Source organism: Pelagibacterium xiamenense (assembly GCF_021166475.1).
GTDB lineage: Bacteria > Pseudomonadota > Alphaproteobacteria > Rhizobiales > Devosiaceae > Pelagibacterium > Pelagibacterium xiamenense.
In genome coordinates, this window is sequence record NZ_JAJOYS010000004.1 from 56,189 (window position 1) to 166,686 (window position 110,498).

Here is a 110,498-nt window from a genome sequence, read left to right on the forward strand (position 1 = left end):
GCCCAGGTCGCGAGCTTCGATTGCACCAAAGCCCGGACCGATACCGAGTGGGCGATCTGCAACACCCCGCAATTGGGCGCGCTCGATATCCGCATGGCGGCTTACTATACACTGCTCGAAACGATCGCCCCGGCGGGCTCATCGTTCGCCGAGAACCTCACGGCCGGCCAGGGCAATTGGATCGACAGCACCCGCAACCCCTGTGGCGGAGCCGTCGCCTGCCTTACCAACGCCTATCAGAACCGCATCGAGGCCCTCACGGATCTCGCCAAATCGTCCCTGACCGTCAAATGAGCGAGAAGAGCGCACTTCGCCACCTTTTGGGGCCGGCCGCCCTGGTTTTCGTCAGCCTCACCGGCCTCCCGGCCCTTTCACAGGATACGACACCGCTCGTGCCCGATTGCAGCTCGACCAACTCTAACGCGACGGATCATCCTTCCTACGCGCAATTGATTTGCGCAAATCCCGACTGGATCGAAACAGTTAGGGAGATCCACTCAAAAGGCGACGCGCTCACCGTCGAGCTTCCCGATGCCTGGCAGTCGGCCTTTACCGCTCACCAGCAGGCCTTTCCCCAATTCGTTAGCACCTGCCCCACGGAGAGCGAAGCGCGCACGCGCTGCATCGAAACGACGCTTGCCCAACGGCTGACCGACATCGCGGACCTCGCGGCGCACTATGACGCTGACACGCCCGCCTGTACGAGCGCCGAGCTGACCGTCGCCGACAGCGGTCTTGGCGATGCCGGAATGTCCAAATCGACGCAGGCCTATCTCTTCACCTATACCGGCGCGTCATCCTGCCGCCTCTTGGGCTATCCGGCGATAACCGTTACCGATTCAAACGGCGCGCTCCAATGGACCGTACCGGTCTATTCCGGCACCGGGAACTATTTCGAGTTTTCCGGCCCGCCTCTGCCGGTGACGCTCTCTGCGGCCAACCCCCAGGCCTGGTTCGCCATCTCGGCCTCCTCTGGCTGCGATCCGGCCTCGGGCGCCCCGGGCTTCACCGTCGCGGTTGCTCCGCCGCTATCGTCCGACGCCATGACCTCGCTGGATCTGCCCGCCGCCACCTGCGATGCCGTTACCGTCTCGCCCATCGGCATGCGCTCGATGCTCGAAGCGTCGATCTACTAGATGCGAATGACGAAGTGATGGTGATCCCGACTGGATTCGAACCAGTGACCCTCAGATTAGGAATCTGATGCTCTATCCTGCTGAGCTACGGGACCACGAGGGAAACCATTGCCTCAAGCGGCCTCAGACGACAACCCCTGGCCGCTTCGCCCGCCGACAAAAAAGTCGTCCGGCTTTACGTGGACACCGTCGCCGCGCTAAGGAAACCTCGCCCTCCCTACGTCCGCGTTGGCCTTGAAAGCCGGAGACCGCTCATGTCCGCACCTGCTCTCGCCCGGCTTCAAAAGGCCATTACCGAACTTGAAGCCAGTCCATTGGCGCACAACCCAGCGGCCCATCCCACCGACATCATCCGGCTTAAGTCCGAAATCGAAGCCTGCATCCAGCGGCTGGATGAACTGCGCCAGAAGCTCTAGGAAAGAACTAGAACTGATCCTTGGCCTTTCTTAGGGCGCCAAAAACCTCCGCCGGGTCGGCCCCATCGAGGCCCATCCGCCCCGCGAGAGCGACCGTATCGGCCCTTAGAAACGGATTGGCGGCGATCTCGTCGCCGAGCCGCGAGGGAACGGTCGGCAGACCACTTTCGATCTGGCTTTTCGCCTCCTCAGCCCGCGCGATCAGCGACTCGTTGGACGGATCGACGCTCAAGGCAAACTTGGCGTTGGCGAGGGTATATTCGTGCCCGCAATAGACGGCGGTTTGCGGATCGAGCGCTCTGAGCCGTTTGAGGCCGTCCCACATCGGTCCCGGCGTGCCCTCGAACATCCGCCCCACCCCAAGCGAAAATAGCGCATCGCCAGAAAAAAGCGCTCTCTCAGCCGGAGCATGATAGGCGACGTGTCCCAGCGTATGGCCCGGCACGTCGATCACGTCGAACGCGACCGATCCCACACTCACCCGATCCCCGCCCGAGACCAGTTCATCAAGCCCCTCTATCCGGTCCGCTTCCCCCCTCGGCCCGACGACCCGCGCGCCGAATCGCGCCTTGAGCGGGCCGAGTGCCTCCGTATGGTCGCCGTGGTGATGGGTGATGAGGATGTCGCTCAACGTCCAGCCGTGCGCCGTCAGGGCATCGAGAACCGCCCGTTCCTCGGGTGCATCGATCGCCGCCGTCCGTCCGGTTTCACGGTCGTGCACGAGATACCCGAAATTGTCCGAGCGCGCTTTGAAGATGGCGATTTGCGCAGGCATTCTGTCCTCCCTCAACGGTTACCTCAGGCTAGGCAGCCCGCCGGACCGTGACAAGCCGGAACGAGGAAATTTGACCTCGCCACCCGATACGCCCAAATAGACAAAGCAACACACAAAAAGGCGGCGCGATGACCCCCGATGTCGACGGCTTGATCCGCTTTTATAAGTCTCCGCTTGGCCGGCTCTCGCGGCACCTGATCCGCGAGCAGGTCAGCGCGCTGGCAGGTGACGTCACCGGCAAACGCATCTTGGGCCTGGGGTTCGCCACCCCCTATCTGCGCGGCGCGCTTTCGGGCGCCGAGCGGGTCCTCGCGTTCATGCCCGCACGACAGGGCGCCTCGGCATGGCCGCGCGAAGGTCCCTCCCACACGGTTCTGTGCGACCCCATGGAATTGCCCCTGACCGATTCTGCAGTCGATCTCGTCATCGCCGTTCACGCAGTCGAGCACGTTGTCGACGCAGAAGAACTGATGCGGGAACTCTGGCGCATCTGCGCCTCCGGCGCGGAAATCGTCATCGCCGTGCCCCGCCGTCGCGGCCCCTGGGCGCAATGGGACAATAACCCCTTCGGCTTCGGGCGCCCATACTCTCGCGGCCAGCTCGACGCGCTCCTGCGCGAGCATTCCTTCACCCCGCTCGAATGGCGCGACTGTCTCTACCTTCCCCCCATAAATCGCGCGCCGGTGATCAAGTCGGCCCGGCTTTTCGAGCGCACGGGGCGGCTTTTTGGCTCGACCTTCGCTGGCATCCTGTGCGTGAGGGCCCGCAAGGAGCAGTTCCCCGCCATCGCCCGCCGCAAGCGCATCGAACGGCGCGCCGGAGAACGCGCCTTTTCCCCGCAAACCGCGCGGATTTATTGAACTTGCGCCAATTGCCTTGCGCCCTGTGCTCCAATATGGTCCGCCCGGCATTGCGCCGACCCTACCATTTGAGCACCGTCCATGTCCGAAAGACCCACGCCCCAGCCGGGCATTCTCAAGATCGCGCCGTATGTGCCGGGCCGTGCAGCCGCATCGGGCGCCAGGCCGGGTATCAAGCTCTCCGCAAATGAATCTCCGCTGGGCGCGAGCCCCAAGGCCATCGAGGCCTACCGGACCTTTGCCGACAAGCTTGAGATCTATCCCGAGGGTTCATCGCGGGAGCTCCGCTCGGCGCTCGGCGAAGTGCACGGGCTCGACCCGGACCGGATCGTGGCCGGCGCGGGATCGGACGAATTGCTGCATCTTCTGGCCCAGACCTATATCGGTGACGGCGATGAAGCGGTGATGAGCCAGTACGGCTTCATGGTCTATCCCATCGTCACACAGGCCGCCGGCGGTACACCGGTCATGGCGCCCGAGACCGATTATTGCGCCGATGTCGACGCACTCATCGGGGCCGTGACGGACAAAACGAAGATCGTCTTCCTCGCCAACCCCAACAACCCCACCGGCAGCTATCTCAACGCCGACGCTCTCGCGCGCCTGCATGCGGGCATCCCTGCCAACGTCCTGATGGTTGTCGACAGCGCCTACGCCGAATATGTCACCGCCCGAGACTATACAGTGGGTATCGATCTGGTTGATCGTACGGAAAACGTCGTCATGGTGCGCACCTTCTCCAAGATGGGATTGGCGGGTCTTCGTATCGGCTGGCTCTATGGTCCCGAACACGTGGTCGACGCACTCAACCGCATCCGCGGCCCGTTCAATCTTTCGACGCCCGCGCAAGCCGCCGGCGCGGCTGCGGCGCGCGATGTCGCATTCACCAAAGCGCTCAACGCCCACAACGCGCTCTGGCGCGATTGGCTCACGCAAAAGCTCAATTCGAACCGCGTGCGGGCCCTGCCCAGCCAGGGCAATTTCGTCCTTGCGCTCTTTCAGGACGCCGAAACTGCCGCCAGCGCCAACGCCGCACTTCTCGAAGAGGGTCTTGTGGTCCGTGAGATGGGCGGCTACGGCATCGGGAACGGCCTGCGCATCTCGATCGGAAGTGCCAATGCCATGGAAGCCGTCGCCGACTGCCTCGCAAGATTTATGGAAAACAAATGATTAACAAGCTCGCCCTCATCGGCATCGGCCTTATCGGCTCTTCCATCGCGCGTGGCGCCCGTGAGAAGGGTCTTGTCCAAACCATCGCCATCGCAACACGCCGTGCCGAAACACTGGATACGGCGCGTACGCTGAATCTTGGCGATATCTACACCATGGACGCCGCCGAAGCCGTCGAAGACGCCGATCTCGTTATCTTGTGCTCGCCGGTGGGCACGTATGAAGCACTGATCAAGCAGATCGGCCCGCATCTAAAGCCTGGCGCCATCCTGTCCGACGTCGGCTCGGTCAAGGGCCACGTCACGAACGTCATCCGGCCGCATCTCCCGCACGGGGTGCATTTCGTACCGGGCCACCCGCTCGCAGGGACCGAGCATTCCGGCCCTGCCGCCGGCTTTGCCGATCTTTTCGAAGGCCGCTGGTGCGTCCTCACGCCCGAGGAGGGCACGGACGAAACGGCAATTGCGACGCTTGCGAAGTTCTGGGAAGGGCTCGGTTCGAGCGTCGAGACCATGAGCGCTGAACACCACGATCTGGTGCTCGCCATAACGAGCCACGTCCCGCACCTTGTCGCCTACAACATCGTGGGCACGGTGGACGATCTCGAACAGCACACAAAGTCCGAGGTCATCAAATTCTCGGCTTCGGGCTTCCGCGACTTCACGCGTATCGCCGCCTCCGACCCCATAATGTGGCGGGACGTGTTTCTGACCAACCGCGACGCGGTACTCGAAATGCTCGGCCGCTTCCTGGAGGACCTGAGCGTCCTCCAGCGGGCCGTGCGCGTGGGCGACGGCGAAGCGCTCGAATCGCTCTTCACCCGTACCCGCGCCATCCGCCGCTCGATCATCGAAGCCGGTCAGGAAACCGAGGCGCCCGACTTCGGGCGCGCGCATGGAACAGGAAAGCCGGGGGAGTAGCGGCTCAAAAGATGGGCGCCAGGCCCATCACAGGGATAAGCCCGACAAAGACCGTCCCGCCGCGCACCGATATGTTCTGCCGGTAGATACCCTCGTCATCCGGCGCGCCGGTCAGAAGCGGCGCGCGCGGATCGGCCTGAAGCGCGTCGATGCGTTCGATCACGCCCTCAGAAGCGAGCTCGAGACTCGCCTCGATCAGACCGGTTTCACTGACCCGTGCCTCGCCCGTCGCGTTGACCATGACGGTATCGGCATCAAGCGAAAGGTCTCGCAGCATCGCGACGCCGCCATTTCCGGCCCAGATTCGCAGAAAATCGGGATGTCCCCAAAGTGCCATGGGCGGCATGCCGGTGAGCCGCGCGTCGATATCGCCGGTGCCGTCTGCAATCCCGAGCGGGACGGAATTGACGCCTTCCAGCATAAGGTAGAGATCGACCACATTGCCCGGCATGCTGGCCTCGTCGTCGACGACGGCGTCCAGTACGTGGAATTCGGCATGCGTGGCTTCGGCATACGTCGCATCGCCAAAAAGCGCGTCGGCGTAAACGATGTCGTCCGCTACAACCGAAAGCCGTTCGAGTTCCCCGCCCTCCAGCCTCAGGCTGGCGCGCAAGCTCGACCAGCTCACCTGCTGCTCGGAACCTGTGAACGCATCGACGATCTGCGCCGGCCCGTTAGCGAATATCTGCAGATGGTTGGGCCGGTAAAACAGGGCCGTACCGGCAAGATCGGCGAGCCGGATCGTATAGTCGCCCGAAACGATTTCCGGCTCAGCGCAATGGGGGCTGAACTTGAACGGGAACCCGCCCACATCGAGCATCGCACAGGTGATGCGTGGCGTCGCGACCCCGTCGGCTTCGGCATAGGCCGCTATATTGGCGCGAACCTGGCCGGCGACATAGAACCAGCCTCCGGTCCAGAGACCAACGACGGCAAGGATGGCAACAAGCAGAATGACAAAGCGCTTCATGGGCCTCTCTTATCGCGCCCGATTGAGGCCGTCATCCGGCAATTTGCCGCCGGTCGCAAGGAGATGCTTTGACGGCCAGGGGGTTTGTCGCCATAAAAGATCGAATGAGCACCGATAGCGCCATTCCCTGGGTCTTCGGCTACGGATCGCTGATCTGGCGGCCTGGCTTTCCATTCGAAGCGTCGGACAAGGCGCTGCTGCGCGGCGCGCATCGCCGGCTCTGCGTCATTTCGCACCACCATCGCGGCACGCCGGACAATCCCGGACTCGTTTTCGGCCTCGAGCGCGGCGGATCCTGCGTAGGCATGGCTTACAGGGTTTCGCCTGAGAACTGGTCCCAAGTGCACGCCTATCTGCGCGAGCGCGAGCAGGTCACCGGGGTCTACAAGGAAACCCTGCGCCGCATCCGCCTGGCAAGCGGAGAAGCCGTGACCGCCCTGGTCTATCTCGTCGACCCTTCCCACGAACAGTACGCAGGACGACTGAGCCTTGCCGAGCAACTCGCGCTGGTACGCGACGCACACGGCACGTCCGGTGCCAACCGCGACTACGTGGTCAACACCGCAGAACATTTGCTGCATATGGGTATTCTCGACCGCCCCGTGCTCGAATTGAGCGCCATGCTCCAGGCGGAACGGAAGGCGGGCTAGGCCGCGTTGCGCCCCGGATAGTGCGGCATGCCGTCGAGGTCCCAGACAAGGGTCATCCGCGCGAGCTCGTCCTCCGGCGCGGGCATGGACAGCATCTGTGCGCCACGCGCTGAGGCTTGACGGAACCGCGCACGGCTTGCGTGATCGTCGATGAGATCTCCCGCTGTGCCGGCCCACCGGATGACATCGCCGACCGAGAGCAGGTATATCTTGGCTGGCGCCATCGCCACCGCGTCGCCGCGTTCGCGCATCATCGTATAGCGGCGCCCGGACCGGCCGGTCCAAAGCACCACCTGCGACTCCGCGCCGGTCATATCTGCGATCTCGTTCTGCCTATCGATCATGGCCACCCTCACACGGCCTTGCCCGAAAAACACCGGCCAGCGTATTTGCGTCCACTGGCCGGGCCATCGTCAACACACCAACAGCCAACAGGGCTGAATGGAACAAAATTAGAACAAATGCGTCTAAAAGTCAACGCATCCATCTGGGTAGGAAACCGGACACGCCTTCATTTGTCAATATATTGTGGTTTTGTTTGGGCAGACTACCAGAGATAGCTTCAATCCCGCCCCGCGCCGATTGTCTCCTCGAGCTCGGCAATGCGGTGGCGCAGGCGCGGCGAAATCGGCCGCGCGATCCCCTTGTGCACGTCCTCGAGCACCATCCGCTCGGTCTCGCGCTCGATCGTTTCGATCAGCAGCTTCTGGAACTCAGCGGGCGGAAGGCCAGGCATAATTGCCGGAAGAATATGCGCCCGCGCAGTACCGGGCCACAGCACAAGACTGTTGCGCCCCCAATAAAGCCCCGAAGTGAGCGCCACCGGCACCACCGGAACGTCGAGAGCGGCATACATCTTGGTGACACCCGACCGGTAGGCCGGTTCGGCCAGTGCCGGCCGCCGGGTACCTTCGGGGAAGATGATCACCTGACACCCGCGCTCAAGGCTGTCGGCGGCCGTCGCCATCATATCGGGCAGCGCATCCTTGCCCTTCTTGCGGTCGACGGGGATCGTGTTGATCCACCGCGCGGCCCAGCCAAACAGCGGAATATCGAGGAGTTCCTTCTTGGCAATGAAGGCCGGTTGCGACGTCTGCGGCACGAGCGCATAGATGTCCCAGTCCGACTGATGCTTGGCCGCGATGATGCACCCGCCTTCGGGAATGTTCTCTCCCCCTGTCACCTCTGTGCGGATGCCGACGATCCAGCGCAGGAAAAACAGATTGGCGTGAACCCAATATTGCCCGATGGCCCAGCCCTGCGCCTTGAGACCTGGCGTAAGCTTGGCCATCAGCCCCACGATGATCGCGAGGGGAATCGTGTGCACGAAAAAGACGATATAGAACAGCGTCGAGCGAATGGCCTGTACGATCATGTCACGGCCTCTCCGCCGAATTCCCGAAACCACGTAACAGGCGCGCCCGGGTCAGGGCCGGCGCCTCACGCGATTTGCGACAGATAGCGGCGCACCGTCAAGCGCGAGGTGATCGCGGTGAGCCCGGCAATGACCAGGACAACACCGATAATGCCCAGCAGGCCGCTCAAGCCCAGCGCGAACTGCCCGAAGAAAACGCCGAGCTGTTGCGACGACGTCTCCGGCATCACGGTACTCATTGCGGTGCCCGCGACGATGAAAAAGACAATCGCCGCCAGCCCGCCGGCCACGCCGCCCTTTAGCCCGATCAACAGGAAACGCCCCTGAAATTCCCCCGCGATGAAACGGTTCGAGGCGCCGATGAAATGCAGAACGTCGACAATATCGCGATTGGTCGCCATGGTTCCACGCGTTGCAAAGACAATTGCAAGCGCAGTCGCAAGCAGGATAAGCACCAGACTCAACACCCCCGAAATCACGATCGTCCCGGCCATTGTATTGAGTTGAAGGCGCCAGGCGGCATGCGTTTCGACGCTTGCCCCCGAAATCCCGGCGATCTCGCTTTCAAGCCGCCCGATATCGACGCCCGCCGGATCGGAAAGACGCACGACGACGAGCCGCGGGATCGCAAGATCCGAGAGGTCTACACCTTCGCCGAGCCACGGCTCGAGCAGCGCCTCGCTTTCCTCAAGCGACAAAGCCCGTGCGCTTTCGACCCCGGGCACGGCCTCGGCCAGCGAGATGGCCAGCCGTACGTTGGATTCGAGCACCTCCCCATCGAGCGGCCTGATCTGAATCGTCAGCTCCCGCCCCACATCGGCCGACCACCCCAGCGCGGATTTCTGCACGAGCAGAACCCCGCCGAAGGTGACGCAGGACAAGAACGTCATGATGCCGATCAGGAGCATCAGCGTGCGCCCGGCCACCGAACCGGCCGGAACGATGGGATTCTGGCGCTGCCAATTGAGCCTCAGCCCACCCTCAGTCATGGATCGTCAACTCCCCGTCATTGAGGAGCATGCGCGGATGATCGAATTTTTCAAGAAGGTTCACTTCATGGGTAGCCAGGATCACCGTCGTCCCCATCCGGTTGAGCTCGGCGAAAAGATGCAGCAGCCTTTCGGACAGCTCCGGGTCCACATTCCCGGTAGGCTCGTCCGCTAGAAGAATATCCGGCTTGCCGATCACCGCCCGTGCAATCGCTGCGCGCTGTTTTTCCCCGCCCGAAAGCACCTCCGGGTGCGCGTCCATGCGGTCTCCGAGCCCGACCCAGTCGAGCAGTTCCTCGACGTTGGCGCGGTAACTCGCCTCGTTCTGCCCGCGCACGCGCAGGGGCAGTGCCACGTTTTCGAACGTCGTCATATGCTCGAGAAGGCGGAACTCCTGAAATACGATCCCGATGTGCCGGCGCATCTGCAAGAGCCGGTCGCGATCGAGTTGCGTGACGTCCTCGCCGAACATCGAAACCGTCCCGCGCGAAGGCTTGAGCGACAAAAGCAACAGCCGCAAAAGCGACGTCTTGCCCGAGCCCGACGGTCCGGTGAGGAAGTGGAACGACCCCGGCGAAATCTTGAAGGTCAAATCCTTCAGGATTTCCGGCCCGTGCCCATAACGCAGCCCGACATTTTCGAACGCGATCAAACCGCCACTCCGCGAATCACTTGTGATTTTGCATACTAGCAACCATCGTGTCCCCATGGCGGGATTGGGGCGGTGTTTCAAGAGTTTTAACCCTATCCCCGATAGTGTCGCCGCATTGTCCTGAAACCAGTGGCCGGCGCAAGACGCGTGATCATCACATGCCCAAATTGCCATACGCGCTATCGCCTTGCGCCAGACGCGCTGGGTGCCCTGGGCCGTGAAGTCAAATGCGCCAATTGCGAAAGCACCTGGGCTGCGACACCGAGCTTTCCCGCCCCTACTAAGCCCGCCGCCGACCCCGAGCCCGATGACGACGAACTGATCTTCCGCGCCGACCGCGACAACCGGTTCACCCCCGACGACGAGGCACTCGCCGACAAGGCATTCGAAATCCACGGCAACGCCGCAGACGGCCCCGTCGAAGGCAAGAGCTTCATTCCGGGCGAGGAACCATCTGCGCCATCGCCCGCTCCTGCTCACACCGCCGACCAGGCCCTTAAGCGCAAACTCGCACTCGCCAAACGCAAGCACGACATGACCCGTGCCCTGCCCATTGCCCGCATCCGGCGCGCCGCGCGCATAACCCTCGCCGCCATGATAATTCTTCTGGGGGCTCTCGTTGTTACCCAGCGCACCGAAATCGTGCGTGCCTTCCCCGACCTGAACAGCCTCTACAGTGCCGTCGGCCTTGGAACCAACGTGATCGGGCTCGAGTTTGGTGACATTAACACTTTGCGAACCACCCGCGATGGAAACAGCGTGTTAATCGTATCCGCTAAGATTACGAACACCACGAATCGCGTAACCTTCGTTCCGCCGGTACTCGTGAGTCTTGTCGGCGAGGACGGGGAGGTGATCTACGAATGGGGCGTTACCCCGCAGATGCGCAATATCCTGCCCGGTGACGTTTTGCCGATCGACACACAACTGACCGCACCCCCCGAAGGCATCAGAACCGTCCGTCTTTCCTTCGTTGAAGGCCAGGGCAGGACCCAAGCGGAAGCGGCGGCACGATAACGACAGAAAGATGCGCAATACTGAGCGCGCAGAATCAGGAAGCAAAGGCGTTAGGGACGATGGCCCGGATATTGGTTGCCGAAGATGACGACAATGTGCGCGCTTTCGTCGTACGCGCGCTCGAAATGCACGGCCATATGGTGCTCGAGGCCGCAGACGGCGGCCTGGCGGCCGAGATCGCAGACGAACATGACGGCGCTTTCGACCTGCTGCTCTCGGACATTAAGATGCCGGTGATGGACGGCATCGCGCTCGCGCTCTCGGTCGGGGCGCGATACCCCGACCTGACCATCCTTCTGATGACCGGTTTCGCCGACCAGCGCGAACGCGCCCACGGCCTCGATGCCTTGATCTATGACGTCGTCAACAAGCCTTTCTCGCTCGCCCAGCTTATCGAGAAAGTCGATGATGCACTGGCCGGCCGGCCCGCCGAAGTCATTCCGCTGGCGAAGTCGGCGCTCTAATCCAGCCACTCCGGCACGCTGTCCGCCCCGATCAGCTCTTCGAGCGTTTGGCGCGAGCGGATGACGTGGTAGCGGTCGCCCTCCACGAGCACTTCGGCGATCAGCGGCCGCGTGTTGTACGTCCCACTCATCACCGCGCCATAGGCGCCCGCCGTCATCACGGCCAACAGATCACCTTCGGCCAACGGCGGCACGACCCGATCGAGCGCGAGATAGTCTCCCGTTTCGCAGACCGGCCCGACGATATCGGCGCGCATCGCCTTGTCCTCGTTCTCCGGCGCGGTGACCGGCAGGACGTCGTGATGCGCTTCGTAGAGCGTTGGGCGGATGAGGTCGTTCATGCCAGCATCGACGATGACGAAATTCTTCTCCGGCCCGTATTTGACGTATTCCACCCGCGTCACGAGAATGCCCGCATTCCCCGCGATCAGCCGCCCCGGCTCGATGATGAGCCGGCAGCCCAGTTCGGCAACCCGCCGCTTGACGATCTCCGCGTAGGCAAGCGGGTCGGGGGGCGCCGGAGCGTTCTTGCGGTAGGGAATGCCCAAGCCTCCGCCGACATCGACATGTTCGATCGCATGGCCGGCGCCGCGCAGGGTTTCGACAAGCTCGGCCAGGACCGCGAAAGCATTGTCGAAAGGCTCGAGGTCGGTGATCTGGCTGCCGATATGCATGTCGACACCCACCGCCTTCAAATTCGCGGATTCGGCGATCCGGGCATAGACGGCTTCCGCCCGCGCATAGGGAATGCCGAACTTGTTCTCCGATTTTCCGGTAGAGATCTTCGCGTGTGTCTTCGCATCGACGTCGGGATTGATTCGCACCGAGACCGGTGCGACCCGGCCGAGCGCTCCAGCGATCTGATCGAGCCGTTCGAGTTCAGGCTCGGATTCGACGTTAAAGCACAAGATACCAACGTCGAGCGCCCGCGTCATCTCCGCCCACGACTTCGCAACACCCGAAAAGATGATCTGCTCGGGCGCAATGCCCGCCGCCAGCGCGCGCTCGAGCTCGCCCAGCGACACCACGTCCGCACCCGCACCCTCCTGCTGCGCAATCCGCAGCATGGCCTGGTTGGAATTGGCCTTCATGGCATACGCAAGTAGCGTGTCGAGCCCGTTGAACGCCTCACGCATCACCCTGATATGCCGCCGGAACGTTGCCGCCGAATAGCAGTAAAAGGGCGTACCGACCGCTTCGGCCAGCGCGGTCAGGTCGACATCCTCGGCCTTCATTGCGCCGCCGCGATATTCGAAATAGTGAACCACGGTATTCCTTGACCCTAACCCTGCGGCGCCAGCCGTACGCGCCATGCGGCGACCTGCGCCTTGACGTTCTCGGGTGCCGTGCCCCCGAAGCTTGTGCGCGATTTGACCGAATTTTCGACCGAAAGCACCTTGAAGACCTGCGAGGTGATCCGCTCGTCGATCTCCTTGAAGTCCTCGATGGTCAGCGCGTCGAGCCCGCACCCCTTGGCCTCCGCCGCCGCCACCGCGCGACCGGTGATGTGGTGCGCCTCACGGAAGGGTACGTTGGCGACCCGCACGAGCCAGTCCGCAAGATCGGTCGCCGTCGAAAATCCTGCGCCTGCGGCAGCGGCCATCTTGTCGGTGTTGACCGACAGGTCCCCCGCCATGCCCGTCATCGCGGCCAGGCAGAGCGAAAAATTGTCGAGCGCGTCGAATGCAACTTCCTTGTCTTCCTGCATGTCTTTCGAATAGGCGAGCGGCAAGCCTTTCATCACGACAAGCAGCGACGTGAACGCCCCGAAGATCCGGCCGATCTTGGCGCGGATCAGTTCGGCGGCATCCGGATTGCGCTTTTGCGGCATGATCGAAGAGCCGGTCGAGAACTTGTCCGAAAGCGTAACGAACCCGAACTGCGCCGAGGACCAGATCACGAGCTCCTCGGCAAAGCGCGACAGGTGCATGGCGCAGATCGATGCCGCCGAGAGCGTTTCGAGCACGAAATCCCGGTCCGACACGGCATCGAGCGAATTGGCCGTCGGCCTGTCGAAGCCGAGCGCTCGCGCGGTCATATCCCGGTCGATCGGAAAAGATGTCCCCGCCAGCGCCGCCGAACCCAGAGGGCTTTCGTTGAGGCGCGCCCGCGCGTCGTGCAAACGCCCGGCATCGCGCGCGAGCATTTCGACATAGGCAAGCATGTGGTGCCCGAAGGTCACCGGCTGTGCACTTTGGAGATGCGTGAAGCCCGGCATCACGCTTTCGGCATGCGCTTCCGCCTTTTCGAGCAGCACCCGCTGCAGCGTCTCGATCTGTGCGATGAGCGTATCGATCGCGTCCCGCACATAGAGCTTGAAATCGGTCGCCACCTGATCGTTGCGCGAGCGCGCGGTATGGAGCCGCCCGGCAGCGTCGCCGATCAGGTCCCTGAGCCGGCTTTCGACATTCATGTGAATGTCTTCGAGCGCTCGCGAAAAGGTGAACTTGCCCTGCGCGATCTCGTCGCGGACGGTCTCTAGACCGGAGATGATCGCGTCTTTATCTTCCGCACTCAGAATGTCGACGGCACCGAGCATTTCGGCATGGGCGATCGACCCTGCGATGTCCTGGCTGTAAAGGCGCTTGTCGAAGCCGATCGATGCGTTGATCTCTTCCATGATGGCGTCGGGACCGGACGCGAACCGTCCTCCCCACATGCGATTGCTCATCGGCGCCTCGAGTTTCGTGTTTTAAAAACGGATAACCATGAACGACACACCCAAAAACAAGCGCCGCTCCATACTCGCGGGCACGGGGCTTTTCGGTGCGGCGGTAGCTATAGCGACCGCAGTCTGGGTTAGCAATGGCGGCACCGGGGTCGCAGCGGCATGCCCCGCACGCGCCGACGCCGCACAGGCGATCGATGACGCAGCGACCGGCGAACTTGCCGCCCTCCTGCCGTCTACCGAGTGGCGCAACTTCGCCGATCTTGCGTTTATCGACGCCGGGGGCAACGCCATGACCCTCGCCGATCTTTCAGGCAAAAAGCTCCTGGTCAACTTCTGGGCCACCTGGTGCGCACCCTGCCGCGAGGAAATGCCCGATCTGGACACCATCCAGGCCGAGTATGGCGGGGAGAGTTTCGAAGTCGTCGCCATCAGTCTCGATCTCGGGTCCGACGGCCCGACCGCCGCCCAAAGCTTCCTCGACGAAATCGGCGCAGACAATCTCGCGCTTTACGCAGACCCTTCGTACAAGGTCTTCGAGCGGCTCCGGAACGAAGCGGTGACCCTGGGTCTCCCCGCGACGGTTCTGGTCGATGAGGGGGGCTGCGAAATAGCGGTGCTGCAAGGGCCGGCACACTGGGACAGCGACGATGGCAGGCGCGTGGTCGAAACGCTGCTGGAGATTTAGGCCGTCTTATCCAACCGCGCAGATATTCCGACCTGCGGCTTATCGAGCGCGTTCAACCGTTCGATCGTTGCCTTGTTGATCGCATCGCCGCGAAACTTTGCGATAAGCGCACCGGTCGCGGAATGCTCCCTGGCTTCCATGATGGCCATGCGGTGAAGAATGACCGGGGCCGCGTGCGGAATGATCATCGTGCGCCACTCACGCCGATTTATCGACGACCGTGCCCTGCCCCGAAGGCGCGGGCGGCTTGGCCGCCTCAACCGACTGCGCGAGCATGTCGATCATCGACTGCTGCATTTCATGCTGCTTCTTGAGCATCAGAATCTGCGCTGTGTGCTGGGTTTGCGCCTGGGTCAACGCCACCGCCGTCGCGGCTACATCGCTCATTCTGGCGGGTCCTTCTCGCATTCTGCGTCGGCAACACCCTAAGGCGCCGGTCTAAACAAGACCTTTACGAAAAGATTAACCGCCGCCGAAAAGCGGCGTCTCCCTGCGCTTGAACACGACGACAAGCACTGCTCCTGCCGCTACACCCCCTATATGAGCCCACCACGCGACACCATCGTCGCTCCCCACCATCACGTAGAAAAGCTGGCTCGCGATCCAGAGCCCGAGCACCGCCCAGGCCGGCAACGCCAGCGGCAGCGTGATAACGATGCGCGAAAGCACGAACACCCGAACATGAGGATAGAGCAGGATGTAGGCGCCAATCACCCCCGCGACCGCACCCGAGGCGCCGACAAGCGGCCCGTTGTCGCTGGCGAAGATCAGAAGGTGCAACAGCGCGGCGAGCACCCCGCAGGCCAGATAAAAGAGCAGATAGCGGACATGCCCGAGCGCGTCTTCGACATTGTCCCCCAAAACCCACAGGAACAGCATGTTCGAAAGCAGATGCAGCCAGTCCGCGTGCAGGAACATGTAGGTCAAAAGCGTCGCATGGTCCGGCAGCCAGGGCAGCGGCGCCGGCACGAGGTCGCGCACGACGATCGGGATCATCCCGAACGAGATATGGGAATAATAGAGCCCGTCCGGCCCGCTGACATACTGGAATAGGAAGACGAGGGTAGTGACGCCCAATATCCCGTAATTGACATACGGAAATTCAATATGGGCGATCTTGTTGCTGTCATAGAGCGGTAGGAACATCGCCGGCAAATCCTCCTATGCCGGCTTCACCCTTCTTTCGAAGTGCCCGTATTGCGTCCCGGCTCCCACAGAACATCCTTTGTTCCGTTTGCGTTGGCAAGCCGCCCGAGGACGAAAAGCAGATCGGAAAGCCGGTTGAGATAGCGCTGGATCTCGGGATTGATCGCCTCCTCGGAACCAAGCGCCACGACAACCCGCTCCGCCCGCCGGGCGATCGTGCGCGCCAGATGGCAGTTGGCCGCCAATGGCGAACCGCCGGGCAGCACGAACGATGTCAGCGGCTCGAGCGCTTCGTTGTGCCGATCGATCTGACCCTCGAGCCAGGTCACCTGCTTTTCGGTGATCCGCAGTGCGGCGTATTTGCGCCCATCGTCAGGCCCGGGCGTCGCAAGATCCGAGCCCAGATCGAAGAGGTCGTTCTGGATCCGGCCCAGTGCCGAATCCACCCGCGCCATATCCTTGGTGTGCAGCCGGCACATGCCGATCGCCGCGTTGACCTCGTCGACCGTCCCGAATGCCTCCACCCGCAGATCGTCCTTGCGCCGGCGCGGGCCGTCCACCAGCCCCGTCGTGCCGTCATCACCTGTGCGGGTATAGATCTTGTTGAGCTTGACCATTTACGACCCGGGTCCCGATCCGCCGAAGAAGTAAAGCGCCGCCATCAGCAAGAGCACCGCGATCGCCTGCATGATCACCCGCGCCCGCATCAATTGCTGGCTGCGATTGCCCGACCCGCCCTTGAACATGTTGTAAAGCCCCATGAACAGGATCACCGCCACCGCGATGACGGCCGCAACGAGGGCAATATTGACGAACATTTCCATATGCGTTTCCCCGCTCAGCGCATCGGCAATGCGCGCGCCTTTTTTCTAGGTCATGCCTGAATTTGCAGCCACGCGCAAATGGTCACGCCCGAAGCCAGACGGAAAGCATTTCGGCCAGCCTGTCATAGACAACCCGAATGCGCCGAGCGCCGTAGAGTTCCCGGTGGCTCGTAAGCCACACCTCGAGCGGCGGAATGGCTAGCGGCAGATCGAGCGCGACCATCCCCGGCGTCCGATTGATGATGGTTTTTTGCGCGAACCCGATCCCCAGCCCCGCCTTCGCCATCTCCCAGAGCGCGCTCTGACTGTCGCAACGGATGGCGAAATCGCTCCGCTTAAGCGAGAACCCCAGCGCCCGTGCGGCCGAAATCAGGACCTCCGACCGGTCGAAGCCCAAAAGCTCGTGCGCTCTGAGTTCGTCCAGCGTCGCCGGCACGCCATGCGTGGCGACGTAGCTCTCATGCGCACAAGCGACGATCGGGCTCTCTCCCACCTTGCGCGTCACCAGATCGAGCTGCGTCGGCCGGAACATGCGCACCGCGATATCCGCCTCCCGCATCAAAAGATTCTCCGGTGAATCCGTCGGCACGACCTCAAGCGCGATATCGGGAAATTCATCCCGCAGCCGCCGCAGCATTGGCGGCAGCGTGTAGTGCGACATCACGACCGATGCGGTGATCCGTACGGCGCCCTCGAGCACGGCGCTCGACCCCGCCGCATAGAGCTCGGCCTCCGCCAGGGCCTGCGCGGCTTGCCGCACCGGCTCGTATGCCCGCAGTCCCAGTTCCGTTGGCGCAAACCCCGCCAGTGACCGCTCGAACAGCTTCGCCCCCAGCCCGACCTCGAGGGCCTCGATATGCCGCCCGATCGTCGGCTGTGAAACGCCAAGGGCCCGGGCCGCACCCGAGAGCGACCCGTGCTCGGCCACAGCCGCAAAACTTCGCCACAAGGTCCAGTCCGACACACTATTCATCAATGAATAGTCACTCTGCAATTATCGCCAATTCTCATTCTTATATGAATAGACCAATATCGCATTGTCAACCGTACGAACGGAGCAGGACAATGCCTCAGAGCAAAGACAAGACGATCACCATCCTCGGAATCAATGGCCATATCGGCCAGGCCGTCGCCAAAGCCTTCGCTACCCGCCATTGGCGCGTCATCGGCTTCGGCCGGTCGAACAAGAACCCCATCGCAGGCGTCGAATTCATCAAAGGCGACGCAGATTCGGTACGCGACATGAAAGCCGCCGCCGCCCAATCCGGCGTCGTCTTCAACGGGCTCAACCTCCCCTACGACAAGTGGTTTGACGGCGCCGCCGAAACCCTCAACGCCCGCGTCATCGAGGCCGTCTCGGGGGATGACAAAACGCTGCTCTTCCCGGGCAATATCTACAGCTACAAGGCAACCGACAAAGTCGTCACACCCGACCTGCGCCAGGACCCGCAGACCCCGCGCGGCGCCATTCGCGTGCGCATGGAAGAGCAGATCCGGAAGGCTAGCGCCGCCGGGGCGTTTCAGGCGATCATCCTCCGTGCCGGAGATTTCTACGGCCCGAACACCGACGGCACCATCCTCGACGCTCTGGTGCTGCGCGAGGCTGCAAAGGGCAAAGTGGCGCTGAGTTCGAAGCGCACAACGCGCCACGCCTGGGCCTACCTCCCCGACCTCGCCGAGGCCTTCGCGATCCTCGCCGAAAAACGCGAAACCTTCGGCACCTTTGAGAACTTCCACTTCGGCGGCCACTTCGTCGCCCCCAACGAGACCTTCGCCGCCATCGAGCGCGCCGCCAAGCGCAAGCTGAATCTCGTCTCGACACCCTGGACGACGCTGAAACTCGCTGGTTTCGTCATGCCCGTCCTGCGCGAGGTCGTCAAAATGCGCTACTTATGGGACTACGAAATGCGCTTGAGGGACGACCGCCTCGACGCGATCCTCGGCCCGGAGTTCGGCACGCCCTATGACGAGGCCATTGCCAAAGCGGTCGCACCGTTCTTCGCCAGGGGGCAGAAGGCGGCGTGAGCCTAGAACCCCAGCCGCTCACGCATATCCTCCGGCTGCCATCCGAGCGCCCGCAAGTCGCGCAGGCTCTGTGAGCCGCGCGATTTCGCCAGCTTTTCGTCGTGTGGATCGCGAACGAGCGTATGGTGGCAATAGACCGGCGACGTCAGCCCCAAAAGCGCCTGCAGGAGGACGTGAATATCGGTCGACCAGTAAAGATCCATCCCGCGTGTCACATGCGTCACGCCCTGTACCGCATCGTCGACAGTTACCGCGAGATGGTAGCTCGTCGGCGTGTCCTTCCTCACCACGACCACGTCCCCCCACCGCCCGGGATCGGCCTCCCGCATCCGCACAGGATCGGCCGGCGAAGGCTCCGCGTGCGCGATCCCGAGACCTCCGGCAGCTTCGATCGCCGCCGCCATATCCAGCCGCCACTGCGCCGGCGCCCTCGCCGCCAGCCGCGCCGACCGCTCCGCGCCGGTCAACCCCTTGCATGTCCCCGGATAGATCGGCGCGCCATCGGGATCGGTGCGCCCGTCGCTCGCCGTCCGGATGTCGCTGCGCGAGCAGAAGCACGGGTAGAGCAGCCCCTTGGTCCGTAAAATGTCCGCTGCCGCTGCATAATCGGCAAAGTGCCGCGACTGGCGCCGCACCGGTTGCGGGTAGCTCAGCCCGAGCCACGCCAGGTCCTCGATTGCCGCTGTGACAAATTCGGGTCGACACCGCACCGTATCGATGTCTTCGATCCGCAATAGCGCCACCCCGCCCATCGCGCGTGCCCAATGATCGGTGAAAAGCGCCGAATAGGCGTGCCCGAGATGCAGGTACCCGTTCGGGCTTGGCGCGAAACGAAAAATCGGTTGAGATACCGTCACTTGCTGTCCGCCGGACGAAAACGAGGAAAGCCTGTCCCTTACCATGCCCGCTCCCGACACACCAATGCGCCTCCATACCGAAGAGGCGCTGTCCTTTCACCTCGAGGGCCTTGCGAAAAAGGACGAACGCCTCGCCCGGGCCATCGCTCGCGCCGGTGCCGTGTCGCTGCGCACCGCCCCACGCGGCTTCGAGGGCATGGCGCGTATCATATGCGGCCAGCAGCTTTCGGTCGCCAGCGCCCGCGCGATCTGGGGGCGCGTCGAGGCGCTCGGCGCGATCGAGGCAAACGCCTATCTCTCCTTCGATGAACCCACCCTGCGCGCCACTGGCCTTTCGCGCAGCAAATACCAAACGATTCGCGGCGTTGCCGAAGCCGTCGCCGCCAACGAACTCGACTTCGCCCGGATCGAGGACCTTCCCGCCGAGGACGCCATCACCACCCTCACAAAGCTCAAGGGAATCGGTCCCTGGACCGCAGAAATCTACCTGCTCTTTTGCGCTGGCCACCCCGATGTCTTTCCCGCCGGCGACCTCGCTTTACAAAAGGCCGTCGCCCACGCGTTTGAACTGCCCGACCTCCCGCCCGCAAAGGCGCTCATCGGCATCGCCGAGCCCTGGTCGCCGCACAGGGGCGCGGCAGCTCTGATGTTCTGGCGTTATTTCTCGGCAATGAAAAATTCCGACGCCTGGGATGCGCTCTAGACCTTAAGGAACACCATGACCCCCAAACTCTCCGGCCCGATGCTCCAGCCCGTCTCGGGCACTGCCAAACAACTCGTCGTTCTCCTCCACGGCTATGGCTCGGACGGCCGCGACCTGATCGCGCTCGGCCAGTTCTGGCGCGATACGTTCCCCGATGCTCTTTTCATCGCTCCGAACGCGCATGAGGTCTGCCCGGTCAATCCCATGGGCTACCAATGGTTCGCGCTCGATCTCGACCGCGACATCTCCCGCCTCGTCGGGTCGGAAACCGCTCGCCCCGTCGTCCGTCAGTTTCTCGAAGACCTGTGGGAGCAGTCGGGCCTCGGCCCGGCAGAGACGGTCCTCGTCGGCTTTTCGCAAGGCGCCATGATGGCGCTCGATACGGGCCTGCGGCTCAGGACGCCGCTCAAAGGCATCGTTGCCTTTTCCGGCATGATCATAGCGCCCGACAATCTGGCGAGCGAAATCGGCTCCAACCCGCCGGTGCAACTCATCCACGGCGATATGGACGAGGTCGTGCCCGTTGCCGGCAGTCAGGCTGCCCATCCGCTCCTCACCGGGCTGGGCATTGATTCGCGCCTCTATATCGAGCGCGGCGCTGGCCACACCATTGCCCAGGATGGTCTGGAAACGGCGACCGATTTTCTCAGGGAAGTGATGGGATAGGCGCGCCTCCCGGGCCTCGGCGCGCAACCGAACTGATTTATAATCTTCACAGCGCTGTCATATCGGGCATAGAATATGTGTATGGAATCGTTTGAGTCCATTGCCCGGAGGGGTCAGTGACAGTTCATGTGTCGCCACAAGCCTGTCCCGCTCTTGTCCTGAACGCCGACTTTAGGCCGCTCAGCTACTATCCTTTGTCCTTGTGGAGCTGGCAGGACGCGATCAAGGCGGTCTGCCTCGAGCGCGTGCACATTGTCTCTCACTACGACAAAGTGGTGCGAAGTCCGAGCTTCGAGATGCGCCTGCCCAGCGTCGTCTCATTGAAGGACTATATTCAGCCCGCGAAGTACCCCGCCTTTACCCGCTTTAACGTCTTCCTCCGCGACAAATTCCAGTGCCAGTATTGCGGGTCCAAGCATGACTTGACCTTCGATCACGTCATTCCGCGCTCGCGCGGCGGCCGCACCACCTGGGACAACGTCGTCGCCGCCTGCTCGCCGTGCAATCTCCGGAAGGCGAATCGCATGCCCAAGGATATCGGCATGATCCCCATGCAGGCGCCGTTCCAGCCGACTGTGCACGATTTGCACAACAACGGCCGCGCCTTCCCGCCCAACTACCTGCACGATAGCTGGCTAGACTTCCTTTATTGGGATATCGAGCTCGAACCCTGATCCATGTTCGGGCCGTTACGCCACGCGCCGGCGTGCCACCTGCCCCCAAATGCTCATCGCCAAAAGGATAACGATTGCTGCCGAGATGACGGCATTGAACCCCGCGAGCGAAATCCCGAGCACTTCGAACTGCACGGCGTCGCACGGGACAATCTGCGCGCCGCTGAGATCTCCCAGACTGTCTAGGCTTACCGCTGTGTCCCCGGTTCCGGTGCAGCTCTGCGGGCCCTCGAAAATGCCGTACTCGACCCCGGCGTGATAGACCGCAACGTAGGTGCCCCAGACGAAAAGCCCGCCAACAACCGCCGTAAGCGCAATGCGTAACGGTTCAGGCACCTTTTCCCATGCAAAGACGACGACCGCGAGCAGGGGCAGGCCGATATAGTATGGCCAGCGCTGGGTGAGGCACAATTCGCAGGGATAAAGCCCACCGATATACTGAAAAGCGAGCGCGCCCAGGATGGTGAACAGCCCGATGGTGAAGGCAGCGTTGGCGCGGTTCCGGTTGGGCCCTACGGTTTGCGGAGCGTGGTGCGTCATATCTTGGTCTCTGATTTCCTACGGCAGTAGCCTGATGGCGACGAACCCGCCCACCAGAAGAACGCCGAAGACCGCCGTAACCAGCCCCAGGCGCTTTTCGATGAAGTCGCGGATCGGCGCTCCAAAGAAGTAAAGCAGCCCCGCCACCAGAAAGAAACGGGCGCCGCGCGAAAGAATCGACCCGAGGATGAAGACCGGCAGAAAAAGACCGGCAAACCCCGAAGCGATGGTGAATACCTTGTAGGGAATAGGCGTAAACCCGGCCACGAAGACAATCAAAAGTCCGTAATCGGCGAACCATGCCTGAAGCTCGGCGAACGCATCCTGATAGTGGTAGAATGCGATGACCGGCTGCGCCAATGGCTCGAACAGATACGCACCGATCACATAGCCGAAAATGCCTCCGACCACAGAGGCGACCGTGCAGATCGTCGCGTTTCGCCACGCGGACTCGCGCTTGGCGACAACCATCGGGATGAGCATCACGTCAGGCGGGATAGGAAAGAATGAGCTTTCGGCAAAACTCACCCCGGCAAGGGCGGTGGGGGCATGGCGCCCGGCGGCAAGCCCCATCACCCAGTCGTAAAGGCGGCGCAGCATCGGCTGATTGAACTCCGGCTTGGCGCACCAGCCCAGGCCGGTGCCTCTATTATCGCGATCGTCACGGCGAAACGGACACCAATAAGGCGCCGCCATCGTGTTTATCGATACGCCAGCGCGCAAATCCCCGCAATGGGACACAAACACCGATTGACGCAGGCCCGCGAATACCTATAGTCCGGCGCGTCGCTGCGGGCGTGGCGGAACTGGTAGACGCGCCAGACTCAAAATCTGGTTCTGGAAACAGAGTGTCGGTTCGATTCCGACCGCCCGCACCACCCTGCTTCACCAAATCTTCGGCTATTGCGCAGCGTCGAACCGGCTCCGGGCCCGCTCGATGTCCTGGCCATGCGCCTCGGCCCACGCCCAGAGCGCATTGATTGGCCCGATTAGCGTCTCGCCGAGTTCGGTCAGCGCGTACTCCACTCGCGGCGGAATTTCAGGGTAAACCGTTCGTGTCACCAGCCCGTCCCGCTCGAGATTGCGCAACGTAAGGGTCAGCATGCGCTGGGAGATCCCTTCGATCGAGCGCCGCAGCTCGGAAAACCGTTGCGTTCCCCCGCCGAGCCTCGCCACCACCATCACGCTCCACTTGTCGCCAATCCGGTTGAGGATGTCGCTCATCGCCATGCAGGTGGTCAGGTCTCCCGATCCGGAGTCCGCCTTGACGGGAAACTTCTGGCGCTGCGCGGGCTGGGTCTGGGACACTTTTGTACTCTCGGCTTTGCTCTGGACTACCTAATCTAGCCCAAGTTACCGATAGTGACCAGCCCCGACGTCACATGCGGCCTGATGCTCCGCTGCCAGCATGCCGCTATAGGCATCGAGTTCGTCCCCTCCGTAGCCAAGCTCGTTGAAGACCTCGACCATGAACGTGACCGGGGCGAGCCCCGAAGCCGTCACCAGCCCTTCAGCCCGCACCGCCCGCGAACGATCCACATATTCCGCCGCACCCTTGTAGCCCGGAGCGGCCTTGAGCTGCTCGACGTCATTGCCCGTATGCGGAGTTTCATCGAGCGCCCCGGTCCTGGCCAGCGCCAGAACGCCGTCGCAGATCCCCGCCACCAGCTTGCCAGCCTTCCTAAAGCGGTCCACCAGGCCCGAAATTTCGGGCGCCGCATCGCTTTGCCAGATCGTCCCACCGCAGATCACGATGCCATCGCACCCCTCCGGACCGACCGCATCGGCATCCGCATCCGGCGTCACCCGTAGCCCGCCCGAGGACACAACCGGAGCGCCGCCCGGCGTCGCCACGACGATCTCGATCCCGAAATATGTCCGTCCGGACGCCATCAAATGTGCGCATTCCCAATCCGCAAACCCTTCGGTCAGCAAAATTGCCAACCTCGTCATTTTTCGTCTCCTTGATGGCTCTTTCGATACCGCTATGGTTGCGCGAGAATGTGCCGGATTTTGTCAGCAGGATCATGATCATCCATGCCCGCCCGCTCCGAGAGACTGCTTGAACTGATGCAGGCCCTGCGCCGCCGCAAGCGGCCGGTCAGCGCCCAGACCCTTGCTGAGGAAATGGGCGTCTCCAAGCGCTCGATCTACCGCGACATCAACGCGCTCAAATCCATGGGCGCCGCCATCGATGGCGAAGCCGGCATCGGCTACATCGTCCGCGCCGAGTACTGGCTTCCGCCGCTGACCTTCTCCACCCCCGAACTCGAAGCCCTCGTCCTCGGCCTGCGCGGCATGATCCACGGCCCCGACCTGGACCTGGCGGCATCCGCCCGCGATGCCGAAGCCAAGCTGATCGCCGCGCTACCACCAGAAAAGCGCCACGAAATGGATGCCGTTGCGCTCTTTGCCTTCCCCAGCCGCAACGCCGAGATCGCCGGCCGCCTTGCCGACATGCGCCGCGCGCTGCGCGAGGAACGTGTCATCCACCTGGGCTACAAGGACCGCAACGACGCCGTGACCACCCGCGACGTCTGGCCCGTCGCGCTCGGCTATCGCGACGACGGCCAGATGCTCCTCGCCCACTGCACGCTGCGCAACGACTTTCGCAGTTTCGCGATTTCCCGCATCCTCGAGGCGAGGGTAACGGACGAAAGGATGCCTAAACGCCGCCAGACGCTCTTGAGCGCGTGGATTGCCCGCAACAACCTGCCCGATTTGCGCTAGGGCGTTGGCGTGAAAGGGTGGAAACGCCTCACCCGGCATTGTTCTGCCACAATCGCCTTGCTATCAACGCCGTCAAGGCGCGCACATCATCATCAACGGAGACGGTCACCGGTGAAACTCGTCCGGCGCACCATGGTATCGCTGAGCCTCGCGCTCACGCTTGCCCTGTCCAGCCTCGCCCCCGCATTCGCGATTCCGCAACTGCTCGTCGACATGCAGTCGGGCGAAGTGCTCTACGAGAACGAGGCCGGCACGCCCTGGCATCCCGCCTCGCTCACCAAGCTTATGACCGCGCTTCTGGCGTTCGATGCGATCCAGTCCGGCCAGGTGAGCCTTTCAAGCCCGGTCATTACCTCGGCCAACGCCCTTTCGGTCCCGCCCTCCAAACTCGGCCTGCCTGAAGGCACTGCGATCACGATGCAGGATGCGCTTTACGCCCTCATCGTCAAATCCGCCAACGACATCGCCGTCGCTATCGCCGAGACTGTCGGCGGCACCGAGGAGCGCTTCGTTCAAATGATGAACGCGCGCGCCGCCGAGATGGGCATGACCGCGACCCACTATGTCAACCCGCACGGCCTGCACGACCCCGCCCAGGTCACATCGGCGCGCGACCTCGCGATTCTCGCGCTGACCATCCGCGCCCGTTACCCGCAATACGATGCGATCTTCGCCACCGAAGCGGTAACCCATGGCGGCAATACCATGGAATCCAACAACGTCCTCCTGAGCAAATTCCTCGGCACCGACGGCATGAAGACGGGTTATGTATGTTCGTCGGGCCTCAATATCGTCGCCACCGCCGCGCGTAACGGCCGTCATTTGATGGCGATCACGCTGGGGGCCTCCTCGGCCCGCGAGCGCGGCGAAATGACCGCCCAGATGCTCTTTTCCGGCTTTGCCGGCGGCTATCGCGGTACCGGCAATACCATCGTCACCCTCGCCAACGCGCCGGGCATTGCCCCGGTCGACATGCGCCCCAGAATTTGCGGCGCCAATGCCTCCGACTATAACGAGGCGCGCATGGAGGAATTCCCGCTCGGGCTCGAGGGCGAGTTAAGCTATCTCACCGACGACGTCACCACGCGCTCCTATAGCCTCGCCGTTCTCGGCCGCCTGCGCAATGTTCCACTGCCTCGCCCACGTCCCGCCGGTTTTCCCGCAACCCCGACTTATGCTCTCGGCGGCTTCGACGAGGCACTGCCCGCTGGAGACGGCAGCTTCGTGAGCCTCGACGGCGGCAGCTCCGGCCAAACGCAACTGCCGCCTCCACGTCCGCAATTCTAGCGTCGGATCAGGCGCGTTTTTTCGCCCGCCATGTCACACTGCATGGGGCTGTCTCGTCCTGACATTCGGGAGCCAACCCGAAACCAAAGGAACGATCCATGGCCAACTGCCCCAACCCTTACCACGTCCATCCCGAGCTCTTCGCCCCGCTGATCGATTTCGGCAAGCAAGCCCAGAGCTGGCTCGAGCCGAGCCTCGTGGAACTGGTCAAACTCCGCGCATCCCAGATCAACGGCTGCGCGCCCTGCATCACGCTGCACTCGCGCGAAGCCCGCGCCAAAGGCGAATCCGAGGATCGCATCTACTTGCTCAACGCCTGGCGTGAATCCGAGCTCTATACGCCGCGCGAGCGTGCCGCCCTGGCCTGGACGGAGGCGCTCACCCGCATCGCCCAGGGTCACCCGAACGAAACGGTCGACGAGATGGTCGACGAGCAGTTCACCTACGAAGAGCGGATCAAGCTCGCCATGATGATCGTCGCGATCAACTCTTTCAACCGGCTCAATATAGGGTTCAGGCTCCCCGATACCGTGGTCCGCAACGTCAAGGCTGCTTGAGATCATGGGCCAGCCGGATGCCGCAACGCACTTCGATCCCCTGCGCCCGCGCCTGATCCGCATCGCCTACCGCATGCTCGGCTCGGTCGCGGACGCCGAGGACGTGGTTCAGGACGCCTTCATCCGGTGGCTCGCCACTGATCGCGAGGCGGTGCGGGAACCCGAGGGGTTCCTGCGCCGCGTCGTCACCCGCTTGTGCCTCGATCAGCTCAAATCCGCCCGGCACCGGCGCGAGACCTATATCGGCCCGTGGCTTCCTGAGCCCGTTGTCGAAGCCGAGGAGGAGATCGAGGACGTCACCTTGCCTCTGATGATGGCGCTGCAGCGGCTCTCCCCACTCGAACGCGCCGCCTTTCTCCTCCACGACGTTTTCGGTGTCGGCTTCGAGGAGGTCGCCGAAACGCTCGGGCGCACCCCCACAGCCTGCCGCCAGCTCGCCAGCCGCGCCCGCACGCGCGTCCGCGCCGACCGCCCGCGCTTCGACGTACCAAGGCAGCAGGGCCTCGATATTGCAGCGGCCTTTTTCAAGGCGTCGCGAAACGGTGATACGACCCAGCTGCGCGCTCTGCTCTCGGCTGACGTTATCGCGCACTCCGACGGCGGCGGTGTAAAGCCCGCCGCGCTCAAGCCGATCGTCGGCATCGAGCCCGTGGTGCGGGCGCACGAAAAAGTGGCTGTCGAGATCTTCGCCAGATCGATGTCGCAACTCGTCCGTTACTGCTACATCAACGGCCTGCCCGGTTTCATCACCATCGAGATCGACAACACCCTGCAAACCACAGCGCTCGATATCGCGGACGGCAAGATCACCGCGATCTATATTGTCCGTAACCCGGACAAGCTGCGCCACCTCGATGGTTAGAGCGTGATATTCCGCAAGGGCCTGAGCGCCACCGCCTGCGGGTGCCGCCCATCGAACGCTGCGATCTTACCCTTCGCCCCGCCGCGGCCGTGGCCAAGCCCCACCAACCCCGAGCAATCGGTCCCTCACATCGCGGACCGCCTCCGAAACGAAATCGGCGAAGGCCCGGATGCGGGCGACGCGCCTGAGATCGGGATGAATGAGCAGCCAGAGATCGATCGCCAGTTCAGGTATAGGCTCCCCCCGGCGCATCAGCCCTGTATCGCCGTCGGCGAGATAGCAGGGCAACACGGTCTCGCCCAATCCGCTGCGCACGGCTTCGCACAATCCCATGACGCTGTTGACCCGATACCCGCTGCGCGTATCGTGCCCTCGTGCCTTGAGCCAGCGCGCGAACTGGGAGTGCAGCATCGATTCGTCCCAGCCGACCCAATCCGCTGCCGCCCCGCCATGCGTGCTGGTGTAGACGCATTGCGCTAGCGTCCCCAGCTTACGCCCGACCAGCGTTTCGGGCGGCGACATCGATGAACGGATCGCGACGTCGGTCTCGCGCCGGGTCAGATCGAACGGATGGTTCGATATCGCGACATCAAGCGCAATTTCGGGATGGATCGCGCGGAAAGCCGCAAAAATCGGCGTCAAAAGCCCCGCGAGCAGAGAATCCGTCGTCGTCACGCGCACCGTGCCCGACGGTCTGAGGTCCCTCCCTGCCACCCGGCGCTCGGCGCCGAGCACCTCTGCTTCGATCCGCTCGGCGGTCGCGGCGATGTCCTCACCGGCGGGCGTCGGTACATAGCCATCGCGCGAACGCTCGAAAAGTGAAACGCCCAGCCGGGCCTCGATTGCCCCCAGTCGACGGAAGATCGTGGCATGGCTCACGCCGAGCGCGCGACCGGCCCCTGAAAGCGATCCCGCCCTGGCGATCGCCATGACTGTTCTGAGGTCGTCCCATGGGAGCCCCTGTTCATCCATGCAAGCTCGCCTTTCACAATTTGGGAATTTCCGTTCGCATACGCACACACTAGATCTCTTGGCAATCGATCCAAAGACTAAAAAGGAGCAGCCATTGCACGCCCTCATCGTCCTGGCCCATCCAGAGGAAAAATCGTTCAACGCACAGCTTGCTGCTGACGCGCGCGAAGCCTTGACTGCAATGGGCTACACCGTGGAAACGGCCGATCTTTACCGCGATGGCTTCGATCCGCTCGAAGACGCGCGCCATTTCTCCAGCCGCGCGGACAACGCCTTCTTCAGCGCCATGATCGAACAGCGCCACGCCTCGGACACAGGTACGCTGCCCACCGATGTGGAAAGCGCGATCGTGAAGCTTGAGCGCGCCGACCTCGTCGTTTTCCAGTTCCCGCTCTGGTGGTGGTCAGTCCCGGCCATCCTCAAGGGCTGGTTCGACAGGGTCTTCGCCTGGGGCCGCGTTTATTCGAGCGGGAAGCGCTATCCCGACCGAGGCCATTTCAAAGGCAAGCGGGCGCTCGTCTCCGTCACCACCGGTGCCCCCGGGCTCGCTTTTGGGCCAAACGGACGCGCGGGCGATCTCGATCTTATCCTCTGGCCGATCCATTTCGGCCTCGCCTATGTCGGTTTCTCGGTCCTCCCTCACTTTGCAAGCTTCGAAGTGGTCAAGGGACCGAACACAGACCCAGACACGCTCCGCACGCGGCTTGATGGCTACAAAGCGGGCCTGCGCGCTCACCTCGGCGCAATCGAGACCCTCGAGCCCCTCAAGTTCAACACGACCGCCGACTGGGACGAAACCGGCCGTCTGCGTCCAACCGCCCCCAGCTATAGCCCGTTCATCCGACACGTGGCGTAGAGGACTGTCAGGTAGGGCAGCGTCCGCAGCCCTCCCCTAAAATAAAAACGCCCGGGACAAGCCCGGGCGCTCCGAAATCCAAAAGCGGTTTGCCGTTTATTCGATAATGCCGACTTCGGTGAACGTACCGCCCTCGACCGTGAGCTCAACGATGACGCCATCGACGTCGCCGGCCTCGTCGAAGTCGAGATTGCCGCCCGCACCGACATAGTCGATGTCAGTGCCTTCGGCGATAAGCGCCTTCGCCTTTTCCCACTCGCCCGGCAGGATCGGCTCGCCCGGAGCCGACGCCACTGCGCGCAGGGCTTCGGAAAGCCCTTCGCGATCCGCCGAACCATTCTGCTCGATCGCAAGCGACAGGAGGAAGGCAGCGTCATAGGCCTGCGGAGCGTAGACGGCATTCGGGTCGAGCCCGGCCTCGGCCGCCAGATCCGAGAAGATGGTCGCCGATTCACCCTCGAAGGCACCAGCGCGCGTGGCGATCATGCCCTCGACCGCCGAGGCATCGACGCCGGTGAAGAGGTCGTCGCCCACCATGCCGTCGCCACCCACGAAGGTGAGGAAGTTGCCCGATTCAAGGGCCTGCCGCAGGATCGTCTGGCCCGACGAGTTCGCATAAGCGAGAATAACGAGCGTTTCGGCGCCCGAGGAGGCAAGATTGCCCAGTTCGGCGCGGTAGTCTGCCTTGCCATCTTCGTGCGCAAGGTTCGCAAGAAGCGTCCCGCCGCCCCCTTCGTAAGCGCTCGTGAACGCATCGGCAAAGCCCGAGCCATAGTCGTTGTTGACGTAGGTCACGGCCACTTCGCCGATGTCTTTCGAGAGCAGCAGCTGGGCCAGCTTCTGACCCTGGAAGGCATCCGAAGGCGTGGTGCGGAAAACGAGGTCGTTGTCCTCGATCGTCGTCACAGCCGGCGCCGTCGAGGCGGGCGAGATCATGACAACACCGCCCGGAATGCCAGCAGAATTCGCCCCGCCGATGGTTTCGCCCGTGCACAGCCCGCCGACGATCGCCGTCACCTGGTCGGTGTTGACGAGACGGTCGGTCGCGTTGGCTGCAGCGGTGGCATCGCACGCGCCGTCGGCCGAAAGGATCGACAGCGTGCCGCCGTCAAGAATGCCCCCCTGCGCGTTCACGTGCTCGACCGCGAGCTCGGCGCCCGCAAAAATCGGCGGCGTGAGGCTTTCAATGGGCCCGGTAAAACCGCCGACGAAGCCCAAGTTGACGTCCTGCGCGATCGCCGGGGCTGCTGCCGAAACAACACCCGCCGCGACGGCCAGGGTCAAAGCTTTTTTGATGTGACGCATGATTTCCCTCAATGTTCGTCTGTACTTTGCCCACCCGCTTGCCGGATCTTTAACACGTTCCGCGTCGCGTTCCAGTCTCTCGTGCAGTGGGCCCCAACAGGATCGGAACCCAAGCCCAGGGCCCCGTCGCGCGTCAGCATTGCACATTTGGACGGGCCAAGTCACCCGTTTTCGCCATCGGCAAATGATCCATCTTGTCAGTTGCTTAAGCACCGCGCATTTGCCAGTTTGTCGGCCATGAAAGCCCTGATTGTCTCCTTGCGCCCTTCCCTGACCGTCGCACTCGCGGGCTTGATTTTGCTTTGCGGCGGCGCCCATGCGCAAGTACAGGTCCTTGGTCCGCAAGACGGTCACAACCAGGGTGCGCCTGAAGCGGAAACGGTCGCGCGCTCGGACACGCCGTGCGCGTCCGACGCGTTCACCATTGCGCAGATGGCGTGGCCGTCCGCCGCCATTCTCGCCCATATCCACGCGACGATCCTGACCGAGGAGTTCGGCTGCTCGGTGCGCGTTATGCCCGGCGATCCCGAAACGATCTTGTCTTCGATGGCAACAACCCGCCAGCCCGCGGTTGCGCCTGAAGTCTGGGCATCGAGGCACGCCGAAATCTGGAACGGCGCCCTGCGCGCCCAAAGCCTGCGCGCCGCAGGCAACACCTATTCGGGCGGTCCGCTCGAGGCCTGGTTCGTCCCTGGCTACGTCAAGGCAAACAATCCTGCCCTCCAGAGCGCGGGCGACCTCATCGACCATTGGCAGGTCTTTGCCGACGAGGGTGCGCAGTCTGCCCGCTTCGTCTCCTGCCCGTCCGACTGGGCCTGCGCGCTCATTACCGAAAAAATGCTCGGCGCCTTCGGCCTTAACGACCGGTTCGACATCGTGACGCCCGAGGACCGCCTGGCGCTCGACAGGCTTTTGACCGACGCCGTCACGCGCGGCGCGCCGGTTGTCTCCTATTACTGGCAACCCAACGGTCTTATTGATCGGCTGGGGCTCGAGCCGCTCGACATGGGCGGTCTCGACAGCGCATCGGCGCAATGCATGGCGCTCTCCGGGTGCATCCCCTTCTCACCCTCGTCCTATGCGCCCGACACGGTCGTGATAGCATTAGCGGAATGGGTCTTTACCGACGCAAACGAAATCGCCGCCTATTTCGGCCGCGCTGCCCTGCCGGTCGCTGAAATGAACGCACTTCTGGCCTGGCAAGTCGAAAACGACGCAACCGCACAGGCCGCTGCCGCGCATTTTATCGAGACGCGGCCTTCGATATGGCGCCAGTGGGTTTCCGCGCGCGCGGCAGAGCCGTGAGCTGTTAACGTCTCGGTAACCTAACACACTGACTCAAAAGGCCTTTTAGCAGGTCGTCACAGAACTGTAACAGGCACATACTACGGATAACCCTCCGGCAAAGCGCCTGCCCGGCCTGCCCCAAGCAATGCGTTATTCGGTGTTCATGCCCATTCCCAGTCAGACCTCTCCAGAATTCATCTTGTCCAAGTATCGGACCATGGCACTGGCCGGGTGCATGGCGGCATTGGCCTTGGTGGTCGTTCTCGGCACCGCGCTCGAGGCAGCGTTTTTTAACCGCGGATCGCTCGTATGGTTGATCGCTGCCGGGATCCTCCCCTGCTTTGTCCTGCTCCTTGTATTCTGGTTCGGCTACCGGGGCCTCAAGCGCACGCTCATAGAGGCGGAGCACCAACGGCGCGAACATGTCGCCTCGATCAACCGCGACGCGCTTACCGGCGCCATGACGCGCGGCTATTTCCTCGCCGAACTCAAAACACTGGTTCGGCGCAGCACCAAGACGCCGCTGGCATTCCTCCAGTTCGATATGGACCATCTGAAATCCATCAACGACGGCTTCGGCCATGCCGCCGGCGACGCAGCGCTCCTGCGCTTTGCCCAGGTCATCGCGAAAGCGGCACCCGATGCGATTTTCGGGCGTCTGGGAGGCGACGAATTCGCCATTGCCATTCCCGGCATCGACTCCAAGGCCGCTCTGATCCGCCTGGGCCAGCATATTCTAGCCGAGCTGGATAACCCCGTCGCCCATTCGGGCCGCGACTTGCGCCTGTCGGCCACGATCGGCGTCGCCGTCGCGCCGGAGGACGGAGCAACGGTCGACGTCCTGATGTCCAAGGCAGACCTCGCACTCTATAAAGGCAAGCGTTCGGGCCGCTCGAAAGTCGTCGCGTTCGAGGCTGAAATGCTCGCCGAAGAGCGCCACCAGCGCTTTATCGAGCGTGAACTGCGAACCGCCATACTCCTCAACGAACTTCAGCTCCATTACCAGCCGGTTTTCGGGCCCAGGAACGAAGTCGTTTCGGTTGAAGCCCTGGTGCGTTGGAAGCATCCGGTTCGCGGGCTCATTCCGCCCTCGGAATTCGTGCCCATCGCCGAACAGGGCGATTTGATCGACAAGCTCGGCGAATGGGTACTGCGCCGCGCCTGCCGGGATCTCGAGCACTTGGGCGTTCCCGCCGTTGCCGTCAACGTATCGGCCGCGGAGCTGCGCCGTGAAGGCTATGCCGCCCGCTTTGCCAAAATCCTCGAAGTCGCGGGCGTCTCTCCCGACAGGCTCATCGTCGAAGTGACCGAAACCGCACCCCTGCGGGCCGGCGACACCGAGCGGGTCAACCTGCGCGCCCTGCGCGAAACCGGTATCAAGATCGCCATCGACGATTTTGGCGCCGGTCATGCAAGCCTCGCCTATCTGCGCAACTTCCCCTTCGATGCGATCAAGATCGACCGCACCTACATCGCCAATATGCTCACCAGCCGCGTCGATGCCGTTATCGTGCAGGCTATCGCACGACTGGCCCGCGTCCTTGATGTCGAGGTTGTGGCCGAAGGTATCGAAACCGCCGAACAGCGTGACGCCGCGCGGCAGGCCGGCTGCGCTGCGGTGCAGGGCTACCTCCTCGCCCGCCCCATGCCCCTCGAGCAATGCGTTGCCATTCTCTCGCGCGACACGCACGTCGCCAGCGCCGCGTGACCGAACGTCGGATACCATCGCGGTTGCAGAACCCCAGAGGTCGCGCTTATAAGAGCGTGACATCCAAGGGAACGGGAGTGTGGATTGGACATCAGGAAGATCAACGACGCCGTAAGCGTTTCGGGCCAGATCGCGCCTGAGGATATCGCCGGGATCAAGGACGCCGGTTTTGTCGCCGTCGTCAATAATCGCCCGGACGGCGAAGCCCCGGATCAGCCGGCAAACGCAGATATTGCCGCCGCCGCGCGAGCAGCCGGTCTCACCTATGTCGAAATTCCCATGGGCCGCGAGGGCGTGAGCCCGCAAATGATCGCCCAGACCCGCGACGTGCTCGACAACGCCGACGGCCCCGTCTTCTGCTTCTGCCGGTCAGGCACACGCTCGACGACGCTCTGGGCCTTGAGCCAGGCCGGCAAACAGGACGCCGGCGAGATCATTTCCTCTGCCAAGCAGGCCGGATACGACATCAGCCACCTGGCGGCCCATCTGGATAAGCCGATCGCCTGAGCCCTCCGGGTTTGGATGAGTTTCAGCTTGCCTTGTCGGGTTTTGCCGACTTCAATCACCCAACTATCGCCCGCCGCCGTGCCCGCCCCTCCATCGGGCACAGAACCAAAAGGTCGGTTCCCATGACGATCAAGAAGATCCTTGTCGCCAACAGAAGCGAAATCGCAATTCGAGTCTTCCGCGCCGCCAATGAGCTGGGCCTGAAAACCGTCGCGGTTTTCGCCGAGGAAGACAAACTGGCACTGCACCGGTTCAAGGCCGACGAGGCCTACCTGATCGGCCAGGGCAAAGGTCCGGTCGAAGCCTACCTGCAGATCGATGAATATATCCGCATCGCCCGGATTTCGGGCGCCGATGCCATCCATCCCGGCTATGGCCTGCTTTCGGAAAGCCCCGAGTTCGCGGACGCCTGCGCCGACGCCGGCATCACCTTCATCGGTCCGCGGGCCCAGACCATGCGCGATCTCGGTAACAAGGTCGCCGCACGCAACATGGCGATCAAGGCCGGTGTTCCGGTCGTCCCGGCCACAGAACCGCTCCCCGATGACCTCGATGAAGTCGAGAAGATGGCCGAACAGATCGGCTATCCGCTGATGCTCAAGGCGAGCTGGGGCGGCGGCGGACGCGGCATGCGCCGGATCAACTCGTCCAAGGAACTCCGGCACGAGGTCTCCGAAGGCAAGCGCGAAGCCAAGGCCGCGTTCGGCAAGGACGAGATGTATCTCGAAAAGCTGGTCGAGCGCGCCCGGCACGTCGAGGTACAGCTACTCGGCGACGACCACGGCAACCTCGTGCACCTTTTCGAGCGCGACTGCTCGGTTCAGCGCCGCAACCAGAAAGTCGTCGAACGCGCGCCTGCGCCTTATCTCAACGACAAGACCCGCAAGGCCCTGACCGACGCCGCGCTCAAACTTGGCAACGAAGCCGGTTACCGTTGCGCAGGCACTGTCGAATTCCTGATGGATGCCGACACCGACGAATTCTACTTCATCGAAGTGAACCCGCGCATCCAGGTCGAGCATACGGTGACCGAGGAAGTGACCGGCATCGACATCGTCAAGGCGCAGATCAACGTCATGAACGGCGCGGTGATCGGCAACCCGGAATCGGGCATCCCCAGGCAGGAGGACATCGTCCTCCATGGCCACGCCCTGCAGTGCCGCGTGACCACTGAAGACCCTGAGGAAAACTTCATCCCCGACTATGGTCGCATCACCGCCTATCGCGGTGCCACCGGCTTCGGCGTGCGTCTCGACGGCGGCACGGCCTATTCGGGTGCGGTGATCACCCGGTTCTACGATCCGCTGCTTGAAAAAGTTACCTGCTGGGCACCCACCCCCGGGGAAGCCATCGCGCGCATGGACCGCGCCTTGCGAGAATTCCGCATCCGCGGGGTCTCGACCAACCTCGCGTTCCTCGAAAACATCATCGCGCACCCCAAATTCCGCGACAACACCTACACCACGCGGTTCATCGACACGACGCCCGAGCTGTTCGACATGCCCAAGCGGCAGGACCGGGCGACCAAGCTTCTCACCTACATCGCTGACGTCACCATCAATGGCCACCCCGAGGTGCGCGACCGGCCCAAGCCCGGCGAGCACGCGCCTCCGATGGTGCCCGAATACCCGGCTGCCAACGCAAAGGACGGCTCGCGCCAGATTCTCGAAAAGCAAGGCCCGAAGGCCCTCGCGGACTGGATGAAGGCGCAGACGCGCGTACTCTTCACCGACACGACGATGCGCGACGGCCACCAGTCCCTGCTCGCCACCCGCATGCGCACCTTCGACATCGCCGCCATCGCCAAGGCATATTCGCGCGGCCTGCCCGAGCTTTTCTCCCTTGAATGCTGGGGCGGCGCGACATTCGACGTGGCCATGCGGTTCCTGAACGAAGACCCCTGGGAGCGCTTGGCCAAGGTGCGCGAAGGCGCCCCCAACATCCTCACGCAGATGCTCCTGCGCGGAGCGAATGGGGTTGGCTACACCAATTATCCCGACAACGTCGTCAAGTTCTTCGTCAAGAAGGCAGCTGAGGGAGGGATCGACGTCTTCCGGGTCTTCGACTGTCTCAACTGGGTCGAGAATATGCGCGTCTCGATGGACGCCGTCCTTGAAGCCGACAAGGTGTGCGAAGGCACGCTTTGTTATACCGGCGACATGCTCGACCCCGACCGGGCGAAGTACGACCTCAAATACTACGTCGGGCTCGCAAAAGAACTCGAAGCCGCCGGCGCCCACGTTCTCGGCATCAAGGACATGGCCGGGCTCATGAAGCCCGCCGCCGCACGCAAGCTGATTTCGACGCTCAAGGACGAGGTCGGCCTGCCCATCCACTTCCACACTCACGACACCTCCGGCGCCGCCGCAGCAACCGTATTCGCAGCCTGCGACGCCGGCGTCGACGCTGTCGACGCGGCCATGGACGCGTTTTCGGGCACGACCAGCCAGCCGACCCTCGGCTCGCTCGTTGCGGCCCTGCGCGGCACCGAGCGCGACAGCGGGCTCGATGCCAAGGTCATCCGCGAGATCTCGTTCTATTGGGAGGCCGTGCGAGCCCAATACGCAGCCTTCGAGAGCGACCTCAAGGGCGGTGCATCGGAGGTCTACCTGCACGAGATGCCCGGCGGCCAGTTCACCAACCTCAAGGAACAGGCCCGCTCGATGGGTCTCGAGACGCGCTGGCACGAGGTCGCCCAGACCTATGCCGACGTCAACCAGATGTTCGGCGACATCGTCAAGGTGACGCCATCTTCCAAGGTCGTCGGCGATATGGCGCTGGCCATGGTGTCTTCCAATCTGACCCGCGCCGACGTCGAAAGCCCCGACAAGGAGATCTCGTTCCCCGACTCCGTGATCGGCTTCTTTGCCGGCGATCTCGGCCAACCCCCGGGCGGGTTCCCCGAAAAGCTGCAGAAGAAGGTGTTGAAGGCCCGCGCACCGCTCACCGAGCGGCCCGGCTCTTATCTGAAGCCTGCCGATCTCGAAGACGAACGCAAGAAGGCGCTCGAGGCGACCGGGCTCGACGAGATCGACGATTATCGCCTGGCGTCATACCTCATGTACCCGAAGGTCTTCACCGAGTTCGCCAAGGCCCAGGAAACCTACGGCCCCACCGAGGTCCTGCCCACGCCCGTCTATTTCTACGGCCTGCCCGCAAGCAGCGAGGTGCTGGTCGACATCGAAAAGGGCAAAACCCTCGTAATTCAGCTCCTCGGCCGGTCGGAGACAAACGAAAAGGGGATGGTCCGCGTCTTTTTCGAATTGAACGGTCAACCCCGCACCGTCACTGTGCCCGACCGTCTCAAGGCTGGCGATATCGTGGCGCGCCCCAAGGCCGCCGCGAACGACGCCAATCAGGTCGGCGCGCCCATGCCCGGCGTCATTTCCTCGGTCGCCGTTCAGGCCGGGCAGAAGGTCGCCGCCGGCGACGTGCTGCTCTCGATCGAAGCCATGAAGATGGAAACCGCGCTGCACGCGGAAGCCGACGGAGTTGTCGCCGAAGTGCTGGTCAAGCCCGGCGACCAGATCGACGCCAAAGATCTGCTCGTCAGGCTGGAATAGCGAATAAGCCAACGAAATACGGGCGGGAGCATTATGCTCCCGCCCGTCGCAAAGACTACGTGACCGGGCCGCCGGGCGGTCAGATCATACCCATGAGCATGAGTATGAGCACGACGACGAGTATGACGCCCAAAATGCCTGTGGGGCCATATCCCCAGGAGCGCGAATAGCCCCAGGTCGGCAAGGCACCGATCAGCAGCAAGATAAGAATGATCAAAATGATAGTCGAAAGGGTCATGGAAATATCCCTCGCTTTGTAACCATGCGTCTGATCAAGTTTTTGTCGGGCAATTCGTTCCAGCGCGGCCGCAACACTTCGACCGCAACCGTGTCATGATGCCGGGTTGACTTCGCTCGTGGAAAGCGCCACTTCCCAGAGCAAGACCGCATCCAAGGACGAAACCATGGCCGGGCCAGACGAGCGCAAAAAGACTGTCGGCGTCAAAGTCGGTAACGTGACCGTGGGCGGCGGGAGCCCCATCGTCGTCCAGTCAATGACCAACACGGATACTGCCGACATTGCCTCCACGGTCTCCCAGGTCGCGGCGCTTGCACGCGCCGGCTCGGAAATCGTCCGCATAACGGTCGACCGCGACGAAGCCGCTGCCGCGGTGCCCCATATCCGGGACCAATTGCTCATCCGCGGCATTGATGTACCCCTCGTCGGCGATTTCCACTATATCGGGCACAAGCTCCTCGCCGATCACCCGGCATGCGCCGAAGCGCTCGCCAAGTACCGCATCAACCCGGGCAATGTCGGGTTCAAGGACAAGCGCGACAAGCAATTCTCCCAGATGATCGACATCGCCCTGCGCTACGATAAACCCGTGCGCGTCGGGGTGAACTGGGGTTCGCTTGACCAGGAACTGCTCACCACCCTCATGGATGAAAACGCCGGGCGCGCCGAGCCCTGGAGCGCGGCGCATGTCCAGCGCGAAGCGATCATCCGCTCGGCGATCTATTCGGCCGAACGCGCTGAAGAGCTCGGCATGGGGCGTGACAAGATCATCCTCTCGACCAAGGTCTCCGACGTCCAGCAGTTGATTGCAATCTATCAGGAGTTGGCGGCCCGCTGCGACTACGCCCTGCACCTCGGGCTCACAGAAGCGGGTATGGGCTCGAAGGGTATCGTTGCTTCGTCCGCCGCACTCGGCATCCTGCTCCAGCAGGGCATTGGCGACACGATCCGCATTTCCCTGACCCCCGAACCCGGAGGGGACCGCACCCTCGAGGTCAAGGTCGCCCAGGAACTTCTCCAGACCATGGGGTTCCGCCAATTCGTCCCCGTCGTCGCCGCGTGCCCCGGCTGCGGACGGACGACATCGACCACCTTCCAGACCCTCGCCAAGGAAATCCAGGATCACCTTTCGAGCTCCATGCCCGAATGGCGAGAAAAGTATCCTGGCGTCGAGAGTCTCTCGGTTGCGGTGATGGGCTGCATCGTTAACGGCCCGGGAGAAAGTAAGCACGCCGACATCGGCATCTCGCTCCCCGGCACCGGCGAAGCGCCCTCGGCCCCGGTCTTCATCGAAGGTAAGAAAGTCGTGACACTGAAGGGCGCCGACGTTGCCGATCAGTTCAAGAAAATGGTCGCCGACTATATCGAGCAGCGCTTCGGTTCCGGCGGCACGGCTTCGGCGGCGGAATGATGAGCGCGGCGGGCGTCACCATTCGCGACGCCCGGCCGGACGACGCCGCCGCGTGCGCTGAAGTCATGCGCAATTCCATCCGTGAACTTTGCGTTCTCGACCACGGCAATCGTGAGGACGTTTTGAACGGCTGGCTGGCCAACAAGACGCCCGAAAATGTCGGCGGCTGGATCGCTGACGAGAATGCGATTTTTCTCGTTGCCGAACGGCATGGCCACATCGTAGCCGTGGGCAGTGCCCGGCTCGCAGGTGAAATCACGCTCAACTATGTCGCCCCCTCGGCGCGGCTCGAAGGGATCGGCGCCGCGATTCTCACCGAACTCGAGATGAAACTCGCGAGTACGGGCTGCAACCGGGCATGGCTCACCAGCACCAATACAGCACTCGGGTTCTACCGGCGCCTCGGTTACACGGCAGACGGGCCACCAAAGCCATGGCAGGGCGACACCGAAGTGCATCCAATGGCCAAGGCGCTCTAGCGATCCCCCTCGCAATACCGGGAAACTGGCGAAAGACGACACACTAGGCGGGCGCGGGGCGTACGCAGATGAGCGCCGCCTCGCCGTTGAACTCCCCGTCCTGCCAACGCCTGTAGCCGAGCTTTTCGGCCACCCGTATGGACGCCGCATGATCGGGATGGAAGATGCAGCACGTCGCATGCTTGCCGAAATGCGCGTCGCCCCACGCGACAGCGGCTCCCGCGGCCTCGGTTGCAAAGCCCTGCCCGTGCGCCGACGGTGCCAGAACCCAGCCGATTGCGGGCATATCGTCAATAACGGGCGTGATTTCGCGGCGGAACTGGCCGAACCCGACCGTGCCGACGAACGCTCCGCTGCCCTTGTCTTCCACCACCCAGTAGCCGAAGCCATATGCAGCCCAATGCCCTATCGCACGTACGAGGCGTGCCTCGGCGTCCGACCGGCCCGAAGCCTTGCCGGTAATGTAGCGATAGACCCGCTCGTCGCTCCACATGGTTAGCAGGCTGGCAAAATCGTCCGGACGATGCTCGCGCAACCGCAGGCGCTCGGTTTCGACGACCGGAACAAAGGGAAGATCGCGCTTGAGCGCCAACATCAGCTTTTGCGCTCCGCGAAATGCGCGATCAGCGCCCGGAGCATGTCCGCCTCCGCCCTAAAGCTTGAAAGCGCCTCGATACCGTCCTCGACCGCAACGGCGAGCATCTCCCGCGCGCCATCGACCCCCCGCCGCGCGACGATTGTGGATTTGTTCTGCGCGACGTCCTTGCCGGCCGTCTTGCCCAGATCCGCGCTCGTTGCGGTAACGTCGAGTATGTCGTCGGCGAGTTGGAACGCAAGCCCTGCCGCTTCGCCATAGCGCACGAGCGCGCCGCGCTGCGCCGCGTCGGCTCGCCCAAGGATCGCCCCCATTTCGACGCCGGCCCTAATCAGCGCCCCGGTCTTGCGCCGCTGCATGGCGATGATACCGGCCTCGTCGAGCGGCGTTGTTTCGCCCTCGATATCGGCCACCTGCCCGCCAACCATGCCGAGCGCGCCCGCACTCGCGGCCAAGACCCCGATCAATTCGGCGCGAACCGCGGGGTCCGCGTGCACCACCGGGTCGGCCAGAACACCGAAGGCCTCGGTCAAGAGCGCGTCGCCCGCAAGGATCGCCAACGCCGGATCGAACGCCTTCCAGACCGTCGGCTTGCCGCGCCGCATCTCGTCATTATCCATATCCGGCAGGTCGTCGTGGACGAGCGAATAACAGTGGACCATTTCGAGCGCCGCACCGGCCGCAAGGCTGTCCACATGCGCAACCCCGAATACCTCTGCACTCGCGCGCACCAGAAACGGCCGCAATCGCTTGCCACCGTCGAGCGCACCATGCGCCATTGCATCGAGGAGACGCGCTGGAGCGCCCTCGATAGCCAGCCGCTCGGCCAGAAATGTTTCGGTATCGGCCGCGCAGGCGGCAAGTGCGTCGGTGAGGTTCATGCCGGAGTGCTAATGGGTTCGCACGCTGCGGGCAACACCATAAAGACAACCTTAGTCCCGCTGTGGCACAAGGCAGTCCATGACGACGATTGGGAATGATCGCGTGGCGGAAAAATCCAAACGCAAGGGAGGGATCTGGCGCTGGCTGAAATGGCCGGCCGCGGCGCTTGCCCTTGTCCTCGCGATTCCGCTCCTGCTCGTGCCGCTCTATTGGGTCGTTCCGCCGGTTTCGACCCTCATGCTCTCGCGCTACCTGACGCTTCAACCGGTCGACCGGCAATGGCGCGGCATCGACGAGATTTCCGACCGGCTCAAGACATCGGTGATCCTTTCCGAGGATGGCCAGTTCTGCCGCCACCTGGGGATCGATGTCGCGGCACTCAGGGCCGAAATCGAAGACTATTTCGCCGGCGAACCCGTCCGGGGCGCCTCTACCATCACCATGCAGGTCGCTCGGAACCTCTTCTTGTGGAACGACCGCTCGCTGATCCGCAAAGCCCTCGAAATCCCGCTCGCGGTCTATATCGACCTGATCCTGCCCAAGCGCCGGATCATGGAGATTTATCTCAATATCGCCGAATGGGGGCCCGACGGCACCTTCGGGGTCGAGGCTGGCGCACAGCGTGCCTTCGGCACGACGGCGGAGAATTTCACCTGGGACCGCGCGAGCCTCCTCGCCGTCACCCTCCCCAATCCGCATCTGCGCACCCCGGCAAATCCATCGGCAGGCCTGCGGCGGGTTGCCGGAATTGTCCAGGCGCGCGCGCAGCAATTCTCCGGTCATGCAAGCTGCGTGTTCGATGGCGCCCCCGAACTGTAATTTTTGGGCTTTCGGCCTCTAGCCAAACCCGCGCCGATCCGGTATAGAGCGCCACGATCCGAACACGAATTGACGGTTTGGCGTGCCCGGCGCGGCAACAGCGTATTGCCACGAGGCCCCGAGCCGACCGAGATGGAGTAACGAAAATGGCAGTGCCCAAGAGGAAGGTTACGCCGATGAAGCGCGGCTTCCGCCGGTCGGCGGATGCGCTCAAGGCAAAGGCCTATGTCGAAGACAAGGACAGCGGCGAGCTGCGCCGCCCGCACCATATCGATCTTAAGACCGGTATGTATCGCGGCCGTCAGATTCTCGAGCCCAAGGGCGAATAATCCGCTCCTCGCGGCACGCGACTAGACCAAAGCGTCATTGCCGCGCTCGAATTAAAGCTTTACGGCCAGTCCTGACATTCGGGGCTGGCCTTTTATTTTGCCTGCTGGAGCGTTTTTCGGGTGAAAGCCACTTTTCCGGTTCGAAAACGCGACAAAACAAAACCTTGGAGGATTCTCGCTACTCGATCAGAAGCGAGAATGCCAAAGCCTTTGCCTGGAGGACATGATGACGACACGGACTGAAACCGACTCGATGGGCCCCATCGAGGTTCCCTCCGACAAGTATTACGGCGCCCAGACCGCCCGTTCGCTGATGAATTTCGATATCGGCGGCGAGAAGATGCCGCTCGAGATCGTCCACGCCTTCGGCATTCTCAAAAAGGCTGCCGCCATAACCAACGCCGAGCTCGGGCTGATGGAAGAAGCGACCCGCGACCTCATCGTATCCGCAGCCGATGAGGTGATCGCCGGCAAACTCGACGACCACTTCCCCCTCGTCGTCTGGCAAACCGGTTCGGGCACCCAATCGAACATGAACGTCAACGAGGTGATCTCCAACCGCGCCATCGAAATGGCTGGCGGCGAGATGGGTTCCAAAAAGCCCGTGCACCCCAACGACCACGTCAATATGAGCCAGTCGTCCAACGACACCTACCCTACCGCCATGCACATCGCGGCCGTAACCATCGTCGTTGAAACGCTCTTTCCCAAGGTCAAGCGCCTGCGCGACACCCTTGAGGCCAAGTCCAAGGAATTCATGGACGTGGTCAAGATCGGCCGCACCCACCTCCAGGACGCGACGCCCCTCACGCTTGGCCAGGAAATCTCCGGCTGGGTCGCCCAGATCGACCACGCGCTCGCGGCCGTCGAAGCCACGCTCCCGCAACTGCGCGAACTCGCGCTCGGCGGCACTGCTGTCGGCACCGGGCTCAACACCCATCCCGAATACGCGAAGACCGTCGCCGAGGAGATCTCCAGGCTTTCCGGACACGAGTTCGTCACAGCCCCCAACAAATTCGCTGTCCTTGCCGGCCACGACGCGTTCGTCGGCGCCTCTGGAGCGCTCAAGCAGCTCGCGGCGGCTTTCATGAAGGTCGCCAACGACGTGCGCTGGCTCGCGTCAGGCCCACGCTCTGGCCTTGGCGAAATCACCATCCCCGAGAACGAACCCGGCTCCTCGATCATGCCGGGCAAGGTCAACCCGACCCAGTCCGAAGCCATGACCATGGTCGTCGCCCAGGTGATGGGCAATGACGCCACCATCGGGTTCGCGGCAAGCCAGGGTAATTTCGAGCTCAACGTCTTCAAGCCCGTCATCGCCTATAATTTCATCCAGTCGGTGCGCCTGCTGGCCGATGCGGCGACCTCGTTCAACGACAATTGCGCCGTCGGCCTCGAACCCAACCGCCCGCGCATCAAGGAGCACCTTGAGAACTCCCTGATGCTGGTGACAGCGCTCAACCGCAAGATCGGCTACGACAACGCCGCCAAGATCGCCAAGACCGCGCACAAGAACGCCACGACGCTGCGCGAGGAAGCGATCAATCTGGGGCTTTTGACCGGCGAAGAGTTCGATGCCGAGGTGCGCCCCGAAAAGATGGTCGGCCCGCTGCCCTCGGCGAAATAGCGAATACGCCAGCGCCCCGATTGGGCGCTGGCGATTTGTTCTCGCTTAAGGCAATCTGGCGGCACCCATGCATGAGAAGGGAAACGCACCCGATGTTCATCCCGCCGCTCCTGGCCCTGCCGCTGATTGTTTACAACCTCATCGGACTTTTCGCTTTCGGCGACGGGTCCGGCTGGACGGGCGAGATTGCCTCGATCCCCCTGGTATCCGGCGCGACCTGGCCCATCTCGAGCGCCGATGTTTTCATCATCGTCTCGCTTGTGCTGCTCTTTGGGGAAATCCTCAAGGCTACACGCTTCGGCAACGCCTCGGTGATTGACCACATGCTCTCGACGGCGGTCTTTATCATCTGCCTGATCGAATTCCTGCTCGTGCCCTTCTGCGGCACATCAGCCTTCTTCATCCTGATGGTGATGGCGCTCATCGACGTGATCGCCGGTTTCACGGTCTCGATCCGCGCAGCGGCTCGCGACGTGCAGTTCGGTGGACTGGAGCAATAAAAATCAGGCGCTAAGCGTCTTGCGGTAACCTGCGGGTACACGCTTGACGTCAAGCGTGTCAGTGAGCCGATACGCCGAGTTCGCTTCGCCGTCGCTAGCGCGGCGCCTGGCGCGCTGGACGGGCATGCCGTCCCGCGTTGCGATCAGCTGGGCTGCAAAGGCCGACTGGGTCGAAATGCGCACGAGCGAAGGCCGCGGCGCCGGCCGCTCAATCGCGATCGGTAGATTGTGTGCCGAAATGATACGCTTTTCACTGTCGCCGTTACGCATGCGCCTGACTCTGTCTCACTTTAGGGCGCTGTCCCGGTTTGGCACGGAAACTTGGACGCCCTGCGTACAAAGTGGCAATCGGCGTGCCAAGTGTATACGGGATGTTAACGAAATCCCCGTGATCGACGCCGGATGGTTAACGACGCTGCTGCTCTCGCATTAAGATTCCATTAGGAAAGACGCCGCAATTTTGCGGCTTTGCGACACTATCACGGCGGGCAACCGATCAAACCAACGGACCGGACAATGACTTTCGCCAGCCTATCCTTCCGCCCCGCCCTTTTGACCGCCGCCGCACTGCTGGTGGTCGCACTGGCGGCCTGTTCACCCGGCGGCACCACTATCGGCCTGCCACAGGGGCTCACCGCCACCATCGACCGGCCCGGCGCGCAGATGGACCGGGCCGCCGCGCTCAATATCCTCAACCAGTACCGCGCTACCCGCGGCGCACAGCCGCTTGCGGGCGACGCAACGCTGGATGCGCAGGCCCAGGCGGTCGCCCAGGCCTACGCGAGCAGTGGCACGCCACCGGCAACGCCCGAAGGCGTCACCGTGATGCGGCTGAGCGCAGGGTACCTCAATTTTGCGGAAACCTTCTCGGGCTGGCGCTCAAGCCCACCCGATGCCGATGCGCTGGCTGCACCGTCGGCACGACGCGCAGGCCTCGCAGTCGTCTACGACCCCAACTCGGCCTACGGCGCCCATTGGGTCGTGCTGCTCGCGTCCTAGTCGAGCCCCGGCGTTACCCCTGAGGCGGGATGATCCGGCTTTCGCGGTGCTTGATGGACCCACCCCGCGGTCACCGCTCAATCGCAAAGATTCTAGGCACGCCGAAGAAAATTTTCTTCGGCGCAGGCGTCTATTTTCCGCCTTTGTGCTAAGAACCGGTTATGGCTTCCACCAAGCAAGCAAAACCTTGCCTCCCCTGATGACCGCACAAATCGACGCGCGCGGCCTGCGCTGCCCCCTGCCGGTGCTCAAGCTCGAAAAATGGCTCGACCAGGCCGCGCCCGCCGCGACGGTAACGATCCTTGCGACCGACCCGGTCGCCAAGATCGATATTCCGCTTTTTTGCACGAAGAACGGCCACGCCTGCGCGATCGAGCCCGCGGAGGGCGCCGTTGCGTTCACCGTGACCAAACGGGGTCAAGAGGGGAGCGGCACGACCTAGTCGTGCCGCTTGATAACCTCCGGCAGGAGCCCGCGGGGCGCAAACCGCAACGCGATCGAAATAACGAGCCCCAGAACGAATACGCGCATCTGCACCGACCGTGCTTCGATATCCGGAATGGCGCCCCAGCCCATATCTTCGGAGAATCCGCTCGTCACCATGAAGAGTGCCTGCGCCAACGGTTCCGAGAGAATCCAGATGATGTAGATGAACAGCCCGCCGAAGAGTGCGCCGAAATTATTGCCGGATCCCCCCACGATGAGCATCACCCAGATGAGAAACGTATGATGGATCGGCTGATAGCTCGAGGGATCGAAGATCTGGACGAACGACACGAGAATCGCCCCTCCGATACCCATCAGCACCGACCCGAACACGAAGATCTCAAGCTGGCGGCCCTTGACGTCTTTCCCCATCGAACCCGCGGCGATGTGATTGTCGCGGATCGCACGCATCATACGCCCCCACGGCCCCATATAGGCGCGATGGATGAGCCAGAGCGCCAGAGCGACGACGGCTACAACGAGCGCCAGGTACCCCGCGCGCGCGTAGATGAAGCTTTCGACCGGCGTTGCCCCCATGGCCTGGAACGCGAGCGGATCGGGCACCGGCCAGGGAATGGGCGAGACCGTCAGTGTGCCGCGCGTGAGCCACTCGACGTTCTTGATGACGGCCCGCAGGATCTCTGCGATGCCGATCGTCGCGATTGCAAGATAGTCCGTGCGCAGCCCCAGACTGACCTTGCCCACAAAGAACGCAACGATCGCGGCGAGCACGCCGCCGAAAGCCCAGCCCAAGACAACCGGCAGCCCCAGCCCGCCGACCCATCCGGCTTCCGAGATGATCAGGCGCGCCGCCGGGTCCATCTGGCTGCGGAAAATGATGTAGGCGACAAACCAGGCGATAACGATCACCGTTGCGCGCCATTTGCCGGTGATCCCGAGCCGCTGGACCCGATGGGCCATGACGATAAGTACCGCGCCGATCGCCGCCGCGATCAGCGTGCGTCCCAGCATTGCGGGACCGCCGGAGCCCCAGAAATCCGGATTGATCGGATAGGAAATGAAGGTGACAGCGAACCCGCCCACCATCAGCATGCCCAGAATGCCGAAATTGAAGAGCCCCCCGAAACCCCATTGGATGTTGAGGCCCATGGCGATCAGCGCGAATGCGAACGCCTCGACCATCAGCCGCACGGTGAAGGGCGCCCCCATCAGCATACCGACGCCGATGATAAGGACGAAGAGCCCGCCAAAGGCCACGAGATAACGCTGCGTCATGTCGAGGCTCCCTTGAAGATACCCGTGGGCCGCACGAGCAGAACGACGACCAGGATGATGAACGCCACCGTAAGCTTGTATTCGGACTGCACGAGCGAGAGCGAACCCGGGATCTCAAACCATTCTGGCAGGCTGTCGCGGAACGGCCGCAAGAGCACCGACCAGTTGAAGACGGCAAGCGTTTCGGCAAACCCGATGAGGAAGCCGCCGGCAATGGCGCCGTAGGCCTGCCCGAGCCCGCCCACGATCGCCGCCGCAAAGATCGGCAGAATGATGTTGAAGGCAAGATCGGGCTTGAGCGTCACGTCGAGCGCCAGCATCGTGCCCGCCATGCACGCGAGCCCGCCGGCGATGATCCACGTCACCCTTACAACGAGGCGGGTATTGATACCCGAAACCTGTGCGAGGTCCGGATTGTCCGCCATCGCGCGCATGCCCTTGCCCAACCGCGAGCGCGTCAGGAAGACATGCAGCGCCACAACCGCAATGAGGGTGAGAACGATCAGGTAGACCTGCGGCTCGGTAAACGATATCGGCCGCGTGACACCTTCGAACGGCAGCTCGATCCGGATGAGCCCCTTGGGTTCGGTCGCAAAGAATGTCCGGGTCTCAACCCCGAAAAAGAGCCGGATCAGGCCCTGGATCATCATCGTGACGCCGATAGAAGCGATCAGAAGCGTCACCGGGCGTGCGCCGCGCGCCCTCAGCGGGGCATAAAAGCCCTTGTCGATTCCCACCGCGGCGGCCGCGGCGATCACCATGGCGATCGGTAGCACGAGAAAGCCCGTTGGCACCGGGGTGACAATGCCCATGCCCGCAAAGAGCCCCGCGAGCACGAACGCGAAGAACGCACCCATGGTCATCATGTCGCCATGGGCGAAATGGGCAAACCGCAGGATCCCGAAAATCAGCGTGACCCCGATCGCGCCGAGTGCATAGATCGAGCCCAGCACGGCCCCGCCGATGATCACCTGATTGAAAAAGAAAATGAAATCGTTCATCGCCTAGCCCCCAAGAAAGCTTTTGGCGACATCGGGGTCGTCGAGCAATTGCTGCCCCGTGCCGGTGAACCGGTTTTGCCCGTTGGCAAGAACGAACCCCTTGGTGGCGAACCCGAGCGCCTGGCGCGCATTCTGTTCCACCATCAATATCCCCACGCCCCTGGCGTTGATTTTGACCACTTGTTCGAAAATTTCCATCATGTAGCGCGGGCTCAGGCCGGCCGACGGCTCGTCGAGCATGAGAAGCTTGGGCTTGCTCATGAGCGCCCGCCCCATCGCCACCATCTGCCGCTGACCGCCCGAGAGCTCGCCGGCGTGCTGGCGCCGTTTGGCCTTGAGGTCCGGAAACATCTCGTAGACCTCATCGAGCGTATCCGAGATGTCGTCGCGCCGGATGAACGCGCCCATTTCGAGGTTTTCGTGCACGCTCATCGAAGTGAAAACGTTGTGCTCCTGCGGGACGAACGAAAGCCCCAGCGGCACCAGCCTGTCGGCGTCGGAATTGGTGATGTTTTTATCCGCGAACGTCACCGTCCCGCTCGTGACGGTCAAAAGCCCGAAAATGGCCTTGAGGGTCGTGGACTTTCCCGCACCGTTCGGCCCCACGATGACGCCGATATCGCTGGCGTCGATCTCGATGTTGACGCCATTGAGAATCGGCGCGCCGCCATAGCCGGCGGTCACATCCCGCAGTTCGACAAGGCTCATTGCACGGCCTCCACCGGCCCGCCGAAATACGCTTCGACGATCGCCGGATTGGCGCGCAATTCCTCCATCGTGCCCTTGGCGATGACCTCGCCCTGCGCCATCACGATGACCGGATCGCAAAGCCGCGCGATCAGGTCCATATCGTGTTCGATGACGAAAAAGGTGTACCCCAATTCCTTGTTCATACGCTCGATATTGCCTGCCAGATCGTTCAGAAGGGTCTTGTTGACGCCCGCCGCCACCTCGTCGAGCAGCACCACCTGCGCGTCGACCATCATGGTGCGGCCGAGTTCGAGGAGCTTTTTCTGCCCGCCCGAGAGATTTCCGGCCAGTTCGTTGCGCACATGGCCGAGCTTGAGGAAGTCGATGACCTCGAGCGCCTTCTGCCGCACTTCGGCTTCGCGCTTTGCGACCCGCGCCGGCTGGAACCAGAGCGCGTTGAGGTTCTCGCCCGGCTGCTCGGGCGGCACCATCATCAGATTTTCGAGCGCCGTCATGTTGGAGAATTCGTGCGCGATCTGGAAGGTCCGCAGCATACCGAGCGCGAACAGCGCGTGCGGCCGCATGCCGGTCACATCCTGACCGTTGAAGATGATCTTGCCGCTCGAGGGCGCGAAATTGCCCGCCACCATATTGAACAGTGTGGACTTGCCCGCGCCGTTCGGACCGATCAGCCCGGTGATCGAACCGCGCTCGACTTCGAGCGAACAGTTGTTCACCGCAGAAAGGCCGCCAAAACGCTTCGATACGTTACGGACGTCGATTACCGCGTCAAATGACACCGTGCCCCAAACCTCGTTTACAATAGTCGCAGATTCAAACGATTCCGGCACTTTCGCCGAAAAATCCGCGGCATCTGTTCATAAGCGGCGCGTCCGGTCAACACGTAAGCGTCATCAAAGCGACGCGAGGACCGCTTCCGCTGTGGAGCGGTTGACCGCCAGGGGGATGTCGTAAAGCGTCGCAAGCCTGACCAGCGCCTTGACGTCGACATCATGAGGCAGCGCCGTCAAGGGATCGACGAAGAAGATGAGGGCGTCGAGTTGGCCTTCGCAGATCATCGCGCCCAATTGCGCATCGCCGCCGCGCGGGCCGCTTTTGAGCAGCGTGACCGAAAGCCCGGTGCCCTCGGAAACGCGACCGCCTGTCGTGCCGGTGCCGAAAAGCGTAAATGCGCCCAACCGGTCCCGATGCGTTTGGGCAAAAGCGACCATTTCGTCCTTCATTTCATCGTGGGCGACAAGTCCGATCCGCTTCATTGAAGCCTTTCCTTTGCGCAAGAACAGCCCGGGGCATCCGCGCCCTTATGCACGTGCCGGGCACGACTTGCCAAGCGTTCCTTGGGCCCTAGCCCTGCGGATCGTATGCAAAGAAGGTTTCAAACAGCACGAGGTCCGCCGCACCCATGGCCGCAGCCGACGCGCCCAACTGGCCCTGGATAAGCCGGACGGGACCGCCCGGCGGTGCCGGATGATCGACCATGGCCACTTCGGTCTGCGCAATGACGGCCTTGATAAGCGATGCCGGCAGCGTGCCGTCGATAACGAAGGTCCCGCAATCGAGGACCGACTGGACGTTATGAACGACTTGCGCGAGGGCATGTCCTGCGTCCTCGATCCAGTTTTCAAGCGCCACGCCGGCGTTTTGCCACTCCCAGTCCCGCCCGATGCTCAGAGGAACCTCGACACCTGCGGCACCGAGCTGCGCCTCGAGTTCTCCCGACCCCGCGACATCCGTCGCCCGGGCGTGCGGGCCGTCCCGCGTACAAATCACCATGGCGCCGAGATCCGGAGCCTTGCCGTCCCGACCGGTGAACAGGCGCCCGCCAAGCACGACGCCGCCACTCAGCGTATGGCCGAGATGCAGATACCCGAAATCGGCACAGTGTGCGGCCATGATCTGCCGGTTCTCCGCGCCACACGCCGCCGCACCGTCGCCGATCTCGCGCACCGGCATCCCCAGCCGCAGGCTCAGCGCGTCGGCGGCGTCGTGCGCGCGCCAAGCCGCTGCAACCTCTTCGGGCACACCCTTTACGCCCTCCTCGCCGACGCCCACCGACGGCAGCGCCAACCCGAAGCGCAACGCCCTGTTGCGCGCTTTGGAAGGCAGTCGATCAAGAAACCGGTCGACGCTCTGGACGATCTGCTCAAGCATCTCGTCGGGATCGGGAAAGGCATATTGCCAGCTTTCCTCGACAACGATCTTGCCTTCAAGATCGCACAAGACGAGGTCGAACTGCCGCCAGCCCAGCGAACAGCCAAACGCGTATGCGCCCTGCGGATTGAGATAGATCGGTGTCGCCGGCTGGCCGCGCCGGCCGCGCAGCACCTCCCCGCGACGGATGAGCCGCTGCTCTTCGAGCGATCGCAGGATAACCGAAATCGTCTGCGCCGCGAGCCCTGTGCGTCGGGACAATTCCGCGTTGAATAGCCCCGGATAGCGGCGCAGCGCGGAAAGAACCACCCGCTCGTTAAACCGCCGCAGATCCGACTGCGAGCCGCCCCGGTCTACAAAGGTTGGAATATACGGAGATTGTTCGTTCATGCCGCAACCGCGCTGAATACCCCAAATACCCGAGCGACCCTGGACGAGTGGCCAGCGTCCAATGGTCACTATGTGTTATTTATTGCAAACAAATTTGACTAGGGCAATTGCAGCGCAACCGGTATTTGCCGAAAGTGGACAATTTTTCACTGGTTTTTTTACCGCGGGTGCAAGCCGCCAGTCGTCCTTAAGCCTGACGGCGCGTGGAAGCACCCGACTGCCTCCCAGCATCGGGGTTTCTGATGTGGACGGTATGCGGCGAGACGTTGCCCCATACTGAGTAGATTTAGAGCGAGGCACGCCTCGCCGCATACATCCGGGGTTTTTGGCTTGTCCGCCCATCTTACAGGCTGGGGTCAATCCCCGCTGGCTTTCGCCAGTACGCCGTCGCAGCGCGACGACCGGCTCTGGTGACGTTTGGGCCTCCGCTGGGACGACTCCCATCGGACCCGGACCGGCCCCGCCCAAACGTTCGTTGCGCCTGCGCCCATAAAAGCGGGTCCGTATGCAGGAGAATACGTCAGGTTTTTGGGACGGAGATAAGTTCGGGCCAAGCCGCTGATTTGAATGGCGTTTCGCCCGCACAAAAGCAAAGGCCGCCGCCCGCTATGGGCAGCGGCCTATCGGAAGAGGCCGGCGAGCGTGTCAGGACAGCGCGCCGATCACCGCCTCGATGCGCTTTTTCATCGTCGCCGCATCGAACGGCTTGATGATGTAGTTGTTGACCCCGCACTCGATGGCTTCCTTGACCTGTTCCTTGTCCGAACGCCCGGTTGCCATGATGAACGGCATGCCCTGCGTGCGCGGATGCTTGCGGATGACCTTCAGAAGGGTCAGTCCGTCCACATCCTCCATGTTCCAGTCCGAAATAATCAGATCGACATTGGTCTTCTCGAGCTTGGTGAGCGCATCGCGGCCGGACTTTGCCTCGACGATGTCCTTAAAGCCCAACTGCGTGAGAATGTACTTACAGATGCCCCGCATCGACTGCTGGTCATCCACGATCAAAACGCTGACTGCACTGGCCTTAGGCATTGGTTCCCCAGCTTGTGAACCCGGGCGTCCCTCCGGGGGTGATATCAAACGGCGAGATTAGGCACGAACGGTTACCATACTCTCAACCAAGGTGATTTAGGCCGCCGACTTGAGGCGCATGAGTGCCTGCACGAGGCGAGCCGCGATCTTTTCCACCGGGGCTTCCTCGACCACCGCGCCGATCTCGGCGGCGACTTTGGGCATTCCGTAGATCAAGGCCGACCCTTTGGCCTGCCCCATCGTGAATGCCCCCGCCTCGCGCATGGCCTTGAGCCCGTTGGCGCCATCCCGACCCATGCCGGTCAGGATGGCCCCGACGGCCATCGGCCCCACGACCTTGGCGACCGAGGCGAACAGAACGTCGACGCTGGGCCGATGCCCCGACGTCGCCTCGTCCTGGGTGACGCGGCACTTGAGCTGCCCCGAGGTCTTTTCGATCCTCAAATGATAGTCGCCCGGCGCGACATAGGCCGTGCCCGGTTCGAGCGCGAGCCGGTCGGTCGCCTCGACGACCGTGACCGGCACCAGATCGTTGAGCCGCGCCGCGAACCGCGTGGTGAACCCCTTGGGCATGTGCTGGGCGATGACGATGGGTGGACAATCCCTGGGAAAGGCCGAAAGCACCTGGCGGATCGCCTCGACACCGCCTGTCGACGCACCGATGGCAATGAGCGCCCCGGACGGCGCGGCGGCCGTCTTGATGGGCATGTCAGGGGGGCTGGCCCGCACGGTGGTGTGCGCCCGCACGTCGCTCGCCGCCGCATGCCGGACCTTTTCGCGCAAGGTCGCGCCGAACGCGTCGATCCCGCCATCGAGCTCGGCCCCGGGCTTGGCGACGAAATCGACGGCTCCCAGCTCGAGCGCCAGCATGGTTTCGCTCGCGCCCTTCTTGGTCAGCGTCGACACCATCACAACCGGCATGGGCCGCAGCCGCATGATCTTTTGCAGGAACGCCAGCCCGTTCATATTGGGCATTTCGATATCGAGAGTGACGACATCGGGATTGAGGGCCTTGATCTTGTCGCGCGCATCGAGCGGATCGTGTGCGGTGCCGACCACCTGAATATCGCCGTCCTGCGCCAGCGTCTTGCTGAGGACCTCCCGGATCAGCGCCGAGTCGTCGACGACGAGAACCTTAATCATGCTGCGTCCTTTGCGCTGGAATTGGCCTTGAGCTGATAGATCGTCTTGCCCACCAGCCTGAAGCCATTGGAAACCGCCTGCAGGTTTTCCGAATGACCGATATAGAGAAAGCCGTCCGGGGCGAGCACCTTGCCGAGCTTGTCGAACATCTGCCCCTGGGTAGGTTTGTCGAAATAGATCGCGACGTTCCGGCAGAAGATCGCGTCGAACGGTCCCTTGAAGGGCAGCGGTGCCATGAGGTTGAGCACCTTGAACGTCATGAGCGATTTGACCGGCGCCGGGATGCGCACCGTACCGTCGGCGCCGCGCTCAAAAAGCGCTGTGCGCTGGGCGGAAAGTCCGGAAAGCTCGTTGGCGGGATAGACCCCGGCCGCGGCCTTGGCAACGACGCTCGAATCGATGTCGGTGGCCAGAATCTTGAAATCCCAGCGCTTGAGTTCAGGGATCGCGTCGGTCAGACACAGCCCGATCGTATAGGGCTCCTGACCCGTCGAGCAGCCCGCCGACCAGATCCGCAGCCGCGGCTGCCCCCGCGCGTTGAGCCGCGGTTTGCGCGCCACCACCCCGCGTATGTGCGTCACGAGATGCTCGAAATGGTGGTCCTCACGGTAAAACCGCGTGAGATTGGTCGTTAACGCGTTGACGAATTCCTGATTGTCCGCCTCCGTTCCGGAAGCTTCCAGATAATCGACGTAGCTGTCGAAGCTCTTGAGCCCGAGCCGCCGCAGGATTTTCGACAGCCGCGACACCACAAGCGTGCGCTTGGCGTCCGAAAGCGAAATCCCCGCGATCTTGTAGACCCGCGCCCGAATGCGCGAAAATTCCTTCTCACTCAGCGCGATTTCGCCGTTGTCCATCCCCGACCCGTCTCCTGTTCCGCGAAGGCGCCTTCGTCCCGCGCGTTTGCCATTGTCGTGCCGCTGGCCCGTGCCAGCGCGTCGCGCTGGTCCCCGGCCTGGCCCTCAAGGGCGGTGATTTCGGCAAGTGCCGCCTCGACCGCCTCGGCACCCGTCCCCAGCGCGGTTCCGATCATCTGCGTTTCATCACTTAAATTCAGTAAATGCGCATCGATATCGTCGAGCAACCGCGCCAGTGATTCGGCCTGGGCGGTATCGGCTTCGGCGCTCTCGAGCCCTTTTTTGATGAGCGCCCGGATCTCCTTGCTCGCCCGGGCGCTCGCCTGGGCAAGCTCGCGCACCTCGGCAGCGACCACTGCAAAGCCCGCACCCTTCTCGCCCGCCCGCGCAGCCTCGACCGCGGCGTTCAGGGCCAGGAGATTGGTGCGGAACGAAATGTCCTCTATCCCGCCCATGAGCGTATCGATCTGCTCGGACAATGCCTGCGCCTGGGCAAGACGCTCAAGGCCCGTACGCGCCGCTGCGCCGGCCTGCTCCGACACCGTGCGGGTCTTGCCGCCGTTCGCGAACAGGGCGGACGCCGCGCCGCTGCTTTTCACCAGCGCGTCGCGCGCGGCATCGGCGGAGGTCCGCGCGGCGTCGGCGGATTGCATCAGCGCATCCGCACGGTGCGCGCACAATTCGACGAGCCGCCCCACCTCGGCGAGCTTTTGCTGTTCGCGCGCCCGCAATTGCGCTTCCATATCGCGCTCTCCGGCGACCTCGGACAGCGCTGTGGCCAGCGCCCTGACCTCTCGGGCCAACCCGGTATTGGCCGGCAACACATCGGCGCGGCCCTCGGTTTCGATGAGGGTCCGGATTGCGGTGACGCTGTCGTCGAGCGTGGCGAGCGCAGTGTTGAGCGGCGCGAGATCGGGGTTGGCGTCGAGCCGCTCACGCGCGAACCGGAAGCCGGTCTGCCCGCCGGTCAACGCATCGGTGAAAGCGGCTAGGTCGTCCCTAGCCATAACCGCGCCCGGCCGGTCGAACTCGACGAGCCAGCGCGCACCCGCAAGCGGCACGGTACGCGCGCGGTAGACGCGATCGCAAAGACGGACTTCGGTTTCGGACGGCGCATCGCCGAACACCTGCCCCGCCCCCAGAAGCACACGTGCGTCCGTGACGCTCCCGGCGGCCAGCGCAAGGCCGGCGGTTGCCTTGACCACCTTGCCCTCGGCATCGGCAATCAACGCGAAGCGTTCGAGCGCTTCGAACCCGGCCTTGTAGGTCAGCGCCCGCTCGAGCCGGGCACAAAGATTGGCGGCGATCGCCTGGACGTGGTCGAGCTCCCTGGCGCTGCCGATCGGCCCCGAGCCGACGGCCTCCCCGAGCGCGGACAGTCCCTTGCGGTGCCGCGCCTCGGCACGTGCCGCAAGCCAGAGCGTGCATCCGATACCAAGCAATGTTGCGGCACCGATGCCCGAAAGCGTCCATAGGCCCGGCCCGAAGACCGCCCAGAGCGCAAGGGCGCAGGTCTCCACGGCCAGCCAGACGAGAACGGCAATAACGGCAAGGCGCGTCCGGGACATCTACCGCCCCCGGCGCGCCGGATATATTGGCGCGAGCATGGCGCCACACTAGGCCGGTTATGGTTAACGCTTTGTGATCGCGCACCGTCCCCGGTAAGGTTTTGCTAAGACCCGTGCGAGCGCCCCTAGAAGAGTTCGATATCGTCCTCGACAGGCTTGACCTTCTGCCTGCTTGCGATCGCGAGTTCCTCGCGCACCAGGCGCGCATTGTCGGTGCTGTCGAGACGCTTGACGAAGGCCCGCCCCGACTGGGGTTTGAACATCACGCGGCGCGCATAGCTGCCGCCCAGGTCTTCGCTTGCAATCGTATAGCCTTCATCGAGCAGGAAGGCGCGGATGAATTCGATGTTCTTGAGCCCCACATCGTTCATGCCCGCGTGGATGTTGCCGCCGCCGAACACCTTGAATTCGAGATTGGCCTTTTTACCCGTGCCCTTGGTGAGCACCATGTTGATGAGCTGCTCCATGGCGAACGCGCCATAGCGCGCCGATTCGCCGTAGGTGTCGCGCGCCGAGCCCGATTGCGTCGCCAGCAGGAAGTGGTTCATACCCCCCACTTGCGCCGCGCGGTCGCGCACGCAGGCGCTGATGCACGATCCCAGCACTGTCGAAAACGTGACGTCGCTCTCTTTCGAAACCAGGCAGTCGCCCTGATGAACCGTGGTGACGACCCCGCGCGAGAAATCCGCGGGCAATGAGGCAACCGCCATAAACCTTCGTTCCCTGTCTCGTTTCTTCCAGCTTTCGCTGTTTACCTTAATGGCTCGAAGGCCAAGTTGAGCCTAAACTCATTTTCTTTGTGTTAATCCGCCGCCGTTATGTGCACCCCCCTGGGCGACACGTATTGCAAGCCACAATCGCACGCTGAAGCGTTCCATTTTTACGCTCCGCTAACCCTAACAGGGGAAGGGTTTGAGGATCGTGCCTGAGGCAAGTAACGATTTAGATTTTCAAGGTTAATATCCGCACACGCGTATTCAGGAGAGAATTGCATGGGGCTGCCGAAACTGGCCAGGGAACTGGAAGAAACCGCGCGTCAGACCGCGGAGATGGTCGATGGCATCACCGCCAGTCTCTTGACGTTGGGCGACACCACCATCGACTGCAACACCGCCCGCTCCACCGCCATTCGCCAGATCGTCGTCGCCCTCCAGATGCAGGACCGCATCGAGCAGCGCTGCCGCAACATGGCCGAAGCCGCCCGCAAGCTCGCCGAGCTGCAGGAACATACCGACAAGGCGGCGAGTGAGGATGTCTGGTCAACGCTGACGCTCGACGAACTGCGTGACGACGCGCTGTCCGGCATTGCCGCCCGCACCAATTCGGGCGAGGTCGAATTCTTCTGACCTGAGCTGGTCTGCTCCGAATCCGAAAGGCGCCCATGAGGCGCCCTTTTCATATGCGGCAATGAAAACCCCCGCCACGTTCGCACGGGCGGGGGTCGAATTCTTCCTGAAAAGAAAGTCGAGGGGCTAGGCGTCTTCCTTGGCACCCGCGACGACGGCATGCAGGTCGATGAGCCCCACCATGCGGCTATCGTGGGTAACGATGCCGTTCAGGAGCTCGGTGTCGTTGGCGTTGCCCTCCGGCACGGCATGGATATCGTCTTTCGAAACCGTGAGAATGTCGGAAACCGCATCCACCAGGATGCCGATCCACTTTTCCCCGACGCTCATCACCACCACGACGTGGTTCTTGGTGGGGTTGGTCTTGCCGTCGCCGAAGCGGGCACGCAGGTCGAAGATCGGGACGATGGTGCCGCGCAGGTTGATGACGCCGCGTACGTATTCGCGGGTGTTGGGCAGCGGCGTGGCGCCGTTCCAGGCGCGGATCTCGCGGACGGTCGTGATCTCGACGCCGTAGATCTGCTCGTCGATCGAGAAAGCGATGAGCTGCAGCGAGTTCTGGCTCGCGGCGGCCGAATTGTCCTGATAGTCTTCACGCATATCGAGCGCTTCCATCACCGAACCTCCTTAAAAGGCCTGCCCGCTCGCGCGAAAACCCGCGTCCGAGCCCCTAGGCCGCATTCTGATGGGCATGTCCTGTCTTCAAGCTTTGCACATCAACAATCAACGCAACGTTACCGTCGCCCAGAATTGTGCCGCCCGCGATGCCGTTGATGCGCTCGAAATTCTCCTCGAGCGATTTGATGACGACCTGCTGCTGGCCGATGATGTCGTCGACAACGAGCGCGACCTTTGAATTGCCTTCCGCCTCGCACAGAACCACGAACCGGTTGTCGTCGGTCTGGTCGGTCACCATCTCGAAACGTCGTGCAAGATCGACCACCTGAACGTATTCCCCGCGCACCTGCAACACCTTGCCGCCCGAGGGCATGTGCCCGAAATCGGCGCGCGAATTCTGGATCGTTTCGACGATCGAGGAGAGCGGAATGACGTAAGGTGACCCTGCGACCTTGACCAGCATCACGTCGAGCACGGCGAGCGTCAGCGGCAGCCTCAGCGTCATGCGCGTGCCCTTGCCCGGCCACGAGCGCACATGCACCGAGCCGCCGATCTTCTTGATGTTGGAAAGCACCACGTCCATGCCCACGCCGCGGCCGGAAATGTCCGAGATTTCCGAGGCGGTCGAGAAGCCCGGCGCGAAAATGAGGTTGTCGATCTGCTCGTCGGTCAATTGCTGATCCGGGCCGACAATGCCGCGCTCGCGGCCGATCTCAAGCACGCGCTCGCGGTTGATGCCCTGCCCGTCGTCCTCGACGACAATCAGGATGTTGCCGCCCGCCTGCTCGGCCGAAAGCCGGATCGTGCCGGTCTCCGGTTTGCCCGAGGCAAGCCGGTTCTCCAGCCCCTCAATGCCGTGATCTGCCGAATTGCGCACCATATGGGTGAGCGGGTCGGAAAGCTGCTCGATCACCGTCTTGTCGATTTCGGTGTTCTCGCCGATGGTTTCGAGCTTGATTTTCTTGCCGGTCTTGGCCGCGAGTTCGCGCACAAGCCGCGGCATGCGCGAGAAGACCGATTTGACCGGCTGCGCGCGGATCGCCATCACCGCGTCCTGCAACCCGCGTGTGGTCTGCGCGAGCACTTCGATGCCGCGCACGAGTTCCTGGTAGCGGTCGCGGATGGCGTCGTCCATCTGCTGGGTGAGCATGGACTGGGTTATGACCAGTTCGCCCACCATGTTGACCACGCGGTCGACCTTGTCGAGATCGACGCGGATCGACTGCATGCCGACCGCGCGCCCGCCATTGGCCTCCTCGCTGGCCGCCGCTGACGAAACGCCATTGGCGGCAGCAGGTGTCACCGGCCGGACTGGCGTCGGTGCACCGACATCGGCGGCAGGTGCCGCCGGAGCTGCGGGCGCGCTGTCCGCGTCTGGCTCGCCGGTGGGGACGAATTTGCGCTCGGCCTTCGCCTCCTCGGCAAGGTCGGCAAAACTCGGCAGATCGTCTGGTTCGGTAATCTCGGCAGCCGGCGCGCCGGCCTGCTTTTCGACCGTGATCTCGCAGTCCCCGTCGACGAACTCGAATACCTCGCGGATCGCCTCTTCGCTCGCCTTGTCGGAGGTCAGCGCGATGGTCCAGCTGCAATAAACGCCGAACGGATCGAACTGGTCGAGCGTCGGCAGGCCGCCGAGCGTGGCGGTCACCTCGATCGATCCCAAAAGCGCAAGCTCGCGGAACAGCAGCAGCGGGTCGTTGGCGCGCTCGTAGAGCGTCGGGAACGGGGTAAACGTAATCAGCCAGCTCGATTCGCCGTCCGGTGAGACCGGCAAGTCCGACAACGGCTTGTCCGCACTCAGATCGACGGAAACGGGGGTAAAATCGATGTCGAACTCGTCCATCGAGTCTTCATCGCTCTCGCCGGCGCCGGCCTCGGTCTCGGCCGCTTCACCCCTGGCCAGGGCGTCAAAGCTCGCCTTCTCGCTCGCGCCGTACTCGGCAGGCAGGGTATCGCCATTGCGCGCGGCATTGACGAAATCCGCCACGATGTCGACCGAACGGATGCAGAGCGTCACGACCTCTTCGGTCAACTCCACCCTGCCGTCCCGGACATAGTCCAAGAGCGTTTCGAAGCTGTGCGCGAATTTGACCAGCCCGTCGAACCCGAACGCGCCGCCGCCCCCCTTGATCGAATGGATCGCGCGGAACACGGCATTGAGCCGCTCGCTGTCGCGATCGCCCTCTTCGATCGCAGCGAATTGCTCCTCGAGCTCGAGCAGCAGTTCCGAGCACTCATCGAAATATGTTGCCTTGAATTCGTCGAGGTCACTCATTTGGGATGCCTGCGCGAAGGGATGGGTTCATGTGGTGGTTAGGCCTTTAATGCACGACCTTGTTGATCACGCTGATGAGCTTTTCAGGATCGAACGGCTTGACGATCCATCCCGTCCCGCCGGCGGCGCGGCCCTGGTCGCGCTTGTCCTGACTGGTCTCGGTGGTGAGGATCAGAATGGGCAGGCTCTGATGCTTACCCGTTGCCCGCACGTTCTTGATGAACTCGATGCCGTCCATCACCGGCATGTTGATGTCGGTGATGACCACATCGACCTCTTCGCGGGCGAGGACGTCGAGCCCGAGCTGGCCGTTCTCAGCCTGCAGCACCTCGAACCCTGCATTGGTGAGGGTGTGGTGAAGCATGGCGAGGATGGTGCGGGAATCATCAACAGTGAGCACGCGCATGGTGATGGCTTATCCTTTCAGGACGGGCGCAAAATTGTCGTTGAGCCCGAGCTTTTCGATGGAGGCGCGCATGACGTCGCTGGCCCTGCTTATCGTGAAGGTGAACTTGGCCTGCTTGGCGGTCTCCGCCGCGCTCAGGAGCATGAAGAGCGCATTGGTGGAAACCCGGTCGACCGCCTGCGCATCGATATCGACGGGCCCCGCCTGGAGCGCGCCGAGCAGGGTCTCGCGAATCTCGTCCAGCGCATCAAGATCGACAATCCGCGGCAACTCCACAGACTGGGCTTGCGACTTCGGCATGGATGGACGGCTCCCTGACACCCGCTTTCGGTTGCCGCAGTTTTGTCCATCAAGCGTTTAAGAATCCCTAACCATAACAGGGCCCGCACGCGCTTTATTCACTTTGCCGGATCAATCGAGCAGCGCGGCGATTTCCGTCAGGTCCACCGCCGCGTGATCCGCCGGCGTCCAGGCCGGGGTCCGGTCCTTGTCGATGAGCAAGGCGCGCACACCCTCGGCGAAATCCGGCCGCACCGCCATCCACCGCGCCAGCGCCAGATCGCGCTTGAGAACCGCCTCGATGGACGGGTCGCGGCGCGTGCGGCGGTGGGCCATGAGCGCCACCGCAAGGCTGGTCGGCGCGTGCCCTTCCATCTTTGTGACAAGCGGCAACGCCCCCTCGACGCCCTCGTCTGCGCAATGGTGGAGCGCGCTTATGATCTGCGGCACCGTATCGCCTGTGAAAGCTTCGGCTAGCGCATCGGCCGTGGCACAGAACTGCGCCGGGCCGGCCTCGAGCGTTTCGGCCTGGATGATGGCCACGATCTGGGTATCGGGCTCACCGGCCCTCGCAGCATCGATGATTCGGTCGCGGATGCCGGAGAGCCGCTCTTGATCGACCATCGCATCGGCCAACCCCAGCGCAATCGCATCCGCAGCACCGACGGTCACCCCGCTCAGGAGAAAAGCCATTGCACGCGGTTCGGGCGCCTCCGCGAGCACCGCGTTGACCCCCACGTCGGGAAACAGGCCGATCGCGCCCTCGGGCATGGCGAATTTGCTCGATGCCGTTGCGATGCGGAACCGGCCATGCGCGGATACCCCGATCCCGCCGCCCATGACGACCCCGGTCTGAAGCGCCACGATGGGCTTTTCGAACCGCGCAATCATCCGGTTCATTTCGTATTCGCGCGCAAAAAAACCGAGCGCCGCCTCGGATTGACCCGCCAGAACCGCCTCCCGCACCGCCCGCACGTCACCCCCGGCGCAGAGCCCCTTTTCCCCTGCGCCTTCGATCAGAACAAGGCGGATGGTGCTATCGTGCGCCCACGCGGCAAGCGCGGCCAGGATCGCCTCGATCATCGACGCATTAAGAGCGTTGATCGCTTTGGGGCGATTGAGCGTTATGATCCCGGCTGCGCCGCTAACCGAAATCAGCACCTCGTCGGTTTCGCTCATGGACTGCCCTTTCAAAACCATGTTCGCCGCGATAGTGCCTTGATCCGCAATTGTCTTTCAAGCGGCAGCGGGAAGGGTTTTGCTTGGCGCGCAAAATGGACTAGGTAGGCGGCAAATACTCATTGGAACGAGACAGAACGTGACCGCAATCTCCAAAACCGGCATCGCCCGCGACCTCGAGGCAAGGGCGGAAACCGGCAAGCCGATCCGGCTCGGCATTATCGGTTCGGGGGAAATGGGCACCGATCTCGTCACCCAGGTGATGCTGATGAACGGCATCGAGATCGCTGCCATCGCCACCCGCCGCCCGCAAACCGCGCTCGCCGCCATGGACATCGCCTATGGCGAAGGCGCCGGCATGGGTCGCGAGGTTGACAGCCGCACCGCCATGAGCGCAGCGATCGACATGGGCAAGATCGCGGTAACCTCCGATACCGCGCTGATGGTCACCGCACCGGAAGTCGACGTTATCATCGACGCAACCGGCAAGCCGGGCGTTGGCGCGGACTTCGATCTTCTCGGCATGGAGCACGGCAAGCATCTCGTCATGATGAATGTCGAGGCGGACGTGACCATCGGCCCTTACCTCAAAAAGGAAGCCGACCGGCTGGGCGTCGTCTATTCGGTGGGGGCCGGAGACGAGCCGTCCTCATGCATGGAGCTCATCGAATTCGTCTCCGCGCTGGGCCTCGAGATCGTCTCCGCCGGCAAGGGCAAGAACAACCCCCTGAACTACGACGCCGTCCCCGACGACTACCGCGAAGAAGCCGAGCGGCGGAACATGAACCCGCGCATGCTGGTCGAGTTCGTTGACGGCTCCAAAACCATGGTCGAAATGACCGCCATCGCCAACGCGACCGGGCTGGTGCCCGACATTCCGGGCATGCACGGACCAAAGGCCGACCGCGATTCGCTCGCAAAGGTCCTCATCCCCAGGGCCGATGGCGGCGTGCTCGAAAAATCCGGCGTCGTCGACTACACCGTCGGCAAGGGCGTCGCGCCCGGCGTCTTCGTCATCGCCAAGGCGCACCACCCACGCATCATCGAGCGCATGGACGACCTGCATGTGGGCGTGGGGCCCTATTACGGCTTCTTTCGCCCTTATCATCTCACGAGCCTCGAGGTGCCGCTCACCGCGGCGCGCATCATGCTCTACGGCAAACCCGATATGGTCCCGCTCCCTAGTCCGGTCGCCGAAGTCTGCGCCGTCGCCAAGCGAGACCTGCCCGAAGGTACGCCGCTCGACGCTATCGGAGAGACTTGTTACCGCTCGTTTGCGATGACCATCGGGGACGCGCGCAGGGCCAACGCAATTCCGGTCGGGTTGCTCGAGGGCGGCCGGACGACCGCGCCGGTCAAAAAGGGCGACCTCTTCACCTCCGCCAACGCGACGCCGGACGTCACCACCAAGCTCTTTGCCCTGCGGCAGAAACAGGACCAAATGTTCGGGCTCGTCTAGCTTCCGAACTGCGCCCTGTGCAGTTGCGCATAGAGCCCGCCATGGTCGAGCAGCGCGCCGTGGCTACCCTCTTCGGCGATCCCCGAGCCGCTGATCACGACGATCCGGTCCGCATTGCGGATGGTCGCAAGCCGGTGGGCGATAACAAGCGTCGTCCGGCCTTCGCTCAGCTCGGTGAGCGCGCGCTGGATTTCCTGCTCGGTCGCCGTATCGAGCGCCGAGGTGGCCTCGTCGAGGATCAGGATCGGCGGGTTCTTTAAAAAGATCCGCGCAATCGCAAGCCGCTGCTTCTGCCCGCCCGAAAGCTTGACCCCGCGCTCGCCGACGACCGTATCGAGCCCTTCAGGCATGTCGGCGATGACCTTGTCGAACTGCGCCCGCCGCGCCGCGTCCATGATCTCCGCGTCGGTTGCCCCCAACCGCCCATAGGCGATGTTGTCGCGGATCGAGGTGCCGAACATGAAAACGTCCTGCTGCACGATGCCGATCTGGTTGCGCAGGCTGTCCTGCGTCATATCGCGTATATCGATGCCGTCTATGGTGATCGCGCCGGTCTCGATCTCATAGAACCGCGGCAGCAGAGAACACAGCGTCGTCTTGCCCGCACCCGACGGGCCGACCAGCGCAACCGTCTCGCCCGGGGCGATCCTGAGATTGACGTTTTCGAGCACCTTGCGGCCGTTGTCGTAACCGAACCCGACATCACAAAAGTCGATTTCGCCCTTAAGCCCCGATACCGTCTGCGCGTCCGGCCGGTCGACGATATCGGGCTCGGTATCGATCAACTCGCAGAAGCGTTTGAACCCCGCGATACCCTTGGGATAGGTCTCGATGACGCTGATGATCTTGTCGATGGGGCGGAACAGCACGTTGATCAGCAAGAGGAAGCCGACGAATTCGCCATAGCTCATTTCGCCATAGATAACGAGTGCCGTGCCCGCGAGCATGACAAGAAGCTGCACGAGGCTTTTGGAGAGATACGAGATCGAGATCGACGCGGTCATGATCCTGTAGGCGGCGAGCTTGGTGCGCCGGTAGTTCTGGTTATCGCCCTCGAAAAGGCGCCGCTCGTGGCGCTCATTGGCGAATGCGCGGACCGCGCGGACCCCACCGATGCTCTCCTCGATGCGGGCGTTGAAATCCCCAACCCGTCCATAAAGCGCCTTCCAGGTCGCCGTCATGGCGCTGCCGTACTTCCAGACGACGAACGAGGCGATGGGGACCAGAACCAGCGTCAACGCTGCGAGCTTCAAATTCATCAGCGCCATGATGATAAAGGCGCCGACAAAGGTCATGATCGCGATGAACATGTCCTCTGGCCCGTGATGGGCGATTTCGCCCACCTCCTCGAGGTCCTTGGTCACATGCGTGATCAGATGCCCGGTCTTCTTGTTGTCGAAATAGCGGAAGGAGAGCTTGTGCAGGTGGTCGAACGCCTGGCGCCGCATGTCGGTCTCCATACCGACCCCGAGCGCGTGGCCCCAATAGTTGACCACCGAGAGCAGCCCCGCATTGATGAGATAGACAACGAGAAGCCCGGCCGCCGCGCCCAGGATCAGCGTCCAGTTCTGGCCCGGCAGCAGCCGGTCGACATAAAGCTGGACGACGACCGGAAAGCCCAGCTCCAATAGGCCCGCAAGCACCGCGCAGCCGAAATCGAGGAAAAACAGCCCCCGATACGGCGCGTAATACGAAAAGAAACGGCGCAGCAGGGAGGGGTCGGCAGGTGGGCTGGCGGTGGTCATGTATATGGTCCCGGAGATCGGATCTGGCGCCTTTTGCGCCGGTTCGGAGTTGGGAGCAACCCGATGGCATACCGGCCCAATCCCGAAGTCCGCGAGACCATGGTCCCGAAATTACTTGAGTGTCAACATCAAGTTAATTCCAGCCGAATGAGGAAGTTATCGGATAACTTTTTGCGATCGGTCAGCTTGCTTCGCATTTCCACATGGGACTAAAATGTTTGTGCGAGTGACTTCCCCGCTGAGTCGAGACCTTCTTCCGCCAGGCTTGGAGCGGACAAAACGTACTGGATAGACCGTTGAGCAGCGACGCTACGGGCGACGCGGCAAAGCGCCGTGACGCCGCCTTTTCGAAAACCTATTCCGCCGACAAGGCCCTTCTGCATGTCAAGGCCGCCGGGTGGGGCCGCGGGCTTTCGACGATCCTCAGGATTACGCGCATGTCCCTGCGCCACCCCTGGCAAGTGGCCATCGCCATCGTCTCGACCTTTATCGCCGCCTCGCTGCAATTGCTCATTCCCCAATTGCTCGGCCAGGCCGTCGACCAGACGCAAACGGTAGTGACCGGGGGCGAGGCCGGCGCGCTTGCGGAAAACGCCCTGCTCATGACCGCCCTGATGCTGCTCGGCGTCTCTGTCGCGCGCGGCATCTTCACGCTCTTGCAGAACTACTACGCGGAATCGGTCGGCCACCATATCGGCTACGAATTGCGGCTCGCGTGCTACGAAAAGATCCAGCGGCTCAACTTCTCCTTCCACGACCAGGTCCATTCGGGCGACCTGATCACCATCGGCCTGCTCGATCTCGAAGGCGTCCGGATGTTTTTTTCGACCGGGCTGATCCGCGTCTTTCTTTTGAGCGTCCTCATCGGTGTCGGCGCCTATCTGCTCCTCTCGACGAACCTCGTGCTCGGCCTTCTGGCGCTGAGCTTTGTACCTTTCGTGGCCTGGCGCTCGGCGACAGCGCAGATGAAATTGCGGCTCACCTGGCGCGAATTGCAGGAACGGCTTGCCGTCCTGACCCGCGTGATGGACGAAAACCTCGGCGGCATCCGCGTTGTCCGCGCCTTCGCCGCGCAGGCTTATGAGATGGCCAAATTCGACAAATGGTCGAAATACGCCCTCGAGCTGGCCCACGACCGCGTCGGCATCCGCGTGCGCGCGACGTCACTGATGACATTCTCGTTCTTTGCCGCAATGGGACTGGTGCTCTGGATCGGCGGCGGCATGGTGATCGAAGGCGAGATCACCGTCGGCACGCTGGCGACGTTCCTCACGTTCATGACCATCCTCCAGATGCCCGTCCGGCAATTGGGCATGATGGTCAACTCCTTCGCCCGCGCCTCGACATGCGGCACGCGGCTGTTCGCGCTTCTCGACCTCGACATCGCCATCAAGGACAAGCCGGACGCAAAACCCCTGACAGTAACTGAGGGAACACTGCGGTTCGACAATGTCGGCTTCGTCTATCCCGAAACCGGCGACAATCGGGTCCTCAAGAACATCTCGTTCGAAGCCCGGCGCGGGGAAACGCTTGCCATCGTCGGCCCACCGGGGAGCGGCAAATCGACGATCGCGCATCTGATCCCGCGCTTTTACGACGTCACCGAGGGCCGGATCACCATCGACGGGCAGGACATCCGCGACGTGACGCTGGCCTCCCTTCGACACGCGGTCGCCGTCGTCCAGCAGGATGCCTTCCTGTTCACGACGACCATTGAGAACAACATCGCCTATGGCGATCCCTGGGCCCGCGAAAACCGCATCGAACGCGCCAGCGACTCCGCCCAATTGCACAATTATGTGCTCGGCCTGCCGCACGGCTACCGCACCATCGTGGGCGAGCGCGGCGTTTCGCTTTCGGGCGGCCAGAGGCAGAGACTGTCCATCGCGCGCACGATCATGCTGCGGCCGGACATACTGGTCTTCGACGATTCGACCGCTGCCATCGACGCGGCGACCGAGCAGCGCATCCGCGGCGCCATGAAACAGTATGCCAGAGACCGCATCACCATCATTATCGCCCACCGGCTCTCGTCGCTGATGCACGCCGATCAGATCCTCTTCGTCGAAAACGGCGAAATCGTCGAACGCGGCACCCATGAGGAGCTGCTGGACAAGGGCGGCCGCTACAAGGCGCTCTACGATCTGCAGGTGCGCCCGGGCGACGAAATGCTCGAAGAGATGGGCGGGGGAGAGAACTGATGACCACCGAAACCTACAACGAGCGTCACGACCCCGCCGATGCCGGCCGCCGGCCGCCGCGCGCGACCGTCGGCTCCTACCGCATTGAAGAGGAGATGTTCGGCAAGGCCTTCGACGGCAAGATCGTCTCGCGCATCTGGGCGTTCGTCGAGCCCTACCGCCTCCAGATGATCATCGCCGTTATCGCGGTGCTGGTCTTTACCGGCACACAGCTCATCATCCCGCTCATCGTGCGCTACGCCATCGACTACGCGGTCGTGGAAGGCGGCGTCGACTACACGGCCCTTCTTTGGGCGTGTGCCGCGTTCGGCGTCACCATCGCGATCAACTACGCCGCGAGCTATGTGCAGGAATCGGTGGTGGGTAAGGCCGCCGAGAACGTCCTTTTCGACATGCGCCGGGCAATGTTCGGCCACCTCCAGCGTGTCTCGCTCTCGTTCATGGACAAGACCGAGGTCGGCCGCCTGATGAGCCGGCTCCAGGGCGACGTCAATTCCATGCAGGAATTCCTCGAGACCTCGGTGATCTCGGTGGGGGACATGGCCCTGCTTGTCGGCATCATCGTGGTGATGCTGTGGCTCGATTTCTCGCTCGGACTGCTGACGCTCTCGGTCATGCCGGTCCTTTTCATCGTCCGCATCTTCTGGCTCCCCCGCGCGCGAAAAGCCTTCATGGCGGCGCACGAAACCAATTCGGTGACCAACGGCGCGCTCGCCGAGGCGATCCACGGGGTCAAGGCCGTGCAGTCGATGGAGCGCCAGGACGTCAATTTCACGCTCTACAACGACAAGGCGACGGCAAACCTGCGCGCGCACCTCACAGCATCGAAATATGCACAGGTGATGGTGCCCATCGTCGACTCGTTGACCGGGCTCGCCATGGCGATCCTCATTGTCGTGGGCGGCTCGATGGTTCTGAACGAACGCCTCGACGTCGGCGTCATGGTCGCGTTCCTCTTCTATATCCAGCGCTTTTTCGACCCCATCCGCTCGCTGACCCTGCAATATTCGGTCATGCAGCGCGCCATGGCCGCCGGCCAGCGCATCACCGAGGTGATGGACGTGCGCGTCGACATCACCGACAAGCCCGACGCCGAAGACCTCCCCGCCGACATGGACGGTTCGGTCGAATTCAAGCACGTCACCTTCGGCTACAATCCCAAGCACCCCGTGCTCAAGGACGTCAACTTCAAGGTCAATCCCGGCGAGACCGTCGCGCTTGTCGGCCCCACCGGCTCGGGCAAATCGAGCTCGATGGCCCTCATTCACCGCTTCTACGACGTCCAGGACGGCCAGGTTTTGGTCGGCGGCAGGGACGTGAGGGACGTCACCCAGGAGTCGCTGGGCCGTCACATCGCCATGGTGCTCCAGGAACCGTTCCTCTTCACCGGCACCGTCTTCGAGAATATCCGCTACCGCAAGAGCGAAGCGACCCGCGAGGACGTCGTCGAGGCCGCCAAGACCGTGGGCGCCCACGACTTCATCATGAGGTTGCCCGGCGGCTACGATGCCGAACTGGGTGAGCGCGGCGGCAATCTTTCGCTCGGCCAGCGCCAGCTGATCAGCTTCGCCCGCGCGCTCGTGGCCGATGCGAAGATTCTCGTCCTCGACGAAGCCACCGCCAATATCGACAGCTATACCGAAATGCTGATTCAGAAGGCGCTGGTCAAACTCCTCGAGGGCCGCACCGGGCTCGTCATCGCCCACCGCCTCGCCACCATCCGCGGCGCCGACAGGATCATCGTTTTGCAAAACGGCCAGGTGATCGAAACCGGCAACCACGACGCACTGATGGCGAAAAAGGGCCTCTATTCGAAGCTTTACAACCTCAACTACGCGTCCTTCGACGACATTCCCGACACGGAACTGGAGGCGGCGACGGAGGGTGCGGGCGACGGGACGACGTAGTTATTCGATCTTGAGCTCGGCTATGAAATCGTACCGGTCCCCGCGATAGGACGACTTCGTCACCTCGATGGGCCGCCCATTGGCGAGAAACGATCGCCGCTCGATATGGAGGATCGGGCTCCCCGGCTTGACGTCCAGAAGCTCTGCCTCCCGCGCATCGGCGACTGCGGCCCGCAACCGCTGGAGCGCGCGCACCGGCGAGTTGCCGCTGTCCTTGAGCGCCTCGTAAAGCGACTCCCCGATCGCGTCCGGGCTCACCGCCGACATCGGCACGACCGCATGCTCGACGGCCAGCGGCTCGCCATCGGACGTACGCACACGCGAAAGCCGCACCACATGATCCGAGGGCGACAACCCCAGCTTGAGCATTTCGTCGGCATCGGGAAGGCTCACGGTCTTTTCGAGAACGACCGACGCCGAGGACGCGCCCCGGCGCTTCATGTCGGCGGTAAAGCCCATGAGCAGCGAGAGCGGCTGATCGATCTGCGGCGAGACATAGGTGCCCGCCCCGCGGCGCTTGGAAATCAGCCCCTCGCGGTGCAGGTCGTCGATCGCGTTGCGCACCGTGATACGCGACAGCCCGGTCGCCTTGGCGATGTCGCGCTCGGACGGCAGCGCGTCGTTGCCCCTGAGCGCGCCGGTCTCGATGAGCGCGCGCAGCGTCTTGGCAAGCTGGTGATAAAGATGGCTCGAGGACGCCTCATACCCGGCGAGCTGTTCGACGATCGTCGCCAGCACATCGGGTTGGGACGCCTCGCCCGGCCCGCTATCTTCGGCAATCGACATCGTTGTTCTCCCGTTATTATGACGCGTTTTTAAGCCGCGGATCGAGCGTATCCCTCAGGGCATCGCCCAGAAGATTGAAGCCGAAGGACAGGAACAGGATCGCGAACCCCGCAAAGATCGCCGGCCAGGGCGAGAGCAGGAGGAAATTGCGCCCCTCCGACAGCATCAGCCCCAGCGACGGTACCGGCGGCTGCGCCCCGAGCCCCAGAAACGACAGCGATGCCTCTACAAGGATCGCCGCCGAAAGCAAGAGGCTCGTCTGGACAAGGATCACCGAGGCGAGGTTGGGCAAAAGGTGCAAAAAGACGATCCGCCCGTCCGAAGCCCCGATGGCGCGCGCGCCCATGACATATTCGCTCTCGCAGATGACGAGAGCCGGCCCGCGCAGGAGCCGCGCGAAAATCGGCGTATAGACGATGGCGATCGCAATTGCCGCGCTCCAGACATTGGGCCCCAGAACGGCGATGACGCCGATGGCCAACAGCATGATGGGGAAGGCGAAAAGCACATCCATCACCCGCATCAGCACCCTGTCGAGCCAGCCGCCATAGAACGCCGCGAGCATTCCCAGCGTGCCGCCTGCAACGAGCGCCAGCCCGACGGCGGTGACGCAGGTCATGAGCGAAACCTGATAGCCGAACAGGATCCGCGCGAGCACGTCGCGCCCAAGCTGGTCGGTGCCGAGCCAATTGGTGAGGTTCGGCCCTTTCATGCGTTCGACCATCACCTGTGCATATGGATCATGGAGCGCGACGACCGGCGCGAAAATAGCCAGAAGCACCTGGATCGCGACAAACCCGAGCGCGAAGGTCAGAAGCTTGTTCTTGCGGATGAACTCCATCATCGGCGCGACACCCTTGGGTCTATGACCGCATAGAGCAGGTCGACGAGAAAGTTGACGATGACGAAGGCGGAGGTCATGACGAGGATCGTCGCCTGCACGAGCGGATAATTGCGCTCCGCAATCGCGCCGAGCACCAGCCGCCCGAGTCCGGGAATGGCAAACACCTGCTCGACGACGATGGCGCCGCCCAGAAGATACCCCGTCGCCACGCCGACGCTCGTGATGAACGGAATAAGCGCATTGCGCATGGCATGCCGGTAGACCAGCCGCCGCTTGCTCGCCCCCTTGGCTTTCGCGGTGCGGATATAGTCCTGCCCCAGCGCATCGAGCATGGCCGAGCGCACCAGCCGCGAAAGATTGGCGAGCATGGGCAGGCTCAGGGCGATGACCGGCAGGATCATACGCTGGAGATTGCCGAGAGGGTCCTCGGTAAAGGGCACATAACCGAGTGCGGAAAACCCCGGCAGCAGCTTGGACAAGAGAAAGATAGAGACGATCCCGAGCCAGAAGGACGGGATGGTGAGCCCCGCAATCGCGCCGATGCGCACCGCAACCTCCGCGCCCTTGCCCCGCGCCTGCGCCATGAAGGCCCCCAGCGGGATCGAAAGCCCCGCCCCGACGAGGACCGAAAGGAACGTCAATTCGAAGGTCGGCCAGATATTCGCGGCAATTTCCGCGGCTACGGGCCGCCCCGTCCAGATCGAAGTTCCAAGATCGCCCCGAAAGAGCCCCGTGAACCAGTTGAAATACTGGATCAAGATCGGCTGATCGAGCCCCACCCGGCGCTCAAGCTCGGCGATCCGCTCGGGCGTGATTTCGGTATTGGCACCCAGCATGATCGCAACCGCATCGCCGGGAATGAGCCGGATCATCAGGAAAACGACGATCGAAACCCCGAACAGAACCACCGCCAGATCAATGAGCCGGGTGACGAGAAAGCGCGAAGACATCGGGTCTCCCCAGAACGGTCCGCGCCGGCACCGCTCGAGGCAGCGCCGGCGCGGGAGGTGGCTATTCGGCGATCTCGACGTCGACGAGGCTCGTGAGGCGCCCGTTCGGATAGATCTCGAATCCCTCAACCGCATCGTTGACCGCCGTAAAGAGGCTGCCATAGGCGACATGCGCGATGGGACCCTCGCAGGCGAGCTTGCGCTGAACCTGATCGTAGATCGCCTTGCGCGCGCCCTGATCGGTTTCCGACCGGCCCTCATCGAGCCAGGCATCGATCTCCGCGTCGGCATAGCCGAAGACGTTGGTCGAGCCGCCGCCATAGAAGGTCCGGTAGAAATATTCATCCGGATCGGGACTGCCGCCATTGGCCGAAACGAACAGATCGAAATTGGAATTTCGCCAATCCTGGACGAACTGGCCGATCTCCTGGTTGATCAACTCGATCTCGAACCCGGCTTCCGCCGCCTGCTGCTGGACGATCTGCGCGATGTCGCGCGCATCCTGACGCGGCAGCACGTTCATCGTGAGCTGGACGGGAAGCGCGACCCCGGCCTCCTCGAGCATCGCCCGCGCGGCTTCAGGATCGGCTCCATAGCAGGAGTATTCGGACGGATCGAGCGCCCAGCTCGTCAGCGCCGGGGAAAGCGGCCCGGCGGGCACACCGGCGCCAAAGAGCGCGCCGTCGATGATTTCCTGCCGGTCGAGGGCCAGATTGAACGCCTCGCGCACCGCCGGATCGTCGAACGGCTCGCGCGTAACGTTCATCCCCACGAGCGTATAGGAAAGATCGCGCGTCTCCTGCACCGTGACGCCGGGTTGCCCCTGAAGCTGCAGCGCCGTCGCCGGGTCGATACCGGGCAGAAGCCCGTAATCTCCCGAAACGACGCCGACCTGACGGGTCGCGGATTCGGGCACGAAATTGAACCGCACGCCCTCGAGCAGCGGTTGACCGTCCTCGTGGTAGTCCTCGAACGAAGAGAGCGCGATGTAGCCGTTGGGCTGCCAATCCTCGAAATGGAAGGGGCCAGTGCCGACAGGCGTCTGCTGCAGGCTGTCGACATCCTCCTCCATTTCCGCCGGCACAATGGCGATGGATGAGAGCGAAGACAGGATCGGCGCGAACGGCGCGTCGAGCGTGAACCTGACCGTTTGCGGATCGACGACTTCGATACCGGTGATCGGCGACACCCGGCTCGCGAGCGGCGACGCAACGGTCTCGGACTGCACGCGCCGGATCGAGGCGGCGACATCTTCGGCGGTCATCTCCGAACCGTCGTGAAACGTAACGCCCTCGCGCAGATGGAAGGTGTAGGTGAGCCCATCCTCCGAGACGTCCCAGCTTTCGGCAAGGCCCGGGACGACGTTGAGGTCGCGGTCGATAGCCGTAAGGGCTTCATAGATATTGCCCTGAACGATCACCACCGAATTGAAGGCCGTGATCAGATGCGGATCGAGCCCCGCGGGCGAAGAGTCGATTGCGATGTCGAGCGTGGCCGCGTGGGCGCCGCCCGCAATGACAGTCGAGGCCAGAAGCCCCAGACCGATGGATTTCAAAGACATGCATTCCTCCAGGTCGTGGCGTTGCGAAAACCGCTCGGAACAGCTCCGCAGCATGATGTTCCCTTTGACGCCGGCATCGGTGCCGGTCTCGGCCCAATAGGTCCAGTTAAAGACCAGTCTGGACTTTTGGTACGCTATGGTATTAGTTTTTTCGAGGCAAGCGAAACCTGCATCTGCCGAACGAGGGGGAGTGCGTGACCGCAACCGCAGAACCATTGCTGAGCATCGAAGACCTCGAAATCGGTGTTTCCGGCCGCGCAATCATCGAGGGGGTATCGCTGTCGATTGCCCCCGGGGAGATGCTCGGGCTCGTCGGGGAATCCGGTTGCGGCAAGTCGGTGACCGCGCTCTCGATCATGCGGCTGATCGCCGAGCCGCCCATGCGCATCTCCAAAGGCGCGATCCGCTTCGAAGGCACGGACCTGCTCACCTTGAGCGAAAGAGCCCTGGAAGCGATCCGAGGCGACGATATCGCCATGATCTTTCAGGAGCCAATGACCTCATTGAACCCGGTCTTCACCATCGGCGACCAGATCGCCGAAGCGGTGCTGCTGCATCGGGATGTCACCAAGACCGAGGCCAACGACCGCGCCATCGAATTGCTCACCCGCGTCGGCATCCCCTCGCCCCGCGCGGCGCTCGGGCGCTACCCGCATCAACTCTCCGGCGGCCAGCGCCAGCGCGTGATGATCGCCATCGCGCTCGCCTGCGACCCCAAATTGCTCGTCGCCGACGAACCCACCACGGCACTCGACGTGACCGTGCAGGCACAGATCCTCGACCTGATCGACGACCTGCGCCGCGAAACCGGCATGGCCGTCCTGCTCATTACCCACGACCTCGGCGTCGTCTCGCAATATTGCGACCGCGTGGCGGTGATGTATGGCGGCCGCGTCGTCGAAGAAGCACCCGCAAGCGAGCTCTTCGCCCATCCGCATCACCGCTATACCGAAGCGCTTCTGCGCACGATCCCCGCGTCCAACCCGCCCGGCGTCGAACTCCCCGCCATCGGCGGCACAGTGCCCCCGCCGGGCAAGCGCCCGGACGGCTGCACCTTCAACCCGCGCTGTCACGCACGGATCGAAAAATGCACCACGGCCATGCCCGCGCTCGACGGCGGCAGGCATCTCACGCGTTGCTGGAACCCCGCACCATGACCCTGCTCGACGTTCGCAACCTCTCCAAGACCTATCCCGGCGCGGGCGGGTCGACCGTCAAGGCGGTCTCCGATGTTTCGTTTTCGATCGGACCTGGCGAAGTGCTCGGTGTCGTCGGGGAATCGGGCTGCGGGAAGTCCACGCTCGGCCGGTCGCTCCTGCGCCTCATCGAGCCGAGCGCGGGCGAAATCCATTTCGACGGCAGGGATCTGATGGAGCTGGACCGCGGCCAGCTCAAGCCCGTCCGCAAGGATTTGCAGATCATCTTCCAGGACCCCTTCGGTGCACTCAACCCGCGCCATACCGTGGGCGGTATCATCGGCGAACCGCTCAAGGTTCATCGCGTCGGTACAAGGGCCGAGCGCGCCGCGCGTGTCGCTGAACTGCTCGACCTCGTCGGCCTGCCTGCCGACGCCGCAAAGCGCTATCCGCACGAATTTTCCGGCGGCCAGCGCCAGCGCATCGCCATTGCTCGCGCGCTCGCACTCAACCCCAAGCTGCTCGTCGCCGACGAGGCCGTTTCCGCGCTCGACGTCTCGATCCAGTCCCAGATCATCAATCTGATCGCGGACCTCCAGAAGCGCCTCTCGCTCTCGATCGTCTTCATCAGCCACGACCTCTCGGTGATCCGCCATGTGAGCGACCGGATCGCGGTGATGTATCTCGGGCGCATCGTCGAGATCGGCCCATCCGAAGAGCTGATGACGAATCCCAAGCACCCTTACACACAGGCCCTTCTCTCCGCGATCCCGCGCCCTAACGTGCCGCGCACCGGACGGATTGTCCTGAAGGGTGAACTCCCCGACCCCGCCAACCCGCCCGCCGGCTGCGCCTTCCATACCCGCTGCCCCCACGTGATGGACGTATGTCATTCGGACCGTCCCAAACTCGCGAGGCCACAGGAGGGTGAGCCCGACAGCCCGCTCGAAGTCGCGTGCCACCTCTATAAGGCGGCCTAGATGATGGACGTCACTCAAGCCTTTGCGCCGGTAAAAATCGCCATCGAGACAGGCCGCATTCCCGGCGGCGTGCTGGGTATCATCGATGCCAACGGCAATCGTGCCGTCGAGGTTCTCGGCAAGGCACAGACGGTTCCGGCGAGCCGTCCGATGACACGCCAGACCTGGTTCGACCTCGCCTCCCTCACCAAGGTGATCTTCACGACGTCCCGCATCCTCGAAGCGGCCGAACGCGGCGAGATCGATCTCGACGCACCGCTCACAAGCGTGCTGCCCGATTTCCGCCAGTATGCGCCCGACGCCTGGGAGCGGAAGGTCACCTTCCGCCAATGCCTCGGCCACCAGACGCCGTTCCCCGCCGTCGAGCCCATCTATACCTATGGCCGCGATCCGGACCTTCTCCGCGCCTTCGTCCTCCAGCGCGAATGGCGCGCCGGACCCGCCGTCTATTCGGACATCAATTTCATCCTTCTGGGTCTGGCGCTCGAGCGGCTCGACGGCGTCAAACGCATCCGCGACCTCGATCCCGGCAAGGGTTTCGCATGGTCCGCCCCCGCCGATCAAAGCGCGGCAACCGAAGACTGCACCTGGCGCTACGACGTACTCTCGGGCACGGTCCACGACGACAACTGTCATGCACTCGAAGGCTCGGGCCATGCCGGGCTTTTCGGCACCATCGACAGCGTCCTCGAATTTGCGCACGGCCTTCTGACCGGCACCGGCGCTTCCGAACAAACCATCTCCCTGATGCGCACGCCGCTTTCCGAGAGACGCACCCACGGCTGGGAGCGGCCCTATATCGGCTGGCCGGGCGGTGATCATGCCCATCCGGAAACCATCGGCCACACAGGGTTCACCGGCACCGGGCTCTGGATCGATTTCGCAAACGGGCGCGCTTGGTCGCTCCTGACCAACCGCATCCATCCGACACGGCATTTCGACAGCGGCATCGCCCAACTCCGCCGCGCGGTGGGCGATATCATCAGCACAAGATAGGCGCGGCGAAGGGGAGACCACCATGGAGCCGATCTGGGCCGTTGGCCTTATGACCGGGACCGTCCTTGACGGCAATATCGACGTCGCCATCCTGAAAACCGACGGCGAGACCATATCCGAGTTCGGCGCCTGGACGCTCGCGCCCTACCCCGACGACATCCGAGCGCTCCTCACCGAAACGCTCGACGCCGCCCGCGCCTGGAATTTCGACGGCCCCGAGCCGGAAATCTTCGCCCGTGCCGAGGAGGCGATTTCGGTCGCTCAGGCCCACGCGGTGCGCGACCTCGTGCTCTCCTCCGGCCTGACACTCGCCGATATCGGCATCGTCGGATTCCACGGCCAGACCGTGCTCCACCGCGCGCCCACCCCCAGCCGAATCGGCGACACCCGCCAGCTCGGCAACGGCCAGGTCATGGCCGATATCCTCGGCACCAGGGTCGCCTATGACTTCCGCACCGCCGACGTCCGCGCCGGCGGTCAGGGCGCACCACTTTCCGCCGCCTATCACGCCGCACTTCTGCGCGACCTTGGTGCAAGCGGAGACACCGCCGTCCTCAATCTCGGCGGCGTCGCCAACATCACCTGGACGGACGGCCGGGATCGGGTCATCGCGTTCGATACCGGCCCCGCCAACGCCCCCATCAATGACTTCGTCCACGGCCTCGGCCTGGGTGACATGGACACCGACGGCACGCTGGCGCTTGAGGGGCATGTCGACGAAGCGCGCCTCGCAAAGCTCCTCGAACACCCCTACCTCGCCACGCCTTTTCCCAAATCCCTCGACCGGTTCGATTTTTCCGCATCGATGGCAGAAGGCTGCTCCCCCGAAGACGGCGCCGCGCTTTTGACCGCCTTCACAACCTCCGCCGTGGGCCGGGGCCTCGATCTGCTGCCGCGCCGGCCCGAAAAGCTGATCGTCTGCGGCGGCGGCCGGCGCAACCCCGCCATCATGGCCATGCTGCCCGGGCGCGCGAAGGTTGAGGCGATCCCCGCCGAGGCGGTCGGCTGGCGCGGCGACGCGATCGAAGCGGAATGCTTCGCTTTCCTCGCCGTGCGCGTTCTGCGCGACATGCCGATCAGTTTCCCCACCACCACCGGCGTATCCGCCCCGATGCGGGGAGGAAAAATTGCCGCCTGACCCCTATCGGGCGCAATCCGCACGGAAACGGGTTTACAGACCGCTTGGATTGCGCAAAGGTATAGTGGTCTTATATTGGTCTTTAAATGGACTTGAAGCGAGGAGTGACAGGAGACGATGGCCAGGCTTTCGCTGAAGGGCGTCAAGAAGCGGTTCAAAGAGACCGAAGTCCTGCACGGAATCGATCTTGAAATCGGCGACAGGGAGTTCGTCGTTTTCGTGGGCCCCTCGGGCTGCGGCAAGTCCACGCTGCTGCGCCTGATCGCCGGGCTCGACCCGATCACCGAAGGCAGCTTCCGGCTCAACGAGAAGCTGATGAACACCGTCCCGCCCTCCAAGCGCGGCATCTCCATGGTCTTTCAGTCCTATGCGCTCTATCCGCATATGGACGTTTACGAAAACATGGCGTTCGGCATTCGCCTGATGGGTTTGGACAAGCCCGAGATCGACAAGCGCATCGGCGAGGCGGCGAAAATGCTGCAGCTCGAACCGCTTTTGAAGCGCAAGCCACGCGAGCTCTCGGGCGGCCAGCGCCAGCGCGTCGCCATCGCCCGCGCGCTCGTCCGTAAGCCGCAGGTCTTCCTCCTCGACGAACCGCTCTCCAACCTCGACGCGGCCCTGCGTTCGGAGGTCCGGCTCGAAATCGCCAAGCTCCACCAGGACATCGGCGGCACCATGATCTACGTCACGCACGACCAAATCGAGGCGATGACCCTCGCCGACAAGATCGTCGTCATGAACGAAGGCCGCATCGAGCAGGTCGGCACCCCGCACGAGCTTTACGAAAGCCCCGCCAACACCTTTGTTGCGACCTTCATCGGCTCGCCCAAAATGACACTGCTCGAGGCACGTACCGCAAACGGCAAACTGTCAATTCCGAATGGTGGCAGCGTGACCGGAAGCGCCCCCGATGGCGCAGGCGAAACGGTAACCGTCGGCATGCGCCCCGACGCGCTCGACATCGCCGAGGGCGACGCGCCCGAAGGCTTTGGCGCCGACGTCGTCTACACCGAATACCTCGGGAACGACGCCTACGTTTATGCGCGCCTCGCCGACGGCACGCTCGTGAGCGTCAGGGCCGCGCCCAAGACCTACTACCCCGCCAACGCCCGCATCACCGTCATGCCGCGGGCCGAGGCGCTGCACTATTTCGACAGCGCGAGCGGAGCCCGCCTCTAGCCCGCGCTGGTGAAAGACGACCCTACAAAGGAGAGGAATATGACCAAACTCATGTTACGGGCCACCATCGGTCTCACCGCCTTGGCGGTCGCCGCTCCGGCCTTCGCCCAGGACATCAGCTTCTGGAGCTGGCGCCAGGAAGACCGCGAGCAATACGAACAGATCATTGCCGCGTTCGAGGAACAGCACCCCGACATCAACGTCACCTTCGAGCCGTTCGAAGCGCAGAACTACAACACCATTCTCTCGACCGCGCTGGCCGGCGATTCCGGCCCGGACGTGATGATGGTGCGCGCCCACGGCGCCTTCGAAACCGTCGCCGCTGGCGGCTATCTGATGCCCCTGACCGAGGAAACGGTCCCCGGCCTCGGTTCTCTGCCTGAAGCCGCGCTCGCGGCCGAAACGCTGAGTTCGGACGGTCAGGTCTACGCCGTCCCCTTCGCCTCCCAGACCATGCTGGTGATCTACAACAAGGACATCTTCGATGAGCTCGGGATCGAGGAACCCTCGACCTGGGACGATCTGATGGCTGTTAGCCAGACAATCGAGGACGCCGGCATGTTCGCCTTCGCCAACGGCACGGCGACGGCATGGCAGAACGAGACCATCGTTTCGGCTCTCGGTTCGTCGATCATCGGCAAGGACTTCTACAACGACCTCGTCGCCGGAGAGACCGACTTCACCGACCCGCGTTTCGTCGAAGCGCTCGAAGCGGTCCAGGAAGCCTCGCAATATTTCCCCGATGGCTTCGTCGGTCTCGACTACGCCTCCTCCCAGCAGCTCTTTGCCTCAGGGATGGCGGGCATGTTCGCTGGCGGTTCGTTCGAGATCGCCAATTTCCTGGGCCAGAACCCTGACCTCAACCTCGGCGTTTTCCCGGCTCCCGTGGCCGAAGAGGGCGACGAGCACCTAGTGGGGCTCTTCTTCGACGGTGGTTATGCCGGTAATGCCGACACCGAGCACCCCGAAGCGGTCCAGACCTTCCTGAGCTTTTTGACGACCCCCGAATTCGGCAACATGTTCGCCAACGAGTTGGGCAACATCTCGCCGATCCCGGGCGTCGAGTTTGAAAGCGAACTGCTCCAGGAAGTGGCCGAGCTCAACGAAAACTCGATCCCCTACATCATGCTCGTGCATTTCCGCTACGAGGAACCCTCGGGCTCGGTGCTGCTGCAGGCCGAAGTCCAACGCATGCTCGCGGGCGAAACGACGCCGGAAGCCGCGGCCCAGGCCGTCACCGACGGCATCGCCACCTATTACGAGCCGTTCCAGAACTAGACGCACCATTCGGTCCGGGCCTCGCGCCCGGACCATCCCCCGCTTACCCCGGCAGCCTTTCTCGGGCCGCCGCGATAAGCTGGTTTGAGAACCGAGCAAGGGAAGCCCATGCCGCGATTGCGCCTCACCGGACGAGGTCTCTGGATCACCGCCCTGATCGTACCGCCGCTCGCGGTCATGGTGACCTTCGTCGCCTATCCGATCCTTTCGGCCCTCGCCTATGCCTTTTATGACTGGCAGGGCCTTCAGCGTGGCGATTTCGTCGGGCTCGCCAATTTCCACGAAGTGCTCTTTACCGAACCGTTTGCGACCTGGACGCGCAATGCGTTCGTCCACAACGTGATCGTCTTCTTCTCGCTAATGGTCATTCAGAACGGCTTCGGCTTCATCCTCGCCTATGCCCTCTGGCGCGAACTGCCCGGCGCCGCCTTCCACCGCGTCGCGGTGTTCCTGCCGGTGGTGCTCTCGACCGTCATCATCGGCTTTCTCTGGAAGCTCTTCTTCCACCCGCTCTTCGGCCCGGTGAACCAGATCTTTCGCGGGCTCGGCCTCGACTTTCTCGCCCAGCCCTGGCTCGGGCAGTCCTCGACCGCGCTCGCATCGCTTATTTTCGTCAACGCCTGGGCCTGGGTGGGCTTCCCGACCCTCGTCTTCCTCGCAGGCATGCAGCGCATTCCCGGCGAAATCCTCGATGCTGCGCGCATGGAAACCGATAGCGAATGGGTCGTGATCAAAAAGATCGTCTGGCCGCTCGTCGCCCCGAGCGCGACGGTGGTCTTCATCCTCTTGTTCATCGGCTCGTTCAACTGGTTCGAATTGCCCTACATCATGGTCGGGCTCGACGGCTCGCCCTTCGGCTCGACCGACGTCCTGGGGCTCTATTTCTACAGAACCGCCTTCGGCAACCAGTCCGCCGGCGTCCAGGATTTCGGCCGCGGATCGGCGCTCGCCGTCATCACCTTCCTCTTCATCGCCATCGTCGCCGCCTTCTGGACCGTGCGGCTGCGCAAGCGGGAGATCCAGCTATGACCGCGACATCCGCCAAGGCGATGACCTACGACAACAAGGGCATATTGAGCACGCTCGGCCGCGACGGGCTCCTTCAGGTCATCCTGATAGCGAACACCGTCCTGATGCTGTTCCCGGTCGTCATCATGGTCTTCTCGGGCTTCAAGTCCAACATGGAGATCTTCAACAACCCCTTCGCGGTCCCCGATTTCGCGAACCTTTCGAACTACATCGACGTCTGGACCCAGACCAATTTCGTCCGCTACCTCTTCAATTCGGTTTTCGTCACGGGCTTCTCGCTGCTTCTGATCCTGGTGCTGGGCACGATGGCCGCCTACGCCATCGCGCGATATGAGTTCTTCGGCGCAAGCTTCCTGCTGTTGTTTTTCATCGCGGGGCTCACCCTGCCCCTGAAACTCGCGATCATCCCGCTCTTCATACTCTTCCGTGACCTCGGCATACTCAATTCCTATTGGGCGCTGATCGCCGTCTATGTCGCGATGGGCCTGCCCTCGACGGTCTTCATCATGACCGGCTTCATCCGCTCGCTGCCGCGCGAATTGGAGGACGCTGCGCGTATGGACGGCGCAAGCGAACTTCGCATTATGTGGTCGGTCATGCTGCCCCTGACCCGGCCGGCAATGATCATATCCGCGATCCACAACCTTGTGCCGATCTGGAACGACTTCTTCTTCCCCCTCGTCTTCATCCAGAACGACGCGCTCAAAACCCTGCCGCAGGGCCTCACATCCTTCATGGGCGAATACACCACCGATTGGGGAGTGATGTTCGCCGGCCTGACATTGGCCGCAGCGCCGATCACCGTGGTTTACGTCATCCTTTCGCGCCAGTTCATCAACGGCATGACCTCCGGGGCGCTCAAATAATGCGCGGCGAACTCCCCAAGGGCGGCCTGATCGTCTCGTGCCAGGCGCGCACCGACAATCCCCTGCACGGCCCGGCCTTCATGGGCGCCATGGCGCTCGCCGCCGCCCAGGGTGGCGCATGCGCCATTCGCGCCAACGGCCCCGCCGACATCACCGCGGTCGCCGGCGCCGGCCTGCCCGTCATCGGCATCAACAAGGTCTTTTCCGAGCGGTTTCCCGTCTACATCACCCCCAGCTTTGAAAGCGCAGTCGCCCTGGCCGAGGCCGGGGCGGACATCATCGCGCTCGATTGCACCCCCCGCCCGCGCGATGGCGAGCCTGCCGCAACCCTCGTCGCGCGCATAAAAGCCGAGCTCGGCCTGCCCGTTTTCGCGGACATCTCGACGCTCGAGGAGGGCCTCGCCGCCGAGCAGATGGGCGCCGACTACGTTGCCTCAACGCTTTCGGGCTATACCGGGACCCGGCCCAGGCCGGAAACGCCCGATTTGACCCTTATCGAGGCGCTGGCCCGGAAGGTTTCTGTGCCGGTTATCGCCGAGGGACGCTACAACACGCCCGAACTCGCCCGCGCGGCCCTTGACGCGGGCGCCCACGCGGTTGTCGTGGGTACGATGATCACCAACCCGCGCGAGATCACGCGGGCCTTCGCGCAGCGGATAGCCCAATGACTTCACACTATCTTGGCATCGACATCGGCGGCATGGCCTCGCGCTGGGCCGTCGCGGGCCCCGACGGCACCATCGTCGCGCGTGGGGAAGCGCGTGGCGCCACCGGGCATCTGTTCAACCCCAAGGCCCGCGCCGATTTTGCCGCAACGATCGGACAAATCGCCGGCATCGCCGGCCGCACGCCGATCGCGCGCGCGTTCGCCGGCGTGACCGGCCTCGGACCCATGGCTTATCCCGACGCCCGGGACATCATCGGCGCGGCCTTCGGCGTTTCACCCGGCACGGTCGATGTGTCCGACGATATGGAACTCGCCTTCCGCGCGGTCTTCGAACCCGGCACCGGCCACATCGTTTCGGCCGGCACCGGCTCGATCGGTTTGCACATCACCGCGGACGGCCGCACCGTACGCGTCGGCGGGCGCGGCATCCTGATCGACGACGGCGGATCGGGCGCGTGGATCGCCTTAAGAGCACTCAACGCCGTCTACCGGCGCATCGACACGACCGGCGACGCGGCGGAAGCCAGCGTCCTCGCCGAGGAGCTTTTCGATGCCATCGGCGGCCAGAGCTGGGATGACGTCCGCGCCTATGTCTACGCCGGCGACCGCGGCAGGATCGGCGCCCTTGCGGTGCCCGTCGCCCGCGCTGCCGACAGGGGCGACCCCATCGCCGCCGGCATTCTCGCGGACGCCGCGCAGGAGCTCGCACGGCTCGGCCGCGCGCTTGTGGGCCGCACCGCGCATCTGCCCATCGCTTTTGTCGGCGGCGTGCTTTCGCTCAATCAGACCATCAAGCCCGCACTCCGCGATGCGCTTGCGGACTTCGACGTCACCTTCCCCAAAGCCGACGCCGCCGGCGCGGCTGCCGACATCGCCCGCCAGCGGGCGCAAAACGACCAGGACAAAGCCTCATGACGAGCACCGAAACCGCCTCGCGCCGCTACGCCACCATCGAGGACTGGTCGTCGACCGAAATCGTCGAGGGCATCGTCGAAGGCCAGTTCTCCGCCATCGCGGCGGTGCAATCGGCGCGCGCAGCCATCGCCGAGGTGATCGACCGGGCGGCCCAGCGTCTCGAAGCCGGTGGGCGGCTCATCTATCTCGGCGCCGGCACGTCGGGCCGGATCGCCACCCAGGACGCCTCCGAGCTGCCCCCCACCTTCTCCTGGCCCTACGAACGCGCCGTCTCGCTGATGGCAGGGGGCGACAGTGCCTTCACCCAGGCCGCCGAGGGCGCCGAGGACAGCGAGCAACAGGCCGTCGACGCCCTCGAAAGGCTGGGCGTAAATGACCTGGACGTCGTCCTCGGCATCGCCGCCTCCGGGCGCACCCCTTTCGCCATCGCCGGTCTTGTTCATGCGCGCGAAAAAGGCGCGCTCACCGTCGGTATCTACAACAATCCCGAAGGCCGGATCGGCGCGGTCTGCGAACTGCCCATCCTGCTCGATACCGGTCCCGAATTCCTCGCCGGGTCGACGCGCATGAAGGCCGGCACGGCGCAAAAGGCCGCGCTCAACTGCATCTCGACCGGCGTGATGATGAAGCTCGGCTTCGTCTATCGCGGCCTGATGGTCGAAATGCGTGCAACCAACGCCAAACTGCGCGAACGCGCCGTGCGCATGGTCGCCCAGATCGCGCAAACGGACGCCGACGCCGCCCGCGCCACGCTCGAAACAGCCGACGGCTCGATCAAGCTCGCAAGCCTGATGCTCGCCAGATCGCTCGACCGCAACGCGGCCCAGGCACGGCTCGATGCCGCCAAAGGCAATCTGCGCCGCGCGATGGAAGGCTGACAGGTCAGCCCGTCACCGCAACCGCAGCGCCGGATTTAACCGAAGCCGCCGCCGCCTCGGCAATGGCCAGCGCATTGACGCCGTCGGTCACTGAAACCGGCACCTCGGCCTCCCCGAGCGCGGCAGCGACGAAGCCCGACCACTCGGCGACATAGGCGCGCGCATAACGTTCGAGGAAAAAATGCTCGGGCCTGGCGCCGATGACCCCAGCCGCCAACGCGCGCGCAACCGTCGTTTCGTTGACATTGCCGACCGCCAGCAGCCCCTCGGACCCCAGAAGCTCGACCCGCTGGTCGTAGCCATAGGCCGCGCGGCGGCTGTTCTTGATGACTGCGATGCGCCCGTCGGCGAAATGAAGCGTCGTCACAGCGGTATCGACGTCGCCCAGCGCGCCGATCTCCGGGTCGACTAGGCTCGCCCCCACCGCCGAAACCCGCTCGGGCACCGCGCCGAAAATCCAGCACGCAACGTCGAAATCGTGGATCGCCATGTCGCGGAATAGCCCGCCCGAGACCTTCACATAGCTCGGCGGCGGCGGGGCCGGGTCGAATGAGGTTACGGCCAGAAGTTCGCCCTTGCCGATCTCACCGGCGTCGAACCCCGCCTTGAGTGCCTTGAAATTGGGATCGAACCGGCGGTTGAAGCCCAGCATGATCGGTCGTTTTGCATCGCGCGTCGCCGCCTGGCACGCAAGTGCCCGCTCCAAACTCAGATCGATCGGCTTTTCGCACAGCACCGCCTTGCCCGCGGCAGCGGCCTTTTCGATGAGATCGGCATGGGTATCGGTCGACGTCGCGATCAGGACCGCGTCGATCGTATCGTCGGCGATGATCTCCTCTGTCGTCCGCACCGCGGCGTCGTAGCGCCCCGCCAGCGCACCCGCGGCATCGGGAACGAAATCCGACACGGCGACCAGCGTGCTGCGCGCGTCGAGATGGATGTTTTTTGCGTGCACCTGACCGATACGGCCCGCGCCCAAGAGACCAACGCGCAGCATTCCAGATAGCCTTTCTGTTTCGAATAAAGTCCTCGCAGAACGCCTATTCCAAAATTGCCTGAGACAGCAAGCGGATTTTACGCGCCTGCTGGCCGCCCCACCGAAGCGCGCTCGACAAGCCCGCATGCAAGCTCGATTCGCCGCGCCGGCGCGGAAAAGCCTACCATCTGATCGCGCAGAAGATCGAGCGCCGCCGCCCCGATCTCGCGCATGGGGATGTGGATCGTCGTCAGCGGCGGGGTATGAAACGCCGCCTGCGGCAGGTCGTCCATCCCCATCACCGAGACCGCCTCCGGCACCGCGACGCCGCGCGAGGAGAGCCCCATCGCCGCTCCCACCGCAAGGCTGTCGCCCGCCGCGAGCACGGCGGAAAAATCGAGCCCTTGCCTGTCGAGCCGCGCCGCGATGGCCTCGGCGGCCAGTTCGGGCAGCCAGTCGTCCACTTCAACCACAAGCTCGGCAAGCTCGGCATCCGGACCCATCGCATCGCGCCAGCCCTCGAACCGCCGCTCGATCGTGCGCCGCCCCCGCCGCATGAGAAACAGGATCCGCTCGTGCCCCAGCCGCCGCAGATATTCCGTGCCCATCGCCGCCGCCGCCCGGTTGCACGGCGCGACGCTCGAAAGCCGCATGAACGGATCGTCGCCATTGACAAGCACAACGGGCTTGGCGAAATCCCGTGTGGGCGCCAGCATCTCCTCGTCATCGAGCGTCAGGAACAAGAGCCCGGCAATCGCCTCATCCTCTAGCGCCTCCTCGAGCAGCATCCGCTCCTCGTCGGCGCTCGAAACCGGCCGGGTGACGACTTCCAGCCCCAACACCGCCGCGCGCTCGCGCACGCCTTCGAGGACGTGCGCGGTGAACTGGTTGCGCACATAGTCGATCATCGCCGCGCTGCTCGCCGCGATGATGACCTTCTGCCCGGCCACCGCACCGGGCATGGCGTAGTTGTATTCCCGCGCCGCCTCGAGCACCCGTTCGCGGATTTCCGGCCGCACGCCTTTTTCGTGCGCGAGGGCCCGTGACACCGTGCTGACCGACACCTCGCACCGCTTTGCAAGATCCACCAGCCGCACCCGCCGGCTGATCTTTCCCCGTTTATCAGTCTTCTCCACGCGCATCTCCCGCGATTTGCACCCGCCCAAACTGCAAAAAATTTTCAGATTGCGCAATCAATAACTGATCGTCATGATGCCTGCCGAAGGGTGGAAACGGCACCCATGGGAGGAAACATGACGGTTGACGGTGCGCGGCTGCGCCAGCAGCTCGACAAGCTCGTTGCGGGCACCACGCAGTTGCGGCACGACGGCCGCTTCGACGAGCCCAATCTCGACGGCTCGGCGGGCGACTACATCAGCTTCCAGTCATGGGAGTGGCCGCAGGGCGTCGGACTTTACGGCCTCGCCCGCCTCTGGCTCCACGGTGGCGACGCCAATGTCCGTGCGCTCCTTGAAGACTGGTACGCCGCCCGCATCGCCGAGGGTCTGCCCCCGCTCAATGTCAACACCACCGCCCCCATGCTGGCGCTTTCGCTGCTCTGGCGCGAAACCCGCGATGAACGCTGGACCCCCGTGCTCAACGCCTGGGCCGACAAGGTCATGAAAGAGCTTCCGCGCACAAAGGAAGGTGCGTTCGAGCACAACGTCTCCGACAAGATCAACGCGGGCGAACTTTGGGACGACACCATCTATATGGTCGGCCTGTTCCTCGCGACCTTCGGCGCCGCCTCGGGCCGCCAGGAGCTCGTACAGGAGGCCATCCGCCAGTTCCTCGTCCACAGCCGCTACCTTTCCGATCCCGAAACCGGCCTCTGGTTCCACGGCTGGACCTTCGAGGGACGGCACAATTTCGCCCGGGCGCGCTGGGCCCGCGGCAATGCCTGGATCACCGCCGCCATCCTCGACCTGATCGAGCTGACCCCGCTGCCCCCCGCGGTCGAAAAATTCCTCGTCGGCGTTCTCGAAAGCCAGGTCGAGGCGCTCCTGCCGCTTCAGACCGGCTCCGGCGCGTGGCGCACCCTGCTCGATGACGCCTCCTCCTACGAGGAGATTTCTGCCACTGCCGGGTTCGGTTATGCGCTTTTGAAAGCGTCCCGCCAGGGCATCGGCACGCCGGCATGGAAAGAAGCCGGGCTCAAGGCGCTCTCGGCGGTTCTCGCCAATATCGACACCGATGGCACCGTCCTCAACGTCTCCTACGGTACGCGGATGGGCCACGACCTTCAGTTCTATAAAGACATCCCCATCCAGCCCACCGGCTACGGCCAGGCCCTCGCCATCCTCTGCCTCGTCGAAGCCCTCGAACACATCGAAAACGGAGCGCAGGTCGCATGACGATGAACGTCCGATACGGCGTCTCGCCGAACGACATCAAGACTTTCGACACCGAACGGCTGCGCGCCGAATTCCTCGTCGAAGACCTCTTCACGCCCGGCGCGATCGCCTTCACCTATACCCATATCGACAGGATGGTGATCGGTGGAGCCGTGCCCACAGGAGGCGATCTGGTGTTCGGCGACGGCGCCGATGTCGGCACCCCATATTTCTTCGACGCCCGCGAAATGGGCATCGCCAATCTCGGCGCGCCGGGCAATATCACCGTCGATGGGCAAGCCTTCGCGCTCGGCAACCGCGACATTCTCTATATCGGCCGCGGCGCCAAAGAGGTGCGGCTGTCGAGCGAGGACGCGGCGAACCCGGCGAGGTTCTACATGAACTCGGTCCCAGCCAGGACGGACATTCCCCACCGCCTCATCACCAAGGCCGAGGCCAAGCCGCTCGAATTGGGCGAGGAAGCGCGCTCCAACAAGCGCCGGCTCGCGATGTATATCCATCCCGAGGTCGCTCCCTCGTGTCTTCTTCTGATGGGCATCACCGACCCGGCGCCCGGCAGCATCTGGAACACGATGCCGCCGCACCTGCACGAGCGTCGCATGGAAGCTTATTGCTATTTCGACCTCGCTCCCGAGGACCGGGTCGTCCACATCATGGGCCGGCCTGACGAAACGCGCAATCTCATCGCTGCCGATCTTGACGTGGTGCTCTCACCGGCCTGGTCGATCCACATGGGCGCCGGCACCGGACCCTACGGTTTTGTCTGGGGCATGACCGGGGAAAACCAGGCCTATACCGACGTCGATCCCGTCCCCGTTTCGGAGTTGCGGTAATGCTCGATACCGTCAAGGACATAAAAGAAGGCTTTCTCGAACGCCCGCTCGAAAAGGGCGCGCCGCTGACCTATTGGCGGCTCGGCGTGACCGCCGAGGAGCGCTACGACGTGCCCGACCAGCCCATGTCGGGCGAGATGGACCCGTTCTTTTTCGTCACCAAGCACAAGAACTTCATCCCCCACGAATACCCTTGCCGCACCCGGTTTGCTGCCGAGCGCCGCGACACGCACCCGCGCGTATCGGGAACCTTCGCCCCCGCGCGCACCTGGCTGCCCTTCGGATCGCCCCGCGTCGATCTTTCGGGCTTCTGGTTCCGCCCAACAATACTTTCGACATTCGCGCAGACCGTGATTCACGTCGCCGAACCCGGCGCGGCGAGATTGCGCCTGGGCACCTGCGGCGGCGCGGTGCTCTTTATCAACGGCGCCGAAGCGGGCTGGATGGCCCCCTATTCGCGCAACCTCGAAGCACAGGCCGAGTTCGAGGTGGCGCTCGAAGCGGGCGAAAACACCATCTCGCTCTATTTCGACGACCTCGCCGAACGCGACGCGCGATACTATTTCCAGCTCGATTATCTCGACGGCCCCGGGGCCACCCTGCGCCTGCCGACCGCCACCGATGGCGCGGTCGCCGAAGCCATTGAGGCGATGCTGACCTCCATGCGCTTTGAAAAGCCCGCCTATACCGCCGGCGAAGTCGCCCTCGAGACCGATAAACCGCTCCCCTTTGCAGCAAGGGCGGATATCCGTATCGAGGGGGACTTCATGTCGACCGAGCGCATGGACTGGAGCGCCGAAATTCCCGCCGGCGCACGCCGTATCGCGGTTGCTCCGGCCACCGACCTCCCCTCCGATTTCCGCCATTTCCACGTGAGCCTCACCGCCGGCGGCTTCACTGCCGGCCGCGTTTTCGGCGTCGAAATCTGCAATGCCGACGCGCAGGGCGAGGCGCCCCAAGCCCTCGACGCGCGCATCGCCGCCGCGCTTGAAACCGTCGCGGCGCAAGGCGAGCCCGATACCGTCACCGCCCTCGCACGCCTCGCAAGCGGCGCGCCCGCCGCCGAGACCGAAGCGATGATCGCCCGGTCGCTTCCCGCGATCGAGGACTGCCACGATTGCGCCGACTTCATCCTCGTCCCGCTGCTCTGGTCCCGCATCGGCTTCGCCGGCGCGCTTTCGGACGGCCTCCGCGCGCGCATCGACAAGGCGATCCTCAATTACCGCTACTGGATGGACGAGCCGGGCAACGACGTGCAGTGGTATTTCTCGGAAAACCACGCGCTCCTCTTCCACACCGCCGCCTATCTCGCCGGCAATCTGCTCAAGGACGCGCGTTTTGTCCGCTCGGGGCGTCTCGGTGCCGAGCAATCGGCAACCGGCCTTGCGCGCGTCCGCGCCTGGCTCGACCATTTCGAGGCCTGGGAAATGGCGGAATTCAACTCCGCCCCCTATTTCCCAATCGACCTCAAGGGTCTGACCGCGCTCTTCGCGCTCGCACCGGACCGCGACGTCCGCGAGCGTGCGCGCCAAGCCATCCTGCGGCTCGTCGAAATGGTCGCCAACTCCGCCCATCACGGCGTCCTTACAGGCGCACAGGGCCGCTCTTACGAACATACTCTGCGCGCCGGACGTTCACTGGAACTCTCCGGCATCGCGCGCCTGCTCTGGGGCCGCGGCCATTTCGGCCGCCGCTTCCACGCCTTGCCGCAGCTCGCGCTGTGCCTGCGCGATCACGGCCTCGAAATTCCCGCAGAGTTCGCCACCCGCGCGAGCCTGCCCGAGGGACAAGCCCAGGAATGGTGTTTCGCCCAGGGCCAGGACCGCTTCGCCGCGCTCTATCACTATAAGACCAGCGGCTTCGCGCTCGGGTCCGCGGCCGCCTACCGCTGGAACGAATGGGGCTATCAGGAAACCGTCCTGCACGCCCGCCTCGGCACCAACCCGGACGCCCAGGTCTGGATCAACCACCCCGGCGAAGTGATCCACTCGGGCTTCGGCCGCCCGTCATACTGGGGCGGCTGCGGCACCCTGCCCCGCGTCCAGCAATATCGCGGCCTGGCCATCGTGCATTTCGCGATCCATGAGAGCCAGCCGGGCTTCACCCATGCCTGGTTCCCGCAGCAGGTGTTCGACGCAACGGCGATCGAAGGTAACCGCGCGGTCGCGACGTCTGGCGACGGCGCCATCGTCCTGATCGGATCCGAACCGCTCGTACCCGTCGCCGACGGCCCGACGGCGGGCAACGAGCTGCGCCAGACCGGCGAGCAAACCACCTGGATCGTCCGCACCGCCGCTGGCGCGCGTCCCGAAGCGCTCGCCGAGCGTTTCGCGGGCCTCACAATCCGCGAGGACGCGGATGGAACGCTGCGCATTGACGATCCCGAATATGGCGACGTCCAATTCTTTGCCGACGGCCGCGTTGCCGCCGAGGGGCGTGTGCTCGACCCCAGGACGTGGACCGTCAAAGGCGAACGCTTGGCGCTCGGAAGCGCAGCGTCATAAGCTTCTGCGGCAGGCGCAAACCCCACCAAGAGGGACGCCCGCCGCACAACCGAACCCACTCTGGGTCAATTTGGAGGAGACGATGAAGAAACTTTGTGCTGCCCTTGCGATCGGGCTTTTGGGCACGACCGCGGTTCAGGCCGGCGATGTCCGGGTGCTCTGGTATTCAGACGGCGTCGAAGGCGAGGTGCTCGGCGAACTGCTCGACCGGTTCATGGAAGAACACCCCGACATCAACGTCATTCTGGACAATGTCGCCTACACCGTGATCACCGAGCAATTGCCGATCCAGCTCGAGGCCGGACAGGGCCCCGATATCGCCCGCGTCACCGATTTGAAATCCCAGGCCGATCACTGGCTGGACCTGACGCCCTATCTCGAGGATCCGGAATACTGGCGGGCCAATTTCGGCGACCAGGCCGACTGGATGCGCCCGGACGGTTCGGACGCGATCACCGGTTTCATGACCCAGATCACGCTGACCGGCGGGTTCGCCAACAAGACGCTGTTCGATCAGGCCGGCGTCGAACTGCCTGGCCCCGACGCGAGCTGGGACGACTGGATGGCCGCGGCCTCCGAAGTCGCCGCCAACCAGCAGGTGCCGATGACCGCCGCGCTCGACCGCTCCGGCCACCGCCTCACCGGCCCCAACATCTCCTTCGGCGCCAACTATATCGGCGAGGACGGCATGCCCGCCCCGATCGGTGACGGCGTCAAGGCGTTCGTCGAAAAGTTCGTCGGCTGGAACAATGACGGCGTGATGGCGCAGGACGTCTGGGTCTCAGCCGCCGGCACCACCTATCGCGCCGCAGCCGAGGACTTCATCAACGCCCAGCTCGTCTACTACTATTCGGGCTCCTGGCAGATCCCCAACTTCGCCGAAACCATTGGCGATAACTTCGACTGGGTCGCGACCGGCAGCCCCTGCGGCAGTGACGCCTGCACCGGCATGCCCGGCGGCGCCGGCCTGGTGGCGGTCAAATACACCCAGAACCCCGAAGAAGTCGCGATGGTGATGGATTACCTTGCGAGCGAAGACGTCGTGCGCGAGTTCTCCGAACGCACGCTGTTTCTGCCTGCCCACAAGGGTGTCATCGAAGGTGGCCTCGACTACCAGACCGACAACCCCCTCGTCGCCGACGCGCTCAACGCCTTCGTCGAGGCGTCCAAGGCCACGGCGCCGCACGCGCTCGAACTTCCGGGCTGGCAGTGGTCCTCGGCCTATTACGGCGCCCTCGTCAACCGCGTAAGCCAGGTGATCGCGGGCGAACTGACGCTCGATGAGGCGTATGAGGCGATGGACGCCGATATCGCCGACGTCGTCGCAACCCAGAGCATGTAAGGCTGAGAAAGAGAACCGCAATGTCCGCAATCAGCGACATTGGCGACAAGACCGGCGCCGCCCTCGCGGCGTCGGTCAAATGGGCCGCCGGTATCATTGATCCCCCCTTGCGCTGGCTTCAGAAAAAAGCCGGCTTCAACGGCATGGCGGCCTTTTTCCTCGCGCCGAACATGCTCATTTTCGGCATTTTCATCCTCGTGCCCATGGTCATCAACTTCGCCTATTCGATGACCGGCGGCGGCGCGCTGTTTTTGCCCGACCGCGTTTTTGTCGGAGGCGACCAATATGGCCGGCTCCTGACCTGCTCGGACTATTCGCGGCCCATAACCTGCACCGAAGACCAGTTCTGGATCGCGGTCCGCAACACGGCCATCTTCGTCGTCGTGCAGGTCGGGCTGATGATCGTTCTGGCGCTGACGACCGCGCTTGTGCTCAACAAGAGCCTGCGCGCCCGCAGCTTCTGGCGCGCCGTGTTCTTCTTCCCCGTGCTGCTTTCCCCCGTGGTCGTCGGGCTTATCTGGCGCTGGATCCTGCAGCGGCAAGGGCTTTTAAACTACATCCTCTTCCAGTTCGGTATCGAACCGACGGTCTGGCTCACCGACCGCTTCTGGGCCTTCGTCGCCGCGGTCGGAGTATCGATCTGGGCGCATATGGGATTTTACGCGCTGATCCTCCTCGCCGGCCTCCAGGCCATCCCCAAGGATCTTTACGAGGCCGCCGAAATGGACGGCACGCGCCCGGCCCGCGTCTTCTGGCGCATCACGCTGCCGCTCCTGGGCCCCAACCTCCTCGTTGTCCTCGTCCTCGCACTCATCCGCGCCGTCCAGATCTTCGACGAGGTCTTCGTTCTGACCGGCGGCGGACCGGGCACCAGCACGCTCTTCATCACCCAGTACATCTATGAGATCGGCTTCGCATCTGTCCTGCGCAATCCCGGGCTCGCGGCAGCCGCATCGATCCTGATGGGCGCGGTCCTCGTCGTTCTCACCCTCATCCAGCTCGGCGTCGGCCGCCGCAAGGACCCCAAGGAGGCCGCAAAATGACCCGCGTCATGACGTTCCTCACCCGCCGGCGCGGCGGCAAGGGCTGGCACTGGACCGACATCGTCACCTGGGTGTGGTTGATCGGCGGGCTCGTCATCATGTTCGGCCCGGCGGTGTGGCTCGTGGGATCGTCCTTCAAGACCCCCGCAGGCCTTGCCGAGTTCCCGCCCACGATCCTGCCCTACGCCACCGAAGAGGTGACGGTCGAAGGGTATGACGAGCCGCTCCCGCTCTTCGAGGTGACGCTCGAGGACGGCAGCACCGCCATCCTCGCCGAAGCGCGCCGCATCGGGCTCGTCGCCCAGATGATCGACCCTAACGACCCCGGCGAGCCCGTACCCGTCAATATCAACGACCGCAGCCCGGTGCGCGAGCTCTCCTTCGAAATAGACAATTACACCGAACCCTTCGTCCATTTCGACTTTCTGCAATACCTCTACAACTCCGTCTTCGTCACCGTGATGGCGACGATCATCACGCTCGTGGTCAACTCCATGGCCGCCTTCGCGCTCTCGAAATACAAGTTCACCGGGCGCAACCTCGTGATGTTCCTGATCCTCGCCACCCTGATGGTGCCGCTTTCGGTCATCCTCGTGCCGCTTTATTCGGTGGTCTCGGCGCTCGGGCTCTTCAATTCGCTCTGGGGCGTCATATTGCCGACGGTCGCAACACCCACCGGCGTTTTCCTCCTGCGCCAATACATGCTGACCATCCCAGACGAATTGATCGATGCCGCGCGCATGGACAAGGCGTCCGAATGGCAGATCTATTGGCGCATCATCCTGCCGCTGACCGCTCCCGCGCTGGCCGTGCTCGCGATCTTCTCGGTCGTCTGGCGTTGGAACGATTTCCTCTGGCCGCTGATCGTTCTCTCGCGCAAGGAGCTCTATACGCTTCAGGTCGGGCTCAACGTTTATGCGGGGGAACTCAACGTCCAGTGGCATTTCATCCTCGCGATGACGGTCGTTACCATGATCCCCGTCGTGCTCGTGTTCGTCTTCCTCCAGCGCTTCATCACTACCGGCATCGCCGGCGCCGGACTGAAATAGGAGTCAATCCGTGAGCCAGATTACCCTCACTGGTGTGGGCAAATCCTTCGGCGCGGTCCAAGTGCTGCGCAATATCGACCTGGACATCAAGGACGGCGAATTCGCCGTGTTCGTAGGTCCGTCAGGTTGCGGCAAGTCCACGCTGCTGCGCCTGATCGCCGGGCTCGACACCCCCACCCTCGGCGACATCCGCATCGACAACGCCGACGTCACCAGGACCCCCGCCGCCGATCGCGGCCTTGCAATGGTCTTTCAGTCCTATGCGCTCTATCCTCATATGAGCGTCAAACAGAACCTCGCGTTCGGACTGGAAAACTCCCGCATGCCGAAAGCCGAGATCGAGGAGCGGATCACCGAGGCCGCGCGCATGCTCGAAATCGGGCCCTATCTCGACCGCCGCCCCGGCCAGCTCTCGGGCGGTCAGCGCCAGCGCGTCGCCATCGGCCGCGCCATCGTGCGCAACCCCGTCGCCTTCCTCCTCGACGAGCCGCTGTCCAACCTCGACGCCGAATTGCGCGTTTCCATGCGCGCCGAACTCGCCGCGCTCCATAAACGCCTCAAGACCACGATGATTTACGTCACTCACGACCAGATCGAGGCCATGACCCTGGCCGACCGCATCGTCGTGCTGCGCGACGGCCGCATCGAGCAGGTCGGCGCCCCGCTCGAACTTTATAACAAGCCCGCCAACCGCTTCGTTGCCGGCTTCATCGGCGCGCCCAACATGAATTTCCTCCCCGCCAAGGTCGAAGAACCCGGCGGCGAGGGCTTTTTCGCCGACGTTCTGGGGGAAAGCCGCCAGGCGGTGCGCGCCAACGCCGCCGCGGTCAGGGCCGACCAGCCGATCACCCTGGGCATTCGTCCCCAGCACCTGCGCCTCGCCCGTGAGAACGAGGACGGCGTCGAGGTCGAAGTGAACCTCGTCGAGGCGCTGGGCTCGGAAACCGTCGTTCACACCACCGCCGGCAATGGCGATCCGGTGCTCGCCGTGCTCCAGGGACAGCGGCCGTTCAACGCCGGCGACAGGATCACCCTCGGCCTCGATCCGGAAAACCTCCACGCCTTCGACGAGACGGGGCTCCGGCTCCAGGGCAATTAGGGACGCAAATGGCGCGCGAAAAACGCGAGCACCGCATCGCGCATCCGGGGCGTTTCGACGTGCCCCGTCCGCGCGCTGCGCACCAGTTCGAGCGCATCCTCTGCCCCGGCGGCACGATAAGCCTCCCGTGTCTGCTCAAGCGCAAGATCGACGGCCCCGGGTGGCGTCAGGGGATCGGTATCCCCGATCCCCACCAACTGCGGCCGCGGCGCGATGAGCCCGGCGATCTCGCCATTGCCCGCAAGCGCGAGCAGCCCCGGCACGGTGAGATAGATGCCATGAAGATCGTGCACCCCGAGCGCGATCAGCGTTTCGAAATCCGCGTAGCAGCAAAGATGCGCCACGCAAGCGATCCGCGGATCGATCGCCGCGAGCCAATAGGCAAACGTCGCGCCCATGGAAATCCCGAAGGCGCCGATCCTTTCGGCATCGACATCGTCCCGTCCGGCAAGATAGTCGAGCGCCGAAGAGAGCTCCCCCATCATCTGCCCGGCGAGCGACCTGCCATGCCAGAGCGCGGCCTTGGCCGCAGCGCTCTCGATGTGACCCCGCCGGGCTCCAAAGCACGGCAGATCGATGCAAAGGCTGACGTATCCCGCCTCGGCAAGCGTTACCCCCAACGGTCCCCGCAGGGCCGGCCGGCCCGCAAGCAGCTCGTCGGCACCGATGGCGTAATTCCCGCCATGTGCGTGCACGTAAAGGATGGCCGGCGCGCCACCGCTAACCTGCACTTCCGGCCGCGTCAGAATTCCCCTCACCGCCTCCCCGGAGGCGGTCTCGAACGCAAGCGCCTCGGTCGCGACCCCGCCCGAGACCGAAACGCTGGCCTCGCGGAATGCGAGCGGGTGTTGCGACGCCTCGAAGGCCGTTGCCAGTTTGCCGGCGAGTGAAAAATCCAAACTCATGGAGCGCAGTTTCGATGGTTGAGCCCAATTATATAGAAGAGACCTTCGGCCTTTTAGGCAAGCGTGCGCTGGTCACCGGCGGCGCCACCGGCATCGGCGCGGCCATCGCCATCGCCCTCGCCCGAGCGGGCGCCGACGTCGCGATCACGACCCATGCGAGCCCCGGCGAAGATACCGCGGCCGCCATCACGGCCGCCGGCCGGCAAGTAAGATCGCTCAATGCCGACCTCGCGTCTCTCGACGCCGCGGGTGCCCACGTGCTCGTCGAAAACCTCGAAGCCGAATTCGGAGCACTCGATATCCTTGTCAACAATGCCGGCATCATCCGCCGCGCCGACGCTGCCGAACACCCCCAGGCCGACTGGGAAGCGGTGATGGCCACCAATCTCGACGCGATCTGGTACCTCTCGCAGGCCGCGGGCCGGCAGATGTGCGCGCGCGGTACGGGGCGCATCGTCATGATCGCCTCGCTGCTCTCCTACCAGGGCGGCATCCGCGTCCCCGGCTATACCGCCGCCAAGCATGCCGTTGCGGGGCTCACCAAGGCGCTGGCCAACGAATGGGCCGGCAAGGGCGTCTGCGTCAACGCCATCGCCCCCGGCTATATTGCCACCGCCAACACCAAAGCCCTGCGAGAAGACCCCGAACGCTCCCGCCAGCTCCTCGAGCGCATCCCCGCCGGTCGCTTCGGCGACCCCGAAGATATCGCCGGCGCCGCCGTCTTCCTCGCGTCCCCGGCGTCGTCCTATATGAACGGGCACATTCTGAGCGTGGATGGCGGCTGGATGGCCCGGTAACCGGCTCCATATCAATGTGGCTGCCGGCAGCCGATGCGCGGGACAGGCGCCGGCCATTATGGCGACGACACCCGAACCGGCATTCCTGCCGGTGATGGCGCCATCACTTTGTCGCGAGCATATACAGTTGATTTTTGGCTAGAAAAGCAAAGTATCTCGCGCATCAACCCGGTTTTACTTGCGGCTCGGCGTTCTCGTTAGAAACGCGACTAATATTCGGCACTCACAGCGCGGCATACCCGCCAGGGAGATGCAGTAGGGTGTAGTTGACGGCTTCGGGTAGGCGGGCCTACCATGACTGTACTGGCGAAGGCTCCGCGAGCCACGCTATTTTTGCGAAGAAGCATCCCAAGGAGCAAACGCTAGTCATTCTCGAGTTGTGGGAGGAGACCACTCATGAGAACAACTAAGCGACTACTGGGTCTGCTTGCGATCACCGTATCATCTACATCGATGCTGGTCGCGCAAGCGGGCATGGCCCAGGACAATGCGATCGACATCACGCCGGTCACCGACGAGATGCTGCTCGACCCGCCCGACGGCGACTGGCTGATGTGGCGGCGCACATACGACGGCTGGGGGTACAGCCCCCTCGACGAGATCAACAAGGACAACGTCGGCGAGCTTGAACTGGCCTGGGCCTGGAGCATGACCCCGGGCCGCACGCAGGAAACCCCGCTTGCCCACGACGGAATCGTTTTCATCCAGAACGCCGACCACGTCATTCAGGCGCTCGACGGAGCCACCGGAGAGCTGATCTGGGAATACTTCTACGAACTGCCCGAGGAGGTGAGCCCCAGAGGGATACGCAACAAGGCGATCTACGAAGACAAGCTGATTGTCGCCACCCGCGATGCGCATCTGATCGCGCTCGATATCGCGACCGGCCAGCTCATCTGGGATCAGCAGGTCGCCAACTATGAACACGGGTGGGGGTATTCGAGCGGGCCGATCGTAGCCGACGGTGTCATCATCCAGGGCATGACCAGTTGCAGCAACGCCCAGCCGGGCGGCTGCTTCTTCACCGGCCATGATCCGGATACCGGCGAGGAACTTTGGCGCCTTCACACGATCGCGCGCGGCGACACGCCCGAGGGCAACAGCTGGAACGGTGTTCCGCTCGAAAGCCGGCACGGCGCGTCCGCATGGATACCCGGCACCTACGATCCCGAGCAGAACCTTGTGTTTGCCGGCGTCGGACAGCCGTATCCGTGGAACCTCGAAATCGCGGGACTGCTACCGGCGAGTTCAGACCCCGACGTCACCAACGAGGCGCTCTATACCAACGCAACGCTCGCCATCGATCCGTCGACCGGCGAACTCGAGTGGTACTTCCAGCACCTGCCGACCGACTCCCTCGACCTCGACTACGTCTATGAGCGGCTTCTCATAGACCTGCCGGTCGACGGCGAGATGCGCCAACAGGTCGTGACAACTGGCAAGATCGGCATCGTCGAATCGGTCGACCGGACGTCCGGCGAATGGCTGTGGCACGTCGAAACCGCGCCCCAGAATGTGGTGCTGTCCATCGATCCGGACACGGGCGAAAAGGAGATCAACCCCGAAGTGATCCCGGTGATCGGCGAATCCACGTTCAACTGCCCGGCCGACCCCGGCGCAAAAGCGTGGCAGGCAACAGCCTACAGCCCGATGACCGAGACGCTTTATATGCCCACGGTCGAATTCTGCTCCAACACCACGGTGAACCCGCTCGATCCGGGCGAGATCTATACAGGTGGCGGTCTGCAGACATATTCCCGTGTGCCCGTGCCCGACGGCGACGGCAATATCGGCCAGGTCCGGGCCATCGACCTCGTCGACCACACCGAAACGTGGCAATATCGGCAGCGTGCACCGGTCACGAGCTCAACTCTGCCCACCGGCGGCGGCCTCGTGTTCGTTGGTACGCTCGACCGCAAACTTCTGGCCTTCGACGACGAGACCGGCGAGGTGTTGTGGACCAGCCCGACACTGAGCAACTCGCTTGAATCGTTTCCGATCACCTATGAGGCCGACGGCAAGCAGTACGTCGCGATCGTTGCGAACTTCGCCTCCGGCCTGGGCCGCCTGGCGTCCCTGACGCCCGAGGTACGGTTGCCGGCGAACGATCCGATCACTCTGTACGTCTTCGCACTGCCCGACTGATCGGCAAGACGCGCGCTCTTTACCCAGGCGGACCGATATCCGGCCCGCCTGGCAGGCTGTGAGGACCGATCTTGCTCCGAGTTTCCGCGCTTACGTTCCTGACCGGCCCCCTACTGGCGCTGGCCCCGCTGATGGTTGCGTTATCGCCGTCCGCGATACCCGCCCAGGAACCCGAGTTCTACGACATCCCAACAGCGCCCGAACACTGGACCTACGGACGCCGGCTCGATGAGGCGCAGCTTCGCTACTGCGTCGACCGGCGCGACCCGGCCTGGGAGGTCGCCGACGCCATCGCCGAAGCGCTCGCATCGGGCCTGCTGCTCGAACCGCAACGGCATGTGGTTGAAGCCGACATCATCGCCGAGGACATCACCGCCGTTTACGAGGTCATGCTCCAGCACTGCGATATGCATATGGGGTTCAAGCTTATCCCGGAGGGCTACCCTGACTGGCTGACCATCACCCGCGCCTACTACCAGAGCGAATACGTCTTCGTTACGGCAGATCCCGACCTCCAGGCTCTCGCCGGCCTGCCCCCGGGCCGCCCGATCGGCGCGACGAGCGGGACCCTCGCTCACTTGCGGCTCGTTTCCTATGTCGGCGCCCTGCAAGCGGACGATCGCTGGCCGGTATTTCCCATGGGCACGAGCGAACGCGCGCTCGCGGCGCTCCGCGATGGCACGGTGGACGTCGCTCTTGTTTGGGCGCCCGCGTTCTGGGCCGGCCAGCGCGCAAATGCCGACTATGTTGATTTCCGGGTGATCGACCCCGCCCCTCTGCCGCCGACCAGGCTCGGCGTCGGCGCGATCATGCTGTCCGACGAGACCTTCCTGCGCAATGCTGTCGACGAGGCCATCGCGGCCTTGACCGCGGACGGCACCATAGGGGCCATTCTGGACGACTACGGGTTCCCGGCAACGGCGGCCCCCTGATGTCTCGCGCGACCGTGCCCAGCCCTGATGAACCGGCGATCCTTGTCGACAGCGTCTCCAAGCGTTTCGGACGGACCCTGGCTCTCGACGGCGTGAGCTTCGAGGTGCCGCACGGCCAGCTCTTCGCCCTGCTCGGGCCGAACGGCGCGGGCAAGACGACCCTGATGCATATCCTGTGCACCATTCTGGGACCCGACAGCGGCACGGCGCAGATCGCGGGTTTCGATGTGGTGCGCCAGCCCCTGGCCGCCCGCAGCCGGCTCGGTATCGTCTTTCAGGAACCCAGTCTCGATGACCGACTGACCGTATCGGAGAACCTCAACCTTCACGGGCTCGTCTTCGGCGTACCACGGGCGCTGCGCCGCAGGCGGATCGCCGAAATGCTGGACCTGGTGGAACTCGCAGATTGGGCGAGTACGCCGGTCAGATCGCTATCTTCGGGCATGAAACGGCGCCTCGAGATCGCCCGCGCCCTCATTCACGATTCTCGGATCATGCTGCTCGACGAGCCGACGGTCGGGCTTGACGCGCAGACCCGCGAGCGCATCTGGACCTACGTCCGCCGCCTCCAGGCCGAGCGTCAACTCACCGTGCTCGTCACCACGCACTATATCGAGGAAGTCGAGACCTGCGACCGCGTGTGCATCATCGACCACGGCAGGGTTTTGGCCATCGACGGACCCGACGCCCTCCGGCGCGCCCATGGTCAGCAAATGCTGCGCGTCACCCCCACCACGCCCGAAATCCGCGACGAAATCCTCAACTCCTTCCCCGATCGCGTGACGCAGCACAGCGACGCCCACATCCTGCTGAGCGCCGACGACGCCTTCGTCGAGCGCTTCTTAAGCCAATACGGCACCCGCATCCGCGCACTCACCAACGAGGTGCCGAGCCTCGAAACGGCATTCCTGTCGCTGACCGGCCGCGATTTGCGCGACCGGGGCGCCAGCGCCCGCGAACGCACCCTGGCCTTTGGCAACCGTGGAGGAGAACACACACGATGACCCTCGAAAGCGCCACCACCCGAACCGCCTCCGCCGGCGCGTACCCAGCCGGGCGGCGGCACTGGCTGCTGGTCCAGCTTGGCGGGCTTTATGGCCTGTGGCTGCGCGAGGTGAAGCGCGCGGTGCGCGACCGCGGCCAGCTCATCGGCGGCATCAGCCGCCCGATCCTCTGGGTATTGATCCTGGGGATCGGGCTCAACCCCTACTTCCGCGGCGAGGTCTATGGCGAGGTCACCTTCGTTGTCCCTTTCACCTATTTGCAGTTCATCTTCCCCGCGGTCATCGCGCTCAACATCATGTTCACCTCGGTGCAATCGGCGGTTTCGGTCATCTGGGACCGGGAGTTCGGCTTCCTGCGCGAAGTGATGGTCTCCCCGCTCTCGCGGGCGACGGTATTGCTCGGCAAGATCCTCGGCGGCACCACCGTGGCCGTGCTCCACGGCTGCCTGGTCCTGATCCTCGCCCGCTTTGCCGATGTGCCGCTGACCGTCTTCGATGTGCTTAACGCACTTGGCCTGATGGCCATGCTGGCCTTCGCCCTGACCTGCCTGGGCGTCGTGATTGCCAACCGCATCCGCACCTTCGAAGGCTTCGGCGTCTTTTCGAACGCGATCATCCTGCCGCTCTATTTCACCTCGAGTTCGATCTTCCCGCTCGATCCGGCCCTCTCGCGCGCCCAGACCCGCATCGCCTATCCCGACTGGCTCGTCACCATCGTCGAACTCAATCCCCTGACCTATGCCGTCGATGCGTTGCGCGGCGCCCTCATAAATTACAACCAGTTTCCCCCCTGGATGGGCGTTTCCATTATGGCCGGCGCCGGCGTGGTTCTCTTCGCCGTGGCCCTCTACGACTTCCGCCGGGCCTGAGACCGCCCATGCCCCGCTTCGGCAAGACGGCGCGAGATCTGGGGGCCATCGGCCTGATGGTGGCCCTATTGGCGGCCGTCGCGCTCTTGCCCCCGGACAATTCCCTGCGCGACGTGCAAGAGGTATCGTCCCTGCGCGCCTGCGTGCCACCCGCCTATCCCCCGCTCGTCACCGGCGACCCGGACCGGCCGGGCATCGATATCGAAATCCTCCGGGCCGTGACGGACCATATCGGGGTCGGCCTGCAGCTCCGGACCAACGACGCGATGGGCCGCGACTTCAATCCGCGCAACTGGGGCCTCAACCGCGCCCAGTGCCAGATAATCGCCGGCGGGGTCGTCGATTCCCCCCGGACCCGCTCGTTCATCGAGACCGGCCCGCCCTATGCCCGCACCGGATGGGCCGTGATCGCCCCCGAGCCCCTTTCCGGATGGGAGGAAGCGAACATTGGCGTCGTGACCCTCGTTTCCGGTCTCGACCGCATCGGGCTTGCCAGTTTCCTCCGCAGCGCGGGCGCCCAACCCCATGTGGTGCGGCGGCCCGAGGACCTGGCTACCGGCATCGCCGAAGGCCGGTTCGATGCGGGCATTACCGAAGCCCTTCTCGCTGCCCGCCTCGCCGCCGATAACGCCTGGACGATATCCTGGATGCCCGCGGCGCTGGAGCGTTACAACCTCGTTTTCGGCCTCTGGAAAGGCGACGTGACGCTCAAGCGGGCCATCGATCAGGCCTTCGCCGACCTCGCCGCCGACGGCACGCTGGACGCGATCCTCGCCCGCTACGCCGGTGCTCCCCTAGAGTAGCGCGTTTGCAGAAAAGGATGGATGCCGCGTTTCCGTGAAAGGCTGAAATGGACTAGGCAGCGCCCCCGAGGACAACCGGCGCCACAACGTCATAAACCGGCTTCAGCACCATCCGCGTCACCCCAAACAGCGATGCCGCAAAAAGCACCAGCCCCACGACAGGTCCCGCCTGTCTCGGCACCCCAACCCCGAGCGCCGCGAGAAAATGCGCGCCCGCCAGCGGCGGCAGGGGCAGCAGACTGAATAGCGCAATCCAGACGCAAATCCGCGCCGCCGTCCTGACGAACGCCACCGCAACCAGTCCCGGCGTCGGAGGCAGCACCGTCAGAAGCGGGATGGCCAATTGCAAGAGCAGAACACCGAGCAACAGCAGCACTGCGCTGCTTGCGACGACGGCACCAACCAGCCCCCAACGCCCACCCCTCAGCGCATCCGCCTCAATCGCCACCGGGCGCGCCCAGCCGAAGCCGGTCAGCAGGATCGCACCGAGCCCGAGCATATCGATATGGGGCGCGGGCCAGCCCGACAGCCTGCCGTCATGCCTTGGCCCCGCATCCCCCAGCGCCACCGCCATCGCCGCGATTGCGGCGCCCTGAACGGTGAAGACGAGCAAACCGGCAGCAAGGCGGAACGCCAGCAACTGGAGTGTGAGATCGGAGAGGATCATTCCGGCACCGCCGCATCGCTTTGCCTAGGAGAAAGGCGACGCGGCGCCGTTGTCATTTTTCGACGATCAATCGATCGAGTGCATCGACGTCCGAAGGCAGCTCGGCGCCGGGCTGGAACCCGTTCTCCTGGAGAATGAACGCCATCAGATCGGCATAGCCGTCCTCCGAGAACCGCCCCGGCGCATTGGGTGGCATCAGGGTGCTCATGAACAGGAACATCGCCGAAGCCGGCGCGCCGTTGGCAAACTTCTGTTCGAACGCCATGCCGCGCAGCGGCGGCCCGCCGTTCAGCCCGCCCCTCAGATCGTCCCCGTGGCACTCCTCGCATTCGCTGGCATACCGGTCCTCGCCGCGCGCGGCCTGCTCGCGCGAATAGGAAACCGGCGCCGTCGTATCGGCCTGGGCCAGAAGGATGCGATCCGGTTGCGTGGCGCCGCCGGCACCTTCGGCAGGCGCGGTCGCATCGAACCCCTGGACGGTCGCCGAAAGGCTCAATAAGGCGCCGGCAACCAGCGCCGAGGTAAAAGCAGTGCGGGCTATCGCGCCGCGAATGATAGGGTACATGGGCCTCCTCCATTGGCCGGTCGCTTCTGAGCCAGAACGGAAAACCATCGTGGATGAAGCGAAAATGCCCCTCAAAGCAAAACGGACGGCGTAAGCAATTGCAAGCGCAATCGACACCGGGGCCGCGCGGTCCGATAAAACCTGTTCACCTGCAAGTTACTCAGCGGATTTTGGTAAGAAACCGGATTATGTTTTAAAATTGAAGCCGGACCATTCATAAAGGCAATTCGAGTTGCGTACGCGCCAGGTACTGGCTGTTCCCTTCACTCGCGAACACGGACGATGTCACCGAAATCGCGACCGGAACGCCGCGTGCCACGGCAGGGTCGTTGCCCGTGCCCCGCGTGACGCCGCGCCAGAGAAAGAACACCGCAATGGCCGATAACCGTCTCCCAAGCGCTGCGCCCGGCGCATTGACAGTTGCCGCGGCCCGAACCGGTTTCCTGGCACTGCTCGTCCTTTTATGGTGGGTCGCGTCGGTCAACGTCGCGCGCAACATCATCCCCTCTCCGCTCGCCACGCTCGAGGCGGCGGGCCGCCTCCTGCATGCGGGCGATCTCCAGCAGGCCGTTCTCGACAGCATATCGGTCTATCTCTCGGGCTATGGCGTCGCCATCCTCGTCGCCATTCCCCTCGGCGTCGTCATGGGCGCCTTCAACCTTCTGGGCAAAACGCTCGAGATCTACGTCTACGCCCTCTCGGCGACCCCGCGCGTCGCCTTCATCCCGCTCATTATCGTCCTTCTGGGCCTGGGCGCGGAAGCCAAGGTCTTCATCGTCTTTCTGGGCGCCGTCATGCCCATCCTGATCAACACATATGCCGGCGTGCGTCAGGCCGATCCCGAGCTTGTCGAAATGGCGCGTTCCGTCGGCGCGGGCCGTTTGCGGATCTTCACCCGCATCGTCTTGCCGGGTGCCGTGCCCTACGTCATCGTCGGACTGCGGCTCGGCGCCACCATCGGGCTCATCAACACCGTCGTCGCCGAACTCTATACAGCCGTGCGCGGTCTCGGTGGGCTTCTTGCAGTCTACGGCAACACCTTCCGCATGGCGGAATATTTCGTCGTCGTCCTCTCGCTTGCGACCATCGGCGTCATCGTGACCGAGGGACTGCGTTATGCCGAACAGCGCCTTGGGCGCTGGCGGACCTGAACCAAAGGGAGGATATTCATGTCTACCGGAAACCTCATATCCACACTTGCGGCCGGCGTCGCCGGGATCGCTCTTATGACAGGCATGGCACATGCCCAGTCGGACGAGCCGTTCCGCCTGATCGTCACGCATCTCGAGCCGCCGCTCGTACCCAACTCGGTGATGGACCTCGCCCTCGAGCTTGGCTATTTCGAGGCCGAAGACGTCGAGGTCGAACTCGTGCGCGTCCAGCAGACGCCCTCGGCGCTCGCCGCGCTGCAGGCCGGCGAGGGCGAGATGGCCAATGTCGGCGTCGACGCGCTGCTCCAGATCATCAACGCGGGGGCAACCGACTTCCGCGCCGTCAACTCGCCCAACAAGTCTCTGCCGTTCCTCATCGCCGCCAAGGAGGAGATCGCAACGCCCGCCGATCTTGCCGGTGCAAGTTTCGGCGTCGGCCGCGTGGGCAGTCTCGACCATTCGCTCTCGACACTCGTCCTGTCGAGCTTGGGCGTCGATATCGACGATGCCGAGCTGGTCACGCTCGGTCAGCCCTCCGTCCGCGCCCAGGCGCTCGCCGCCGGCCAGGTCGACGCCACGACCATGTCGATCGGCGTGTGGAGCGAACTGCCCGACCAGACCGGCCTCCACGTCCTCGTCGACCAGGACACCTACTATGAAGGCGCGCCGGTCGTGAACAAGGTCAACGCGGTTCCCGGCAACGTGCTCGAAGAGCGCCCTGAGGACGTCGAAGCCGTGATCCGCGCCCTGACACGGCTGAGCCGCGACTTTGCACAGGATCCGCAGATGTGGATCGACGCCATGGCCGATGCGCGCCCCGACGTCGATATCGCCGTGCTCGAAATGCTCGCGCAGTCCTTCGCCAGCAGCTGGAGCGTCAATGGCGGGATGAGCGCGAGTGAGCTGGCCTACACCGTCGACTGGCTCTATCAGACCGAGGATTTCGCCGGCCAACCGCGCCTCGCCATGGAGGACTGGGTCGCGTTCGGTCCCCTCGATGCGGTGCTCGAAGACCTCGGTGTCGACGAGACGATGGATCCTGCCGACAGATGAAGTTCGACCGCGTCGGAGAGACCGGCCCAGGCACGAGAATGAAGAACGCGGGGCACAACCGGCCCCGCCTCGTCCTCGATAGCGTCGAAAAGCGGTTCGCAAGGCCGGACGGGGAGATCGTCACGGCGCTGTCGGACGTGTCCATGAGCGTCGAGGCGCACACCTTCGTGGCGCTGATCGGTCCCTCCGGCTGCGGCAAGACGACGGTCCTGCGCATCGCCAACGGCCTGATCCAACCCGACAACGGCGCGGTCACGATCGCCGGCTCCGCGCCGAAACCGGGCCCGGAAACCGGGTTCGTCTTTCAGGAGTTTCGCCTGATCCCGTGGGCGACGGTCCAGGCCAACGTCGAATTTGCCCTCGAAGTCCTGCCGCTCTCGCGCGCCGAGCGCGCCGAGCGGGCAAGGAGCTATCTCGACCTCGTCGGCCTGTCCCGGTCGGCGCAAAGCTATCCGGGCCAGCTTTCGGGCGGCATGAAGCAGCGCGTGGCGCTCGCCCGCGCTCTGGCGTCGGAACCGGAAATCCTGCTGATGGACGAGCCGTTCGCCAACCTCGATGCACAGACCCGCGAGTTGATGCAGTCCGAATTGCTTCATATCTGGATGCGGCACAAGCCGACAGTCCTGTTCGTGACCCACAGCGTCGACGAGGCGCTGCTTCTCGCCGACAGGATCGTCCTTATGGGCACCGGCCGCGTCCTCGAGACCTTCGACGTTGATATCGAACGGCCACGCAACCTCGAAGCGACACGATCCGACGCGCGCTTCATCGCAATGCGGGACGACCTCTGGGCGCGCATCCGCGACCTCGTCCTCTCCGACCCGCAATCGGAGTTTTACGGCCGTAACCTTGGGGGATAGCGCATTGCAAAAGGGATGATCATGAGCGCTCTCAATCGTTTCGTTGTCGCGATATTCGCCACGCTGCTTCTCGGTGTGACGGCAACCGGACAGGACAGTGGAAGCTGGCGCACGGGCCCGGCGGGTCCCGAACCGCGCTCCGAACACGCCGTCGCCGCACTCGATGGCACGGCATATCTGATAGGGGACTATATCGGCGGCACGGCCATGCTGATCTACGATGCCCCGAACCGGAATTGGCGCGTAGGTCCGGACTTCCCGTATCACGCCCATCATCAGATGGCGGCCGGATTTGACGGGAAAGTTTATGTCTTTGGCGGATACGTCGAGGGCTGGACAGCGACGGACGCCGTCTGGATCTTCGATCCGCAAACCGGGGAATGGGTCGAAGGGCCGCCGATGCCGACGGCGCGGGGTGCCGGCGGCGCCGCGGTCGTTGACGGGCGTATTCACGTGATCTCCGGCTCGCAGTCGGACGGGATCAACACGCCCATCCATGAGATCTTCGATCCCGTCCAGGGCACGTGGGAAACCGCCGCGCCAATTCCAACAGCGCGCGATCACCTCGCCGTCCTCGCAGTCGCGGGCGAAATCGTCGTCGCAGGCGGACGCGTCGATGGCGACCCCGCGTTTAACCTCGACGTAACCGAGATTTACAACCCCGAAACCGGGAACTGGCGCACCGGTGCACCGATGCCGACGGCTCGCAGCGGCGTGGCGGCGGCCGTGCTCGACGGACGCGCCTACGTCCTTGGCGGGGAAACGCGCGAGACGACATTCGGAACGGTGGAAGCGTACGACCCGGCGGCCGATCGCTGGACGCGGCTGGCGCCCCTTCCTACGCCCCGGCACGGGTTCGGCGCGATCGCGTACGCAGGAGAGATCATCACGCTCATGGGCGCACCGGCGGCCGGTGCCGACCGCTCGGCTGTGGTCGAAGTCCTGCAACCGTGAAAACCCGACAGCCGGCGCGCGACGGTCCGGCACCACGAAAAATGGCCGGGGCGAACCCCGGCCATTGCATTCGGTCGATAGAGGACGCCGCTACGCGGCCGTTTTCTTTGTGGCAGCCAGATCGAACCGGTCCGCCTCCATCACCTTGGTCCAGGCGGCAACGAAGTCGCGCACGAACTTTTCCTGCGAATCCGCGCACGCATAGACCTCCGCCAGCGCCCGCAGCTGCGAGTGCGATCCGAAGATCAGATCAACGCGCGTGGCGCGCCATTTGAGATCGTTGGTCTTGCGGTCGCGCCCTTCATAGGTGCCGTCCGAGGCGGGTTGCCACTGGGTTTCCATGGTCAGAAGATTAACGAAGAAATCGTTGGTCAGGACGCCCGGACGGTCGGTCAGAACGCCATGCCCGGTGCCCTGATAGTTCGTACCCAGAACGCGCATGCCGCCCAGAAGCGCCGTCATTTCCGGCGCCGTCAGCGTCAAAAGCTCCGCCTTGTCGACCATCGCCTCTTCGGGCGCCATGAACTGACGGCCGCTGAGATAATTGCGGAAGGCGTCGGCACGCGGCTCGAGCGCCTGAAAGGATTCGACGTCGGTCTGCGCTTCGCTCGCATCCGTGCGCCCCGGCGTAAACGGCACGCTCACCGCAACGCCGCCATCCTGCGCCGCCTTCTCGACCGCCGCGCAGCCGGCAAGAACGATCAGATCGGCCAGCGAGATCTTCTTGCCGCCCTGCTGAGCGCCGTTGAAGTCCGCCTGGATCGCTTCGAGCCGGGCGAGCACCTTGCCGAGCTTCTCGGGCTCGTTGACCTCCCAGTCCTTCTGCGGTGCAAGCCGGATGCGCGCGCCATTGGCGCCGCCGCGCTTGTCCGAGCCGCGGAAGGTCGAAGCCGAGGCCCAGGCGGTCGAGACCAGTTCGGAAACCGAGAGCCCCGACGCGAGGATCTTGCCCTTGAGTTCGGCAATGTCCGCTTCGCTCACCAGCGCATGGTCGACCGCGGGAACCGGGTCCTGCCATATCAGCTCTTCGTTCGGCACGAGTTTGCCCAGATACCGGACCTTTGGGCCCATGTCGCGGTGCGTGAGCTTGAACCAGGCGCGGGCGAAGGCGTCCGCGAACTGGTCCGGGTTTTCGTAGAACCGGCGCGAAATCTTCCCGTATTCGGGATCCATCCTGAGCGAAAGGTCGGTCGTGAGCATGGTCGGCCGGCGCTTGGGCGAATCCGCATCGGGCCCTGGGACATCGGCCTCGTGGTCCTTGGCCACCCACTGCCAGGCGCCCGCCGGGCTCTTTTCGAGCTCCCACTCGTTTTCAAACAGGTTCTTGAAAAAGAGGTTGCTCCATTGGGTCGGCGTCTGCGTCCAGATCACTTCAGGCCCGCCAGTGATGGCGTCGGCCCCCAAGCCGGTGCCGTGGCCGCTCTTCCAGCCCAGCCCCTGGTCCTCGATCGCCGCGCCCTCGGGATCCGCGCCGACAAGCGAGGGATCGCCCGCGCCGTGGGTCTTGCCGAAGGTATGGCCGCCCGCGATCAGAGCGACAGTTTCCTCGTCGTTCATCGCCATGCGGCGGAAGGTCTCGCGAATGTCATGGGCCGCCTTGACCGGATCGGGCTCCCCGTTGGGGCCCTCGGGATTGACGTAGATGAGCCCCATCTGCACCGCCGCCAGCGGCTCTTCGAGCTGACGCTCGCCCGAATAG

At 63.6% G+C, this 110,498-nt stretch carries 114 protein-coding genes, 2 tRNA genes and 1 pseudogene (2 of these 117 running past the window's edge); 64 read left to right on the plus strand and 53 right to left on the minus strand.

Features of this window, described 5'->3' with window-relative positions; translation table 11 throughout:
• Together LSG43_RS15405 and LSG43_RS15410 are read left to right on the plus strand one after the other, a co-directional pair.
• Positions 1-294, plus strand: partial view of a lysozyme inhibitor LprI family protein gene (locus LSG43_RS15405; protein WP_231805823.1) — the 3' portion only. 69 nt of this gene lie to the left of the window's left edge; only the last 294 of its 363 coding nucleotides appear in the window; its start codon lies beyond the left edge, outside the window; it ends in the stop codon at positions 292-294.
• Positions 291-1,136, plus strand: a complete 846-nt coding sequence (locus LSG43_RS15410) for a DUF4232 domain-containing protein (RefSeq protein ID WP_231805825.1) — start codon at positions 291-293, stop codon at positions 1,134-1,136. Before LSG43_RS15405 ends, LSG43_RS15410 begins: the two co-directional genes overlap by 4 nt.
• Before the next feature lie 18 nt (positions 1,137-1,154).
• On the opposite strand, the gene LSG43_RS15415 is transcribed toward LSG43_RS15410, so the two are convergent.
• Positions 1,155-1,231, minus strand: a tRNA-Arg gene (locus LSG43_RS15415).
• A 159-nt stretch (positions 1,232-1,390) separates the two neighbouring features.
• On the opposite strand from LSG43_RS15415, the gene LSG43_RS15420 reads away from it, so the two are divergent.
• Entirely contained in the window at positions 1,391-1,552 is a 162-nt protein-coding gene (locus LSG43_RS15420) for a hypothetical protein (RefSeq protein WP_231805827.1), read from the plus strand.
• Positions 1,553-1,559: 7 nt separating this feature from the next.
• On the opposite strand, the gene gloB is transcribed toward LSG43_RS15420, so the two are convergent.
• Positions 1,560-2,327, minus strand: a complete 768-nt coding sequence (gloB, locus tag LSG43_RS15425) for a hydroxyacylglutathione hydrolase (RefSeq protein ID WP_231805829.1) — start codon at positions 2,325-2,327, stop codon at positions 1,560-1,562.
• A gap of 128 nt (positions 2,328-2,455) precedes the next feature.
• Here gloB and LSG43_RS15430 point away from each other — a divergent pair, with 128 nt between their 5' ends.
• The 3 genes from LSG43_RS15430 to LSG43_RS15440 all read left to right on the plus strand — a co-directional run bounded on the left by LSG43_RS15430 (position 2,456) and on the right by LSG43_RS15440 (position 5,277).
• Positions 2,456-3,187, plus strand: a complete 732-nt coding sequence (locus LSG43_RS15430) for a class I SAM-dependent methyltransferase (protein ID WP_231805831.1) — start codon at positions 2,456-2,458, stop codon at positions 3,185-3,187.
• Positions 3,188-3,268: 81 nt separating this feature from the next.
• Positions 3,269-4,357, plus strand: coding sequence for a histidinol-phosphate transaminase (hisC, locus tag LSG43_RS15435; RefSeq protein ID WP_231805833.1), 1,089 nt, complete (start codon positions 3,269-3,271; stop codon positions 4,355-4,357).
• Positions 4,354-5,277, plus strand: a complete 924-nt coding sequence (locus LSG43_RS15440; RefSeq protein ID WP_231805835.1) for a prephenate/arogenate dehydrogenase family protein — start codon at positions 4,354-4,356, stop codon at positions 5,275-5,277. The genes hisC and LSG43_RS15440 overlap by 4 nt, the downstream gene beginning before the upstream one ends.
• Before the next feature lie 4 nt (positions 5,278-5,281).
• Here the strand turns inward: LSG43_RS15440 and LSG43_RS15445 are convergent, their stop codons facing one another.
• Positions 5,282-6,247: a DUF2125 domain-containing protein gene (locus LSG43_RS15445; protein ID WP_231805837.1), complete on the minus strand. Its 966-nt coding sequence runs from the start codon at positions 6,245-6,247 to the stop codon at positions 5,282-5,284.
• Positions 6,248-6,351: 104 nt separating this feature from the next.
• Between LSG43_RS15445 and LSG43_RS15450 the strand changes: the two genes are divergently transcribed.
• Positions 6,352-6,897 (plus strand): gamma-glutamylcyclotransferase, encoded by a 546-nt coding sequence (locus LSG43_RS15450; RefSeq protein WP_231805839.1) that lies wholly within the window; start codon positions 6,352-6,354, stop codon positions 6,895-6,897.
• On the opposite strand, the gene LSG43_RS15455 is transcribed toward LSG43_RS15450, so the two are convergent.
• The 4 genes from LSG43_RS15455 to ftsE form a co-directional block, all read right to left on the minus strand.
• Positions 6,894-7,241: a hypothetical protein gene (locus tag LSG43_RS15455; RefSeq protein ID WP_231805840.1), complete on the minus strand. Its 348-nt coding sequence runs from the start codon at positions 7,239-7,241 to the stop codon at positions 6,894-6,896. The two genes, LSG43_RS15450 and LSG43_RS15455, sit on opposite strands and share 4 nt — an antisense overlap.
• Before the next feature lie 218 nt (positions 7,242-7,459).
• Positions 7,460-8,272 carry a lysophospholipid acyltransferase family protein gene (locus LSG43_RS15460; protein WP_231805841.1) on the minus strand — a complete coding sequence of 271 codons (813 nt, stop codon included), beginning with the start codon at positions 8,270-8,272 and terminating at the stop codon, positions 7,460-7,462.
• Between the two features lie 65 nt (positions 8,273-8,337).
• A complete protein-coding gene (locus LSG43_RS15465; RefSeq protein ID WP_231805843.1) occupies positions 8,338-9,261 on the minus strand; it encodes a cell division protein FtsX in 924 nt (307 codons plus the stop codon).
• Positions 9,254-9,913, minus strand: a complete 660-nt coding sequence (ftsE, locus tag LSG43_RS15470) for a cell division ATP-binding protein FtsE (protein ID WP_231805845.1) — start codon at positions 9,911-9,913, stop codon at positions 9,254-9,256. Before ftsE ends, LSG43_RS15465 begins: the two co-directional genes overlap by 8 nt.
• A gap of 147 nt (positions 9,914-10,060) precedes the next feature.
• Between ftsE and LSG43_RS15475 the strand changes: the two genes are divergently transcribed.
• Positions 10,061-10,930, plus strand: coding sequence for a zinc-ribbon domain-containing protein (locus tag LSG43_RS15475; protein ID WP_231805847.1), 870 nt, complete (start codon positions 10,061-10,063; stop codon positions 10,928-10,930).
• Positions 10,931-10,989: 59 nt separating this feature from the next.
• Positions 10,990-11,394: a response regulator gene (locus LSG43_RS15480; protein WP_231805849.1), complete on the plus strand. Its 405-nt coding sequence runs from the start codon at positions 10,990-10,992 to the stop codon at positions 11,392-11,394.
• Here LSG43_RS15480 and lysA read toward each other — a convergent pair.
• Both lysA and argH read right to left on the minus strand, forming a co-directional pair.
• Positions 11,391-12,629: a diaminopimelate decarboxylase gene (gene lysA, locus LSG43_RS15485; protein ID WP_231806183.1), complete on the minus strand. Its 1,239-nt coding sequence runs from the start codon at positions 12,627-12,629 to the stop codon at positions 11,391-11,393. The two genes, LSG43_RS15480 and lysA, sit on opposite strands and share 4 nt — an antisense overlap.
• Positions 12,630-12,676: 47 nt before the next feature.
• Entirely contained in the window at positions 12,677-14,065 is a 1,389-nt protein-coding gene (gene argH / locus LSG43_RS15490; protein ID WP_231805851.1) for an argininosuccinate lyase, read from the minus strand.
• A 37-nt stretch (positions 14,066-14,102) separates the two neighbouring features.
• On the opposite strand from argH, the gene LSG43_RS15495 reads away from it, so the two are divergent.
• On the plus strand, positions 14,103-14,750 hold the full coding sequence (locus LSG43_RS15495; RefSeq protein WP_231805853.1) for a TlpA family protein disulfide reductase: 648 nt from the start codon (positions 14,103-14,105) through the stop codon (positions 14,748-14,750).
• Here LSG43_RS15495 and LSG43_RS15500 read toward each other — a convergent pair.
• From LSG43_RS15500 to LSG43_RS15525, 6 genes are all read right to left on the minus strand, one after another.
• Positions 14,747-14,938, minus strand: coding sequence for a hypothetical protein (locus tag LSG43_RS15500; RefSeq protein WP_231805855.1), 192 nt, complete (start codon positions 14,936-14,938; stop codon positions 14,747-14,749). The genes LSG43_RS15495 and LSG43_RS15500 overlap by 4 nt on opposite strands.
• 10 nt (positions 14,939-14,948) lie before the next feature.
• The gene (locus LSG43_RS15505; protein WP_231805857.1) at positions 14,949-15,137 is read right to left on the minus strand and encodes a putative motility protein; all 189 of its coding nucleotides are present in this window, start codon (positions 15,135-15,137) and stop codon (positions 14,949-14,951) included.
• A 75-nt stretch (positions 15,138-15,212) separates the two neighbouring features.
• Positions 15,213-15,896 (minus strand): rhomboid family intramembrane serine protease, encoded by a 684-nt coding sequence (locus LSG43_RS15510; RefSeq protein ID WP_231805859.1) that lies wholly within the window; start codon positions 15,894-15,896, stop codon positions 15,213-15,215.
• 26 nt (positions 15,897-15,922) lie between these two features.
• Positions 15,923-16,513, minus strand: a complete 591-nt coding sequence (locus LSG43_RS15515; protein WP_231805861.1) for a cob(I)yrinic acid a,c-diamide adenosyltransferase — start codon at positions 16,511-16,513, stop codon at positions 15,923-15,925.
• A complete protein-coding gene (locus tag LSG43_RS15520; RefSeq protein ID WP_439652049.1) occupies positions 16,514-16,714 on the minus strand; it encodes a twin transmembrane helix small protein in 201 nt (66 codons plus the stop codon).
• An 88-nt stretch (positions 16,715-16,802) separates the two neighbouring features.
• Entirely contained in the window at positions 16,803-17,693 is an 891-nt protein-coding gene (locus LSG43_RS15525; protein ID WP_231805865.1) for a LysR family transcriptional regulator, read from the minus strand.
• Positions 17,694-17,785: 92 nt separating this feature from the next.
• On the opposite strand from LSG43_RS15525, the gene LSG43_RS15530 reads away from it, so the two are divergent.
• Positions 17,786-18,745 (plus strand): NAD-dependent epimerase/dehydratase family protein, encoded by a 960-nt coding sequence (locus LSG43_RS15530; RefSeq protein WP_231805867.1) that lies wholly within the window; start codon positions 17,786-17,788, stop codon positions 18,743-18,745.
• A 2-nt stretch (positions 18,746-18,747) separates the two neighbouring features.
• Here the strand turns inward: LSG43_RS15530 and gluQRS are convergent, their stop codons facing one another.
• Positions 18,748-19,602, minus strand: a complete 855-nt coding sequence (gluQRS, locus tag LSG43_RS15535; protein WP_231805869.1) for a tRNA glutamyl-Q(34) synthetase GluQRS — start codon at positions 19,600-19,602, stop codon at positions 18,748-18,750.
• Between the two features lie 64 nt (positions 19,603-19,666).
• Here gluQRS and LSG43_RS15540 point away from each other — a divergent pair, with 64 nt between their 5' ends.
• The 3 genes from LSG43_RS15540 (at position 19,667) to LSG43_RS15550 (ending at position 21,645) form a co-directional block, all read left to right on the plus strand.
• The gene (locus LSG43_RS15540) at positions 19,667-20,305 is read left to right on the plus strand and encodes a DNA-3-methyladenine glycosylase family protein (protein WP_231805871.1); all 639 of its coding nucleotides are present in this window, start codon (positions 19,667-19,669) and stop codon (positions 20,303-20,305) included.
• A 15-nt stretch (positions 20,306-20,320) separates the two neighbouring features.
• Positions 20,321-20,971 carry an alpha/beta hydrolase gene (locus tag LSG43_RS15545; RefSeq protein WP_231805873.1) on the plus strand — a complete coding sequence of 217 codons (651 nt, stop codon included), beginning with the start codon at positions 20,321-20,323 and terminating at the stop codon, positions 20,969-20,971.
• Between the two features lie 116 nt (positions 20,972-21,087).
• Entirely contained in the window at positions 21,088-21,645 is a 558-nt protein-coding gene (locus LSG43_RS15550; RefSeq protein WP_231805875.1) for an HNH endonuclease, read from the plus strand.
• Between the two features lie 15 nt (positions 21,646-21,660).
• On the opposite strand, the gene LSG43_RS15555 is transcribed toward LSG43_RS15550, so the two are convergent.
• Positions 21,661-22,185 carry a disulfide bond formation protein B gene (locus LSG43_RS15555; protein WP_231805877.1) on the minus strand — a complete coding sequence of 175 codons (525 nt, stop codon included), beginning with the start codon at positions 22,183-22,185 and terminating at the stop codon, positions 21,661-21,663.
• Positions 22,186-22,203: 18 nt separating this feature from the next.
• On the minus strand, positions 22,204-22,785 hold the full coding sequence (locus LSG43_RS15560) for a YqaA family protein (RefSeq protein WP_231806185.1): 582 nt from the start codon (positions 22,783-22,785) through the stop codon (positions 22,204-22,206).
• A gap of 191 nt (positions 22,786-22,976) precedes the next feature.
• Between LSG43_RS15560 and LSG43_RS15565 the strand changes: the two genes are divergently transcribed.
• Positions 22,977-23,063: transfer RNA gene (locus LSG43_RS15565), tRNA-Leu, on the plus strand.
• Positions 23,064-23,085: 22 nt separating this feature from the next.
• On the opposite strand, the gene LSG43_RS15570 is transcribed toward LSG43_RS15565, so the two are convergent.
• Both LSG43_RS15570 and LSG43_RS15575 read right to left on the minus strand, forming a co-directional pair.
• On the minus strand, positions 23,086-23,415 hold the full coding sequence (locus LSG43_RS15570) for a winged helix-turn-helix transcriptional regulator (protein WP_231806187.1): 330 nt from the start codon (positions 23,413-23,415) through the stop codon (positions 23,086-23,088).
• 123 nt (positions 23,416-23,538) lie between these two features.
• Positions 23,539-24,138, minus strand: a complete 600-nt coding sequence (locus LSG43_RS15575; RefSeq protein ID WP_231805879.1) for a DJ-1/PfpI family protein — start codon at positions 24,136-24,138, stop codon at positions 23,539-23,541.
• 84 nt (positions 24,139-24,222) lie between these two features.
• Here LSG43_RS15575 and LSG43_RS15580 point away from each other — a divergent pair, with 84 nt between their 5' ends.
• The 4 genes from LSG43_RS15580 (at position 24,223) to LSG43_RS15595 (ending at position 27,621) form a co-directional block, all read left to right on the plus strand.
• The gene (locus tag LSG43_RS15580) at positions 24,223-24,915 is read left to right on the plus strand and encodes a helix-turn-helix transcriptional regulator (protein ID WP_231805881.1); all 693 of its coding nucleotides are present in this window, start codon (positions 24,223-24,225) and stop codon (positions 24,913-24,915) included.
• Between the two features lie 111 nt (positions 24,916-25,026).
• A complete protein-coding gene (locus LSG43_RS15585; protein WP_231805883.1) occupies positions 25,027-26,202 on the plus strand; it encodes a D-alanyl-D-alanine carboxypeptidase family protein in 1,176 nt (391 codons plus the stop codon).
• Positions 26,203-26,300: 98 nt separating this feature from the next.
• Positions 26,301-26,759 carry a carboxymuconolactone decarboxylase family protein gene (locus LSG43_RS15590; RefSeq protein ID WP_231805885.1) on the plus strand — a complete coding sequence of 153 codons (459 nt, stop codon included), beginning with the start codon at positions 26,301-26,303 and terminating at the stop codon, positions 26,757-26,759.
• Positions 26,760-26,763: 4 nt separating this feature from the next.
• Complete coding sequence (locus LSG43_RS15595) at positions 26,764-27,621, plus strand: sigma-70 family RNA polymerase sigma factor (protein ID WP_231805887.1); 858 nt, start codon at positions 26,764-26,766, stop codon at positions 27,619-27,621.
• Positions 27,622-27,687: 66 nt separating this feature from the next.
• Here LSG43_RS15595 and LSG43_RS15600 read toward each other — a convergent pair whose 3' ends face one another.
• Positions 27,688-28,593, minus strand: coding sequence for a LysR family transcriptional regulator (locus tag LSG43_RS15600; RefSeq protein ID WP_231805889.1), 906 nt, complete (start codon positions 28,591-28,593; stop codon positions 27,688-27,690).
• 94 nt (positions 28,594-28,687) lie between these two features.
• Here LSG43_RS15600 and LSG43_RS15605 point away from each other — a divergent pair, with 94 nt between their 5' ends.
• On the plus strand, positions 28,688-29,449 hold the full coding sequence (locus LSG43_RS15605) for an NAD(P)H-dependent oxidoreductase (protein WP_231805891.1): 762 nt from the start codon (positions 28,688-28,690) through the stop codon (positions 29,447-29,449).
• A gap of 96 nt (positions 29,450-29,545) precedes the next feature.
• On the opposite strand, the gene LSG43_RS15610 is transcribed toward LSG43_RS15605, so the two are convergent.
• Positions 29,546-30,754 carry an ABC transporter substrate-binding protein gene (locus LSG43_RS15610; RefSeq protein ID WP_231805918.1) on the minus strand — a complete coding sequence of 403 codons (1,209 nt, stop codon included), beginning with the start codon at positions 30,752-30,754 and terminating at the stop codon, positions 29,546-29,548.
• Between the two features lie 237 nt (positions 30,755-30,991).
• On the opposite strand from LSG43_RS15610, the gene LSG43_RS15615 reads away from it, so the two are divergent.
• The 4 genes from LSG43_RS15615 (at position 30,992) to pyc (ending at position 37,819) form a co-directional block, all read left to right on the plus strand.
• Positions 30,992-32,059 carry a glycine betaine ABC transporter substrate-binding protein gene (locus LSG43_RS15615; RefSeq protein WP_231805920.1) on the plus strand — a complete coding sequence of 356 codons (1,068 nt, stop codon included), beginning with the start codon at positions 30,992-30,994 and terminating at the stop codon, positions 32,057-32,059.
• Positions 32,060-32,240: 181 nt separating this feature from the next.
• On the plus strand, positions 32,241-33,749 hold the full coding sequence (locus LSG43_RS15620; RefSeq protein ID WP_231805922.1) for a putative bifunctional diguanylate cyclase/phosphodiesterase: 1,509 nt from the start codon (positions 32,241-32,243) through the stop codon (positions 33,747-33,749).
• A gap of 84 nt (positions 33,750-33,833) precedes the next feature.
• Positions 33,834-34,256, plus strand: a complete 423-nt coding sequence (locus tag LSG43_RS15625) for a protein tyrosine phosphatase family protein (protein ID WP_231805924.1) — start codon at positions 33,834-33,836, stop codon at positions 34,254-34,256.
• A gap of 122 nt (positions 34,257-34,378) precedes the next feature.
• Entirely contained in the window at positions 34,379-37,819 is a 3,441-nt protein-coding gene (gene pyc / locus LSG43_RS15630; RefSeq protein ID WP_231805926.1) for a pyruvate carboxylase, read from the plus strand.
• A 79-nt stretch (positions 37,820-37,898) separates the two neighbouring features.
• Here the strand turns inward: pyc and LSG43_RS15635 are convergent, their stop codons facing one another.
• The gene (locus tag LSG43_RS15635) at positions 37,899-38,057 is read right to left on the minus strand and encodes a DUF3309 domain-containing protein (RefSeq protein ID WP_231805928.1); all 159 of its coding nucleotides are present in this window, start codon (positions 38,055-38,057) and stop codon (positions 37,899-37,901) included.
• A 166-nt stretch (positions 38,058-38,223) separates the two neighbouring features.
• Here LSG43_RS15635 and ispG point away from each other — a divergent pair, with 166 nt between their 5' ends.
• Positions 38,224-39,468: a flavodoxin-dependent (E)-4-hydroxy-3-methylbut-2-enyl-diphosphate synthase gene (gene ispG, locus LSG43_RS15640; RefSeq protein ID WP_231806189.1), complete on the plus strand. Its 1,245-nt coding sequence runs from the start codon at positions 38,224-38,226 to the stop codon at positions 39,466-39,468.
• On the plus strand, positions 39,465-39,947 hold the full coding sequence (locus LSG43_RS15645) for a GNAT family N-acetyltransferase (protein ID WP_231805930.1): 483 nt from the start codon (positions 39,465-39,467) through the stop codon (positions 39,945-39,947). Before ispG ends, LSG43_RS15645 begins: the two co-directional genes overlap by 4 nt.
• Before the next feature lie 43 nt (positions 39,948-39,990).
• Here the strand turns inward: LSG43_RS15645 and LSG43_RS15650 are convergent, their stop codons facing one another.
• Together LSG43_RS15650 and LSG43_RS15655 are read right to left on the minus strand one after the other, a co-directional pair.
• Positions 39,991-40,542 carry a GNAT family N-acetyltransferase gene (locus LSG43_RS15650; RefSeq protein ID WP_231805932.1) on the minus strand — a complete coding sequence of 184 codons (552 nt, stop codon included), beginning with the start codon at positions 40,540-40,542 and terminating at the stop codon, positions 39,991-39,993.
• Positions 40,542-41,423 (minus strand): polyprenyl synthetase family protein, encoded by an 882-nt coding sequence (locus LSG43_RS15655; protein WP_231805934.1) that lies wholly within the window; start codon positions 41,421-41,423, stop codon positions 40,542-40,544. Before LSG43_RS15655 ends, LSG43_RS15650 begins: the two co-directional genes overlap by 1 nt.
• Before the next feature lie 79 nt (positions 41,424-41,502).
• On the opposite strand from LSG43_RS15655, the gene LSG43_RS15660 reads away from it, so the two are divergent.
• The 4 genes from LSG43_RS15660 to LSG43_RS15675 all read left to right on the plus strand — a co-directional run bounded on the left by LSG43_RS15660 (position 41,503) and on the right by LSG43_RS15675 (position 44,699).
• Complete coding sequence (locus tag LSG43_RS15660; RefSeq protein WP_231805936.1) at positions 41,503-42,243, plus strand: transglycosylase domain-containing protein; 741 nt, start codon at positions 41,503-41,505, stop codon at positions 42,241-42,243.
• Between the two features lie 146 nt (positions 42,244-42,389).
• Positions 42,390-42,572 (plus strand): 50S ribosomal protein L32, encoded by a 183-nt coding sequence (gene rpmF, locus LSG43_RS15665; protein ID WP_231805938.1) that lies wholly within the window; start codon positions 42,390-42,392, stop codon positions 42,570-42,572.
• Between the two features lie 223 nt (positions 42,573-42,795).
• Entirely contained in the window at positions 42,796-44,199 is a 1,404-nt protein-coding gene (gene fumC, locus LSG43_RS15670) for a class II fumarate hydratase (RefSeq protein WP_231805940.1), read from the plus strand.
• Positions 44,200-44,291: 92 nt separating this feature from the next.
• The gene (locus LSG43_RS15675) at positions 44,292-44,699 is read left to right on the plus strand and encodes a hypothetical protein (protein ID WP_231805942.1); all 408 of its coding nucleotides are present in this window, start codon (positions 44,292-44,294) and stop codon (positions 44,697-44,699) included.
• A gap of 3 nt (positions 44,700-44,702) precedes the next feature.
• Here LSG43_RS15675 and LSG43_RS15680 read toward each other — a convergent pair whose 3' ends face one another.
• The gene (locus tag LSG43_RS15680; RefSeq protein ID WP_231805944.1) at positions 44,703-44,969 is read right to left on the minus strand and encodes a hypothetical protein; all 267 of its coding nucleotides are present in this window, start codon (positions 44,967-44,969) and stop codon (positions 44,703-44,705) included.
• A 246-nt stretch (positions 44,970-45,215) separates the two neighbouring features.
• On the opposite strand from LSG43_RS15680, the gene LSG43_RS15685 reads away from it, so the two are divergent.
• On the plus strand, positions 45,216-45,698 hold the full coding sequence (locus LSG43_RS15685; RefSeq protein ID WP_231805945.1) for a CAP domain-containing protein: 483 nt from the start codon (positions 45,216-45,218) through the stop codon (positions 45,696-45,698).
• Positions 45,699-45,897: 199 nt separating this feature from the next.
• Positions 45,898-46,140 (plus strand): sulfurtransferase TusA family protein, encoded by a 243-nt coding sequence (locus LSG43_RS15690; protein ID WP_231805947.1) that lies wholly within the window; start codon positions 45,898-45,900, stop codon positions 46,138-46,140.
• On the opposite strand, the gene LSG43_RS15695 is transcribed toward LSG43_RS15690, so the two are convergent.
• From LSG43_RS15695 to LSG43_RS15745, 11 genes and pseudogenes are all read right to left on the minus strand, one after another.
• Positions 46,137-47,420, minus strand: a complete 1,284-nt coding sequence (locus LSG43_RS15695) for a branched-chain amino acid ABC transporter permease (RefSeq protein WP_231805949.1) — start codon at positions 47,418-47,420, stop codon at positions 46,137-46,139. The two genes, LSG43_RS15690 and LSG43_RS15695, sit on opposite strands and share 4 nt — an antisense overlap.
• A complete protein-coding gene (locus LSG43_RS15700) occupies positions 47,417-48,421 on the minus strand; it encodes a branched-chain amino acid ABC transporter permease (protein WP_231805951.1) in 1,005 nt (334 codons plus the stop codon). Before LSG43_RS15700 ends, LSG43_RS15695 begins: the two co-directional genes overlap by 4 nt.
• Positions 48,422-48,424: 3 nt before the next feature.
• Complete coding sequence (locus LSG43_RS15705) at positions 48,425-49,129, minus strand: ABC transporter ATP-binding protein (protein WP_231805953.1); 705 nt, start codon at positions 49,127-49,129, stop codon at positions 48,425-48,427.
• Complete coding sequence (locus LSG43_RS15710) at positions 49,126-49,911, minus strand: ABC transporter ATP-binding protein (protein WP_231805955.1); 786 nt, start codon at positions 49,909-49,911, stop codon at positions 49,126-49,128. The genes LSG43_RS15705 and LSG43_RS15710 overlap by 4 nt, the downstream gene beginning before the upstream one ends.
• A 114-nt stretch (positions 49,912-50,025) precedes the next feature.
• Positions 50,026-50,388 carry a methylglyoxal synthase gene (locus LSG43_RS15715; RefSeq protein WP_231805957.1) on the minus strand — a complete coding sequence of 121 codons (363 nt, stop codon included), beginning with the start codon at positions 50,386-50,388 and terminating at the stop codon, positions 50,026-50,028.
• Between the two features lie 88 nt (positions 50,389-50,476).
• Positions 50,477-51,673 carry an ROK family transcriptional regulator gene (locus LSG43_RS15720; protein WP_231805959.1) on the minus strand — a complete coding sequence of 399 codons (1,197 nt, stop codon included), beginning with the start codon at positions 51,671-51,673 and terminating at the stop codon, positions 50,477-50,479.
• A gap of 645 nt (positions 51,674-52,318) precedes the next feature.
• Positions 52,319-52,708: a response regulator gene (locus LSG43_RS15725; protein ID WP_231805961.1), complete on the minus strand. Its 390-nt coding sequence runs from the start codon at positions 52,706-52,708 to the stop codon at positions 52,319-52,321.
• 96 nt (positions 52,709-52,804) lie between these two features.
• On the minus strand, positions 52,805-53,851 hold the full coding sequence (locus LSG43_RS15730) for a protein-glutamate methylesterase/protein-glutamine glutaminase (RefSeq protein WP_231805963.1): 1,047 nt from the start codon (positions 53,849-53,851) through the stop codon (positions 52,805-52,807).
• Complete coding sequence (locus LSG43_RS15735) at positions 53,848-54,708, minus strand: CheR family methyltransferase (RefSeq protein ID WP_231805965.1); 861 nt, start codon at positions 54,706-54,708, stop codon at positions 53,848-53,850. Before LSG43_RS15735 ends, LSG43_RS15730 begins: the two co-directional genes overlap by 4 nt.
• Positions 54,684-55,160 (minus strand): annotated as a pseudogene (locus LSG43_RS16695) (methyl-accepting chemotaxis protein); the annotation flags it as partial. The pseudogene LSG43_RS16695 and the gene LSG43_RS15735, both read right to left, overlap by 25 nt.
• A 1,241-nt stretch (positions 55,161-56,401) precedes the next feature.
• Positions 56,402-56,986 carry a hypothetical protein gene (locus LSG43_RS15745; protein WP_231805967.1) on the minus strand — a complete coding sequence of 195 codons (585 nt, stop codon included), beginning with the start codon at positions 56,984-56,986 and terminating at the stop codon, positions 56,402-56,404.
• 282 nt (positions 56,987-57,268) lie between these two features.
• Here LSG43_RS15745 and LSG43_RS15750 point away from each other — a divergent pair, with 282 nt between their 5' ends.
• Positions 57,269-57,622, plus strand: coding sequence for a hypothetical protein (locus LSG43_RS15750; RefSeq protein WP_231805969.1), 354 nt, complete (start codon positions 57,269-57,271; stop codon positions 57,620-57,622).
• Positions 57,623-57,748: 126 nt separating this feature from the next.
• On the opposite strand, the gene LSG43_RS15755 is transcribed toward LSG43_RS15750, so the two are convergent.
• From LSG43_RS15755 to LSG43_RS15775, 5 genes are all read right to left on the minus strand, one after another.
• Complete coding sequence (locus LSG43_RS15755; RefSeq protein ID WP_231805971.1) at positions 57,749-58,237, minus strand: chemotaxis protein CheW; 489 nt, start codon at positions 58,235-58,237, stop codon at positions 57,749-57,751.
• Positions 58,238-58,292: 55 nt separating this feature from the next.
• A complete protein-coding gene (locus LSG43_RS15760) occupies positions 58,293-60,515 on the minus strand; it encodes a chemotaxis protein CheA (RefSeq protein WP_231805973.1) in 2,223 nt (740 codons plus the stop codon).
• Positions 60,516-60,561: 46 nt separating this feature from the next.
• Complete coding sequence (locus LSG43_RS15765; protein WP_231806193.1) at positions 60,562-60,927, minus strand: response regulator; 366 nt, start codon at positions 60,925-60,927, stop codon at positions 60,562-60,564.
• A gap of 3 nt (positions 60,928-60,930) precedes the next feature.
• Entirely contained in the window at positions 60,931-61,221 is a 291-nt protein-coding gene (locus tag LSG43_RS15770; RefSeq protein ID WP_231805975.1) for an STAS domain-containing protein, read from the minus strand.
• A gap of 111 nt (positions 61,222-61,332) precedes the next feature.
• Complete coding sequence (locus tag LSG43_RS15775) at positions 61,333-62,379, minus strand: enoyl-CoA hydratase/isomerase family protein (protein ID WP_231805977.1); 1,047 nt, start codon at positions 62,377-62,379, stop codon at positions 61,333-61,335.
• A gap of 139 nt (positions 62,380-62,518) precedes the next feature.
• Here LSG43_RS15775 and LSG43_RS15780 point away from each other — a divergent pair, with 139 nt between their 5' ends.
• The gene (locus tag LSG43_RS15780; protein WP_231805979.1) at positions 62,519-63,838 is read left to right on the plus strand and encodes an NAD(P)H-dependent oxidoreductase; all 1,320 of its coding nucleotides are present in this window, start codon (positions 62,519-62,521) and stop codon (positions 63,836-63,838) included.
• On the opposite strand, the gene LSG43_RS15785 is transcribed toward LSG43_RS15780, so the two are convergent.
• Positions 63,835-65,550: an ABC transporter ATP-binding protein gene (locus LSG43_RS15785; RefSeq protein ID WP_231806195.1), complete on the minus strand. Its 1,716-nt coding sequence runs from the start codon at positions 65,548-65,550 to the stop codon at positions 63,835-63,837. The genes LSG43_RS15780 and LSG43_RS15785 overlap by 4 nt on opposite strands.
• 329 nt (positions 65,551-65,879) lie before the next feature.
• Between LSG43_RS15785 and LSG43_RS15790 the strand changes: the two genes are divergently transcribed.
• Positions 65,880-67,784 carry an ABC transporter ATP-binding protein gene (locus LSG43_RS15790; protein ID WP_439652051.1) on the plus strand — a complete coding sequence of 635 codons (1,905 nt, stop codon included), beginning with the start codon at positions 65,880-65,882 and terminating at the stop codon, positions 67,782-67,784.
• On the plus strand, positions 67,784-69,691 hold the full coding sequence (locus tag LSG43_RS15795) for an ABC transporter ATP-binding protein (protein WP_231805981.1): 1,908 nt from the start codon (positions 67,784-67,786) through the stop codon (positions 69,689-69,691). The genes LSG43_RS15790 and LSG43_RS15795 overlap by 1 nt, the downstream gene beginning before the upstream one ends.
• Here the strand turns inward: LSG43_RS15795 and LSG43_RS15800 are convergent, their stop codons facing one another.
• From LSG43_RS15800 to LSG43_RS15815, 4 genes are all read right to left on the minus strand, one after another.
• Positions 69,692-70,477 (minus strand): GntR family transcriptional regulator, encoded by a 786-nt coding sequence (locus LSG43_RS15800; protein WP_231805983.1) that lies wholly within the window; start codon positions 70,475-70,477, stop codon positions 69,692-69,694.
• A gap of 16 nt (positions 70,478-70,493) precedes the next feature.
• On the minus strand, positions 70,494-71,321 hold the full coding sequence (locus LSG43_RS15805; RefSeq protein WP_231805985.1) for an ABC transporter permease: 828 nt from the start codon (positions 71,319-71,321) through the stop codon (positions 70,494-70,496).
• Positions 71,318-72,271: an ABC transporter permease gene (locus tag LSG43_RS15810; RefSeq protein WP_231805987.1), complete on the minus strand. Its 954-nt coding sequence runs from the start codon at positions 72,269-72,271 to the stop codon at positions 71,318-71,320. The genes LSG43_RS15805 and LSG43_RS15810 overlap by 4 nt, the downstream gene beginning before the upstream one ends.
• Positions 72,272-72,332: 61 nt before the next feature.
• The gene (locus LSG43_RS15815) at positions 72,333-73,832 is read right to left on the minus strand and encodes an ABC transporter substrate-binding protein (protein WP_231805989.1); all 1,500 of its coding nucleotides are present in this window, start codon (positions 73,830-73,832) and stop codon (positions 72,333-72,335) included.
• Between the two features lie 194 nt (positions 73,833-74,026).
• On the opposite strand from LSG43_RS15815, the gene LSG43_RS15820 reads away from it, so the two are divergent.
• The 11 genes from LSG43_RS15820 (at position 74,027) to LSG43_RS15870 (ending at position 84,894) form a co-directional block, all read left to right on the plus strand.
• On the plus strand, positions 74,027-74,989 hold the full coding sequence (locus LSG43_RS15820) for an ABC transporter ATP-binding protein (RefSeq protein ID WP_231805991.1): 963 nt from the start codon (positions 74,027-74,029) through the stop codon (positions 74,987-74,989).
• On the plus strand, positions 74,986-75,948 hold the full coding sequence (locus LSG43_RS16560) for an ABC transporter ATP-binding protein (RefSeq protein WP_231805993.1): 963 nt from the start codon (positions 74,986-74,988) through the stop codon (positions 75,946-75,948). Before LSG43_RS15820 ends, LSG43_RS16560 begins: the two co-directional genes overlap by 4 nt.
• On the plus strand, positions 75,949-76,944 hold the full coding sequence (locus tag LSG43_RS15830) for a serine hydrolase domain-containing protein (protein ID WP_231805995.1): 996 nt from the start codon (positions 75,949-75,951) through the stop codon (positions 76,942-76,944).
• Positions 76,945-76,966: 22 nt separating this feature from the next.
• Entirely contained in the window at positions 76,967-78,082 is a 1,116-nt protein-coding gene (locus LSG43_RS15835) for an anhydro-N-acetylmuramic acid kinase (protein ID WP_231805997.1), read from the plus strand.
• Positions 78,083-78,199: 117 nt separating this feature from the next.
• Entirely contained in the window at positions 78,200-79,261 is a 1,062-nt protein-coding gene (locus tag LSG43_RS15840) for an ABC transporter ATP-binding protein (protein WP_231805999.1), read from the plus strand.
• A gap of 39 nt (positions 79,262-79,300) precedes the next feature.
• Entirely contained in the window at positions 79,301-80,539 is a 1,239-nt protein-coding gene (locus tag LSG43_RS15845) for an extracellular solute-binding protein (protein WP_231806001.1), read from the plus strand.
• A 108-nt stretch (positions 80,540-80,647) separates the two neighbouring features.
• Entirely contained in the window at positions 80,648-81,568 is a 921-nt protein-coding gene (locus tag LSG43_RS15850; RefSeq protein ID WP_231806003.1) for a carbohydrate ABC transporter permease, read from the plus strand.
• Positions 81,565-82,434 (plus strand): carbohydrate ABC transporter permease, encoded by an 870-nt coding sequence (locus tag LSG43_RS15855; protein WP_231806005.1) that lies wholly within the window; start codon positions 81,565-81,567, stop codon positions 82,432-82,434. The genes LSG43_RS15850 and LSG43_RS15855 overlap by 4 nt, the downstream gene beginning before the upstream one ends.
• Complete coding sequence (locus tag LSG43_RS15860; RefSeq protein ID WP_231806007.1) at positions 82,434-83,102, plus strand: N-acetylmannosamine-6-phosphate 2-epimerase; 669 nt, start codon at positions 82,434-82,436, stop codon at positions 83,100-83,102. The genes LSG43_RS15855 and LSG43_RS15860 overlap by 1 nt, the downstream gene beginning before the upstream one ends.
• The gene (locus LSG43_RS15865; protein WP_231806009.1) at positions 83,099-84,016 is read left to right on the plus strand and encodes an N-acetylglucosamine kinase; all 918 of its coding nucleotides are present in this window, start codon (positions 83,099-83,101) and stop codon (positions 84,014-84,016) included. The genes LSG43_RS15860 and LSG43_RS15865 overlap by 4 nt, the downstream gene beginning before the upstream one ends.
• A complete protein-coding gene (locus tag LSG43_RS15870; RefSeq protein ID WP_231806011.1) occupies positions 84,013-84,894 on the plus strand; it encodes an N-acetylmuramic acid 6-phosphate etherase in 882 nt (293 codons plus the stop codon). Before LSG43_RS15865 ends, LSG43_RS15870 begins: the two co-directional genes overlap by 4 nt.
• Positions 84,895-84,898: 4 nt before the next feature.
• On the opposite strand, the gene iolG is transcribed toward LSG43_RS15870, so the two are convergent.
• Together iolG and LSG43_RS15880 are read right to left on the minus strand one after the other, a co-directional pair.
• A complete protein-coding gene (gene iolG / locus LSG43_RS15875; protein WP_231806013.1) occupies positions 84,899-85,891 on the minus strand; it encodes an inositol 2-dehydrogenase in 993 nt (330 codons plus the stop codon).
• Between the two features lie 77 nt (positions 85,892-85,968).
• On the minus strand, positions 85,969-87,012 hold the full coding sequence (locus LSG43_RS15880) for a LacI family DNA-binding transcriptional regulator (protein WP_255714648.1): 1,044 nt from the start codon (positions 87,010-87,012) through the stop codon (positions 85,969-85,971).
• Between the two features lie 111 nt (positions 87,013-87,123).
• Between LSG43_RS15880 and bglB the strand changes: the two genes are divergently transcribed.
• From bglB to LSG43_RS15915, 7 genes are all read left to right on the plus strand, one after another.
• Positions 87,124-88,224, plus strand: a complete 1,101-nt coding sequence (gene bglB / locus LSG43_RS15885) for a beta-galactosidase BglB (RefSeq protein WP_231806017.1) — start codon at positions 87,124-87,126, stop codon at positions 88,222-88,224.
• Complete coding sequence (gene kduI / locus LSG43_RS15890) at positions 88,221-89,057, plus strand: 5-dehydro-4-deoxy-D-glucuronate isomerase (RefSeq protein ID WP_231806019.1); 837 nt, start codon at positions 88,221-88,223, stop codon at positions 89,055-89,057. Before bglB ends, kduI begins: the two co-directional genes overlap by 4 nt.
• The gene (locus tag LSG43_RS15895; protein WP_231806021.1) at positions 89,057-91,561 is read left to right on the plus strand and encodes a hypothetical protein; all 2,505 of its coding nucleotides are present in this window, start codon (positions 89,057-89,059) and stop codon (positions 91,559-91,561) included. The genes kduI and LSG43_RS15895 overlap by 1 nt, the downstream gene beginning before the upstream one ends.
• Positions 91,562-91,643: 82 nt before the next feature.
• Positions 91,644-92,903 carry an ABC transporter substrate-binding protein gene (locus LSG43_RS15900; RefSeq protein WP_231806023.1) on the plus strand — a complete coding sequence of 420 codons (1,260 nt, stop codon included), beginning with the start codon at positions 91,644-91,646 and terminating at the stop codon, positions 92,901-92,903.
• A 20-nt stretch (positions 92,904-92,923) separates the two neighbouring features.
• Positions 92,924-93,946: a carbohydrate ABC transporter permease gene (locus LSG43_RS15905; RefSeq protein ID WP_231806025.1), complete on the plus strand. Its 1,023-nt coding sequence runs from the start codon at positions 92,924-92,926 to the stop codon at positions 93,944-93,946.
• Complete coding sequence (locus tag LSG43_RS15910; protein WP_231806027.1) at positions 93,943-94,995, plus strand: carbohydrate ABC transporter permease; 1,053 nt, start codon at positions 93,943-93,945, stop codon at positions 94,993-94,995. Before LSG43_RS15905 ends, LSG43_RS15910 begins: the two co-directional genes overlap by 4 nt.
• Positions 94,996-95,005: 10 nt before the next feature.
• Positions 95,006-96,094, plus strand: coding sequence for an ABC transporter ATP-binding protein (locus LSG43_RS15915; protein WP_231806029.1), 1,089 nt, complete (start codon positions 95,006-95,008; stop codon positions 96,092-96,094).
• On the opposite strand, the gene LSG43_RS15920 is transcribed toward LSG43_RS15915, so the two are convergent.
• Positions 96,091-96,999, minus strand: a complete 909-nt coding sequence (locus LSG43_RS15920) for an alpha/beta hydrolase (protein WP_231806031.1) — start codon at positions 96,997-96,999, stop codon at positions 96,091-96,093. The genes LSG43_RS15915 and LSG43_RS15920 overlap by 4 nt on opposite strands.
• A 14-nt stretch (positions 97,000-97,013) precedes the next feature.
• Between LSG43_RS15920 and kduD the strand changes: the two genes are divergently transcribed.
• From kduD to LSG43_RS15950, 6 genes are all read left to right on the plus strand, one after another.
• Positions 97,014-97,796 carry a 2-dehydro-3-deoxy-D-gluconate 5-dehydrogenase KduD gene (kduD, locus tag LSG43_RS15925; protein WP_255714649.1) on the plus strand — a complete coding sequence of 261 codons (783 nt, stop codon included), beginning with the start codon at positions 97,014-97,016 and terminating at the stop codon, positions 97,794-97,796.
• Positions 97,797-98,192: 396 nt separating this feature from the next.
• Positions 98,193-99,941: a pyrroloquinoline quinone-dependent dehydrogenase gene (locus LSG43_RS15930; RefSeq protein WP_231806033.1), complete on the plus strand. Its 1,749-nt coding sequence runs from the start codon at positions 98,193-98,195 to the stop codon at positions 99,939-99,941.
• 71 nt (positions 99,942-100,012) lie between these two features.
• Positions 100,013-100,873 carry a substrate-binding periplasmic protein gene (locus tag LSG43_RS15935; protein ID WP_231806035.1) on the plus strand — a complete coding sequence of 287 codons (861 nt, stop codon included), beginning with the start codon at positions 100,013-100,015 and terminating at the stop codon, positions 100,871-100,873.
• A complete protein-coding gene (locus tag LSG43_RS15940) occupies positions 100,873-101,877 on the plus strand; it encodes an ABC transporter ATP-binding protein (RefSeq protein ID WP_231806037.1) in 1,005 nt (334 codons plus the stop codon). The genes LSG43_RS15935 and LSG43_RS15940 overlap by 1 nt, the downstream gene beginning before the upstream one ends.
• On the plus strand, positions 101,874-102,746 hold the full coding sequence (locus LSG43_RS15945) for an ABC transporter permease (protein ID WP_231806039.1): 873 nt from the start codon (positions 101,874-101,876) through the stop codon (positions 102,744-102,746). Before LSG43_RS15940 ends, LSG43_RS15945 begins: the two co-directional genes overlap by 4 nt.
• Before the next feature lie 8 nt (positions 102,747-102,754).
• Positions 102,755-103,549: a substrate-binding periplasmic protein gene (locus LSG43_RS15950; protein WP_231806041.1), complete on the plus strand. Its 795-nt coding sequence runs from the start codon at positions 102,755-102,757 to the stop codon at positions 103,547-103,549.
• A 52-nt stretch (positions 103,550-103,601) separates the two neighbouring features.
• Here the strand turns inward: LSG43_RS15950 and LSG43_RS15955 are convergent, their stop codons facing one another.
• Both LSG43_RS15955 and LSG43_RS15960 read right to left on the minus strand, forming a co-directional pair.
• Positions 103,602-104,216 carry a zinc metalloprotease gene (locus tag LSG43_RS15955; RefSeq protein WP_231806043.1) on the minus strand — a complete coding sequence of 205 codons (615 nt, stop codon included), beginning with the start codon at positions 104,214-104,216 and terminating at the stop codon, positions 103,602-103,604.
• Between the two features lie 52 nt (positions 104,217-104,268).
• The gene (locus LSG43_RS15960; protein WP_231806045.1) at positions 104,269-104,781 is read right to left on the minus strand and encodes a c-type cytochrome; all 513 of its coding nucleotides are present in this window, start codon (positions 104,779-104,781) and stop codon (positions 104,269-104,271) included.
• 374 nt (positions 104,782-105,155) lie between these two features.
• Here LSG43_RS15960 and LSG43_RS15965 point away from each other — a divergent pair, with 374 nt between their 5' ends.
• Genes LSG43_RS15965 through LSG43_RS15980 form a run of 4 tightly spaced genes read left to right on the plus strand, consistent with a single transcriptional unit; the run spans position 105,156 to position 108,799 of the window.
• Complete coding sequence (locus LSG43_RS15965) at positions 105,156-105,932, plus strand: ABC transporter permease (RefSeq protein WP_231806047.1); 777 nt, start codon at positions 105,156-105,158, stop codon at positions 105,930-105,932.
• Positions 105,933-105,950: 18 nt separating this feature from the next.
• The gene (locus tag LSG43_RS15970; RefSeq protein WP_231806049.1) at positions 105,951-106,985 is read left to right on the plus strand and encodes an ABC transporter substrate-binding protein; all 1,035 of its coding nucleotides are present in this window, start codon (positions 105,951-105,953) and stop codon (positions 106,983-106,985) included.
• Positions 106,982-107,845, plus strand: coding sequence for an ABC transporter ATP-binding protein (locus tag LSG43_RS15975; protein ID WP_231806051.1), 864 nt, complete (start codon positions 106,982-106,984; stop codon positions 107,843-107,845). The genes LSG43_RS15970 and LSG43_RS15975 overlap by 4 nt, the downstream gene beginning before the upstream one ends.
• A gap of 21 nt (positions 107,846-107,866) precedes the next feature.
• Positions 107,867-108,799, plus strand: a complete 933-nt coding sequence (locus tag LSG43_RS15980; RefSeq protein ID WP_231806053.1) for a Kelch repeat-containing protein — start codon at positions 107,867-107,869, stop codon at positions 108,797-108,799.
• Between the two features lie 90 nt (positions 108,800-108,889).
• Here the strand turns inward: LSG43_RS15980 and katG are convergent, their stop codons facing one another.
• Positions 108,890-110,498, minus strand: the 3' portion of a protein-coding gene (gene katG / locus LSG43_RS15985) for a catalase/peroxidase HPI (protein WP_231806054.1). Its footprint extends 590 nt past the window's final position; only the last 1,609 of its 2,199 coding nucleotides appear in the window; its start codon lies off the right edge, out of view; the stop codon is at positions 108,890-108,892.

What these genes read in the sequence shown, in the direction of transcription:
- LSG43_RS15410 (WP_231805825.1), top strand. Translation starts at nt 291, where the DNA reads ATGAGCGAGAAGAGCGCACTTCGCCACCTTTTGGGGCCGGCCGCCCTG.
- LSG43_RS15420 (WP_231805827.1), top strand. Translation starts at nt 1,391, where the DNA reads ATGTCCGCACCTGCTCTCGCCCGGCTTCAAAAGGCCATTACCGAACTT.
- gloB (WP_231805829.1), bottom strand. Translation starts at nt 2,327, where the DNA reads ATGCCTGCGCAAATCGCCATCTTCAAAGCGCGCTCGGACAATTTCGGG.
- LSG43_RS15430 (WP_231805831.1), top strand. Translation starts at nt 2,456, where the DNA reads ATGACCCCCGATGTCGACGGCTTGATCCGCTTTTATAAGTCTCCGCTT.
- hisC (WP_231805833.1), top strand. Translation starts at nt 3,269, where the DNA reads ATGTCCGAAAGACCCACGCCCCAGCCGGGCATTCTCAAGATCGCGCCG.
- LSG43_RS15440 (WP_231805835.1), top strand. Translation starts at nt 4,354, where the DNA reads ATGATTAACAAGCTCGCCCTCATCGGCATCGGCCTTATCGGCTCTTCC.
- LSG43_RS15445 (WP_231805837.1), bottom strand. Translation starts at nt 6,247, where the DNA reads ATGAAGCGCTTTGTCATTCTGCTTGTTGCCATCCTTGCCGTCGTTGGT.
- LSG43_RS15450 (WP_231805839.1), top strand. Translation starts at nt 6,352, where the DNA reads ATGAGCACCGATAGCGCCATTCCCTGGGTCTTCGGCTACGGATCGCTG.
- LSG43_RS15455 (WP_231805840.1), bottom strand. Translation starts at nt 7,241, where the DNA reads ATGATCGATAGGCAGAACGAGATCGCAGATATGACCGGCGCGGAGTCG.
- LSG43_RS15460 (WP_231805841.1), bottom strand. Translation starts at nt 8,272, where the DNA reads ATGATCGTACAGGCCATTCGCTCGACGCTGTTCTATATCGTCTTTTTC.
- LSG43_RS15465 (WP_231805843.1), bottom strand. Translation starts at nt 9,261, where the DNA reads ATGACTGAGGGTGGGCTGAGGCTCAATTGGCAGCGCCAGAATCCCATC.
- LSG43_RS15480 (WP_231805849.1), top strand. Translation starts at nt 10,990, where the DNA reads ATGGCCCGGATATTGGTTGCCGAAGATGACGACAATGTGCGCGCTTTC.
- lysA (WP_231806183.1), bottom strand. Translation starts at nt 12,629, where the DNA reads ATGAAGGCCGAGGATGTCGACCTGACCGCGCTGGCCGAAGCGGTCGGT.
- argH (WP_231805851.1), bottom strand. Translation starts at nt 14,065, where the DNA reads ATGAGCAATCGCATGTGGGGAGGACGGTTCGCGTCCGGTCCCGACGCC.
- LSG43_RS15495 (WP_231805853.1), top strand. Translation starts at nt 14,103, where the DNA reads ATGAACGACACACCCAAAAACAAGCGCCGCTCCATACTCGCGGGCACG.
- LSG43_RS15500 (WP_231805855.1), bottom strand. Translation starts at nt 14,938, where the DNA reads ATGATCATTCCGCACGCGGCCCCGGTCATTCTTCACCGCATGGCCATC.
- LSG43_RS15505 (WP_231805857.1), bottom strand. Translation starts at nt 15,137, where the DNA reads ATGAGCGATGTAGCCGCGACGGCGGTGGCGTTGACCCAGGCGCAAACC.
- LSG43_RS15510 (WP_231805859.1), bottom strand. Translation starts at nt 15,896, where the DNA reads ATGTTCCTACCGCTCTATGACAGCAACAAGATCGCCCATATTGAATTT.
- LSG43_RS15515 (WP_231805861.1), bottom strand. Translation starts at nt 16,513, where the DNA reads ATGGTCAAGCTCAACAAGATCTATACCCGCACAGGTGATGACGGCACG.
- LSG43_RS15520 (WP_439652049.1), bottom strand. Translation starts at nt 16,714, where the DNA reads ATGTTCGTCAATATTGCCCTCGTTGCGGCCGTCATCGCGGTGGCGGTG.
- LSG43_RS15525 (WP_231805865.1), bottom strand. Translation starts at nt 17,693, where the DNA reads ATGAATAGTGTGTCGGACTGGACCTTGTGGCGAAGTTTTGCGGCTGTG.
- LSG43_RS15530 (WP_231805867.1), top strand. Translation starts at nt 17,786, where the DNA reads ATGCCTCAGAGCAAAGACAAGACGATCACCATCCTCGGAATCAATGGC.
- LSG43_RS15540 (WP_231805871.1), top strand. Translation starts at nt 19,667, where the DNA reads ATGCGCCTCCATACCGAAGAGGCGCTGTCCTTTCACCTCGAGGGCCTT.
- LSG43_RS15545 (WP_231805873.1), top strand. Translation starts at nt 20,321, where the DNA reads ATGACCCCCAAACTCTCCGGCCCGATGCTCCAGCCCGTCTCGGGCACT.
- LSG43_RS15555 (WP_231805877.1), bottom strand. Translation starts at nt 22,185, where the DNA reads ATGACGCACCACGCTCCGCAAACCGTAGGGCCCAACCGGAACCGCGCC.
- LSG43_RS15560 (WP_231806185.1), bottom strand. Translation starts at nt 22,785, where the DNA reads ATGCTGCGCCGCCTTTACGACTGGGTGATGGGGCTTGCCGCCGGGCGC.
- LSG43_RS15570 (WP_231806187.1), bottom strand. Translation starts at nt 23,415, where the DNA reads ATGGCGATGAGCGACATCCTCAACCGGATTGGCGACAAGTGGAGCGTG.
- LSG43_RS15575 (WP_231805879.1), bottom strand. Translation starts at nt 24,138, where the DNA reads ATGACGAGGTTGGCAATTTTGCTGACCGAAGGGTTTGCGGATTGGGAA.
- LSG43_RS15580 (WP_231805881.1), top strand. Translation starts at nt 24,223, where the DNA reads ATGCCCGCCCGCTCCGAGAGACTGCTTGAACTGATGCAGGCCCTGCGC.
- LSG43_RS15590 (WP_231805885.1), top strand. Translation starts at nt 26,301, where the DNA reads ATGGCCAACTGCCCCAACCCTTACCACGTCCATCCCGAGCTCTTCGCC.
- LSG43_RS15595 (WP_231805887.1), top strand. Translation starts at nt 26,764, where the DNA reads ATGGGCCAGCCGGATGCCGCAACGCACTTCGATCCCCTGCGCCCGCGC.
- LSG43_RS15600 (WP_231805889.1), bottom strand. Translation starts at nt 28,593, where the DNA reads ATGGATGAACAGGGGCTCCCATGGGACGACCTCAGAACAGTCATGGCG.
- LSG43_RS15610 (WP_231805918.1), bottom strand. Translation starts at nt 30,754, where the DNA reads ATGCGTCACATCAAAAAAGCTTTGACCCTGGCCGTCGCGGCGGGTGTT.
- LSG43_RS15615 (WP_231805920.1), top strand. Translation starts at nt 30,992, where the DNA reads ATGAAAGCCCTGATTGTCTCCTTGCGCCCTTCCCTGACCGTCGCACTC.
- pyc (WP_231805926.1), top strand. Translation starts at nt 34,379, where the DNA reads ATGACGATCAAGAAGATCCTTGTCGCCAACAGAAGCGAAATCGCAATT.
- LSG43_RS15635 (WP_231805928.1), bottom strand. Translation starts at nt 38,057, where the DNA reads ATGACCCTTTCGACTATCATTTTGATCATTCTTATCTTGCTGCTGATC.
- ispG (WP_231806189.1), top strand. Translation starts at nt 38,224, where the DNA reads ATGGCCGGGCCAGACGAGCGCAAAAAGACTGTCGGCGTCAAAGTCGGT.
- LSG43_RS15645 (WP_231805930.1), top strand. Translation starts at nt 39,465, where the DNA reads ATGATGAGCGCGGCGGGCGTCACCATTCGCGACGCCCGGCCGGACGAC.
- LSG43_RS15650 (WP_231805932.1), bottom strand. Translation starts at nt 40,542, where the DNA reads ATGTTGGCGCTCAAGCGCGATCTTCCCTTTGTTCCGGTCGTCGAAACC.
- LSG43_RS15655 (WP_231805934.1), bottom strand. Translation starts at nt 41,423, where the DNA reads ATGAACCTCACCGACGCACTTGCCGCCTGCGCGGCCGATACCGAAACA.
- LSG43_RS15660 (WP_231805936.1), top strand. Translation starts at nt 41,503, where the DNA reads ATGACGACGATTGGGAATGATCGCGTGGCGGAAAAATCCAAACGCAAG.
- rpmF (WP_231805938.1), top strand. Translation starts at nt 42,390, where the DNA reads ATGGCAGTGCCCAAGAGGAAGGTTACGCCGATGAAGCGCGGCTTCCGC.
- fumC (WP_231805940.1), top strand. Translation starts at nt 42,796, where the DNA reads ATGATGACGACACGGACTGAAACCGACTCGATGGGCCCCATCGAGGTT.
- LSG43_RS15675 (WP_231805942.1), top strand. Translation starts at nt 44,292, where the DNA reads ATGTTCATCCCGCCGCTCCTGGCCCTGCCGCTGATTGTTTACAACCTC.
- LSG43_RS15680 (WP_231805944.1), bottom strand. Translation starts at nt 44,969, where the DNA reads ATGCGTAACGGCGACAGTGAAAAGCGTATCATTTCGGCACACAATCTA.
- LSG43_RS15685 (WP_231805945.1), top strand. Translation starts at nt 45,216, where the DNA reads ATGACTTTCGCCAGCCTATCCTTCCGCCCCGCCCTTTTGACCGCCGCC.
- LSG43_RS15690 (WP_231805947.1), top strand. Translation starts at nt 45,898, where the DNA reads ATGACCGCACAAATCGACGCGCGCGGCCTGCGCTGCCCCCTGCCGGTG.
- LSG43_RS15695 (WP_231805949.1), bottom strand. Translation starts at nt 47,420, where the DNA reads ATGACGCAGCGTTATCTCGTGGCCTTTGGCGGGCTCTTCGTCCTTATC.
- LSG43_RS15700 (WP_231805951.1), bottom strand. Translation starts at nt 48,421, where the DNA reads ATGAACGATTTCATTTTCTTTTTCAATCAGGTGATCATCGGCGGGGCC.
- LSG43_RS15705 (WP_231805953.1), bottom strand. Translation starts at nt 49,129, where the DNA reads ATGAGCCTTGTCGAACTGCGGGATGTGACCGCCGGCTATGGCGGCGCG.
- LSG43_RS15715 (WP_231805957.1), bottom strand. Translation starts at nt 50,388, where the DNA reads ATGAAGCGGATCGGACTTGTCGCCCACGATGAAATGAAGGACGAAATG.
- LSG43_RS15720 (WP_231805959.1), bottom strand. Translation starts at nt 51,673, where the DNA reads ATGAACGAACAATCTCCGTATATTCCAACCTTTGTAGACCGGGGCGGC.
- LSG43_RS15725 (WP_231805961.1), bottom strand. Translation starts at nt 52,708, where the DNA reads ATGCCTAAGGCCAGTGCAGTCAGCGTTTTGATCGTGGATGACCAGCAG.
- LSG43_RS15730 (WP_231805963.1), bottom strand. Translation starts at nt 53,851, where the DNA reads ATGATTAAGGTTCTCGTCGTCGACGACTCGGCGCTGATCCGGGAGGTC.
- LSG43_RS15735 (WP_231805965.1), bottom strand. Translation starts at nt 54,708, where the DNA reads ATGGACAACGGCGAAATCGCGCTGAGTGAGAAGGAATTTTCGCGCATT.
- LSG43_RS15745 (WP_231805967.1), bottom strand. Translation starts at nt 56,986, where the DNA reads ATGGCGGTTGCCTCATTGCCCGCGGATTTCTCGCGCGGGGTCGTCACC.
- LSG43_RS15750 (WP_231805969.1), top strand. Translation starts at nt 57,269, where the DNA reads ATGGGGCTGCCGAAACTGGCCAGGGAACTGGAAGAAACCGCGCGTCAG.
- LSG43_RS15755 (WP_231805971.1), bottom strand. Translation starts at nt 58,237, where the DNA reads ATGGAAGCGCTCGATATGCGTGAAGACTATCAGGACAATTCGGCCGCC.
- LSG43_RS15760 (WP_231805973.1), bottom strand. Translation starts at nt 60,515, where the DNA reads ATGAGTGACCTCGACGAATTCAAGGCAACATATTTCGATGAGTGCTCG.
- LSG43_RS15770 (WP_231805975.1), bottom strand. Translation starts at nt 61,221, where the DNA reads ATGCCGAAGTCGCAAGCCCAGTCTGTGGAGTTGCCGCGGATTGTCGAT.
- LSG43_RS15775 (WP_231805977.1), bottom strand. Translation starts at nt 62,379, where the DNA reads ATGAGCGAAACCGACGAGGTGCTGATTTCGGTTAGCGGCGCAGCCGGG.
- LSG43_RS15795 (WP_231805981.1), top strand. Translation starts at nt 67,784, where the DNA reads ATGACCACCGAAACCTACAACGAGCGTCACGACCCCGCCGATGCCGGC.
- LSG43_RS15800 (WP_231805983.1), bottom strand. Translation starts at nt 70,477, where the DNA reads ATGTCGATTGCCGAAGATAGCGGGCCGGGCGAGGCGTCCCAACCCGAT.
- LSG43_RS15805 (WP_231805985.1), bottom strand. Translation starts at nt 71,321, where the DNA reads ATGATGGAGTTCATCCGCAAGAACAAGCTTCTGACCTTCGCGCTCGGG.
- LSG43_RS15810 (WP_231805987.1), bottom strand. Translation starts at nt 72,271, where the DNA reads ATGTCTTCGCGCTTTCTCGTCACCCGGCTCATTGATCTGGCGGTGGTT.
- LSG43_RS15815 (WP_231805989.1), bottom strand. Translation starts at nt 73,832, where the DNA reads ATGTCTTTGAAATCCATCGGTCTGGGGCTTCTGGCCTCGACTGTCATT.
- LSG43_RS16560 (WP_231805993.1), top strand. Translation starts at nt 74,986, where the DNA reads ATGACCCTGCTCGACGTTCGCAACCTCTCCAAGACCTATCCCGGCGCG.
- LSG43_RS15830 (WP_231805995.1), top strand. Translation starts at nt 75,949, where the DNA reads ATGATGGACGTCACTCAAGCCTTTGCGCCGGTAAAAATCGCCATCGAG.
- LSG43_RS15835 (WP_231805997.1), top strand. Translation starts at nt 76,967, where the DNA reads ATGGAGCCGATCTGGGCCGTTGGCCTTATGACCGGGACCGTCCTTGAC.
- LSG43_RS15840 (WP_231805999.1), top strand. Translation starts at nt 78,200, where the DNA reads ATGGCCAGGCTTTCGCTGAAGGGCGTCAAGAAGCGGTTCAAAGAGACC.
- LSG43_RS15845 (WP_231806001.1), top strand. Translation starts at nt 79,301, where the DNA reads ATGACCAAACTCATGTTACGGGCCACCATCGGTCTCACCGCCTTGGCG.
- LSG43_RS15850 (WP_231806003.1), top strand. Translation starts at nt 80,648, where the DNA reads ATGCCGCGATTGCGCCTCACCGGACGAGGTCTCTGGATCACCGCCCTG.
- LSG43_RS15855 (WP_231806005.1), top strand. Translation starts at nt 81,565, where the DNA reads ATGACCGCGACATCCGCCAAGGCGATGACCTACGACAACAAGGGCATA.
- LSG43_RS15860 (WP_231806007.1), top strand. Translation starts at nt 82,434, where the DNA reads ATGCGCGGCGAACTCCCCAAGGGCGGCCTGATCGTCTCGTGCCAGGCG.
- LSG43_RS15865 (WP_231806009.1), top strand. Translation starts at nt 83,099, where the DNA reads ATGACTTCACACTATCTTGGCATCGACATCGGCGGCATGGCCTCGCGC.
- LSG43_RS15870 (WP_231806011.1), top strand. Translation starts at nt 84,013, where the DNA reads ATGACGAGCACCGAAACCGCCTCGCGCCGCTACGCCACCATCGAGGAC.
- iolG (WP_231806013.1), bottom strand. Translation starts at nt 85,891, where the DNA reads ATGCTGCGCGTTGGTCTCTTGGGCGCGGGCCGTATCGGTCAGGTGCAC.
- LSG43_RS15880 (WP_255714648.1), bottom strand. Translation starts at nt 87,012, where the DNA reads ATGCGCGTGGAGAAGACTGATAAACGGGGAAAGATCAGCCGGCGGGTG.
- bglB (WP_231806017.1), top strand. Translation starts at nt 87,124, where the DNA reads ATGACGGTTGACGGTGCGCGGCTGCGCCAGCAGCTCGACAAGCTCGTT.
- kduI (WP_231806019.1), top strand. Translation starts at nt 88,221, where the DNA reads ATGACGATGAACGTCCGATACGGCGTCTCGCCGAACGACATCAAGACT.
- LSG43_RS15895 (WP_231806021.1), top strand. Translation starts at nt 89,057, where the DNA reads ATGCTCGATACCGTCAAGGACATAAAAGAAGGCTTTCTCGAACGCCCG.
- LSG43_RS15900 (WP_231806023.1), top strand. Translation starts at nt 91,644, where the DNA reads ATGAAGAAACTTTGTGCTGCCCTTGCGATCGGGCTTTTGGGCACGACC.
- LSG43_RS15905 (WP_231806025.1), top strand. Translation starts at nt 92,924, where the DNA reads ATGTCCGCAATCAGCGACATTGGCGACAAGACCGGCGCCGCCCTCGCG.
- LSG43_RS15910 (WP_231806027.1), top strand. Translation starts at nt 93,943, where the DNA reads ATGACCCGCGTCATGACGTTCCTCACCCGCCGGCGCGGCGGCAAGGGC.
- LSG43_RS15920 (WP_231806031.1), bottom strand. Translation starts at nt 96,999, where the DNA reads ATGAGTTTGGATTTTTCACTCGCCGGCAAACTGGCAACGGCCTTCGAG.
- kduD (WP_255714649.1), top strand. Translation starts at nt 97,014, where the DNA reads ATGGTTGAGCCCAATTATATAGAAGAGACCTTCGGCCTTTTAGGCAAG.
- LSG43_RS15930 (WP_231806033.1), top strand. Translation starts at nt 98,193, where the DNA reads ATGAGAACAACTAAGCGACTACTGGGTCTGCTTGCGATCACCGTATCA.
- LSG43_RS15940 (WP_231806037.1), top strand. Translation starts at nt 100,873, where the DNA reads ATGTCTCGCGCGACCGTGCCCAGCCCTGATGAACCGGCGATCCTTGTC.
- LSG43_RS15945 (WP_231806039.1), top strand. Translation starts at nt 101,874, where the DNA reads ATGACCCTCGAAAGCGCCACCACCCGAACCGCCTCCGCCGGCGCGTAC.
- LSG43_RS15950 (WP_231806041.1), top strand. Translation starts at nt 102,755, where the DNA reads ATGCCCCGCTTCGGCAAGACGGCGCGAGATCTGGGGGCCATCGGCCTG.
- LSG43_RS15955 (WP_231806043.1), bottom strand. Translation starts at nt 104,216, where the DNA reads ATGATCCTCTCCGATCTCACACTCCAGTTGCTGGCGTTCCGCCTTGCT.
- LSG43_RS15960 (WP_231806045.1), bottom strand. Translation starts at nt 104,781, where the DNA reads ATGTACCCTATCATTCGCGGCGCGATAGCCCGCACTGCTTTTACCTCG.
- LSG43_RS15965 (WP_231806047.1), top strand. Translation starts at nt 105,156, where the DNA reads ATGGCCGATAACCGTCTCCCAAGCGCTGCGCCCGGCGCATTGACAGTT.
- LSG43_RS15970 (WP_231806049.1), top strand. Translation starts at nt 105,951, where the DNA reads ATGTCTACCGGAAACCTCATATCCACACTTGCGGCCGGCGTCGCCGGG.
- LSG43_RS15975 (WP_231806051.1), top strand. Translation starts at nt 106,982, where the DNA reads ATGAAGTTCGACCGCGTCGGAGAGACCGGCCCAGGCACGAGAATGAAG.
- LSG43_RS15980 (WP_231806053.1), top strand. Translation starts at nt 107,867, where the DNA reads ATGAGCGCTCTCAATCGTTTCGTTGTCGCGATATTCGCCACGCTGCTT.